The 115,343-nt window shown below is 62.6% G+C and carries 93 protein-coding genes and 4 pseudogenes; 49 read left to right on the top strand and 48 right to left on the bottom strand.

The window, feature by feature from the left end; translation table 11 throughout:
- Nucleotides 1-60: 60 nt before the first annotated feature.
- Nucleotides 61-348 (bottom strand): annotated as a pseudogene (gene tssD, locus P3T24_RS06920) (type VI secretion system tube protein TssD); the annotation flags it as partial.
- Between tssD and tssF the strand changes: the two are divergent.
- From tssF to tssJ, 3 genes and pseudogenes are all read left to right on the top strand, one after another.
- A pseudogene (gene tssF, locus P3T24_RS06915) lies at nucleotides 335-1,387 on the top strand (type VI secretion system baseplate subunit TssF); the annotation flags it as partial. The pseudogenes tssD and tssF sit on opposite strands and share 14 nt — an antisense overlap.
- A 35-nt stretch (nucleotides 1,388-1,422) precedes the next feature.
- A complete protein-coding gene (tssG, locus tag P3T24_RS06910) occupies nucleotides 1,423-2,493 on the top strand; it encodes a type VI secretion system baseplate subunit TssG (protein ID WP_429434270.1) in 1,071 nt (356 codons plus the stop codon).
- 44 nt (nucleotides 2,494-2,537) lie between these two features.
- Entirely contained in the window at nucleotides 2,538-3,161 is a 624-nt protein-coding gene (tssJ, locus tag P3T24_RS06905; RefSeq protein ID WP_429433373.1) for a type VI secretion system lipoprotein TssJ, read from the top strand.
- Between the two features lie 57 nt (nucleotides 3,162-3,218).
- On the opposite strand, the gene P3T24_RS06900 is transcribed toward tssJ, so the two are convergent.
- Complete coding sequence (locus tag P3T24_RS06900) at nucleotides 3,219-4,622, bottom strand: methyl-accepting chemotaxis protein (protein ID WP_429433371.1); 1,404 nt, start codon at nucleotides 4,620-4,622, stop codon at nucleotides 3,219-3,221.
- 390 nt (nucleotides 4,623-5,012) lie between these two features.
- Here P3T24_RS06900 and P3T24_RS06895 point away from each other — a divergent pair, with 390 nt between their 5' ends.
- Nucleotides 5,013-5,783 (top strand): class I SAM-dependent methyltransferase, encoded by a 771-nt coding sequence (locus P3T24_RS06895; protein WP_429433369.1) that lies wholly within the window; start codon nucleotides 5,013-5,015, stop codon nucleotides 5,781-5,783.
- Nucleotides 5,784-5,889: 106 nt separating this feature from the next.
- Here P3T24_RS06895 and P3T24_RS06890 read toward each other — a convergent pair whose 3' ends face one another.
- Nucleotides 5,890-6,867 carry an alpha/beta fold hydrolase gene (locus P3T24_RS06890; RefSeq protein WP_429433367.1) on the bottom strand — a complete coding sequence of 326 codons (978 nt, stop codon included), beginning with the start codon at nucleotides 6,865-6,867 and terminating at the stop codon, nucleotides 5,890-5,892.
- 259 nt (nucleotides 6,868-7,126) lie between these two features.
- Here P3T24_RS06890 and P3T24_RS06885 point away from each other — a divergent pair, with 259 nt between their 5' ends.
- Nucleotides 7,127-7,774 (top strand): TetR family transcriptional regulator, encoded by a 648-nt coding sequence (locus P3T24_RS06885; RefSeq protein ID WP_429433365.1) that lies wholly within the window; start codon nucleotides 7,127-7,129, stop codon nucleotides 7,772-7,774.
- A 179-nt stretch (nucleotides 7,775-7,953) separates the two neighbouring features.
- Here the strand turns inward: P3T24_RS06885 and P3T24_RS06880 are convergent, their stop codons facing one another.
- The 3 genes from P3T24_RS06880 to P3T24_RS06870 form a co-directional block, all read right to left on the bottom strand.
- The gene (locus tag P3T24_RS06880) at nucleotides 7,954-9,120 is read right to left on the bottom strand and encodes a tetratricopeptide repeat protein (protein WP_429433364.1); all 1,167 of its coding nucleotides are present in this window, start codon (nucleotides 9,118-9,120) and stop codon (nucleotides 7,954-7,956) included.
- Nucleotides 9,121-9,236: 116 nt separating this feature from the next.
- Complete coding sequence (locus P3T24_RS06875; RefSeq protein ID WP_074264386.1) at nucleotides 9,237-9,917, bottom strand: PspA/IM30 family protein; 681 nt, start codon at nucleotides 9,915-9,917, stop codon at nucleotides 9,237-9,239.
- A gap of 368 nt (nucleotides 9,918-10,285) precedes the next feature.
- Nucleotides 10,286-10,888 (bottom strand): plasmid mobilization protein, encoded by a 603-nt coding sequence (locus P3T24_RS06870; RefSeq protein ID WP_429433362.1) that lies wholly within the window; start codon nucleotides 10,886-10,888, stop codon nucleotides 10,286-10,288.
- Nucleotides 10,889-11,325: 437 nt separating this feature from the next.
- On the opposite strand from P3T24_RS06870, the gene P3T24_RS06865 reads away from it, so the two are divergent.
- Nucleotides 11,326-13,809, top strand: coding sequence for a penicillin-binding protein 1A (locus P3T24_RS06865; RefSeq protein WP_074264388.1), 2,484 nt, complete (start codon nucleotides 11,326-11,328; stop codon nucleotides 13,807-13,809).
- Between the two features lie 327 nt (nucleotides 13,810-14,136).
- On the top strand, nucleotides 14,137-15,015 hold the full coding sequence (locus P3T24_RS06860) for a lipid A biosynthesis lauroyl acyltransferase (protein WP_074264389.1): 879 nt from the start codon (nucleotides 14,137-14,139) through the stop codon (nucleotides 15,013-15,015).
- Nucleotides 15,016-15,018: 3 nt separating this feature from the next.
- On the opposite strand, the gene P3T24_RS06855 is transcribed toward P3T24_RS06860, so the two are convergent.
- Genes P3T24_RS06855 through P3T24_RS06845 form a run of 3 tightly spaced genes read right to left on the bottom strand, consistent with a single transcriptional unit; the run spans nucleotide 15,019 to nucleotide 20,911 of the window.
- Nucleotides 15,019-16,617: an efflux transporter outer membrane subunit gene (locus P3T24_RS06855; protein WP_429433360.1), complete on the bottom strand. Its 1,599-nt coding sequence runs from the start codon at nucleotides 16,615-16,617 to the stop codon at nucleotides 15,019-15,021.
- A 2-nt stretch (nucleotides 16,618-16,619) separates the two neighbouring features.
- Nucleotides 16,620-19,751, bottom strand: coding sequence for an efflux RND transporter permease subunit (locus P3T24_RS06850; RefSeq protein ID WP_429433358.1), 3,132 nt, complete (start codon nucleotides 19,749-19,751; stop codon nucleotides 16,620-16,622).
- Nucleotides 19,748-20,911 (bottom strand): efflux RND transporter periplasmic adaptor subunit, encoded by a 1,164-nt coding sequence (locus tag P3T24_RS06845; protein WP_429433356.1) that lies wholly within the window; start codon nucleotides 20,909-20,911, stop codon nucleotides 19,748-19,750. Before P3T24_RS06845 ends, P3T24_RS06850 begins: the two co-directional genes overlap by 4 nt.
- Nucleotides 20,912-21,125: 214 nt before the next feature.
- Between P3T24_RS06845 and P3T24_RS06840 the strand changes: the two genes are divergently transcribed.
- Nucleotides 21,126-21,749 carry a TetR/AcrR family transcriptional regulator gene (locus P3T24_RS06840; RefSeq protein WP_074264393.1) on the top strand — a complete coding sequence of 208 codons (624 nt, stop codon included), beginning with the start codon at nucleotides 21,126-21,128 and terminating at the stop codon, nucleotides 21,747-21,749.
- 5 nt (nucleotides 21,750-21,754) lie between these two features.
- Here P3T24_RS06840 and P3T24_RS06835 read toward each other — a convergent pair whose 3' ends face one another.
- Nucleotides 21,755-21,967, bottom strand: coding sequence for a hypothetical protein (locus tag P3T24_RS06835; RefSeq protein WP_074264394.1), 213 nt, complete (start codon nucleotides 21,965-21,967; stop codon nucleotides 21,755-21,757).
- Between the two features lie 414 nt (nucleotides 21,968-22,381).
- On the opposite strand from P3T24_RS06835, the pseudogene P3T24_RS06830 reads away from it, so the two are divergent.
- Nucleotides 22,382-23,329 (top strand): annotated as a pseudogene (locus tag P3T24_RS06830) (LysR family transcriptional regulator); the annotation flags it as partial.
- A 402-nt stretch (nucleotides 23,330-23,731) separates the two neighbouring features.
- A complete protein-coding gene (locus tag P3T24_RS06825; protein ID WP_074264396.1) occupies nucleotides 23,732-24,184 on the top strand; it encodes a GNAT family N-acetyltransferase in 453 nt (150 codons plus the stop codon).
- On the opposite strand, the gene P3T24_RS06820 is transcribed toward P3T24_RS06825, so the two are convergent.
- The 8 genes from P3T24_RS06820 to P3T24_RS06785 all read right to left on the bottom strand — a co-directional run bounded on the left by P3T24_RS06820 (nucleotide 24,173) and on the right by P3T24_RS06785 (nucleotide 31,760).
- The gene (locus tag P3T24_RS06820; protein WP_429433354.1) at nucleotides 24,173-24,577 is read right to left on the bottom strand and encodes a cupin domain-containing protein; all 405 of its coding nucleotides are present in this window, start codon (nucleotides 24,575-24,577) and stop codon (nucleotides 24,173-24,175) included. The two genes, P3T24_RS06825 and P3T24_RS06820, sit on opposite strands and share 12 nt — an antisense overlap.
- A 144-nt stretch (nucleotides 24,578-24,721) precedes the next feature.
- Nucleotides 24,722-25,582 carry an AraC family ligand binding domain-containing protein gene (locus P3T24_RS06815; protein ID WP_429433352.1) on the bottom strand — a complete coding sequence of 287 codons (861 nt, stop codon included), beginning with the start codon at nucleotides 25,580-25,582 and terminating at the stop codon, nucleotides 24,722-24,724.
- 10 nt (nucleotides 25,583-25,592) lie between these two features.
- Nucleotides 25,593-25,823: a DUF2795 domain-containing protein gene (locus P3T24_RS06810; RefSeq protein WP_074264399.1), complete on the bottom strand. Its 231-nt coding sequence runs from the start codon at nucleotides 25,821-25,823 to the stop codon at nucleotides 25,593-25,595.
- Nucleotides 25,824-25,844: 21 nt separating this feature from the next.
- A complete protein-coding gene (locus P3T24_RS06805) occupies nucleotides 25,845-26,087 on the bottom strand; it encodes a hypothetical protein (protein ID WP_429433351.1) in 243 nt (80 codons plus the stop codon).
- A gap of 255 nt (nucleotides 26,088-26,342) precedes the next feature.
- Entirely contained in the window at nucleotides 26,343-27,680 is a 1,338-nt protein-coding gene (locus P3T24_RS06800) for a C45 family autoproteolytic acyltransferase/hydolase (protein ID WP_074264401.1), read from the bottom strand.
- A gap of 220 nt (nucleotides 27,681-27,900) precedes the next feature.
- Nucleotides 27,901-29,634: a ClcB-like voltage-gated chloride channel protein gene (locus tag P3T24_RS06795; protein ID WP_429404820.1), complete on the bottom strand. Its 1,734-nt coding sequence runs from the start codon at nucleotides 29,632-29,634 to the stop codon at nucleotides 27,901-27,903.
- Nucleotides 29,635-29,788: 154 nt separating this feature from the next.
- Nucleotides 29,789-30,526, bottom strand: coding sequence for a glutathione S-transferase (locus tag P3T24_RS06790; RefSeq protein ID WP_074264403.1), 738 nt, complete (start codon nucleotides 30,524-30,526; stop codon nucleotides 29,789-29,791).
- 130 nt (nucleotides 30,527-30,656) lie between these two features.
- Nucleotides 30,657-31,760 carry a YeiH family protein gene (locus P3T24_RS06785; RefSeq protein WP_429433349.1) on the bottom strand — a complete coding sequence of 368 codons (1,104 nt, stop codon included), beginning with the start codon at nucleotides 31,758-31,760 and terminating at the stop codon, nucleotides 30,657-30,659.
- A gap of 114 nt (nucleotides 31,761-31,874) precedes the next feature.
- Between P3T24_RS06785 and P3T24_RS06780 the strand changes: the two genes are divergently transcribed.
- The 7 genes from P3T24_RS06780 (at nucleotide 31,875) to P3T24_RS06750 (ending at nucleotide 38,876) form a co-directional block, all read left to right on the top strand.
- Nucleotides 31,875-32,816: a LysR family transcriptional regulator gene (locus tag P3T24_RS06780; protein ID WP_429433347.1), complete on the top strand. Its 942-nt coding sequence runs from the start codon at nucleotides 31,875-31,877 to the stop codon at nucleotides 32,814-32,816.
- A gap of 143 nt (nucleotides 32,817-32,959) precedes the next feature.
- Nucleotides 32,960-33,946, top strand: coding sequence for a sugar kinase (locus tag P3T24_RS06775; protein ID WP_429433345.1), 987 nt, complete (start codon nucleotides 32,960-32,962; stop codon nucleotides 33,944-33,946).
- Between the two features lie 161 nt (nucleotides 33,947-34,107).
- The gene (locus tag P3T24_RS06770; RefSeq protein WP_429433343.1) at nucleotides 34,108-35,391 is read left to right on the top strand and encodes an MFS transporter; all 1,284 of its coding nucleotides are present in this window, start codon (nucleotides 34,108-34,110) and stop codon (nucleotides 35,389-35,391) included.
- Nucleotides 35,392-35,395: 4 nt separating this feature from the next.
- Nucleotides 35,396-36,361, top strand: a complete 966-nt coding sequence (locus P3T24_RS06765) for a 2-hydroxyacid dehydrogenase (protein WP_429433341.1) — start codon at nucleotides 35,396-35,398, stop codon at nucleotides 36,359-36,361.
- Nucleotides 36,362-36,368: 7 nt separating this feature from the next.
- On the top strand, nucleotides 36,369-37,466 hold the full coding sequence (locus tag P3T24_RS06760) for a LacI family DNA-binding transcriptional regulator (RefSeq protein WP_429433339.1): 1,098 nt from the start codon (nucleotides 36,369-36,371) through the stop codon (nucleotides 37,464-37,466).
- Between the two features lie 60 nt (nucleotides 37,467-37,526).
- Nucleotides 37,527-38,462 (top strand): YhfC family intramembrane metalloprotease, encoded by a 936-nt coding sequence (locus P3T24_RS06755; RefSeq protein ID WP_429433337.1) that lies wholly within the window; start codon nucleotides 37,527-37,529, stop codon nucleotides 38,460-38,462.
- A 48-nt stretch (nucleotides 38,463-38,510) separates the two neighbouring features.
- Nucleotides 38,511-38,876: a DUF3022 domain-containing protein gene (locus P3T24_RS06750; RefSeq protein ID WP_429433335.1), complete on the top strand. Its 366-nt coding sequence runs from the start codon at nucleotides 38,511-38,513 to the stop codon at nucleotides 38,874-38,876.
- Between the two features lie 30 nt (nucleotides 38,877-38,906).
- Here P3T24_RS06750 and P3T24_RS06745 read toward each other — a convergent pair whose 3' ends face one another.
- Entirely contained in the window at nucleotides 38,907-39,344 is a 438-nt protein-coding gene (locus P3T24_RS06745) for a PGDYG domain-containing protein (RefSeq protein WP_429404832.1), read from the bottom strand.
- Between the two features lie 211 nt (nucleotides 39,345-39,555).
- Nucleotides 39,556-39,999, bottom strand: a complete 444-nt coding sequence (locus tag P3T24_RS06740) for a Spy/CpxP family protein refolding chaperone (RefSeq protein ID WP_074264412.1) — start codon at nucleotides 39,997-39,999, stop codon at nucleotides 39,556-39,558.
- 198 nt (nucleotides 40,000-40,197) lie between these two features.
- Between P3T24_RS06740 and P3T24_RS06735 the strand changes: the two genes are divergently transcribed.
- The 3 genes from P3T24_RS06735 to P3T24_RS06725 all read left to right on the top strand — a co-directional run bounded on the left by P3T24_RS06735 (nucleotide 40,198) and on the right by P3T24_RS06725 (nucleotide 42,920).
- Nucleotides 40,198-41,082 carry a LysR family transcriptional regulator gene (locus tag P3T24_RS06735; RefSeq protein ID WP_429433333.1) on the top strand — a complete coding sequence of 295 codons (885 nt, stop codon included), beginning with the start codon at nucleotides 40,198-40,200 and terminating at the stop codon, nucleotides 41,080-41,082.
- A 53-nt stretch (nucleotides 41,083-41,135) separates the two neighbouring features.
- Nucleotides 41,136-41,600 carry an Lrp/AsnC family transcriptional regulator gene (locus P3T24_RS06730; protein WP_074264414.1) on the top strand — a complete coding sequence of 155 codons (465 nt, stop codon included), beginning with the start codon at nucleotides 41,136-41,138 and terminating at the stop codon, nucleotides 41,598-41,600.
- Nucleotides 41,601-41,822: 222 nt separating this feature from the next.
- A complete protein-coding gene (locus tag P3T24_RS06725; RefSeq protein WP_074264415.1) occupies nucleotides 41,823-42,920 on the top strand; it encodes a saccharopine dehydrogenase family protein in 1,098 nt (365 codons plus the stop codon).
- A 168-nt stretch (nucleotides 42,921-43,088) separates the two neighbouring features.
- Here the strand turns inward: P3T24_RS06725 and P3T24_RS06720 are convergent, their stop codons facing one another.
- Together P3T24_RS06720 and cydX are read right to left on the bottom strand one after the other, a co-directional pair.
- On the bottom strand, nucleotides 43,089-43,670 hold the full coding sequence (locus P3T24_RS06720) for an AAA family ATPase (protein ID WP_429433331.1): 582 nt from the start codon (nucleotides 43,668-43,670) through the stop codon (nucleotides 43,089-43,091).
- Nucleotides 43,670-43,828, bottom strand: coding sequence for a cytochrome bd-I oxidase subunit CydX (cydX, locus tag P3T24_RS06715; protein ID WP_429433329.1), 159 nt, complete (start codon nucleotides 43,826-43,828; stop codon nucleotides 43,670-43,672). Before cydX ends, P3T24_RS06720 begins: the two co-directional genes overlap by 1 nt.
- A 218-nt stretch (nucleotides 43,829-44,046) precedes the next feature.
- On the opposite strand from cydX, the gene P3T24_RS06710 reads away from it, so the two are divergent.
- The 13 genes and pseudogenes from P3T24_RS06710 (at nucleotide 44,047) to P3T24_RS06650 (ending at nucleotide 59,409) form a co-directional block, all read left to right on the top strand.
- Nucleotides 44,047-44,490 carry a hypothetical protein gene (locus P3T24_RS06710; protein ID WP_429433328.1) on the top strand — a complete coding sequence of 148 codons (444 nt, stop codon included), beginning with the start codon at nucleotides 44,047-44,049 and terminating at the stop codon, nucleotides 44,488-44,490.
- A 181-nt stretch (nucleotides 44,491-44,671) separates the two neighbouring features.
- On the top strand, nucleotides 44,672-45,649 hold the full coding sequence (gene corA / locus P3T24_RS06705) for a magnesium/cobalt transporter CorA (RefSeq protein ID WP_074264419.1): 978 nt from the start codon (nucleotides 44,672-44,674) through the stop codon (nucleotides 45,647-45,649).
- Between the two features lie 333 nt (nucleotides 45,650-45,982).
- The gene (locus P3T24_RS06700) at nucleotides 45,983-46,939 is read left to right on the top strand and encodes a sugar ABC transporter substrate-binding protein (protein ID WP_429433326.1); all 957 of its coding nucleotides are present in this window, start codon (nucleotides 45,983-45,985) and stop codon (nucleotides 46,937-46,939) included.
- 288 nt (nucleotides 46,940-47,227) lie between these two features.
- Nucleotides 47,228-47,500: pseudogene (locus P3T24_RS06695) on the top strand (ATP-binding cassette domain-containing protein); the annotation flags it as partial.
- Nucleotides 47,501-47,559: 59 nt separating this feature from the next.
- Entirely contained in the window at nucleotides 47,560-48,609 is a 1,050-nt protein-coding gene (locus P3T24_RS06690; protein ID WP_429433324.1) for an ABC transporter permease, read from the top strand.
- Nucleotides 48,610-48,708: 99 nt separating this feature from the next.
- Nucleotides 48,709-49,761 carry a LacI family DNA-binding transcriptional regulator gene (locus tag P3T24_RS06685; protein WP_074264422.1) on the top strand — a complete coding sequence of 351 codons (1,053 nt, stop codon included), beginning with the start codon at nucleotides 48,709-48,711 and terminating at the stop codon, nucleotides 49,759-49,761.
- A 216-nt stretch (nucleotides 49,762-49,977) separates the two neighbouring features.
- Nucleotides 49,978-51,795 (top strand): methyl-accepting chemotaxis protein, encoded by a 1,818-nt coding sequence (locus P3T24_RS06680; RefSeq protein ID WP_429433322.1) that lies wholly within the window; start codon nucleotides 49,978-49,980, stop codon nucleotides 51,793-51,795.
- Nucleotides 51,796-51,958: 163 nt separating this feature from the next.
- The gene (locus tag P3T24_RS06675) at nucleotides 51,959-52,720 is read left to right on the top strand and encodes a 2-keto-4-pentenoate hydratase (protein ID WP_074264423.1); all 762 of its coding nucleotides are present in this window, start codon (nucleotides 51,959-51,961) and stop codon (nucleotides 52,718-52,720) included.
- Nucleotides 52,721-53,522: 802 nt separating this feature from the next.
- Nucleotides 53,523-55,445 carry a PrkA family serine protein kinase gene (locus P3T24_RS06670; RefSeq protein ID WP_074264424.1) on the top strand — a complete coding sequence of 641 codons (1,923 nt, stop codon included), beginning with the start codon at nucleotides 53,523-53,525 and terminating at the stop codon, nucleotides 55,443-55,445.
- Nucleotides 55,446-55,583: 138 nt separating this feature from the next.
- The gene (locus P3T24_RS06665) at nucleotides 55,584-56,855 is read left to right on the top strand and encodes a YeaH/YhbH family protein (RefSeq protein WP_074264425.1); all 1,272 of its coding nucleotides are present in this window, start codon (nucleotides 55,584-55,586) and stop codon (nucleotides 56,853-56,855) included.
- Nucleotides 56,852-58,573, top strand: a complete 1,722-nt coding sequence (locus tag P3T24_RS06660) for a SpoVR family protein (protein ID WP_074264426.1) — start codon at nucleotides 56,852-56,854, stop codon at nucleotides 58,571-58,573. Before P3T24_RS06665 ends, P3T24_RS06660 begins: the two co-directional genes overlap by 4 nt.
- A gap of 138 nt (nucleotides 58,574-58,711) precedes the next feature.
- Entirely contained in the window at nucleotides 58,712-59,023 is a 312-nt protein-coding gene (locus tag P3T24_RS06655) for a hypothetical protein (RefSeq protein WP_143787502.1), read from the top strand.
- On the top strand, nucleotides 59,020-59,409 hold the full coding sequence (locus P3T24_RS06650; RefSeq protein ID WP_429433320.1) for a type II toxin-antitoxin system death-on-curing family toxin: 390 nt from the start codon (nucleotides 59,020-59,022) through the stop codon (nucleotides 59,407-59,409). The genes P3T24_RS06655 and P3T24_RS06650 overlap by 4 nt, the downstream gene beginning before the upstream one ends.
- 213 nt (nucleotides 59,410-59,622) lie before the next feature.
- Here the strand turns inward: P3T24_RS06650 and P3T24_RS06645 are convergent, their stop codons facing one another.
- The 4 genes from P3T24_RS06645 to P3T24_RS06630 all read right to left on the bottom strand — a co-directional run bounded on the left by P3T24_RS06645 (nucleotide 59,623) and on the right by P3T24_RS06630 (nucleotide 61,291).
- Nucleotides 59,623-59,955 carry a DUF4148 domain-containing protein gene (locus tag P3T24_RS06645; protein WP_429433318.1) on the bottom strand — a complete coding sequence of 111 codons (333 nt, stop codon included), beginning with the start codon at nucleotides 59,953-59,955 and terminating at the stop codon, nucleotides 59,623-59,625.
- Between the two features lie 67 nt (nucleotides 59,956-60,022).
- Nucleotides 60,023-60,295: a hypothetical protein gene (locus P3T24_RS06640; RefSeq protein WP_429287046.1), complete on the bottom strand. Its 273-nt coding sequence runs from the start codon at nucleotides 60,293-60,295 to the stop codon at nucleotides 60,023-60,025.
- A gap of 271 nt (nucleotides 60,296-60,566) precedes the next feature.
- Nucleotides 60,567-60,788, bottom strand: coding sequence for a hypothetical protein (locus P3T24_RS06635; protein ID WP_074264431.1), 222 nt, complete (start codon nucleotides 60,786-60,788; stop codon nucleotides 60,567-60,569).
- Between the two features lie 314 nt (nucleotides 60,789-61,102).
- Nucleotides 61,103-61,291 carry a hypothetical protein gene (locus tag P3T24_RS06630; protein ID WP_429405502.1) on the bottom strand — a complete coding sequence of 63 codons (189 nt, stop codon included), beginning with the start codon at nucleotides 61,289-61,291 and terminating at the stop codon, nucleotides 61,103-61,105.
- A gap of 181 nt (nucleotides 61,292-61,472) precedes the next feature.
- On the opposite strand from P3T24_RS06630, the gene P3T24_RS06625 reads away from it, so the two are divergent.
- The 4 genes from P3T24_RS06625 to P3T24_RS06610 all read left to right on the top strand — a co-directional run bounded on the left by P3T24_RS06625 (nucleotide 61,473) and on the right by P3T24_RS06610 (nucleotide 64,822).
- A complete protein-coding gene (locus P3T24_RS06625; RefSeq protein ID WP_429404844.1) occupies nucleotides 61,473-62,453 on the top strand; it encodes a DnaJ C-terminal domain-containing protein in 981 nt (326 codons plus the stop codon).
- Nucleotides 62,454-62,462: 9 nt separating this feature from the next.
- Nucleotides 62,463-62,780, top strand: a complete 318-nt coding sequence (locus tag P3T24_RS06620) for a chaperone modulator CbpM (protein ID WP_074264434.1) — start codon at nucleotides 62,463-62,465, stop codon at nucleotides 62,778-62,780.
- A 240-nt stretch (nucleotides 62,781-63,020) separates the two neighbouring features.
- Nucleotides 63,021-63,491, top strand: a complete 471-nt coding sequence (locus P3T24_RS06615; protein ID WP_074264435.1) for a DUF2844 domain-containing protein — start codon at nucleotides 63,021-63,023, stop codon at nucleotides 63,489-63,491.
- An 11-nt stretch (nucleotides 63,492-63,502) separates the two neighbouring features.
- Nucleotides 63,503-64,822: a DUF3443 family protein gene (locus P3T24_RS06610; protein ID WP_429433316.1), complete on the top strand. Its 1,320-nt coding sequence runs from the start codon at nucleotides 63,503-63,505 to the stop codon at nucleotides 64,820-64,822.
- A gap of 40 nt (nucleotides 64,823-64,862) precedes the next feature.
- On the opposite strand, the gene P3T24_RS06605 is transcribed toward P3T24_RS06610, so the two are convergent.
- Entirely contained in the window at nucleotides 64,863-65,696 is an 834-nt protein-coding gene (locus P3T24_RS06605) for an EAL domain-containing protein (protein ID WP_429433314.1), read from the bottom strand.
- Between the two features lie 902 nt (nucleotides 65,697-66,598).
- Here P3T24_RS06605 and P3T24_RS06600 point away from each other — a divergent pair.
- From P3T24_RS06600 to P3T24_RS06565, 8 genes are all read left to right on the top strand, one after another.
- Entirely contained in the window at nucleotides 66,599-71,677 is a 5,079-nt protein-coding gene (locus tag P3T24_RS06600; RefSeq protein ID WP_429433312.1) for a YadA-like family protein, read from the top strand.
- A 114-nt stretch (nucleotides 71,678-71,791) separates the two neighbouring features.
- Nucleotides 71,792-72,973: a DUF2827 domain-containing protein gene (locus tag P3T24_RS06595; RefSeq protein WP_429434268.1), complete on the top strand. Its 1,182-nt coding sequence runs from the start codon at nucleotides 71,792-71,794 to the stop codon at nucleotides 72,971-72,973.
- On the top strand, nucleotides 72,970-74,145 hold the full coding sequence (locus P3T24_RS06590) for a DUF2827 domain-containing protein (protein WP_429433310.1): 1,176 nt from the start codon (nucleotides 72,970-72,972) through the stop codon (nucleotides 74,143-74,145). The genes P3T24_RS06595 and P3T24_RS06590 overlap by 4 nt, the downstream gene beginning before the upstream one ends.
- Nucleotides 74,142-75,269, top strand: coding sequence for a DUF2827 domain-containing protein (locus P3T24_RS06585; protein WP_429433308.1), 1,128 nt, complete (start codon nucleotides 74,142-74,144; stop codon nucleotides 75,267-75,269). Before P3T24_RS06590 ends, P3T24_RS06585 begins: the two co-directional genes overlap by 4 nt.
- 144 nt (nucleotides 75,270-75,413) lie before the next feature.
- Nucleotides 75,414-76,436 carry a DedA family protein/thiosulfate sulfurtransferase GlpE gene (locus tag P3T24_RS06580; RefSeq protein WP_429287040.1) on the top strand — a complete coding sequence of 341 codons (1,023 nt, stop codon included), beginning with the start codon at nucleotides 75,414-75,416 and terminating at the stop codon, nucleotides 76,434-76,436.
- Nucleotides 76,437-76,486: 50 nt separating this feature from the next.
- Nucleotides 76,487-76,969, top strand: coding sequence for a DinB family protein (locus P3T24_RS06575; protein ID WP_074264442.1), 483 nt, complete (start codon nucleotides 76,487-76,489; stop codon nucleotides 76,967-76,969).
- 278 nt (nucleotides 76,970-77,247) lie between these two features.
- On the top strand, nucleotides 77,248-77,898 hold the full coding sequence (locus P3T24_RS06570; protein ID WP_429433306.1) for an ATP phosphoribosyltransferase regulatory subunit: 651 nt from the start codon (nucleotides 77,248-77,250) through the stop codon (nucleotides 77,896-77,898).
- 185 nt (nucleotides 77,899-78,083) lie between these two features.
- The gene (locus tag P3T24_RS06565; RefSeq protein WP_074264443.1) at nucleotides 78,084-78,902 is read left to right on the top strand and encodes a formate/nitrite transporter family protein; all 819 of its coding nucleotides are present in this window, start codon (nucleotides 78,084-78,086) and stop codon (nucleotides 78,900-78,902) included.
- A 21-nt stretch (nucleotides 78,903-78,923) separates the two neighbouring features.
- On the opposite strand, the gene P3T24_RS06560 is transcribed toward P3T24_RS06565, so the two are convergent.
- From P3T24_RS06560 to P3T24_RS06545, 4 genes are read right to left on the bottom strand one after another with little or no spacing between them, the layout of a single operon-like run.
- A complete protein-coding gene (locus P3T24_RS06560) occupies nucleotides 78,924-79,289 on the bottom strand; it encodes a DUF1634 domain-containing protein (protein WP_429433304.1) in 366 nt (121 codons plus the stop codon).
- The gene (locus tag P3T24_RS06555; RefSeq protein WP_429404857.1) at nucleotides 79,286-80,179 is read right to left on the bottom strand and encodes a sulfite exporter TauE/SafE family protein; all 894 of its coding nucleotides are present in this window, start codon (nucleotides 80,177-80,179) and stop codon (nucleotides 79,286-79,288) included. Before P3T24_RS06555 ends, P3T24_RS06560 begins: the two co-directional genes overlap by 4 nt.
- Before the next feature lie 16 nt (nucleotides 80,180-80,195).
- The gene (locus P3T24_RS06550; RefSeq protein ID WP_429433302.1) at nucleotides 80,196-80,948 is read right to left on the bottom strand and encodes a GntR family transcriptional regulator; all 753 of its coding nucleotides are present in this window, start codon (nucleotides 80,946-80,948) and stop codon (nucleotides 80,196-80,198) included.
- Nucleotides 80,949-80,986: 38 nt separating this feature from the next.
- Entirely contained in the window at nucleotides 80,987-81,310 is a 324-nt protein-coding gene (locus P3T24_RS06545; RefSeq protein ID WP_429433300.1) for a thioredoxin family protein, read from the bottom strand.
- A gap of 323 nt (nucleotides 81,311-81,633) precedes the next feature.
- Here P3T24_RS06545 and P3T24_RS06540 point away from each other — a divergent pair, with 323 nt between their 5' ends.
- Entirely contained in the window at nucleotides 81,634-86,598 is a 4,965-nt protein-coding gene (locus tag P3T24_RS06540; protein WP_429433298.1) for a response regulator, read from the top strand.
- 63 nt (nucleotides 86,599-86,661) lie between these two features.
- Complete coding sequence (locus tag P3T24_RS06535) at nucleotides 86,662-87,567, top strand: LysR substrate-binding domain-containing protein (protein WP_429404862.1); 906 nt, start codon at nucleotides 86,662-86,664, stop codon at nucleotides 87,565-87,567.
- Between the two features lie 114 nt (nucleotides 87,568-87,681).
- Here the strand turns inward: P3T24_RS06535 and P3T24_RS06530 are convergent, their stop codons facing one another.
- The 17 genes from P3T24_RS06530 to P3T24_RS06450 form a co-directional block, all read right to left on the bottom strand.
- Entirely contained in the window at nucleotides 87,682-88,974 is a 1,293-nt protein-coding gene (locus P3T24_RS06530; protein WP_429433296.1) for an MFS transporter, read from the bottom strand.
- Between the two features lie 78 nt (nucleotides 88,975-89,052).
- Nucleotides 89,053-89,616, bottom strand: a complete 564-nt coding sequence (locus P3T24_RS06525; RefSeq protein WP_074264448.1) for an isochorismatase family protein — start codon at nucleotides 89,614-89,616, stop codon at nucleotides 89,053-89,055.
- A 69-nt stretch (nucleotides 89,617-89,685) separates the two neighbouring features.
- Entirely contained in the window at nucleotides 89,686-90,138 is a 453-nt protein-coding gene (locus P3T24_RS06520; protein ID WP_429404867.1) for a MarR family winged helix-turn-helix transcriptional regulator, read from the bottom strand.
- 194 nt (nucleotides 90,139-90,332) lie between these two features.
- Nucleotides 90,333-92,159, bottom strand: a complete 1,827-nt coding sequence (locus tag P3T24_RS06515) for a diguanylate cyclase domain-containing protein (protein WP_429433294.1) — start codon at nucleotides 92,157-92,159, stop codon at nucleotides 90,333-90,335.
- Nucleotides 92,156-93,211 carry an extracellular solute-binding protein gene (locus P3T24_RS06510; protein WP_429433292.1) on the bottom strand — a complete coding sequence of 352 codons (1,056 nt, stop codon included), beginning with the start codon at nucleotides 93,209-93,211 and terminating at the stop codon, nucleotides 92,156-92,158. The genes P3T24_RS06515 and P3T24_RS06510 overlap by 4 nt, the downstream gene beginning before the upstream one ends.
- A 504-nt stretch (nucleotides 93,212-93,715) precedes the next feature.
- The gene (locus P3T24_RS06505; RefSeq protein WP_429287035.1) at nucleotides 93,716-95,161 is read right to left on the bottom strand and encodes an NAD-dependent succinate-semialdehyde dehydrogenase; all 1,446 of its coding nucleotides are present in this window, start codon (nucleotides 95,159-95,161) and stop codon (nucleotides 93,716-93,718) included.
- Between the two features lie 150 nt (nucleotides 95,162-95,311).
- The gene (locus P3T24_RS06500) at nucleotides 95,312-95,641 is read right to left on the bottom strand and encodes a hypothetical protein (RefSeq protein ID WP_429433290.1); all 330 of its coding nucleotides are present in this window, start codon (nucleotides 95,639-95,641) and stop codon (nucleotides 95,312-95,314) included.
- Nucleotides 95,642-95,816: 175 nt separating this feature from the next.
- Nucleotides 95,817-96,563 (bottom strand): glucose 1-dehydrogenase, encoded by a 747-nt coding sequence (locus P3T24_RS06495; protein ID WP_429433288.1) that lies wholly within the window; start codon nucleotides 96,561-96,563, stop codon nucleotides 95,817-95,819.
- Between the two features lie 248 nt (nucleotides 96,564-96,811).
- Nucleotides 96,812-98,302 (bottom strand): S41 family peptidase, encoded by a 1,491-nt coding sequence (locus P3T24_RS06490; protein ID WP_143787506.1) that lies wholly within the window; start codon nucleotides 98,300-98,302, stop codon nucleotides 96,812-96,814.
- 149 nt (nucleotides 98,303-98,451) lie between these two features.
- On the bottom strand, nucleotides 98,452-100,008 hold the full coding sequence (locus P3T24_RS06485) for an efflux transporter outer membrane subunit (protein WP_429433286.1): 1,557 nt from the start codon (nucleotides 100,006-100,008) through the stop codon (nucleotides 98,452-98,454).
- Complete coding sequence (locus tag P3T24_RS06480) at nucleotides 100,005-103,349, bottom strand: efflux RND transporter permease subunit (protein WP_074264454.1); 3,345 nt, start codon at nucleotides 103,347-103,349, stop codon at nucleotides 100,005-100,007. The genes P3T24_RS06485 and P3T24_RS06480 overlap by 4 nt, the downstream gene beginning before the upstream one ends.
- Nucleotides 103,346-106,501 carry an efflux RND transporter permease subunit gene (locus tag P3T24_RS06475; RefSeq protein ID WP_429433284.1) on the bottom strand — a complete coding sequence of 1,052 codons (3,156 nt, stop codon included), beginning with the start codon at nucleotides 106,499-106,501 and terminating at the stop codon, nucleotides 103,346-103,348. The genes P3T24_RS06480 and P3T24_RS06475 overlap by 4 nt, the downstream gene beginning before the upstream one ends.
- An 18-nt stretch (nucleotides 106,502-106,519) precedes the next feature.
- Complete coding sequence (locus tag P3T24_RS06470) at nucleotides 106,520-107,854, bottom strand: efflux RND transporter periplasmic adaptor subunit (protein ID WP_429433282.1); 1,335 nt, start codon at nucleotides 107,852-107,854, stop codon at nucleotides 106,520-106,522.
- A complete protein-coding gene (locus P3T24_RS06465; protein WP_429433280.1) occupies nucleotides 107,851-108,114 on the bottom strand; it encodes a hypothetical protein in 264 nt (87 codons plus the stop codon). Before P3T24_RS06465 ends, P3T24_RS06470 begins: the two co-directional genes overlap by 4 nt.
- Nucleotides 108,111-108,833 (bottom strand): response regulator, encoded by a 723-nt coding sequence (locus P3T24_RS06460; RefSeq protein ID WP_074264456.1) that lies wholly within the window; start codon nucleotides 108,831-108,833, stop codon nucleotides 108,111-108,113. Before P3T24_RS06460 ends, P3T24_RS06465 begins: the two co-directional genes overlap by 4 nt.
- 244 nt (nucleotides 108,834-109,077) lie before the next feature.
- Nucleotides 109,078-111,393: an outer membrane protein assembly factor BamA gene (bamA, locus tag P3T24_RS06455; protein WP_429433278.1), complete on the bottom strand. Its 2,316-nt coding sequence runs from the start codon at nucleotides 111,391-111,393 to the stop codon at nucleotides 109,078-109,080.
- 104 nt (nucleotides 111,394-111,497) lie between these two features.
- On the bottom strand, nucleotides 111,498-111,896 hold the full coding sequence (locus tag P3T24_RS06450; RefSeq protein WP_074264457.1) for a hypothetical protein: 399 nt from the start codon (nucleotides 111,894-111,896) through the stop codon (nucleotides 111,498-111,500).
- Nucleotides 111,897-112,339: 443 nt separating this feature from the next.
- Here P3T24_RS06450 and P3T24_RS06445 point away from each other — a divergent pair, with 443 nt between their 5' ends.
- The gene (locus P3T24_RS06445) at nucleotides 112,340-114,346 is read left to right on the top strand and encodes a phospholipase D-like domain-containing protein (RefSeq protein ID WP_429433276.1); all 2,007 of its coding nucleotides are present in this window, start codon (nucleotides 112,340-112,342) and stop codon (nucleotides 114,344-114,346) included.
- A gap of 3 nt (nucleotides 114,347-114,349) precedes the next feature.
- Nucleotides 114,350-115,343 (top strand): SEL1-like repeat protein (locus tag P3T24_RS06440; RefSeq protein ID WP_429433274.1); only part of this gene is annotated, 994 nt, incomplete at its 3' end.

The following is a 115,343-nucleotide window of genomic DNA, read 5'->3' as shown; positions in this document are numbered from 1 at the left end:
CAAGGCCGGTAATTCCGAAACTACCGGGGACGGTGTACCGGCCTCCAGACTACCTGTGAATCAGGAACGCTCGTTCCAGGTGTCCTTGTGGATAATGTTGCCGTCCTTGTACGACCAGGTAATCGTCTCGTAGCGCAGCTCGACTTCCTCCAGGTGGTTGTGCTTTTCGTAGTCCGGGTCCTTGATGTCGAGCATCTTCGGACGCACGGCGACGATCTTCACGTTATCGAGCTTCGTGTTGAAGTACTCTTTCTCCTTGCCGGCGTCGTCGATCTTGTACCACCTGATCTCGGCAGACTTTAAGGTCTGACCGCTCGTGACCGCCTTGTAGAGGTACCAGCTGCTGCTCGAATATTTTACTTTCCCCGAGAAGTTCATGTTTGTCGATCTGCTCGGGCTCGACATCCAGGCAATTCCCGCGTCGGCGACGTCACTCGATGTCGAGATCGTCCTCGATCGCCCGTATCCGGATGACATGCGCTTCAGTGCGGACAACGTGCGCCTGTACTGCACGCCTGTCATCAATCTGTTCCCGGTGAGCGCCGATCCGGTCACGGTCACGCAGCACGAAACCGAGTACCGGGTACGTGCGCGCGCCGAACATGGCTCACTCGTCGATATCTATTCGGTCGATGCCGTGCAGTATTTCGAGCGCGGCCGGCGCTACGAATATGTGCCTTTCGCGGCGTTTCGCCATCGCGGCGGCATGCTGCGTCACGACATGCCGGAACGGTACTACCACACCCGCATGCGGCGCGGGCCGTCCGGCCGGTTCGACACCTGGATCGTGCTCGGCGGCCACGCGTGGGATCAGGCGAAGACACCCGCCGCGTTGCCCACCGAGACGCTGTCCCTTTCGGTGACCGGGACCAACGGCATGCTGCCGCGCAGGGCCCTGCGCGAAGCGGGCATCACGCGCATGCGCGGCGGCTTTACCAGCATCGGCGCGGTGCGCAACCTCACGGCACCGACCCTGCCGGTCTATCCGCCCACCGGCGACCGGTTCCAGTGGCGCGTGCTGTCCCACCTCGCCCCGAACTATCTGTCGCTGCTCGACGCGGAGATCCTGCGCGGCTCGCTTGCGCTCTACGACTGGACCGATGGCGAACTCAACAGCCGGCGCATCAACGCCATTACCGATGTGCGGCACCGGCCGCTCAGCAAACTCGTCAAGGGCGGCCTGATGCGCGGGGTGGAAATCACGGTGACGCTCGATGCAGGTCGCTTTGCAGGCAACGGGGATCTCGAACTCTTCGGTAGCATGCTCAACCGGTTCCTCGGGCTGTACGCAACATTGAACCTTTACACCAGGCTCGTGATAGTGACCCAGCCCACCGGGCAGCGCATCGAATGGCCTGAAACGAAGGGCGAAGGGGCACCGTTTTGAACGCACGCACGATGCCTGCGGCCGCAGCGCGGCCGATGCTGCCGGCGATTCTCGACGACGCGCCGCGGATGAACTTCATCCGCTTCTGCGAGCTGCTTGAGCTGGCCGCGCCCGATGCGCCGCCGCTCGGGACAACGGACTCGCCGGCCGCCGATCCCATCCGGTTCCGTTCGCGCGCGCAACTGGGCTTTCCCGGGCGTGAAATCGATGCGGTCCGGTACGACACCGACAATCCGGGCGCGCCACCCTCGGTCGTGACGACGTTCCTCGGACTCTATGGCGTCGATGCGCGCATGCCCGCGTATTTCGTCGATGAGGTGGCGCAGAACCGTGATGGGGCAGAGCGGTTGTCGGCGTTTCTCGACCTGTTCCATCACCGCGTCATCACGCAGTACTACCGCGTCGCACGCAAATACCGGTATCCCATTGGCTTCAGGCGTGACGGTACGGATCCGGTGTCGCGCTATCTGCTCAGTTTCGCTGGCTTTGGATTCAGTACATCCGCGCGTATTGCCACTTTGGTTCCGCGGTTCCCTGCGGCCGGGGAACAGCTGGCGTCCTCCACCGCGAGTCAGCAGCTTCCGGAGGTGGCCGACAAACGCCGGCTGCTATCGATGCTAGGGCTTGCCATGCAGAAAACGCGCACTGCAGAAGGGCTGGCAGGCGTGCTGAGCCATGCCGTGCCAGACGCCTCGATTGCGGTTGAGGAGTTCCACCCGGTGTGGCGGCAAATCGACGACGTCGAGCCCGCCGCGCTTGGTGAGCAATGTCTGCTCGGCCGCGGCTTCTATGACCGGGCGAATACGGTGCGGGTCGTCATCACGCCGGCGTCGCGTGAGGCAGTGCTGGCGCTCGTGCCGGGGCAGCCCGCCCACCGTGAGGTCATGGCACTGCTGCGGTTCTATCTGGGCTACGAAAGCGAAGCGGATCTGCAGATGCATGTGCGGGCCGACCTCATGCCGAAACCCATGCTCGAGCCGCGTCAAGCGAACCTGGGTTTTACGGCGCAACTGGAAGCGCCGGCGTGGTCATCGGCAGGCGGTCCGGCACGTATCACGCGTGTGCAGCTCGGCCGCTGGAACGGCGCCGGGGAGAGAACCGCATGAAGGACAACAACCGGAACAAGGGCATCTTCTTAATGGACGCAAACATGAAACGCGCGGCACATCGCGCAAGTCTGGCAATCGCGTTATTGTCGGCTTTGGCGACGGCTGGCTGCGGTGTGGCCCAGGCAGTCGGCGATGGAACCGTCGACGCCGCCAAATGGGCTTTCACGACCCAGGTCAAGACGATGAACGTGGACCTCAAAGGTCGTACCTCGCTCAATGCCGACGTCCGTGGGCAGTCGCTCTCGACGGTGGTGAGGTTCTACCAGCTTAAGGATTCGAAGACCTTCGGAGAGCTGAATTATGTGCAACTTCAGTCTGACGATCTGAACCTGCTCAAGGCGGATCTGCTCGCGACGAAGGACGTCGTGTTACGTCCGGACGCGAGCGCCAGTATTGTCGAACCGATGAACGAGGCGGCGCAATTCGTGGGGGTGGTAGCGTTCTTCCGCGAGCCGGGGCAGGATGCGGCGTGGAAGCTTGCGATTCCGAAGCAGCAGTGGAAGAAAACCGATCCGGTGAAGATCGAGGTGCGCGGCAACGAGCTGGTGCTGGACGGTGCGGATTCCCAACCCGTCAAACATAAAGCTCCCCAACAGGCCGCGCCGGCAAGTCCCGCCTCAGCCGCCGCGTCGGACCCGCAATCCGGGGCCCATAAGCAGGGCTAGAAACGTTATTCGGGATTGCACCTTTTCTGCACCGGAGGGTGCGATCCGCAAAAACCATCAAACCCTATACCCCATCCGAACCCCACCCCAATGCCGCCCATTAACGTAGATGGGCGCCGATGCATCCTTCATCAGCACAAACTCCCCACCCCCCATATCGCGCCGATAAGTCTGCAACAAAAACGCTTTGGTATGAGTCGCAGCCGCAAGCCCAGTCCGGTCATCGAACACCCTGCGATTCCGGCAATTCGCCGCATTCCAGACCGGATCATCGCGCTGCGGCTGAGAAAACTTCTGGTTATGCGTCGGCAGATAACCACGCGCATCCACTGCCGCACAAAACGCCACCCGTGGATCCAACCCGAGCAAAGGTTCCTGCACACCAGGCAACACCCGATCGGTGAACGCAGTAAACCGTGTCGTGAACTGCGGCGGATTCGTCCCCGGAATCGGCACATACGTCCGGTCAAACAGGTCATCGAGCTTTAGCTCCCCACTCGCCACCGCGCGCTCGAATATCTTTCCGATCTTCGTCGCGGTCTGCTGCACCGCCTCGATAAACCGTGTATCCGTTGTCTCGACCCCCGTGGCCGCCGTCAATTCGATCAGCGTCTCCGAAACTCCCAGCAAGTTGCCCAGCCGGTTCTTCGCCTGCACGAAGTTTTCGCTCGAGTCCTCCACGCCGCTTGCCATCTCCACGACCTGTGCCTCCAGTCCCGTGCACCGGCTCTCGATTTCTCCCGTCAACGTCGCAATCTGCGTGGCCTCCGCGTTGAGCTGCGTAATCGCCCCGCCCGTCGAATGCACCACCTCGCCAATCTTGCGTGTGCCCTCCCGCACCCGATATGCGCGCGCTGTGTTCACCGACCCCTCCGTCGTCAACTGCTCGGTCTGTTGGGTCAGTTGCGCGAGCGTGCTTTCAATCTGTCCCGTCGCCGAGGCCGTCTTGGCCGACAGGTTTTTCACCTCCGCGGCGACCACCGCGAAACTCTTGCCCGACTCGCCGGCTCGTGCCGCTTCGATTGCGGCATTGAGCGCCAGCAGATGCGTCTGTCGCGCGATCAGCGAAATTTCCTCGGAGACCTTGCTCACATGCGCAATCGCAGCCCGCAGCGAACCAATGTGGCTCTCGATCACCGTCACGCCTTCGACGAGACCGTGGATGTCCGCCAGGGATGCCTCCAACGTCTGCTGCGACTCCTGCACACCGCTCGCGACCTCGGTCGTGACGTCGCGCATCTCGCGCGCGGCCGTCGCGATCCGGCGGTTGCCCGCCATCGTCTGCGCCGCAGCGTCTCGCAGCGACTGGCACACCTGCGCCTGATGCTGCACCCGCGCCGCGACTTCTTCGACGTGGCCCGAGACGTCGCAGATCTCAATGCCGAGTTTGCCCGCCTGCGCGGCAATGTCGCCCACAATCGACGGCACCCGGCTCGACCGGCGAAAACTAAAGCGCGTCATGAGTGTCTCCTTGATGGCGCGGGTCGGTGTGGCCATCCAGCACGGATGCCGCGTCTTCTCCCGATAATGACGGCCCGGTGGTCCGCAACTTGATACGGGGTATCCCGGGGTCGCTATGATGTGGGTCTCGTCGCAGACTGGGCGGCTCCGCTGACTGTGCCTTGAACCTTGCCACCAATCGATTGCCTGATCCAATATGCCTGATGCCTTCGCGTGTTTTGCCGGCTGGCAGCAGCTCTATCAGTTGTGGGAGCTGATCGTGCTGGCCTGCAAGTTTCTCTGGGATGTGCTTCGCTTCCTCGGCGGCGGAGGCTGAGCGCTCTTGCCCGCCGCGCGAGCGCGAACTGAGGTAATTTAGAACTCCTTTCCCACCGGCACAGGTTTTCTCCCATGACCGATTCCACGCAGCGCTTTACCGATCGTGTCGCTGACTACGTCAAGTACCGGCCCAGTTATCCGCGGGACGTGGTGAGCTTCCTGCATGAGACCTGCGGTGTCGCGCCGGACGCGCAGGTTGCCGATATCGGCGCGGGCACGGGAATCTCGGCGCGGCTCTTTCTCGACGCCGGTCATCCGGTGATTGCGGTCGAACCGAATCAGGCCATGCGCGAGGCCGCGAATGCATGGCTCGCACCTTACGAGAACTTTCGCAGCGTCGCCGGCACCGCGGAGGCGACCACGCTCGAGGACGCCAGTGTCGATCTGGTGATCGCCGCGCAGGCCTTTCACTGGTTCGATCCCGTCACGACACGGCGCGAGTTTGCACGGATTCTCAGGCCGCAGGGCCACGTGGCGCTGTTCTGGAACAGCCGGCTGCTCGATGGGTCGCCGTTCCTCGCGGGCTATGAGGCGCTGCTCAGGGCGTACGGCGTCGATTACACGGAAGTCGCCGAGCGTTACCCCGACGACGCGGCGATGGCCGCGTGGTTCGGCGATGCGTTTTCGCGCAAGGGGAGCTTCCCCAACCTGCAGCGGCTCGATTTCGACGGGCTCAAGGGCCGCCTGATGTCGTCGTCCTACGCGCCCAAAGCGGGCCATCCGAATCACGAGCCGCTACTGGTCGCATTGCGCGATCTGTTCGATCGCACTGCGCACAACGGCATGGTCGAGTTCGGCTATACGACGCGTGTTTATGCGGGATATGCCGCGGCGAATGCGTGACGGCATGTATCTAAGCGCGTGGTGGTGAAGCGTGCGCCGCGTTTCCACGCGCACGCCTTTACCTGCCGGCGGACGGCGCGCATGGACCAGTTCAAGTGAACCTCGGTCACGCCGTGACCGGCCTGGTACGCACGGTTTGCTTTGCGAGGAACGCTCGCAAATCGTCCAGCACGCGCGCCGGGTCTTCTTCCATCGGGATATGGCCGAGTCCCGCGTACATCACCGCCTGTGCGCCAGGAATGCGCTGCGCAAATTCGGCAGCATGAGCGGGCGGGATCCAGCGGTCTTTCGCACCCCACAAGACTAGCGACGGGACGTCGAGCGTTGTCAGCACGCTGGCGTCGAGGTCGGCGAAATCGAGCGTCGGTACCATCTTGCCGATCGCCGCGCGCGTGCCTTCTCCGTGAAAGAACTCGATATAGCGCCGCAGCACGGGCGCCGCCAGCTTGCGCGGATCGCCGTAGACATTGCGCACCGCGCTTTTGATAATCTGCTCGGGCAGCCACCACGGTGCGCTCATGCGGATTAGTGCGCTGTTGAAGAGGCCAATGTAGATCGGCAGCTTCATCGGAAAGCCTGCTGCATCGATCAGCACGAGCCGCTCGACCGCATCGCGATGCCGCACCGCGTAATCCCACGAGATCAGACCGCCGAGCGAGTTGCCGATCAGCGTCACGCGGCGGGTGTCGAGACCGAGCGCCTGCATGAACGTATCGATGAAGCGCCGGTAAGTCGGCAGGTTCATCGTCTCGATCTCGCCGGACGGGGAGCGCAGCGGCCCTGTCACGCCAAATGGCGGCAGGTCGAGACGGATCACCCGATAGCTACGCGACAGTTCGTCCGCGACACCATCCCAGGTGTGCAGCGAGGAGGCGAAGCCATGAATCATCACCAGCAACTCGCCGCTGCCTTCGTCGACATAATGAACGTCGGCGCCCATGATCCTGACGAACTTCGAGCCGCGCTGCGTGTAGCGCTGCCGCAGTTCGTCGCGCGGCACGCTGCTGATGCCGAGGCGTGCGGCAAGCGAGCGGGGTGCCAATGGCGTGCTCTGGGTGTGGGAAGCGGTGTCGAGGCTCGCCATGCGTATCTCCCTGATTATTTGAGTTCGAAAGCGCCGATGCAGCTCTTTGTCTGATTCTTCGTCTGATACCGACGGGAGGTGAAAATAGAAGCGCGTGTCTACACTTGTCTACATCACCTCAAGCCGCAGAGTAGACAACTGTGCACTTCACGTCAAGATCGTTTACAGTGCGGACATAGGCCTCCATACCGGCGCTTTGGCACGCTCCCCGCGTGTCTTGAGCGTTTGGCGAGTTAAGCGAGTTTTCCTTCAGTCGTCCATGGAACCCACCCCCAATCCCGATCTCGATCTCGCCCCCAGCAAGCGCCGGCTAATTGAAGCGGCCCTGCGCCTGACGGCCGGCGGCCGCAGCTTTGCGTCGCTCGGTTTGCGTGAAGTGGCGCGCGAGGCCGGTTTGAATCCGAACACGTTCTACCGGCATTTCGATACGCTCGACGATCTGGCGCGTGAAGCGGTGGAGTGGGTGAGCCGGCGTCTGCGGCCGATGCTGCGACGCGAGCGCTGGCTTGCTGCGCACGACGAGCCGCATAGCGTGCCGCGTCGAGCCTGCGCGGCGTTTTTTGCGTTCGCACTCGATAACCGCGAAGCGTTTTTGAGCGCGCTGGCGGAGTATCACGGCACCTTGCCGGCGTTACGCGATGCGGTGCGCGCGAACCTGCACGAGGTATCGGCCGAAATGGCCGACGATGTCGTGCAACTCAAGCTGATGCCAGCGCTCTCGCGGACCACGATCGACGAAATCTGCACGCAGATCGTGCTGCAACTGTTCCATCTGTCGCATGAGTACATTGCAACAGCGGCTCATCGCGAGGCGCTGATTGATTACTCGGAACGCTTCATTGTCCGGTTGTTCGCCGGTGCGACCGTGCTCGAGCAACATCAGCAACCGCTGTCCACTGGCGCGTGAAAGTCACAAGCCGCGTTCTGCGCATGTGATGCGATTGCATCGTCGCGAGCATCGCACCCAGGCGGCGCATAAAAAAAACAGGCTCCATGCATGGAGCCTGTGTTTCGTGGATGTTGCGCGTCATCGCAGCGGTGAACTGGGAACCTGCACCGCGCTTGCGCGCGTGTCTGGATCAGGTATCAGGTGTCGTTCCAGCCGCCGGAGTCGTCGTTGCCCATGTCCACGCCGCCACCGCCGCTGCCGTCGTCCCAGTTGTTCGACCCCTGGCCGAAATCGAGACCGCCGTCGTTGTTGCCGTTATTGCCGTCGTCGCGGCGGCGCCGGCTTTCGTCGTCCTCGACGATCACTTCGCGCTCACGACCCGAGTTGAGCGCCTCGCCGAGCAGCACGCCGGTCAGCAGACCGCCCATGCCGCCACCAAAGCCGCCACCTTGCTGCACGATAACCTGAGGCGGTTGCTGCTGCGGATAAGGATAGGGCGCTTGCGGCGGATTACCGAAACGATCGGCTTCACGGGCATACGCGGATTCGCCCGAACCTGCAGGCGCAGCCGCGTACGGATCGGGGCGACCTTCTGCACGCGCCTTCAGGCTGGCAACGCGCTGTTCCAGTTCGTCGAGCTGATACGGCGGCAACGGATTCTTGCCGTTGGAGAGTCCTTCGACAACACCGCGCAACTGATCTTCCGTGCCTTCCACTTCGCGCGCGAGCGCTTCATGTCCCGGCAACGTAGAGAGCTTCACATCGAGCTTCAGCGAGCGCACTGCGTTAAGCAGCTCCGTAGCGCGCTTGAGCTGAACGCGGCGATCGTCGTCGGCGCGCGAGTCGTCCTGCGTGCGAGCGCGGCGCAATGTCCAGCGCAACACCAGCGCAATCGCACCGATCACGACAATGATGCCGATCCATAGGCCCATGCCTGGACCATGCCGTTCAGGTACTTGCGGCGCCATGGCCGACTGCTGTACCGCCGTGTTCTGTTGTGCGAACGGATTGGTGGTGTGGCCCGTTGCAGCACCGGTACGTTCCGCGTCGCGGCGGATGCGCGCTTCGGTCTGCGCGAAGCGCGTAGGGTCGGTGAAGCGGATTTGCGGATCGAGCGTCTTGGCCTGCTGGATCTGCGCGAGAGCATCGCCCGTGCGGCCTTCGCGATCGAGCACCTGGGCGTACAGATAGTGCGCACGTGCGTTGTCCGGATGAGCCTGCAGCACTTCGGTCAGCCCTGCATCGGCCTGCTGCCAGTTGCCCTGTGACATCGCGGATTCGATCTGCTGCGCTGTCGGCACGGCGAAGGCCGCCGTGGAGATCAGCAACAGCGACGCGAATGCGGCTGCGAGAAATTTTTTCATGTGTCGGACCGGATGGCTTTACACCCGTCTCCATGTCGATCGATTCTCCGGTGTGACACGCAGCGCCGCACGATTGCCGGCGCTGCGTCACATCCGGTGTACTGCTTGACGACGTGTTACTGGGCCGGCGTGTTCAACTGCTTCTTCAACGCTTCGAGGCGGTCTTCGACCGACGGCCCGCGATTGAGCTCGGCGAGCTTGTCGTCGAGCGCCTTGCCGCTCTTCACGTCAGCGGAATTCAGGCGAGCGTCGGAACGTGCATTCGACAGCGCGACCTTGTCTTCGAGCTTCTGGAAGTCTTCCGACAGGTTGCGTCCGCCGATGCCGCCCAACGCGGTTGCAGCGACATCTTTGGCCTGAGCGATTTCCTGTTTGGCCTGCAGAATGCTCGAGCGTGAAGCGAGGTCGTTGCGACGGCCACGCATATCTTCGATCTGGCTCTTCAACTGATCGACCGACGGCTCGAGCGTCGAGAGTTCTCGCGCCAGCGCATCGCGTTCCGTTTCGGCGGTGGCCTGTGCGCCGAGCGCTTCGCGGGCGAGTGCTTCGTCACCCGATTGCAGCGCGCGCTTGGCGCCGTCTTCGTACTTCTTCGCCTTGTCGGCGGCAACGTCGCGCTTGCTTTGCTGGGTGGCCACCTGGGCCTGAATCTCGATCAGCGAGTTCTCAGCCTTGGCGATGCTCTCGTCGAGCTCACGCACGATCTGGCGCGAGTCGCGCGACGGATCCTGCACGGAATCGGCAGCGTCGTTCAGGAGACCTTTGAGCGTGCGCGAGATGCTGTCAAATAGCGACATGTATACCTCCGTAAAATGAAATCGGCGCTGGGTAGCTGGCGCGTTCGACCACTTGTGACCACTAGTTTACGCTGCCCGTCGCGGTATTGCGCGGGCAACCGCTGCGGAAGTCGGGGCACGCGTGCGAAATGCAATAGCCGCCCCGCAAATTGTTCAACCGCTGTGTTGCGCCAGTGGGGCAAAGGGCCTCGTGCAAGCCATGCAGCCTCAGCAGCTGGCAAAGATTACACCATAGGATGTCTTAAAACCGCCTTAAAAAGTCGGTTCCACACAGTTTCAGACGTCGATTCCGCGCAAAGGCCCGCGGAATATTTCAACGTTGTGTGAGGACGAAGCGAAATGCGTCCAACGGCATGGCGCCGTGCCGTTCACGCGAAGCGGCCGTCTTCCGGAGTGGGGTCGTTGCGCGGATCGTCGTTGTCGGGCGCGGTGTCGATCCGAACGCGCACGCGCGTGCGCGGCGCGCGGGGCGTAGCGACAGGCGGCAGGTCTGTCTGCCCGCTCTGCCCGCCGGGGTCGGCAGGGTGTGCAATTGCAGCGGCTTCTGCCGCGGTGACGCGCGCCACCGCCTGGGCGTCGGCCAACGCCTGTTCTTCTTCCGGCGTGCGCACCAGCGCCGCGAGCACGTCCGCCGGCAGCAGGGGCTCGCTTGCGGCTTCTGGTTCCGCGCCGGCAGGCACAGCAGCGTCTTTTTCGTCTTTCTTCAGCACGGCGGGCAGGGCAGCGCGAGCGTTGCGGGTGCCGCGCGCGACCCGTTCCAGCGCTGCATTCAGCGCGTCCGGTTCGCGCGGCGCACGCAGTCTGTCGACGATGCTTGCGGCCTTGACCTGTTCGCTGGTGGCGCCGAAGCTCAGCACGGCACGCCGCATCAGTTCGCTAACGCTGATGCCGAGTTTTTCTGCGCTGGCGGCAATGGCGCGTTTCTGGGCCGGTGTGACGAATACGACGATGCGTTCGCTGGGCTTGTTCATAGTCTGCTCGCGTACTTGTTGTGGCGTGGAACGCCTGATTTGGCGCGCGGCCGCGCTTTCCCCGCGCGACGAGTCCATCATAAGGCGAGTTGCCCCGATGCGTAACGTGCGCCGCATGAAAATCCCGTGACATCAAAGGGTTGAAACGTTTCAAGTGGCCTTGTCCACAGGGCTTTCAACAATTTCTGTTGATAACCGCGCTTTTCCGCGCAGCCATACGCCAGCGCGCTTCGGAGAAGAATCCCGAAGGGAATTCTTACAAAAAAATCACCTTGGACCGCGCTTGATTTCTTTAAAATGCGCTGTTACGTTGCGCGGGGCCCCCTCAGGGTCGGTCCTATCCGGGCGCGCCGTGCGGCCAGCCGGGGGCGTAAGGCCGTGCGGCGGCAATTGCCGCCCGCATAAAGGCGTGCAGTCAAGCGCCATCTATTCGAGTCATGCCAATCATCAAACGACCGCAATCCTCAAATTCTCCGGGTGGTGACGACCGGGATCCCTACCACCGCAACCCAGGACGCAATGACGCTTCGCGCGACGAGCCGCGGCGCCGTTCGCTCGTCGGGCGCATCCTGCTGACGTTCGTGGGCCTCGTTGCGACCCTGCTGGTCGTCGGTGCGTTGATCATCGGCTACGCGCTTGTCGTCATGGGGCCGCAGTTGCCGTCCCTGGAGGCACTCACCGACTACCGTCCGAAGGTGCCCCTGCGCGTCTACACCGCAGACCACGTGCTGATCGGCGAATTCGGCGAAGAGCGGCGCAACCTCGTGCGCTTCCAGGATATTCCGGATCAGATGAAAAAAGCGGTGCTCGCGATCGAAGACTATCGCTTCTACGAGCACGGCGGCGTCGACTTCGTCGGCATTCTGCGGGCCGGCTCCGCCGACCTGCTGCACGGCGGCGCGTCGCAGGGCGCAAGTACGATCACGATGCAGGTGGCACGCAACTTCTTCCTGTCGAGCGAGAAGACTTACACCCGTAAAGTGTATGAAATGCTGCTCGCATACAAGATCGAGCGTGCGCTGACGAAGGATCAGATTCTCGAGCTGTACATGAACCAGATTTATCTGGGCGAGCGCGCGTACGGTTTCTCTGCGGCGGCGCGTGTGTATTTCGGCAAGGATCTGAAGGACCTGTCGCTCGCGGAGTGCGCAATGCTGGCTGGCTTGCCGAAGGCGCCGTCGGCGTATAACCCGGTGGTCAATCCGAAACGCGCGAAGATCCGTCAGGAATACATTCTCAAGCGGATGCTGGATCTGAAGTACATCACGCAGGAACAGTACGACGCGGCCGTGAAGGAAGAGATTCGCACCAAGAATCCCGGCAATGAGTACAGCGTGCATGCCGAGTATGTCGCGGAAATGGTCCGTCAGATGATGTACGCGCAGTACAGGGACGAAACCTATACGCGCGGTCTGAACGTGATTACCACGATCGATTCTGCGGATCAGGACGCCGCTTACCACGCAGTGCGTAAGGGCGTAATGGACTATGAGCGCCGTCACGGGTATCGCGGTCCGGAAGGTAATGTCGACCTGCCACCGCCGGGCGACGACCGTGACCAGGCCATCGACGATGCGCTGACCGATCACCCGGATAACGGCGAGATCGTCGCGGCCGTGGTGACGGCGGCGAATCCGAAGGAAGTGCAGGCGCAGTTCCTCGACGGCACCGAGGCGACCATCAACGGCGACGGCCTGAAGTTCGTGGCGGCCGCGTTGGGTCCGCGCGCCACGGCGGCGCAACGCATCAAGCCCGGCTCGATCATCCGTGTCGTAGCGGACGATAAGGGCAACTGGCAGATCACGCAATTGCCGCAGGTGGAGGGCGCGCTGGTGTCGCTCACGCCGCAGGACGGGGCGATTCGCGCGCTGATCGGCGGCTTCGATTTCAACAAGAACAAGTTCAATCACATCACCCAGGCATGGCGCCAGCCGGGTTCGAGCTTCAAGCCGTTTATCTATTCGGCTTCGCTCGACAAGGGCCTCGGACCGGCGACGATCATCAACGACGCGCCGCTCTATTTCCCGCCTAGCAGCCCGGGCGGCGATCCGTGGGAGCCGAAGGACGACGACCAGCCGGACGGTCCGATGCCGATGCGCATCGCGCTGGAGAAATCGAAGAACCTGGTGTCGATCCGCATCCTCTCGTTCATCGGCACGAAGTACGCGCAGGATTTCGTGACACAGCGTTTCGGCTTCGATGCCGACAAGACGCCGCCGTATCTGCCGATGGCGCTCGGTGCGGGCCTCGTCACGCCGCTGCAATCGGCCGGTGCGTATTCGGTGTTCGCGAACGGTGGCTACCGGATCAATCCGTATCTGATCAACGAGGTGACGGACCCGCGTGGCGTAACGATTTCCAAGGCACAGCCGCTCACGGCGGGCCGCGACGCACCGCGCACGATCGACCCGCGCAACGCGTACATCATGAACAGTCTGCTGCACTCGGTGGCGACCGCCGGTACCGGCGCGGGCACCAACGTGCTGAAGCGTTCGGACCTGCAGGGCAAGACCGGTACGACGAACGACGCCAAGGACGGCTGGTTCGCCGGTTACCAGCAATCGCTCGTTGCGGTGGCCTGGATGGGCTACGACCAGCCGAAGAGCCTCGGCAGCCGCGAATTCGGCGCGCAACTCGCGTTGCCGATCTGGGTCGACTACATGGGGCACGCGCTGCGCGGTGTGCCGCAGGCCGAGCCGGCCATGCCCGACACCGTCACCAGCGTCGACGGCGAACTGTTCTATACGGACATGACGCCGGGCAACGGTTTTGTCGCCAGCATCGGCCTCGACTCGGCCAATCCGCTGGCGGGCGCAAGCGACGCCGTCGGGGGCGTCGGTCCGGCGGGGATGACGCCGCCAGATGTGTCGTCGAGCGAAAAGCAGCAGATCATGAACCTGTTCGAATCGAACAAACCCTGATGGGGCGGGCGAATCCGGGCGCGAGCCGCCCGGATTCGCGAGTCTCACGCACGCGCCAATTTCCCCTTCATCTTCCCCCACCGGGCCGCGCTAATACGTCGTAATGTAATTTCTACCGTGCGATGCCCTGGTCCGGTCAAATCCGGTTTAGTATTCGCGTACCCAATTTGTAAACTCTCGACTCGCGGAAACGCGTGATCTCCCGTTTTTTTACCAAAGCGCAGCGCGGTACCCGGTTTTGACGCGCGCGCATGCCACTTCGCCCCCTCCGCTCAGGCGTGCCAGGACGAAGTGTTTGCTTCACCGCTCTCAACCGGGATCCCTCTCGTGAAAAGCCGAATACTCATCTTTCTGATGACAGGACTGCTGCGCGTGTTCGCACTCCTGCCATATGGCGTGGTTGCCCGCGTGGGCAACGGACTTGGCGCGCTGCTCTATCGCATTCCGAGCACGCGCCGCCGCGTCGTGCATACCAATCTGAAACTCTGTTTTCCGGACATGAGCGACGAGGAGCGTGAGCGCCTTGCTCGCGCGCACTTTTGCCATGTGATTCGCAGTTACGTCGAGCGGGGGCCGCAGTGGTTCGGCAACGCGGCGGCGATTTCGCGGCTGGTCGAAGTGGAAAGCGCGATCGACCTGGCGGAAGCGCACTCGCGGCCGACGATTTTCCTCGGTTTTCACTTCGTGGGGATCGAGGCCGGCTGCATGATGTACTCGACACGTCATCCGGTTGCTTCGCTGTACACGCCGATGTCGAACGTGCTGTTCGATGCGATGGCCAAGCGCCAGCGCGGCCGTTTCGGCACCGAGATGATTCCGCGCAGCGACAGCGTGCGCCGCGCGCTGCGCGTGCTGCGCGAAGGCAAGCCGGTGATGCTGGCAGCCGACATGGATTTCGGTCTGCGCGACTCGGTGTTCGTGCCGTTCTTCGGGGTGCCGGCGTGTACGTTGACGTCGGTGTCGCGCCTCGCCAAGGCGGGCAATGCGCGGGTCGTGCCGTTCGTCACCGAGGTATTGCCGGATTACCGTGGCTACAAGCTGACAATCTTCGAAGAACTAAGCGATTTTCCGTCAGCCGATGCGACCGTCGATGCACGTCGTATCACCGAGTTCCTCGAAACCCAGGTGCGGCGGATTCCGGCCCAATATTACTGGGTACACAAGCGTTTCAAGCACCGGCCCGTGGGAGAGCCGGCGGTGTATTGACGCTTAGCCTGGCACGGGGCCGGTAGACGGCTGCGAGCCAGAGACTGGCGAGTGCATTGGCGCTGCCGGAGCCGCAGCAGCGCCTGTGGTTCCTCCAGTCGTGCCAGACGCCCCCGTTGTTGCCGTAGACCCCACCGCACCCACTTCATCTACTGGCGGCGTCCCCATTGCCTGAAACAGCGCCGCGGTATCGGTCAATCGCGCACCGGTATAGCGGATCTCATCGAGCCGCGCGTTGCGAAACTGCTGCTCACTCGAGCGTGCAGCCGACACCGGCACGGCGCCCAGACGGTAACGTGCCGCGGTCTCATCCGAAATGCCCTGCGCCGCCCGTGCTGCCACGTTTGAGGCGTCGAGTGCCTGCGCGTCGTGCTCGAGCGCAGCCAGCGTATCGGCGACGTTCTGGAACGCCGTCAGCACCGTCTGCTTGTACTGCTCCGTGGCTGCGTCGTAAGTCGCCATTGCCGCGCGGCGTTGCGCGAACAGTGCGCCGCCGTGGAAGATCGGCTGCGAGAGGGAACCCGCTACGGCCCAGATGGCGCCCGCGCCGGAAAGCGCCAGCGGCCAGCTAAAGCCGCCTTGTCCCATCGAGGCTGTGAGCGACAGGCTCGGATACATCTGTGCGGTAGCCACTCCCACATCCGCTGCGGCGGCCTTGACCGCAGCATCGGCGGCCTGGATGTCCGGGCGCGTGCGCAATAGCTCCGACGGCACGACCACCGGCACCTGCTCGGGCACATGCAGTTGCGCCAGATCGAGATCGGGCGGCGCGGCATCGGGCGTGCGTCCGATCAGCACTGCGAGCGCATGCCGCGTGCTCACCCACTGTTGCTGCAGCCCCGGCAAACTGGCTGCCAACGATGCCGCGCTCTGTTGCGCATTGAGCATATCTGCATGCGATACCGCGCCGAGCGCATAGCGTCGTGCTGTGTCGCGGGCGTCGTCATTCGCGAGCGCAATGAGCCGCTGGGTCGTGTCGATCTGCGCATGCAGTGCGGCCGAGGTGATGGCCGCCGTCACGATGTTGGCCGCCAGCGCGCGCCGCGCCGATTCCAGTTGAAAAACCTGCACGTTCACCCGTGAAGCGAGCGCGGCGTTGGCGAGCCGCGAAGCGCCAAACAGGTCGATCGTGTAGTGCGCCTGCAACTCGCCGACGAACGTGTTGTACAGGAACGTGTTCGGCCCGATTTCCGGAATCCCGAGCGCGCGCTGCCGGGCCGGCTGGGCTACGGCATCGACGGTGGGCAGCATCGAACTGCCGACCTGCGCGCGCAACTGCTCGCGCGCCGCTGTCAGGCTCTTGTCGGTTGCGGCGAGGGTGGGGCTGTTGCGCAGGCCTTCATCGACCAGCGCGTTCAAGTCATCCGATTGATACAGCCGCCACCACGTCGGCACCGGCTTGGCGCCTACTACAAACTGCTGGGTGATGCCCTGCGCGGGCACTGTTTGGGTGACCTGCGGCTCGGCGCCGTAGTGAGCCGGTTGCGGCACCGCTGGCGGGTTGCCGTTCGGGCCGAAAGAGCAGGCCGCGAGCACGAGCGCGCTACCGCCTACCCCTAGCGTGCGGGCCTGCCTGACACGTTTGAAGACAGAATGAGTCATGGTCAATTTCCCGAATGCGACGCTTGCGTCGAGGCGGCCGGCGGTTCGCGTTCATCGCCGCGCACTCTGAACGAGGTTGCGTAGAGCGCGGGCAGATAGAACAGCGTCAGCACCGTGGCGCTCGTGATGCCGCCCATCAGCGCGGTGGCCATCGGCCCGAAGAAGTTCGAACTCAGCAACGGAATCAGCGCCAGCACGGCCGCTGCCGCAGTTAGCGTAATGGGCCGGAAACGCCGCACGGTCGCACCGACGATCGCATCGAAGCGTTTGTGACCTGCGGCGATGTCCTGCTCGATCTGATCGACCAGAATCACCGAGTTGCGCATGATGATGCCGAACATCGCGATCACCCCGAGCATCGCCACGAAGCCGAACGGCTGACCGAACAGCAGCAGCGTGGCGACCACGCCGATCAGGCCGAGCGGGGCGGTCAGCACCACCATCAGCACGCGAGCGAAACTTTGCAACTGGATCATCAGAAGCGTCAGCACGGCGATGATCATGATCGGCATTTGTGCGTTGATGGAAGTCTGGCCTTTCTCGCTTTCCTCCACCGAGCCGCCCAGTTCGATACGGTAGCCGACCGGCAGCGTCGAGCGGATCTGGCTCAGCGCCTTGTCGACGCTATTGGTCACGTCGATGCCTTGCGCGTTGCCGATGACGTCCGATTGCACCGTGATGGTCGGCTGGCGGTCGCGTTCCCAGATTACCCCGTACTCGAGGTCGTAGCGCATATGGCCGAGCGTACCGAGCGGCACCGGACCATTGGGCGTGGGCATCGCCAGCGTGACGAGCTGCGCCGGATCCACGCGCTCCGTCTTCGGCGCACGCAGATCGACGCTGATCAGCTTGTCGCGTTCACGGTACTGCGTGACCGTATAGCCGGACAGCGTCATGGCGAGGAAGCTCGATACGTCGTCCGAAGTGACGCCCAACTCACGCGCCTTCTTCTGGTCGATCTCGAAGCGCACCGAGCGCTCGGCCGGCTCGTCCCAGTCGAACTGGACGTTGGTCGTGCGATGGTCGTCGCGCATCGTCGTGGCGACGCGTTCGGCGATCGAGCGCACCGTGGCGATGTCGTCGCCGCTCACGCGAAACTGTACCGGATAGCCGACCGGCGGCCCGTTTTCGAGGCGCGACAGGCGCGTACGGATGGCCGGGAACTGGTTGCGCAATTCCGGCTCGAGCCATTGCGCGAGCTTCTCACGGTCCTTGACCGACTTCGCGGTGATCACGAACTGTGCGAAATTCGGCTGCTGCAATTGCTGGTCGAGCGGCAGATAGAAGCGCGGCGCGCCGCTGCCGACGAAATCCACCGAATGGTCGATCTCGGGACGGCCCTCGATCGCTTTCTCGAGCCGCTGTGCCTGGCGCAGGGTGGCCTCGAAGGAAGCGCCTTCAGGCAGGCGGACGTCGACCAGCAACTCGGGGCGATCCGAACTCGGGAAGAACTGTTGCGGGACGAGGGTAAAACCAAACAGCGAGACCACGAACAGCGCGACGGTGATCGTCAGCACGACGAAGCGCCGCTCGATGCACCAGCCAATCCAGCCGCGCAGGCGCTTGTAGAAGCGGGTGTCGTAGATATCGTGTTCGTAGTCGTGCGCTTCGTGTGCCTGACGTTTGCGCTCCGGCAGCATGTGATAGCCGAGCATGGGGATCAGCACCACGGCGGCGAGCCACGACGCGATCAACGCAATCGCCGACACTTCGAAGATCGACCGCGTGTATTCGCCGGTGCTCGATTTGGCCAGCGCGATCGGCAGGAAGCCGGACACCGTGACGAGTGTGCCGGTCAGCATCGGAAACGCGGTACTGGTGTAGGCAAACGCGGCGGAACGGGCGCGGCTCCAGCCCTGTTCGAGCTTCACCGACATCATCTCCACGGAGATGATCGCGTCGTCGACCAGCAAGCCGAGCGCCAGCACAAGCGTGCCGAGCGAGACCTTGTGCAAGCCGATATCGAACAGATACATGCACAGCGCCGTGACCGCGAGCACGATCGGAATCGAGATCACGACCACCATGCCGGTGCGCACGCCCAGCGAGACGAGACTCACCACCAGCACGATCGCAATCGCCTCGGCAACCGCCTCCAGGAAGTCGTCCACCGATTTCGCCACCGCATTCGGCATGCTCGACACTTCGACGAGCTTGAGCCCGGCCGGCAGATAGGAGCGCAGGGTGGCGGACTGTTTGTCGAGCGCCTTGCCTAGCTGGATGACGTCGCCGCCCGGTTGCATCGTCACGCCGATGCCGAGCACGGCCTTGCCGCCGTACCGCATCTGCGTGGATACGGGATCGTCGTAGCCGCGTTTGATCGTCGCGATGTCGCCGAGGCGGAACGAGCGGTTGTTGATGCGGATCAGCGTATCGGCGAGGGCGTTGACGTCCTTGAACTGGCCGGTGGGGCGCACGAAGACGCGATCATCCAGCGTGGTCAGCGTGCCGCCCGGCGAGACGCTGTTCTGCGAGTTGATGGCCTGCGCGATCTGCTGGGGCGACACGTTCAGACGCGTCAACTGCGTGTTGGCGATCTCGATGTAGACGTGCTGGTTAGGATCGCCAAAATAATCGACCTTGGCGACGCCCGGTACGCGTAGCAGCACCGTGCGCAATTCGTCCGCATAGTCGTGCAGTTGTGCAGCGGAGAAACCGTCGCCTTCGAGCGTGTAGATGTTGGTGTAGACGTCGCCGAATTCGTCGTTAAAAAACGGCCCTTGAATGCCTTGCGGCAGCGTGGCGGCGATGTCACCGACTTTCTTGCGCACCTGGTACCACGTTTCCGGCACATCCTTGACAGGCGCCGAGTCCTTCATCGAGAAGAACATCAACGATTCGCCCGGGCGCGAATAGCTGCGCACGAAGTCGATATACGGCGTGTCCTGCAGCTTGCGGCCGATGCGGTCGGTAACCTCTTCCTGCACCTGGCGCGCGGTTGCGCCCGGCCAGAAGGTCTGGATCACCATCACGCGGAACGTGAACGGCGGGTCTTCCGATTGCGCGAGCTTCGTATAGGCGAGGATCCCGAACGCGGTCGCGAGCGCGATCAGGAATACGACGAGTGCCTGATGACGCAGCGCCCACGCGGACAGGTTGAAGCGTCCCTCTTCATGTTCATGTGGAGTACTCATGAAGCGAAGTCCTCGGGGTGCAGCGGGGCGATCGGATGAACCGTCTCGCCAGCTGTGACCGTGTGGACACCTTGCAGCACGACACGTTCGCCGTCTTTCAGGCCGCCGGAAATGGCGACGGTGCGCTCGTCATAGCGCGTTACCTGCACGCGGCGCAGTTCCAGCACGTTGGTGCCTTCATGCACGACCCACACGGCAGGCGCCGTGCCGTCGTGGAACAGCGCAGTGGCGGGCAGTGTGAACGAAGTTGCGGGCTGGGTCGCGGTATTGCCCGAAGTGAGTGCGACGTCGGCGGTCATACCAAGTCGCACATCCGGGCCCGGATCGAGCAGCGTGAGATTCGCACGATACGTGCGGCTTTGCGGATCGGCGGCAGGCGATAGCTCGCGCACGCGGGCGCTGAAGCTGCGCCCCGGCAGTGCGGACATGGTGACCTTGGCGGTCTGGCCAACCGCGAGCGCCGCGAGCGTGCTTTCCGGCACATCGACGACCACGTCGATATCGCCGCTCCACGCGAGGTTGTAGACGGCTTGTCCGGCCGACACATTCTGTCCGGTCTGCGCCTGTTCGGCGGTAATCACGCCGGCGTGATCGGCGAGCAGGTCGGTGTATTGCAACTGGTTCTTCTGCAGCGCGGTCTGCTGCGCCGCCTGGTCGCGTTGGGACAACGCCGAGGCATACGCGTTGGTGGTCTGCTCCAGTTGCGCGGCCGAGATCAGGTTCTCGCGCGCCTGCGCCTGGTCGCGGTCCAGTTGCTGCTTTGCGTAGACGAGGCTGTGTTGTGCCGCATCGAGTTGCGCCTGCGCGCTGGCTGCGCTCTTTTGCGCGTCGGCCGGGTCGAGCCGGGCCACAACTTCGCCGACCTTCACGGTATCGCCAAGGCGCACATGCCGCTCGATGATCTTGCCGGCAATCCGGAACGACAGTGGCGTCGAGTAACGAGCCTGTACTTCGCCGGGCAGCGAGGCTGACAGCGAACTGCCATCGGCATGAACGGCGAGCGCGACTACGGGACGCGGTGCGGGCGCGGCCGCCTGCTTCTGGCCGCAGGCGCCGAGCAGCAGAAGGCCGGCGAGTGCGAGCGCGGATGCCGCGCGGCGCGGCGTGGACAAAGGGGACAAGAGAGACAAACGGCGACGCGGATGACTGCGCTTGCGCATCGAATGTGATGCGCGACCACTGGGACGATTCACAATTACCCCAATCAGAAGACAGCGAACGAACAGAACAAGCCAGACGGCTGGTCAACGAAGGCACGTTTGAAACAGAGCGTGCAATAGACTGTTGCTTCAGATGATGAACTGCATTCTAATACATACCTGTATCCGAATGTGAAGCCGTATGTGAATTCTTTCCGGTGATAAACTATTCAGCATGAAACGCCAACGCCTCACACGCGAGCAGAGCAAAGACCAGACGCGCCAGCGGCTGCTCGATGCCGCGCAAGCTATTTTTATGAAGAAAGGGTTCGTCGCGACGAGTGTAGAAGACATCGCGGAGGCGGCCGGCTATACGCGCGGAGCGTTCTATTCGAACTTCAGCAGCAAGCCCGAACTGTTCCTCGAATTGCTCAGGCGCGACCATGAGGAGATGCAGGCGCAACTGGAGAGCATCTTCGAGGAAGGGGCGACGCGCGAGACCATGGAGGCGCAGGTGCTGGCGTACTACAGCAACCTGCCGCACGACAACAAATGCTTCCTGCTATGGATGGAGGCCAAGCTCGTGGCCGCGCGCGATAGCCGCTTCCGGGCGAAATTCAACGCATTCATGCATGAGAAGCGCGAGCATATGAGCGAATACATTCGCGCATTTTCGGCGCGTGCAGGCACGCCGTTGCTGTTGCCGGCGGAAACGTTGGCGATAGGCCTGATGGGGCTGTGCGAAGGCGTGCAGTTCCTGAGCACGATCGATCCGCAGAACATTTCTGCGGATGCAGCCGAGGCGGTACTGGCGGGATTCTTTGCGCGCGTCGTATTCGGGCGCGATGCGGCAGGCTGAGCGGGTCAGTCCACCGGGAAGTTCGCACAGGCGTCGGTCACGGGCGACGCGCAGACGAACGAATACTCGCCGCTCCATTGCAGCGCGGTTTTACCCGCATGCAGGACCTGGCGGACGTCGGGATCCGTTTCGTAGGCGATGAAGGCAGAGCAGGCGACTGCGGACAAAACGACCAACGAAAACGCGATCTTTTCAAAAATCTGGAAACGGTATGGCATGGCGATATCTTCCTTTTCGCCCGCAATGATACCTCAACCTAGGGTTTTCACCTAGTCCGGCGTACGCCAAAACGCCTTCCCCTGGCACGTATTTTCCCGTGCCACGTTATTTGCCCCCGCTGCCGCCTTTGCGCTTCGAACAGCGCGCAACTCCGTTTAATTTCCTGCGCATCATTTACCTGACCGTTTTGTCATGTTCACGACAGGGTTGGGCCATGAGTGGTCGATACAATCAAACCCGTAGGGCAAGCCTTGGTGCGAGCGACTGGCGGCGTGGGAAACCACGCACGAGGTCCGCCGTCGAGGTGCGATGTCACCCGCTGGTAGTCATTGGCTTGCGCAGTCGCCGACGCTCCGTTTTTACGCCGCGTCGGTGTTCGTTGGCTTGGCTTTAACCGCGGCAGGAGTGGCCCCATGAATCATTTGCAGTCGATGCGAGTTTTCGTCAAAGTGGCCGAACTCGGCAGCTTCGCCCGTACTGCCAGCACGATGGGCATTTCCACTGCCGTCGTGACCCGTCACGTAGCCGACCTCGAAGAACGTCTCGGCACGCGCCTCCTCAACCGCACGACGCGCAGCCAGTCGCTGACCGAGTCGGGCCGGGTCTATCTCGAGCGCGTTCGTCCGATCCTCGACGACCTCGAAGGCGTCGAGCAGATGGTGGTGGCGCGCAATCACGAACCGGTCGGCACCTTGCGCATCGTGGCGCCGGTGGTGTTCGGCCTGCATAACTTCGCGCCGGTATTGCAGTCGTACGCCGAGCGTTATCCGAACGTCATTCCCGATGTCACGCTGGTGGATCGCCATGTTGATCTGGTCGAAGAAGGTTTCGACGTGGGCGTGCTGATTGCCCGCCAGATGCGTAGCGCGAGTATTGTCACGCGGCGTCTCACCACGGGTCATATGACGGTGTGCGCGACTCCGGACTATCTGCGCAAACACGGCACGCCGACCCGTCCCGAGCAACTGCAGGATCATCCGAGCCTGTCGTTGCCATCCGAATACGGCGGCGACGAGCGCGTCTTCACGAGCATCGACGGCAAGGGCGAAGTGCGGATGCGTCCGACCAATGCGATCGTCGCGAACAACACGGAAATGCTGCGTCAGTTCGCATTGCTCGGCATGGGCATCGCCATCCTGCCGAGTTACCTGATTGGCCGCGATCTCGAACGCGGCCGTCTGGTGCGGCTGCTGGCCGGTTATCGTCTGCCGCAGGTGGAGGTGACGATTGCGTATCCGAGCCGTCACCATCTGCCGGCCAAGGTGCGGACCTTTATCGATCATCTGGTTGAACACTTCAGCCAGATGTCGACGGGTCTGCCGGGCGACCCCGCGGCCTTGCAGGAGCCAGCACTGCGTCCGGCTCAGATGATGCAGCGTACGGTGGCGGAGATGGAAGCGAACGCGCCGGAGTTCGATGACATCGATGAAGCTGCGTCCTTGCAGCGCGGTAAGGCGGCTGCGGCCCCCGCGCCGCGCAAGGCAGCGCGGTCGGCTCGCATGACCGACCAGGCGACTGCAGCGGGTTTGTGAACTGCGCAGAAAACACAGGCGCCCGACAGACGTAGTGACGCAGAGGGACGCGTTGCTCGCTGCGTCCGGATTGCGGACGCGGGGCGGTATCAGCGGAGGGACAAAGGCGCGACTCGGCGCCCTTGAGCGTGTGGCAATAATCAGGCGATACTGCGGGTTAGCAGGGCGCGGACAGCCGCCCGCGACCAATCCGCGGTGAGTCCGCGCACGCTATCCGGGGAGCATGACGAGTTGAACGTCGCCTTTGCCAACACAACCAGCGACGACGTCGAAACGCTGGTGCAAATCCGCATCGAAGCGATGCGCGAAAGTCTCGAGCGCATCGGGCGGTTTGATCCGGTTCGTGCCCGTGAACGGTTTCTGGCGTCGTTCGAACCCGCGCAGTGCCGGTTCATTCTCGTGGATGGCGTCGAGGCAGGCTTTGTGCTCGTCAGGCCGGAGCCCGGTCATCTACAACTTGCTCATTTGTATATCGTTCCTGCTCACCAGGGCAAGGGCGTCGGCGCTGTCGCGCTCGAAGCTGTGCTCGCCGATGCCGATACCCAGGGCGTGCCGGTCAGATTGGGAGCGCTGCGCGACAGCGACTCGAACCGCTTCTATCAGCGCCACGGTTTTGTCAAAACCGGTGAAGACGAGTGGGACATTTACTATGTCCGCGAGCCGCGCGCGGCCTCAAATCCATAAGTCATTCTTCGCGGTCGGCTCACTCTCTTCGCCGCCGGTATTCCTGACGCCGCGCGGTTCGATCACCAGCATCTGCACTTCCTTCTCGGCATACGGCTTGTGCTCCTTGCCGCGCGGCACGACAAACATCTCGCCGGCTGAAAGATGCACTGCACCGTCGCGGAAATCGATTCGCAAGTGTCCGTCGAGCACGATAAAGGTCTCGTCGGTCTCCGCGTGCTCGTGCCAGACGAAATCGCCTTCGATTTTCACCACCTTGAACTGGTAGTCGTTCATCTCCGCCACGACGCGCTGTTGCCATTGGTCGTGAATGAGAGCGAGTTTTTCGGCGAAATTGATCGCGCGGTAGGGGGCATGGAGGGCCGTGCTGGCCGGGGCCGGTGTGTTCGACATCGTTTGTTCCTGTGGGTCTAAAGAGGCACGGGTAAGCGTACGGCCTGCGGCTTGCAGCGTCTTGTACGAATGTGCGTGGCTTGGGTGCGTATGAGTGGCGTGTGAGTCGCGCGCGAGCGTATGCGAACAGGTGCCCGCGCGGCGCTAGCGTCGCAAGACCGTGCCAGACGCGTGGCCCGCGGTGTTTGCCTGACTCACCATCTTCAACCAGCGCGACGGCGGCACGCCCCACGTTTTGGTGAAGTGCCGTGTCATATGGCTTTGATCGGCGAAGCCGGCGGCAGCGGAGGCATCTGCCAGCGGCCGGCCCTCGCTAGCAAGCCGGCGTACCAGGTCGAGACGACGCATGGTCAGATAGCGGTGCAGGCTGGTGCCGAACAGGGCGCGGAAGTCGCGCGACAGGCTCCATTTGTCCTTGCCGCTCGCCGTAGCGAGTTCGTCCAGCGTGACGGCTTGCGCGAGCGATTCGTGCAGGTACTGGCGAGCCTGTTCCGCAGCCCGGTAGTCGGCAATGCGTATTGTCTGCGTAGCGCCGGAGGCCGCGTCGAGCGCCATGGCGAGGTCGTAAATGGCATCTTCCTGCTCGAGCGGATCAAGGGCGCGGTCGATGGCTTGCAGCAGCCCCTCGGTGGCCGCGAACAGGCACGGATCGTCCGACAGTCCGCCTTCGATGAACGGCAGCGGCTTCCCCCCAAGCACCTGTTGAAACAGCGCCGGCTCGACATAGACCATGCGGTAGCGAAAGCCTTCGTCGGTGCCGGCCTGGCCGTCGTGCGCTTCGTCGGGATGCAGCACCATCGTCATGCCCGGCACGCTGTTGCACATGCCGCGGCGGTAATGGAAGCTTTGCACGCCGGCTAGCGTGCGGCCGATCGCGTAGGTGTCGTGGCGGTGCAGGCCGTAGGCGGCGTCATGAAAGAACGCTTCGATGCGCTCGATGCCGCCGGACGAAGGCGCGCGTTCGATCCAGTCGGCGCCGTCCGTGCGGCGCGTCTTCGGTGTCATGCCCATACGCTCAAGAGCTGAGTCCGGGCCCGAAATTACCGCCCAGCAGCGGGGTGATGGAGGCGATGTCCGGGTAGTCCTGCTCCGGCAAGCCGTCGAGCATCGACAGCAATTCGTTGCTGGCGCCGGCTTCGCGTGCAAGGTCGACGAGTCCGTCCTTGTTGACCGGAAACTTCGCTTCACGCAGAACGTCTGCAATCTGCAGATCGATCGATTCGCCGGGGATACCCGAGCCGGACATGCGCATGCTCCTTGTCGCAGATTATGTTTGCAGATGCTGATCCTGGCCCGTGAGGCCGCGGTCCAGGCGCCGCGATTTCGGCAGCGCGATGTGTTCCCACTGCTGCGGACGGTTCGCGTCCGTGACGCCGACGTTCGGCGCAGCCGGTGCGACATTAGCGCGTGCGACGGCTGAACCGGCAGTGCTGTCCAGCGCCGTATGAACCGGCGCTGCAAAGCACGAAGCCGACAGCGTCACCATGACCATCAGTGTCGAGGTTTTCATCGCCCGACCTCCTTTCCACATGCAGCGCAGAGACTGCAGCAAGCGCTGTGCCATTCCCGCGGCGGCAGGAATGGCGCACGCCGCGTGCGGACCGCGCCTACGACGCGCCGCACTCCTTCCATCTTAGACGGCAAATCGTGCAACCGCCGCAAAAACCGCGTGAGACCGCGCAACACCGCGAAAAGGAGCCGTCTGGGTCAGATCATGGCAGAAAACGCAATCTTGCGCCGTGGAGCGGGCTGTGCAGCAGGACGGCTAACGCAGCACGTCAAAGCGCGTCCAGGGCCATGAGGGCCGGTCCTGCATGTAGCCATTGAGCCAGTTCCACTGCGGATGGCGTTTCATGAACGCCTGCGCATCGAACGGCTGACCGCAGGGATGGCCCCAGCGGGCCTCGAAGGCCATGTCGCGGGCCATCTCGCTGTCCGCCACTTTGCCGTCATTGGCGCCCCAAGGGTTGAACGGCCCCAGCTCGGAGCCGCCGAAGCGCGCGTCGTCCAGTTCCAGGTGCCCGCAGATGGTGCGCGAGCACGGGTTGTCAGGCCGGTTCAGATACACGTCGTGATGGTCGGCAATCATTTGCCGGGCCAGTTCGACATCGATCTTGCCGCGATGCAGTTCCTCCAGCTGCATGAAGCGCAACCGCCGCGCGCCGTTCTTGCGCACGTCCGTGTAATCCTCGCCTTCGCCGACGCACTCCTGATTGCGGATCTTCAGATCGGTCGCAGTGTTGTAGCCGCTATAGAAACCGTTCCGCGTGCTTTCGAAGCCGGAGTAGTGCAGCCCCAGTTCATAGCGGGCGATCTCGCCCGTTTTGACATCCCCGAGCAGCCAGCTATTCGCGTAGCCGCCGTTGTTGGCCACGGCGAACATCTCGCACCACTCGCCGATACTGTTCGCATACTGCGTAGCACGCCGTGAGCGGTAGAACTCCGGCGCGCCGGCCGGGTTATAGCCAACGAAGTCGGAGATGGTGGTTTCGGTCACCATCAGCCCGGCGGCGCTGATCCAGAAGTCGGTGAGACTCGAGATGCAACCGGGCAGTCCTTGCATCAGGATGCGATGACCGGATTCCGGCACGATGTCGAAGATCACGTTGAAGGCGTCGCCCGCGGCGTAGCGGTCCCATGAGTTGTGCGCCATGACGATGCGTCCATCGCGCGTGGCATTTCCGGTGGCGATGAAGGCGCTGCAATGGTGGCCGCGCCTGCCGCGCCACGGCTTGACGCCGAGTCGCGGCTGCTGGGCTGCCACGTGGCTCGGCCACCAGCTTTGCAGCAGGTCCATGTAGCCGTTCCATGCGAGAACCTCGGAGAACGGCAGCCTGGCGCCGTCGGCGATGCCCTGGATCTCGTCGGTGAATTCGCTGTCGAGTTTCGGGCTGAACTGGGCCACGGCCGCGTTGACGAAAGTATCGAACTCTTCGCCGGTATCCCATTTCGCGAGGTAGCGCGCGGTGCCGATTGCGTTGCGGATTTCGGTGGCGAGCAACTGGCCGTGCTGCTCGCCGCGGTCGTACGGCTCGCCTTCGATATGCAAGAAGATCCAGCCGGCCTGATCGCGGCGCACCGCATCGATGGAGGGATCGCTCATGCTGACTCCGGGTCGAAGCCGCGCGGAACCCGGGGGCGTCCGTCGCGGCGTTTCAACCGCGCCGCGCGAGGCGGCGTGCTACTGGTTTTTATTGTAGAGCGTATGCCGCGCTTTGCCATGCGGCGTCGAGGCAGGGCGGGGTATGACGTTCAACCGTTCGCTGGTGGGCAGGGCGGGATGCTCGGGCGGCAGCGGTCTAGAGAACCGGCATCGCAACCGCTCAGCGTGTGGGATTCATGCGGAAATAGGCATCGAGCAGCGAGGTCTTGTAAACCACCCCGGCCAGCTTGGGATGGGCAAGGCTCTCGATCACCGGCAGACGCTCGCCCTGAAAGGCCATGAAGTGCTGCAACGCGACGCCGAGCGGCATATCGGGCGTGAGCACGTCGAAGTGCGTCTGCAGATAGTCCGAAGCGCTTTTGGACGAGGTATCGCGCTTCTCCAGCAGGTCAGACGTAATGTCCTTCAATGCGACGACGCCGAGGAACGCGCCGGCGTCATCGGCGACATAAAGATACTTCACGGGATATTCCAGGAACACCCGCGTCATTTCCTGGACGGTCGCCGCGGGCGTTACCACCGTCTCCGCGGGGCGGATCAGCTCGCGCATCTGCGTGGCGCGCAAGCGCACCCGTTCCTGCTCTTCACGGTTGCGCACGAGCGTGATCTCATACATCGAGGTTTTGCCGATCGCGCGCGCCACGAAATAGGCGACCACGCACGACAGCATCAGCGGCAGCACGACCTGATAGCTGAGCGTCATTTCGAAGATCATCAGGATTGCCATCAACGGCGCCTGCGTGGCGCCCGCGAGGAACGCGCCCATGCCGACCATCGTGTAGGCGTAGGGCGCTGAGGTGCCGTTCGGCCACAGCGCATGCATGCCGAGGCCGAACAGCGAACCGACCACCGCGCCCACGAAGAGCGTCGGCGTGAACACGCCGCCCACCGCACCCGAGCCGGCGGTGGCGGCGGTGGCGATCAGCTTGAATACCAGCACGAAGACGAGCGCCGTCCAGGTCCACGGCGAATGAAGGATCGAGTTGACGACGCTATAGCCATTGCCCCAGACCTCGGGTGACCACACTGACAGAACACCGACGATCAGGCCACCCAGCGCCAGCCTCACCGGTAGCGGCAAGGGCAATTTGCGAAAGCCTGCCTTGGAGATGTCGAGCATGCGCAAAAACTGCGGCGCCGCGGCGCCGCACAGCACACCGAGCGCGACGAACAGCAGCACTTCGAGGCCCGCCACCGGCGGAAACGCCGGCATCTCGTAGGGGGGCCGGTAGCTGGTGAACTCGCGCATCGTGATGTTGGCGACCACGGCCGCGACCACGACGGGCCCGAAGCTTTCCATCGCCATCGAGCCGAGCACGATTTCGGTCACGAAGAAGGCCCCCGCAATCGGCGCGCTGTACGCGGAGGTGATGCCCGCCGCCGCGCCGCAGGCTACCAGCAGGCGCAGGCGCGGCGGGTCGAAATGCACCCAGCGGCCGATCAGCGATGCACTGAGCGCCGCCAGTTGCACCATCGGACCCTCGCGGCCGATCGAGCCGCCGCTGGAGATGGTGAACAGCGACGACACGCTGCGCCAGAAGCTCAGTCGCACCGGCACGATGCCGTCGCCGATCGCCACGGCTTCCATATAGTCAGTGTGGACGTTCTTGTCGGCGTGACGTCGTGCGATCAACAGCAGGAAGCCGGCGATGAGGCCGCCCGCGGCGGGCAGCAAGATGCGCACGGTCAGCGGCAGGCTGCGCGCCATCTGGACGAAGCTGCCCGAGTGGCCGACGAAGCCCAGTTGCAGCAGCGAAATCGCCTCGCGGAAGGCGATCGTCGCAAACGCGCCCGCGACACCTACCACCACCGACCAGACCAGCATCGTATGGGCGTCCGACAGCCGGAACATGTCTTGCGCGCGGGTGCGCAGCCTCAGCAGGAATGAAAGCACGACGGCAGCAGGATAGAGGGAGAAAGGGGGGAAACCGCGCGCAAGAATAGCACTGCGCGACGGTCGTGGGAGACGTTCGAGAGGACGGTTTTGGCTGGGCGCAAGGCGCGCTTGCGCCGCTGTACGAGATGCATCCTCCGCGCCGTCAGCATTTTCACCGGGCGGCCTTGTCGAGTTCCGGATAGTGTCGGAAGATGCCTGATTCGTTGTAGGCCAGACGCCGTTCCGAAGCGAGATAGGCGGCAATGTTTGGACGCGCGGCCACCGCATCGTGCAGCCCGGCGAGCAACGGATAGTGCACGCCGAAACGCTTCATGGCACGCGGGAACGCGTAGTGCAGCCCGTCGATCAACTGGAACATCGACAGATCGACGTAGGTCAGCTTGTTGCCCACCAGGTGCGCATCGCTCTGCGTGTTTTGCAGGATCACGCGCTCGAAGTAGTGCATGAACTTCGGAATCCGGTTGTCGATGAAATCATGGGCGCGGATTTTGGCGGCGTCTTTCTGGTCTTCGTAGTAGAGCTCGCTCGCGAGCGGATGATGAGTGTCGTGAACTTCAGTCACCACGTCGGCGATCGTCAGTTGCAAGCCGTTTGCGACGTAGCGCAGGCCTTCGTCGGCAGGCGCCAGACCGAGCTTCGGGCCGAGGTAGAACAGAATATTGGCGGTCTGCGAGATCAGCAGAGTGCCGTCTTTCAGGAATGGCGGCGCAAACGGCGGATGCCCCTCGCGCTTGCTGCTCATCACCTCCAGCATCCTGGCCGTGCCGAGCCCTTCGGCTTCCTCGCCGCGAGCCACTTCGATGTAATCCGCGCCTGCCTCCTCCAGCGCGAGCCGCACGAATTCCCCGCGACCCTGCAAGCCATCCCAATAGTAGAGTTCATAGCTCATCGATCGATCCTCATTCGGCTGTTCAGGCAGTCAGTATGCCGTGTGAGCGCGCCGCGTTGTGCGCAGAAATGCGCAAAGCCCCGCACGCGGCGGGGCTGGCTGCAAGGTGCGAGTGGCGTTGCCAGCCGCATCAACCGAACAGACGCTGGACGGCCCAGGTAATGCCGAGGCCTCCGACGATCAGCCATACATACAGGATCAGTCCCGTCGTCAGCGCTCGCGGACCGGCCTCGCGGATCTGCGAGATGCGGGTTTCGATGCCGAGTGCCGTCATCGCCATGGTCAGCGCGAACGTATCGAGCGTGTTGAGCGTCTGGGTGGCGGCTTCGGGCAACACATGCAGCGAGTTCAGCACCACGAAGCCGAGGAAACCAAGCGCGAACCAGGGAATTGCCAGCTTGCGCGGGGCGTGCTGGGCGCCGGACTGCGCACCGCCAGCGGCACTAGCAGCACTGGCACCGGCACGGCCCGGACGGTTGATCCACATGCCGATCGCGAGCAGCACCGGCACCAGCAGCATCACGCGCGTCATCTTGACGATGGTCGCAATATGCGCGGCCTCGGGGCTGACGTTACTGGCCGCGCCCACCACCTGTGCCACCTCATGAATCGTGCCGCCGAAGAACAGCCCCGCACCGACGGTGTCCAGATGCAGCCAGCCGGCCTTGAACAGGATCGGGTAGAGGAACATCGACAGGGTGCCGAACAACACCACACTGCCCACTGCCATGGCGCTCTTGTGCGGCTTCGACTGCAGCGTCGATTCGAAGGCAAGCACGGCGGCCGCACCGCAGATGGCACTGCCGGCGGCGGTGAGCAAGGCCGTGTCGCGGTCGAGCTTCATCAGCTTCATGCCGGCCCATGTGCCGATGACCAGCGTGCTCACCACGATCAGCACCGATTCCGCCAGTCCCGGCAAACCGACCTGGGCAATTTCTTGCAGGCTCACGCGCAGGCCGAAAAAGGCGACAGCGATGCGCAACAGTTTGCGCGCCGAGAAGTTGACGCCGGCCGCCCAGCTCGCCGGCATGCCGTCGCGCATGGTGTTGCCGTACAGCGCACCGGCGACGATACCGACGATCAACGGACTCAGACCAAGTCCGGCGATGGCGGGCAGCGCGGCAAGCCGGGTCACGGCAGCGGCGAAGAGGGCGACGAACAGGACGCCGTTGAGCTGTCCGCGGGTGGTGGAGATCGCCTGGCCGGGAGCGGCCTGAATATGAGCGGTAGACATGATTTTCGCCTTCGGGGCGTTTGGCTTGGACGAGCTAATCCTAGTTTGAATATATCGATATGAAAAATCGTCATTTATGACGTAAACTATCTGTTGAACTGATATTTCAGCGCCATGACCCCCGATCAGCTTATAACTTTCGCCGCCGTCGCCGAGCATCGCAACATCAGTCGAGCCGCGGTGGCTTTGCATCTGTCGCAGCCCGCGGTGTCGGGGCAACTGCGTCAATTGCAGGATGAGTTCGGCGAACCGCTGTATCAGCGCGACGGCCGCGGCGTGCGTCTGACGCCGGCCGGCGAGCAGCTCGCCAGTTATGCGACACGCCTGCGCGACACCTGGCGGCAGGCGCATGCCTATCGCGACGCATTGCGCGGCATGGAGAGCGGCACATTGCGGGTCGGCGCGAGCACGACGCCGGCCAGCTATCTGCTGCCGTATCTGATCGCGGCGTTTCACCGGCGCTATCCGGACGTGACGCTGCATACCACGGACGGCAATACCGCTGAGATCGTCGGTGCGCTGGCCTCGCTCGATATCGCAATGGTCGAAGGGCCGGTGGGTGCCGATTTGCCGCCGGACACCGCCGTGCAGGCGTGGCGGCAGGATGAGATTGTGGCGATCATGCCGCGGACCCATCCGCTCGCGCTGGCTGCGGGCGTGGGAACCGCAATGGCAGCCGCGGGCGTAGCTGAAGGCGCGGGCGCCGCGGCCGGTCAGATAGAGTTAGCGGCACTGGGAGCGCATTCTCTTGTGCTGCGCGAGGCCGGCTCCGGCGTGCGCCAGATTGTCGAGCGGGCGTTTGCCCGCGCGGGGGTGCCGATGCGCGTCGCGCTGGAGATCGCCGGTGTCGAGGGCGTGAAGGAGGCGGTGCGCGCGGGCATGGGGATCGGCTTCGTCTCGGCGATGTCGATGCGTCACGAGGGTGGCGCGCTGTGCCTGTTCTCGCTCAGCCCGGAACCGCTGACGCGGCATTTTTCCATTCTGATTCCCCATGCGAGCGCGCCGTCGCGCGTGGTCGAGCGCTTTCTGGCACTCACCTCGGACGATGCGGATTGAATACGTGCCAACGGATGCTTTTTCGGTATAATTGGATGGAACCGGTTCCATTTCCGGGAAATCGGGACAAAGCAGGGCAACTCCGATGATTTTGCGATAGTTGCAATAGTCATCGCGGCGTCCCGGCTTTCTTAGGAAACCGCATGAATCCGACGCTTGATGTCATCACCTACGGCGAAGCCATGGCGCTCTTCGTCGCTGCTGAAACGGGTCCGCTCGCCGGAGTCGGCCAGTTCACCAAACGGATCGCCGGGGCTGATCTGAACGTGGCGATCGATCTCGCTCGACTCGGCTTCAAGGTGGGCTGGATGAGCCGGGTCGGCAACGATTCGTTCGGTCAGTACGTGCGCGACACCTTGCACCGCGAAGGCATCGACCAGCAACGCGTCGTCACGGACGATCGCTATCCCACCGGCTTTCAGCTCAAGTCGAAAAGCGACGACGGCAGCGACCCGGCTATCGAATACTTTCGCAAGGGCTCGGCGGCCAGTCATCTGTCTCCGGACGACTATGCTCCGTTCTACGTGCTGCCGGCGCGTCATCTGCATCTGACGGGCGTCGCACCGGCGATTTCCGAATCGTCGCGCGAACTGGCGTTGTTGCTGGCGCGAGAAATGCGTGCCGCAGGCAAGACGATCTCCTTCGATCCGAACCTGCGGCCGACGCTCTGGGCGTCGCGCGCGGCGATGGTCGAGGGCTTGAACGCGTTGGCTGAACTTGCGGACTGGGTGCTGCCCGGTATCGGCGAAGGTGAGATCCTTACCGGCTATTCGAAGCCGGAAGACATCGCGCGCTTCTATCTGGAGCGGGGTGCGCGCGGCGTCATCATCAAGCTCGGGGCGCGTGGCGCGTATTTCCGCACGGCGGACGAGTCTGGCGTGGTCGAGGCGCAACCGGTCGCCAAGGTGATCGACACGGTCGGCGCGGGCGATGGTTTTGCGGTCGGCGTGATCAGCGCCTTGCTTGAAGGGCGGCCGTTGCCGGAAGCCGTGGTACGCGGCAACCGGATCGGGGCGCTGGCGATTCAGGTGATTGGCGATTCCGAAGGCTTGCCGACCCGCGCCGAGCTCGACCTGCTCGAGCAGGCCGATGCCACGACACCCGGCGCCGCCTTGCTGGACAACGTCTAATAGCGCCGTCTGCTTGACTGGCTTTGATCTGGAACCTGTACAAGCTTTAAGACATGTAGCGCACAACAACAAAGATGCCCGGAGACGCTGTTTCACGCGCACGGCACATCCATCCAAACGGGTTAAGGTTGCAACCATGTTGCATGGGACGGGAGACATCCATGACCTCATCGCTTGCGCTTCGCCGCTGGTGGACGATCATGCCGATCGTGTTCATCACCTACAGCCTTGCCTATCTCGACCGCGCGAATTTCGGCTTCGCGTCCGCCGCCGGGATCAACCAGGATCTCGGCATCAGCAAGGGCCTAGCATCGCTGATCGGCGCGCTATTCTTCCTCGGCTACTTCTTCTTCCAGGTTCCCGGCGCGATCTACGCGGAGCGCCGCAGCGTCAAAAAGCTGGTGTTCTGGAGCCTGATCCTTTGGGGCACTTGCGCAGCCTTGACCGGGATCGTCAGTAATATCCCCTCGCTGATGGCGATCCGCTTCCTGCTGGGCGTAGTCGAAGCGGCGGTGATGCCGGCCATGCTGATTTTTATCAGCAACTGGTTCACCAAGCGCGAGCGCTCACGGGCAAACACCTTCCTGATTCTCGGCAATCCGGTGACGGTGTTGTGGATGTCGGTCGTGTCCGGCTATCTGGTGCATTCGTTCGGCTGGCGCCCGATGTTCATCGCGGAAGGCGCGCCGGCCATCGTCTGGGCCGTGTGCTGGTGGTTTATCGTCGAGGACAAGCCGGCTCAGGTATCGTGGCTCACGCAGCAGCAAAAGGACGAGCTCGCCGAGACCCTGCGCGCCGAACAGGCCGCGATCAAACCGGTGCGCAATTACGGCGAAGCGTTCCGCTCGTCCGCGGTGATCAAGTTATCCACACAGTATTTCTGCTGGAGCATCGGCGTGTACGGCTTCGTGCTTTGGCTGCCGTCCATTCTGAAAAACGGTTCGACGCTCGGCATGGTGGAAACCGGCTGGCTGACGGCGCTTCCCTATCTCGCGGCGACCATCGCCATGCTCGCTGCATCGTGGGCATCGGATAAACTGGGCCGTCGCAAGCAGTTCGTCTGGCCGTTTCTGTTAATCGGCGCGGTGGCGTTCGCGACCTCGTACGCGATCGGCTCGACGCATTTCTGGATCTCGTATGCTTTGCTGGTCGTCGCCGGCGCAGCCATGTATGCGCCGTATGGACCGTTCTTCGCGATCGTGCCGGAACTGCTGCCGAAGAATGTCGCCGGCGGCGCGATGGCGTTGATCAACGGCATGGGGGCGCTAGGGTCGTTCGTCGGCTCGTACGTGGTCGGTTATCTGAACGGTATGACCGGTACGCCCGCGGCATCGTATGCATTCATGAGTGCGGCGCTCGTCGCCGCAACCATTTTGACATTGACGGTGAAGCCACAACCGTCTGCCTCTCCCAAACTCGTCGCTAATCCATTGCAAGGAAAATAAGCTGATGAAGAAGATCATTGCCTACAAGCCGTTGCCCGACGACGTACTCGCGTATCTGCGCAAACATGTCGAGGTCGTGCAGGTCGATGGCGCGCAGCATGATGCGTTCGTCGCAGCGCTCAAGGACGCGGACGGCGCGATTGGTGCCAGCGTGAAGATCACGCCGGCCATGATCGAAGGCGCGACGAAGCTCAAGGCGCTCTCGACCATCTCGGTTGGATTCGATGCTTTCGATGTCGCCGATCTCACGCAACGCGGTATCGTGCTCGCACACACGCCGGATGTATTGACCGAATCGACTGCAGACACGGTGTTCTCGTTGATTCTGGCGACCGCTCGCCGGGTCGTCGAGCTTGCCGACTGGGTGAAGGCCGGCCAATGGAAGACGGGTGTCGGACCCGCGCAATACGGCGTCGAGGTTCAAGGCAAGACGCTCGGCATCGTCGGCCTCGGACGGATAGGCGGCGCTGTGGCGCGCCGCGCGGCGCTCGGCTTCAACATGCCGGTGCTGTACACCAACCGCAACCCGAACCCGCAAGCCGAAGAGGCTTACGGTGCACGCCGTGTCGAACTGTCCGAGCTGCTGGCGACTTCCGATTTCGTGTGCCTCCAGGTGCCGCTCACTCCGGAGACGCAACATCTGATCGGCGCGGCCGAACTGCGTGCGATGAAGAAGAGCGCGATCCTCATCAACGCTTCACGCGGCGCGACCGTCGACGAAGCCGCGCTGATCGAGGCGCTGCAGGCCGGCACTATCCACGGCGCGGGACTCGACGTGTTCGAAACCGAGCCGCTTCCCGCCGATTCGCCGCTGCTGTCGATGCCCAACGTGGTGGCGTTGCCGCACATCGGTTCGGCGACCCACGAGACGCGTCACGCGATGGCGTTGAACGCCGCCGAGAACCTCGTCGCCGCGCTCGACGGCACGTTGACGCGCAACGTCGTGAACCGCGACGTTCTGCGCAAGTGAGCGCATCTTGAGCAGCCCGCACACCATTGCGTCGCGCCGCGCCACCATCAGCGACGTGGCCCGCGAGGCCGGCACCGGCAAGACCAGCATCTCGCGCTATCTGAACGGCGAACTGAGCGTGCTGTCGCCGGAATTGCGCGCGCGGATCGAAGCCGCGATCGAGCGGCTCGACTATCAGCCCAACCAGATGGCGCGCGGTTTGAAGCGCGGCCGCAACCGGCTGATCGGCATGCTGATCGCGGACCTCACCAATCCGTATTCGGTGGAGGTGTTGCAGGGCGTCGAGGCCGCGTGCCATGCGCTCGGCTACATGCCGTTGATCTGCCATGCTGCCAACGAAGTAGAAATGGAGCGGCGCTATCTGCAACTGCTCACCACGTATCGTGTGGAGGGCGTGATCGTCAATGCGCTTGGGGTGCGTGACGAAACTCTTCGGCCGGTCGGCGACGGCGGGATTCCCGCGGTGCTGGTCGACCGCATGGTAGACGGTCTCGTTGCCGATCTGGTCGGGCTCGACAACACGGCGGCGGTGCAACTGGGCACGCGTCATCTGCTCGAGCGCGGTTTCGACGATATCTGGTTTGTCGTGCAACCGTTCGAGCGCATCAGTTCGCGGCGCTTGCGCGAGGAGGCGTTTCGCGCGGCGATAGACACTCAGTCGCGAGCCCGAGGCCAGACCGTTGTGCTGGAGCTCGGCGATGCGGCAGCGGTGGAGGGCGCGCTGGCCGAACTGGACAAAGAACTGGACCGTGCGCTGGCTGATGCGCCAGATCGCGCCACCCGGGCGACTCACGTCACTCAAGCCGCCGCAGCACCGGCGCCTCGCATTGCCCTGTTCGCTGCCAACGGGCCGGTCGCGCTCTGTCTCGCCCGTCATCTGAATGCACGCTACGGCATGCGCTGGCAGGAGCGCATTGCGCTGCTATCCATCGACGACCCCGAATGGGCCGAATTCGCTGGCATTACGGCGATCCGTCAGCCGACCTATCAGATCGGCTATCGTGCGGTGGAGTTTCTCCATGAACGCATCGACGGCGTGCAGACGGCCGTGCGCGACTGCCTGCTGCCAGGCGAATTGATCGTGCGCGAGTCAACTTCGCGCTGATCTGCGATCATTCGGGCTGCGGCGCGCAGCGGGTGCGCGCCGGTCATCGTAAGGAAACCCATGGTTGTTGCACCGCTCACGCTTACCTGTCTCGTACTTTCGACGCTGTTCGCCGCCGCTTTACCGATTGTCCTGTACCGCCGCCTGCGCGTCCCGCTTGGGCTGAACGCCCGCGACGCGATCGCCGGCATTGCCGTGTTCGCGCTGTTCGCCAGCGTGATCGAGCGTGCGCTGAATGGCTATGTGCTGCATCAGAATGCAGCCGTCGCCGCCTGGCTATCCCATCCGCTCACGTTCGTGATCTATGGCGCGCTGGCCGCAGGCGTCTGCGAGGAAGTGGGGCGGTTCATCGCCATGAAGATGATGTGGCAGCGGGCCGTGGCTGCCAAGGCTGCCGCTGCGCCGAATTCACGCGCGAATTCGGCGAGCGAAGCGTCCGTTGCCAATGCGGCGGTTGGCAGTTCGACCACCTCCCGGCCTTCCGTGTCGGCCCGCGTGTCGATGCGCAAGAAGACCGTCGTGCCGCCCTCGACCGGCGATAGCACAGCGCTCGGTTACGGCATCGGACATGGCGGCGCCGAAGCGTGGATAGTCGGCGTGCTGGTGCAGATACAGTGGATCGTTTTCGCGGTGGTGGCGAACCGCGGCGAGCTCGACAGCTATCTGGGCAGTCTGCCGGACGAATCGCTGATGCGCATCCAGATGGTTCTCGCCAGTCTGTCGCCGCTGACCGCGGGGATTTTTCTGCTCGAACGGGTGGCAGCGCTGGTGCTTCAGATCGGCCTGTCGGTGTTGATGTGGCGCGGTGTGCGAGCGGGCTGGTACGCGATCCTGCCGCTGGCCATCGTCGCACACGCGTTGGTCGGCTTGCCTGCTGCGTTGTTCCAGGTGGGAGTCATTCCGCTTTACGCCGTGGATGGCCTGTATGCGCTGCTGGCGATCATCGTGGCGGTTGTGCTTGTCAAAATGTTCCAGCGTACGGCACGTACTGCCTGAACTCTTACGGCAACTTTCTGGCGAATTCCTAACCTTCGGTCTGCAAACATGGAAGCCTACCAATACGTCTGCACGAGCCCCGACATGGAAGAACTGGCGCGCGTCATCAGCGACCTGTTTCCCGAGCAGACGCAGTTCATCGAACGTCCGGCCGAGGATGGCACGCCGACCCTGGCGGTCCACTGGGTCGCGATGCGCTTCGGCGCAGCGGCGCGCCGCATTACGGTGAGCGTGGTGATGTCGCCCGCAGTGCTGACGCGCTATCGGGCCATGTCGGTGCGCCAGCGCGGACGCAGTTTTGCGGTGTTGCGCGCATATGTCGAAGCGACCATCGGCTCGCTTGAAGAACAGTATGCGAACGGCGAGGCCGTGCCGCGCGAGGTAACGATCGAACTGGATGAACAGTTCGCGTGATGGGGTGAGCGGGCGGCCAGCTCGCGCGGCCTACTCGGCCAACCGATACACCTTGGCAAAGCGTGCCGCCTGCACGACACCGTAGTCGCCCGGCGCGTATTGCATAACCCAGTCGCCGGCCGTGCCGCGCAGCACATCGCCGCCAGCCGCGGAACGCGCCAGCGTAAACGGCCCGGTCATCTGCCGGGCCAGCACGACGGCGGGGCGATTGCGGTACGCACCCGGTTCGCCGTGAGCGAGCGAAGCCTCGGCGGGCAGATATTTCGCATCGAAACGATCGCGTGATACCACCCAGCGGTCGCCGGTCGAACCGGTGATCAGCGCATCGCCGCGCACATAGCGGTTCGGGCCTTCGAGGCTCATCAGTTCGCCGTCGCCCGCGGCAAATTCGACGGAGACGGTTTCGTCCTTGACGACACGTTGAGCGGCCGCATCGGAGCGCAGGTCGAGGTTCTTGAGTTCGATCATGAAGCAGGTTGCCAAAAAGGTAAGACGCTGGATGACAGCGGGTAACGCCGTGTGCGGACCGCTGGGCCTGGCTTGCCGCAGGTCGCACACCGCGCACACGTACGGCTCGAAAGCCCGCTTGTGTCGAGCGCAAAGCCGAATGATGCCAGAAGCATAAAACAGAAAGCCTGCCGTTCAGGGCAGGCTTTCTCTGGACCGCTATAGCGAAGCTTTACTTATGCTTCTTGCCGCCGCCCGGCGATTGATGGAAAGTCTGATCCGCCAGTTTCTTCTGATCCGGCGAGAGGCTGTTGTACAGCGGTTCGAACGCGTCGACCAGCTTCTTCATGCCGTCGGCGTGTGCCTGAGCGATTGCCGCGTATTGCTTCATGTCGTCGATAGCCGACTGGGCGCCCGCCTGCTGACGCTGCTTGAACAGATCACCCATGGTTTGCGCGTTGCTGCGCATTACATCGGCAAACGCGCTCCACTGCGGGTCCTGCGCTGGCGTGATCTTGAGCTGCGAGTGCAGGTACGCGATGCGATCTTCGACGTTGCGCTCGTGCTTGCCCGCTGATGCGGCCGCCGCGGCAGGTGCCGAGGCTGGTGCTGCGGTCTGTGCGAAGGCGCCGCTCATGGCGAGCGCGGAAGCCAGGATTACCAGTGCTTTTTTCATCGAAACTCCTGATGTTCGTTCGTATTCGGTTACAGCGCGGACAGTGCGCGGACGAGGCGCGGGTCAAGCATAGGGCGTCTTGATGATGAGCCGGTCGGAATGCCCGCTTTGCCAAGCTCGCTATTAGTATCACGATATCCCTACAATGCGACTACGTTGCGACAAACGCTTACAACCGAAACCAACAGGAAATAGCGGGTGGACAAATTTGTCAGCATGGAGATCTTCGTGGCCGTGGTCGAGGCGGGCAGCCTGACGGCGGCAGCCGAGCGTTATGAGATTTCGTCGGCGATGGTCGGCAAGCATATCCGCTCGCTCGAGACACGGCTGGCCGCCCGGCTTCTCACGCGGACCACACGTCGTCAAAGTCTGACGGAGATTGGTCGTCAATATTACGAGCAGTGTCGGCGCATTCTCGCGGATGTGAAGGATGCCGAGTCGCTCGCCGAGGCCATGACGGCGACGCCGCGCGGCGTCCTGAAGGTCACGGTGCCGCTCACTTACGGCGTGGAAGTGTTCGCGCCGGCGATGACCGACTATCTCACGTCATGGCCCGACGTCAGTCTCGAACTCGACCTGTCGAACCGGCTGACTGACCTCGTTGAAGAGAGTTTCGATGCCGCGGTGCGGATTGGGCCTCTAGCAGATTCGAGCTTTGTGGCGAGGCCATTGAAGCCTTACCGGATGCGGGCGTGCGCCTCGCCGGAGTATCTCGCGCGGGCGGGCACGCCGCGCACGCCGGCCGATCTCGCCCAGCACGAATGTCTTGGTTTTCTGGACTGGGGACGCGACGGCGCATGGCGCTGGAATGGGGAGGCGGAGGGCGAGAATCCGTTGCGAGCGGGAAGGTTTCGCGCCAACAACGGCCAGGCGCTCAAGGTGGCGGCGTTGCGCGGCTTCGGTCTGGTATTGCAGCCGGAAGTGCTGCTGGCGAAGGAGATTGCCAGCGGCGAACTGGTTTCGGTGCTCGAAGATTATTTGCCGCCGGCCATGCCTGTGCATCTGCTTTATCCGCGTGACCGGCGCGCGACACCGAAGCTGACGAGCTTTATTGACTTTGTGATGGAACGGTTGGGCTTGTAAGCGGCGATAATCCGCTGCATGCCATTCAACGCTTTTAAACAAGACTGCCATCGATGAGACCTCCGCGCCTCGACCAACTCGACGACCTCGACCGTAACCTCGTTGCGCTGCTGCAGGCCAACGCACGCGAAAGCGTCGCGGACCTCGCGCGCCAGCTCGGCGTGGCGCGCACCACCGTGATCGCGCGGATTGCGCGGCTCGAACGCACCAACGTGATTGCGGGCTATAGCGTGCGGCTTGGCCAGGATGTACTCGACGCGAGCATTTACGCGTATGTGGGCATCATCATCGCGCCCAGGCATGGGCCGGATGTGCAGAAGCGGCTCGGCAAGATGCCGGAGGTGCAGCTGCTGTGCGCGGTGAGCGGCGAGTTCGATTATGTGGCGTGGCTGCGCGCGGATTCGCCGGACAGGCTCAACGATCTGCTCGATCAGATCGGCGCGCTCGAAGGTGTTGAGCGCACGACGACGTCGATCATTCTGGCGCGCAAGATCGATCGCGGGATGATTGGCGGGTGAGTCAGAGCGGCGCGTTTACACCGTTTTTACGTATTCTGGTCAATTTGACGTATTCAATCGTCAATTCGTCGAAATAGCTGGTCATAGCGCAGCACTTTAGGTCTATAAACTGTTTTTGCTTCTCCCTAAACTGTGTCGCAAGGGTTCAGCCCGCCGGGCGCAACGCCAGGCGCGGCGCACTTTCAAAGCTGGTAACAGCATACACAGAACAAGGAGAAGCGCATGAAAGTTGCCATCGTTGGCGCGGGTTTGATCGGCCACACCATTGCCCATATGCTGCGTGAAACCGGCGACTACGAAGTCGTCGCGTTCGACCGCGATCAGCAGGCGCTCGACAAGCTCGCCGAGCAGGGTATCCCGACCCGTCGTGTCGATTCGGCCGACGCCGCCGCACTGCGCGCCGCCGTGCAAGGCTTCGACGCGCTGATCAACGCACTGCCGTACTACCTCGCCGTAAACGTTGCCACGGCCGCCAAGGGTGCCGGCGTCCATTACTTCGATCTGACCGAAGACGTGCGCGCCACCACCGCGATCCGCGCGATCGCCGACGAGTCCGACCACGCTTTCATGCCGCAATGCGGCCTCGCCCCTGGTTTTATCGGCATCGCCGCGCATGAACTGGCGAACCGCTTCACGGAAATTCGCGACGTCAAGATGCGCGTCGGTGCGCTGCCGGAATTCCCGACCAATGCGTTGAAGTACAACCTGACGTGGAGCGTGGACGGTCTGATCAACGAGTACTGCCAGCCGTGCGAAGCGATCCGCGACAGCCGCACGCAATGGGTGCAGCCGCTCGAAGGCCTCGAGCACTTCTCGCTCGACGGCACCGAATACGAAGCCTTCAATACGTCCGGCGGTCTCGGTACGTTGTGCGAAACGCTGGCCGGCCGCGTGGAAATGCTCGACTACAAGTCGGTCCGCTATCCGGGTCACCGCGAACTGATGAAGTTCCTGCTCGAAGACCTGCGCCTCGCAAGCGACCGCGACACGCTGAAGTCGATCATGCGCCGTTCGGTGCCGTCTACGGCACAAGACGTCGTGCTGGTCTTCATCACGGTGACAGGCATGCGCAATGGTCAACTGGTCGAAGAAGTGTTCACGCGTAAGATCTTCGCGAAGACGGTCTGCGGCGTGCCGATGAGCGCGATCCAGATCACCACGGCGGGCGCGATGTGCGCAGTGCTTGATCTGTTCCGCGAAAAGAAGCTGCCGCAAAGCGGGTTTGTGCGTCAGGAGCAGGTGTCGCTGCGCGACTTCCTGTCTAACCGCTTCGGTCAACTGTACGAAGGGCAGTCGCTCGACGCAACGGCGACGGTTTGAGGCGAAAGGTCATAGGCCATCCGAGGGCCGTGAGCAGTAGAGGCAGTAGATAGCAAGCTCAGGATGCAAAGGCCGCACAGAAGGCCGGTGAGGGCGCCCCCAGTTCACCTGGGGGCGCTTTCCTTTTTCATTAGTTCCATCTGCGCCTGAATGAGGTGACGTGCGGTGCTATCCGCGCAGAATCCGTTCGATCAGCGCGTCGTAATCCGCTACGCCCGGCGCAGTAGCATCAAACATGAGCAGGCCTACGCAACTCTCGCCACTCGGGATGAAACGGCGTTGCCGGTATTCGTCCCAATGCGCGAGTTTGTAGGCATCGTTCGGATCGCCGCGCTCGAGGATTCGCTGACGCGCGGTCTCTTCCTCCGTGTGCACCCAGACCACGCGAATCTCGACATCCTCCCCAACTCGGAGCCAGGCCCGATCGAACAGTTTGCGCTCGCGAATTTCGCGTGACAGCGGAGCGATCACGAGTGCGCTGATGCCGAGTTCGAGATTGTCCCGCGCGGTGTCGATCAATCCGCGGTATTCCGGGTCGCGCAAATGTTGCAGGAAGAGGGGGCTGTCGCGGTCGTTGGGGTCCTGGGTGAGCAGGCTCATTGCGGCAGAACTATAGACGCCGTATAGCGTGTCTTTGTCCAGCAGGCAGAAGGCGCTGCCAGCCGCGCGCATCAACGGTGCGATCAGGCGTCTGGCAAGTGTCGTCTTGCCGGTGCCCGCATGTCCGCAGATGAAAACCAGATACGCCACTAACGCTTGTCCGTGGTCGAGGTGTCAGTAGGCGCGGCAAGCGGGTCGCCTGGCACTGCGTCGCGGCTGAACGTGCCGTTGGCTTCGAGCCACATTACGTTGATGATCCCAAAGCCCAGCGCCACGCCGATACCGAGAATCCAGCTGAAATACCACATTGCAGTCTCCTTGTTCGAGATCCCGGACGCATGGGGTTCGTGTGGCGTGTGGCGATAAATCACCCGTATGGCACGATCATGAACAAGAAGCGGATGGCGCGCAAGAGGGCGCGAGATCGGCCGTTCGGCCAGGCTGGCGGAATGGCGGCACGTTGTTATGATGAGGAAACAACGGCATCCACCACACGCCACAGCGACAAAAAAAGGGGAGACGCATCATGTCAAAGCACCCGCTGGTCACCTGGCGAGCCACAGGTCTTGCCTTGATGCTTGTGACCTTGCTCGCCGCATGCGCCTCCGAACCTGCCGAGCCCGTGGCCTTCAAACCGGTCCCCGCATCCCGCATCGTCAAATCTGGCTACACCGAGGCCACCCAGGGTCTTGTCGCAGTCGACGTACGGCGCGAGCGCTCGCGCGACCTCGTCGTGCGCTTTCGCGATGCTCTCGTCTACGTGGACGGCGAGCAGGTCACCGACCTGCTGAACGGCGAGCATGTCGTCTTCTATCTGAGCCCCGGCGTCCACAAGATTGCCGTGTCGACCCAGTTCGATCCGGTCGTCGAACTGCGCTTCATCGTGACCGCGGATACCCGCTACACCAACCGCGCCTCGGTCACTTTCGACGCCGACCACCGCATCGAGCTGCGCCGGGTCGCACAATGACCCTACCAATGACCCTACGATAGCTCCACGCCGCGGTGACAACTCGCTTACATGCGTGAGCGCCAAAACGGCTAACATGGCGGCTGCCAATCACCCATTCAGTCGCGCAGGTTTGCCACTTTCCTTGTGAAGCGCCGCGTCGGCGCCGCAGCCTGCCGCTGTTCCCAAGGTAATCGACATCATGCTGATCAATTGCGCGGCCTACCAGGATGGCCGCAAGCTCGCCGATATTCCGATTGAAGACATCAGCGACTATGTCGCGCGGCCCGAATGCTTCGTCTGGGTTGCCCTCAAAGACGCCTCCCCCGACGAACTTGCCGTGATGAAAGAGGAGTTCGGCCTGCACGATCTCGCAATCGAGGATGCCTTGCTGGGTCATCAGCGGCCGAAAATCGAGGAGTACGGCGAGTCGCTCTTCGCCGTCATGCATACGGTGGAGATGGATGACGACCACGAACTGTTGATCGGCGAGGTCGATGTATTCGTGGGATCGAATTACGTGCTGTCGGTGCGCAACCGGACCCGCTTCGGTTTTAGCGACGTCCGCGCGCGTTGCGAGCGCGAACCGGAACTGCTCCGGGAAGGCTCCGGTTTCGTGCTGTACGCGCTGGCCGACGATATTGTCGACCGCTATTTCCCGATTCTCGAGGAACTCGGCGCTGAAATCGAAGAGGTCGAAGACCGGATCTTCGAAAAGAACGACGTCGCCGCGTCGCGCGCGATCATCGCGGATCTGTATTCGCTCAAGCGCCGTCTCGTGAGTCTGCAGCATCATGTGGCGCCGTTGCAGGAAGCGATCAGCAAACTGGCCGGCGGCCGCGTTCCGCAGATATGCTCGGGAATGGAGGCGTACTTTCGCGACATCTACGATCATCTCGAGCGGACCGTGCGGATCGTCGACGGGCGCCGCGAGATGGTCGTGACCGCGATCCAGGTGAATCTCGGCATGATCTCGCTCGCAGAGAGCGAGATCACCAAGCGTCTCGGCTCCTTTGCCGCCCTGTTCGCGGTGCCCACGATGATTGCCGGCATTTACGGCATGAACTTCCAGAGCATCCCGGAGTTGCATTACAAGTACGGTTATCCAATCTGCATCGCCGTGATGTTCACCGTCGACATGTTCCTGTGGTGGCGCTTCCGCAAGGCTGGCTGGCTTTAACGTCGAACGGTGTGCCGGAGCGTGCCGCTAACGCTTGCATCGCATGCAATATCAGTCCAGCATAGACGACCCACCGCCCGCAGAATGTGGACGGTGGGTCAGCAGCACGCGTGGACTGAGCGGGAAACTCATGCGAAACCAGACTCTGAAGACTCCCCCGGATGCGATGCGCGGCGGATGTTTTGTCATTGCGACAGCGACACCGCAACTTTGCGGCGCAATATCACAATTCGTTGACACCATACGGCAACTCCGCTGAAAATGAGCCTCGCAAACGTTTGCGTGTAGCTAAAAACGCGGCTCGTCGCGAGCCCATAAATCCTGGAGATTTGCATGAATCAACGCATTCGCCGCCGCGTCCTGGCGGCCGCTGTCGTTCTGACCGCTTCTGTTGCGTTGCCTTTTTCGTCTGCTCATGCGCAGGCCGCCAGGAAGCCCAAAGTGGCGCTCGTCATGAAATCGCTCGCCAATGAGTTCTTCCTCACCATGGAAAACGGCGCGAAGGACTATCAGAAGCACAATCCTAACGAATTCGATCTGATCACCAACGGGATCAAGAACGAAACGGATACGGCAGCACAGATCCAGATCGTCGAGCAGATGATCGTGTCGAAGGTCGATGCGATCGTGCTGGCGCCGGCCGATTCGAAGGCGCTGGTGCCGGTGGTCAAGAAGGCGGTAGACGCGGGCATCATCGTGGTGAATATCGACAACCGGCTCGACCCGGACGTGCTCAAGTCGAAGGATCTGAATGTGCCGTTCGTCGGTCCCGACAACGCCAAGGGCGCGCAGAAGGTCGGCGACTATCTGGCGCAGAAGCTGAAGTCTGGAGATGAAGTCGGCATCGTCGAAGGCGTTTCGACCACTACCAACGCGCAGCAGCGCACCGCGGGCTTCAAGGCGGCGATGCAGAAGGTGGGCGCGAAGATCGACTCGGTGCAGTCCGGCGAGTGGGAAATCGACAAGGGCAACGCAGTGGCGTCGGCCATGCTCAATGAGTATCCGAACATCAAGGCGCTGCTGTGCGGTAACGACAACATGGCGATCGGCGCGGTCTCGGCCGTGCGCGCGGCCGGCAAGCAGGGCAAGGTGTACGTGGTCGGCTACGACGATATCGATGCCATCAGGCCAATGTTGAAGGACGGCCGTGTGCTTGCCACCGCCGATCAGTACGCGGCCAAGCAGGCCGTGTTCGGCATCGACACCGCGCTCAAGGCCTTGAGCGAGCACAAGAAGCAATCCGAATTGTCCGGGGTGGTTGAGACGCCGGTCGATCTGGTGACGAAGTAAGCCGTCAGCAGGAGCGGCTCAGCAGGCAGTGCGCCGTGGTTCGGCGCGAGTCCGCCGGACAGTTCGGACGCTGGTTTACATCAATTCAATAAACGCTCAAGAAAGCCGCGCCGCCGCCGTTATTCCAGAGATAAGCGTCATGTCGGCGGTCGCGGCGGGTCGGGGAGCGTTGGCGAGTCCAGCGCAGTACCTGCCTTGAGCCGGCATGACACGTGGTTGCCCAACGCGGGCTCCAGCCGGCTGTTGTCGTCTGAAGTCCCGTCAGGCAACCCCGGAACCAGGATCGCGATGGAATTGACTGCCCACGATGCACTGCCCGCCGTACTGTCTGTGACCGGAACCGGCAGGACCTACGCCGAGCCCGTACTCGCCGATGTTGCACTCACACTGCACGCCGGCGAGGCATTGGCGCTTACGGGCGAAAACGGCGCAGACAAGAGCACGTCGTCGACGATCATCGGCGGCCTCGTGCTGCCGGCCACGGGCTCGATGCGCCTCGCCGGCACGCCGTATGCGTCCGCGAAGCGCACTGAAGCCGAAGCTCTAGGCGTGCGCAAGATCGGCGCGCTGTTGCTCAAAGTGGACGGGCTCAGGCGCGGCAAGGCAGCAGGGAGTGTGTCATGACGAATCGACCGGCGCCTCCGGGCGGCAACCAGGGCGGCGCGTCAGGCACGTCGGCAAAGCCTCCCGTGGCCGACGGGTCCGCCCCGCTCGCGAGCGGCAAGCCGGCGGGCACGCGTCTCGGCTTTTCGAATTACCTGGGGCTGGCGGGCGCCTTGCTGGCGATGATCGTGCTGTTTTCGGTGCTCAGTTCGCACTTTCTGACGTACGACACGTTCAGCACGATCGCCAACCAGATTCCGGACCTTGTGGTGATGGCGGTCGGCATGACGTTCGTGCTGATCATCGCCGGCATCGACCTGTCGGTCGGCTCGGTGCTGGCGCTGGGCGCCTCGGTAGTGAGCGTGGTGGCGCTGAAATGGCACTGGCCACCGTTGCCGGCAGCCTTGCTCGGCGTGGCGGCCGCGGCGCTGACCGGTACGTTGACGGGTGCAATAACCGTGGGCTGGCGGATTCCGTCGTTCATCGTTTCGCTGGGTGTGCTCGAAGCGGCACGCGGTGTCGCTTACCAGATGACGAACTCGCGCACCGCCTATATCGGCGACGCCTTCGACGTGCTGTCCAACCCGATCGCGTTCGGCATTTCGCCGGCCTTCCTGATTGCGGTGGCGGTGATGGTGATCGCGCATCTGGTGCTTACGCGCACGGTGTTCGGCCGCTATCTGGTGGGCATCGGTACGAATGAGGAAGCAGTCAGGCTGGCGGGCGTCAATCCGCGCCCTTACAAGGTCATCGTGTTTGCGCTGATGGGCGCGTTGTCGGGACTCACGGCGCTGTTCCAGATTTCCCGGCTCGAAGCCGCCGATCCGAACGCGGGCGACGGCATCGAGCTGCAGGTGATCGCGGCGGTTGTGATTGGCGGTACGAGCCTGATGGGTGGCCGGGGTTCGGTGATCAGCACATTCTTCGGTGTGTTGATCATCTCGGTGCTGGCGGCGGGGCTTGCGCAGATCGGCGCGAACGAGCCGACCAAACGCATCATCACCGGCGCGGTGATCGTCGTGGCGGTTGTGCTGGATACGTATCGGAGCCGGCGCAAGCGTGCCTAGGGTGGTGAGCGCAGCAGGTTGATCGGTTATTGAGGCAAACGCCCGGCGCGGTGCAGGTCGCACGGCCGGCGGGAAAAACAGGCAGGAGAGCAACAGGTTATGGCGACCATCAAGGATGTAGCGGCCGTGGCAGGCGTGTCGTTCACGACGGTTTCACACGTCGTGAACAACTCGCGTCCCGTGTCGGCCGATGTGCGCGCAAAAGTCGAACATGCGATCCGGCAACTCCACTATGTGCCCTCGGCAGTCGCCCGGTCACTGAAGGCGCGCGCCACTGCGACGATCGGTCTGGTGGTGCCCAACAGCACGAATCCCTACTTCGCGGAACTGGCGCGCGGCATCGAAGACGGTTGTTCGCGCAACGGCTACTGCGTGTTCTTCTGCAACTCGGACGACGATCCCGCCAAGCAGCGTAACTATTTGCGGGTGCTGCAGGAAAAACGTATCGATGGACTGATCGTGGCCTCGGCCGGCGACGACGCCGTGCTCGCGCAGGCGCTCGCCGATGCGCGCGAGCCGCTGGTGGTGGTGGACCGCAATATCGAGGGCCTTACCGCGGACCTGGTGCAGATCGACCACGAAAAGGGCGCCTATCTGGCGACGCGCCATCTGCTCGAACTCGGTCATGTGAAGATCGGTTGCATCACCGGCCCGGTTGCCACGGCTGTCAGCGCAATGCGCGTGCACGGTTTCATCCGCGCGATGGCCGAGCGCGGCATCGATATCGCGCCGGGCGCGATTGTCGAAAGCGATTTTTCGGGCACCGGCGGCTATCGCGCGTCGAGCCAGTTGTTCGACACGGTGCAGCCAACCGCGATTTTCGCCGGCAACGACATGATGGGCATCGGCGCCTTGCGCGCCGCCGCGGAGCGCGGCATCAACGTGCCGCACGATTGCTCGATCATCGGTTTCGACGATATCGAGCTGGGCCGCTTCACCTATCCCGCGCTCTCGACGGTGGGACAGTCCGTGCGCGCGCTCGGCGAAATGGCGGCGCAAACGCTGATCGAGCGGATTACTGGCACTGCGGCCGGTGCCGAGGATTCTCCGGCGCGTCGGAGGGTGTTGGCGCCGCGGTTGATCTTGCGCGAATCGACCGCGGCCTGGGAAGGCGCTGGCGCCGGTGCGGGACGTGACGGTGTGACGGCCTGATGGTTCAGGCCGCGCCGTCGGCCGTCTCTGACATTTTGTAATTCATACAAATCCATCCCGCCAAATTCTTCAGACCATATAAATATTTTAAGTCTGCGGCCCAGGTGCCGTAAACGGAGAGTAGAGCGCCGTTTCCAGAAGGCGCCGGACAGGCGAAGGCGGAATACATGGAGCCGCCGACGCCCCCTCATCTTCGTTACGTCACAGGGAACAGGCATGTTGAACAAGGGCATCACCATCAAGGCGCGTATCGGCCTGACGATGGCATTTCTGGCCGCATTGCTGGTGATCATCGGCGTCCTTGGTCTGACAGGCATGAGCCGCGCCAACGACGCCGATCACGAAACTTTCGCTAACCAGATGCCGAGCGCAGTCGATATCGGCAACGCCGAACTTTATGCGGCGCGCGAACGGCTGGCGCTCGACCGTGCCGCCTTCCTGTTCGGAACGCCAGAAGTGGCGGCCACGATAGCGCGGGCGCGGGAGATGCGCACCACGTCCGACGCCTGGTGGAAAAAATATTCCGATCTGCCGCGCGGTGCGGAAGAAGACCGTGAGGCGCAGGAAGTCTCGGCGAAGCGCGAAACGCTGCATCAGTCAATGGACTCGTTTGCCGCGATCGTGGCGGGGACCGACCAGTCGAAGGTCGTGGCTGGCGCGAAGGACCTGCAAGTCAAATACAACCAGCTTGCCGTCGCCGACGATGCTTTGCGCAAGCTGCAGTTCACCCAGGCCCAGCAAGGCTTCGACGCCGCCCAGAGCACCTTTGTCATGTTTCGCATCGTCAGCATCGGCGCGGTGATCGCCGGTCTGCTGGCGGCGCTATTTTCGTATCTGACGTTGAGCCGGGCGATCGGCCGGCCGCTTGCCGAGGCACTCGGTCATTTTGACGCGATCGCTGCAGGCGACCTGCGCCGTCCGGTGGTCGTGGCGTCGCGCGATGAAATGGGCCAACTGCTCGAAGGCGTCGCGCGGATGCAGCGCAGCCTTACCGAGACGGTCCGCTCGGTGCGCGGCGGCAGCGAGTCGATCGCGACGGCCACGCGCCAGATCGCCGCGGGCAACCTCGATCTGTCCTCGCGCACGGAGGAACAGGCCTCGGCGCTGCAGGAAACCGCATCGAGCATGGATCAGCTCACCAGCACGGTGAAGCAGAACGCCGATAACGCCCGCCAGGCGAGTTCGCTGGCGGCGAACGCCTCGGAGATCGCCAACAAGGGCAGTGCGGTGGTCGGGCAGGTGGTCGGGACGATGGGCGACATCAACCAGAGCTCGAACAAGATCGCCGACATTATTTCCATCATCGAGGGTATTGCCTTCCAGACCAACATTCTGGCGCTCAACGCCGCGGTCGAAGCCGCCCGTGCCGGCGAGCAGGGGCGTGGCTTTGCGGTGGTGGCGGGCGAGGTGCGCAATCTGGCGCAGCGCTCGTCGGCGGCCGCGAAGGAAATCAAGGAACTGATCGACAACTCCGTGGAGCGCGTGCGTTCGGGCTCGGCGCTGGTCGATCAGGCCGGCCGCACGATGACCGAGATCATTGGCGCAGTGCAGCGCGTCACGGACATTATGGGCGAAATTGCGGCTGCTTCCGAAGAACAGAGCAGCGGTATCGAGCAGGTTGCGCGCGCCGTCACGCAAATGGACGAAGTGACGCAGCAGAACGCGGCGCTGGTGGAGGAGGCGGCTGCGGCGGCTCAATCGCTCGAAGATCAGGCCGGCAAGCTGCGTACGGCCGTCGCTGTGTTCCAGGTTGAAGAGAGCGGTTTCAAGGCGCCAGCAGTCCAGCCGGCGCCGCGCCGGGCCGTGCCGAAGCCGGTGGTAGTCCGGAAGGCGGTTGCAGGCGGCCGGGCACATGCGTCCGTGGCTGCGCCGGCCCCGGCGATGGCCTCGAGCTCCCCAAAGGCGGCCGTGGCTCTGGCGGCACCCGCGCCTGCGGTTACCTCAACCCCGGCGGCAGCGCGAGCACCGGCTGCAGCCAGAGCGCCTGCGCTGGCTGCAGCAGCCGGTAGCGACAAGGACTGGGAAACGTTCTAAGGGGCAAAGGCCCAGCAAATGGACAGTAAGAGCACGGTTGTGTGCGCAACCGTGCTCTTTTTTCATTGTCAGCGTACTAAGCGACCCGGTTCGACTTGTGTTCCGGTACATTGACGGGCGCGACTGCCTATTCCATTCAATGCGCCAGCCAGAAAGGACCGACATGACGCCACACGACCTCGCGCAACGCCTCGTTCAGGCGCGCAGGCAGCACCGCCTGATCGATGCCCCGCCGCCGGACAGCCTGCCGCCTGACGCGGCCACAGCCTATGCGATCCAGCAGGCTGTGATCGCCGGCCTGGGGCAATCCACCGGCGCCTGGAAAATCGGGGCGAAGGCACCGGGCGGAGCGGCGTCGGGTGCTCCGATTCCCGCCTCGCTCGTGCTCGAGTCGCCCGCCCGCATCGCCCACAGTGGTTTTTTCCGCGTGTTACTGGAACTGGAGATCGCTTTTCGCTTCAGCGAGTCCATCGCGCCGCGCCGCGAGGCCTACGCGCGCGACGAGGTGCTTGCGCGGGTCGGCGCAGTGCTGCCGGCCATCGAAATCGTCGATAGCCGCTTTAGCGAGTGGCCGGATATTGCCCCGCTCGCGCAACTGGCCGATGGGCAAAACAATGGCGCGCTCGTGACAGGACATCCCGTGGCGTATCCGGGCTTCGCGCGCACCTTCGATTTCGTCTCGCCCGAGCTGGAACTGACCTTCGACGGCAAGTCGCTGGTGCCGGAAGCGTCCGGCAATCCGGTCGGCGATCCGCGCGAATTGCTGGTGTGGTTCGTCAACCATTGCGCCGCTACGGGCGTCACGATCGAACCGGAATGGACCATTACGACCGGCTCCTATGTCGGCGCCCATCGCGTCGAGCGTGCCGGCCTCGTGCATGGCCACCTGGACGGGCTCGGCGAGGTCGAGATCGAACTGACCTGACGCGTATCGCATCGTTCATTGGCCACCTCGTGGCCGATCCTGTCACATTCCGTGCCGTGCCGGCGCCACCCCAGGGCGCATCCAGGCACTCCCCATCCCCGTATACACCTATGCAAGTGGCAACACGCGCCGCCGACATCCAGTTATGTCAGCGGCCGACCATGTAGCCGATGTGGATATTGCATGTGGTCGTCGAGGGCTGCACACACAGGTGCAATTCGTTGTGAACGAAAACCGTACCGCGGTGACGAATGGTTGACGTGCTGCATGTAACAGCAATCCGTGCGGCACATTGGCGAGGCAAACTATGTAACACAGCGTGAATCATGTGCACGGAAACGCTGCACGGCGCGTTGTGGGGAAAAGTGACCAGATAGCGGGTAGCGCAACGGCAGCAGGAACGCAGACAGATGCAAAGTTTCACACATGCATCACGATGAAATTTGTACGCGTAGACTGCAGCAGGTTCGATGCTTTAGTGTTGCGCTGGTGTGTTGGCGGTGTAACGCAGATGTAGTGACGAAGTGCAGGACGCAATGCGCAACATGGCAGTGGAGATGTCTGCAATCCTGGTGGGTGTGGCGGAAGCAGTGGTCGATGCCGTGACCGAAGCGTGGTCGAAGATTGTAGGTGACCGAATCTGCGTTTCCAAGTGAGGATTGTAGGGAGGGCAACACGGCACGATTTTCATCACGTAGTCCGTGAAAAAAAATTTAAAAGGGTTTAGGATGAATTCGAGCGATGTCGTTTCCGATTAGCGCGCCGCGCACGACATCGGTCTAGACTTTGGCGAGGAGGTAGCATGGATATCTACAGCAGTTTCGCGACCCGCTTCGAGAAAACGCGAGAAGATGAGCTCTCGCTCGAGGAGTATCTCGCGCTCTGCAAAGACAATCCCGCCGCGTACGCTACAGCTGGCGAACGCATGTTGACGGCAATCGGAGAACCCGAACAGATCGACACTCGCAACGATCCGCGCACGTCGCGTATCTTCGCGAACAAGGTCATCAAGGTATACCCCGCATTCCGTGAGTTCTACGGAATGGAAGACGTGATCGAGCAGGTGGTTGCGTACTTCCGGCACTCGGCCCAGGGGCTCGAAGAAAAGAAGCAGATTCTTTATTTGCTTGGCCCGGTTGGCGGCGGCAAGTCGTCGATCGCGGAACGTCTGAAACAACTCATGGAGCGCGTGCCGTTCTATGCAATCAAGGGCTCGCCTGTCAACGAGTCGCCGCTAGGTCTGTTCGACTACGATGAAGACGGTCCGATCCTTGAAGAGCAATACGGTATTCCACGCCGCTATCTGAAGAGCATTCTCAGCCCATGGGCTGTCAAACGGCTGCATGAATATAACGGCGACATCCGCAAGTTCCGCGTCGTGCGCCGTTACCCCTCGATCCTGCGGCAGATCGGTATCGCCAAGACCGAGCCGGGTGACGAAAACAATCAGGATATTTCGTCGCTGGTGGGTAAGGTCGACATCCGCAAGCTCGAGCAATACGCCCAGGACGACGCCGATGCGTACAGCTACTCCGGTGGCCTGTGCCTCGCGAATCAGGGCCTGCTCGAATTCGTGGAAATGTTCAAGGCGCCAATCAAGGTCTTGCACCCGTTGCTGACTGCCACCCAGGAAGGCAACTTCAAGGGCACGGAAGGTTTCGGCGCCATCCCGTTCGACGGTGTGATCCTTGCTCACTCGAACGAGTCGGAATGGAAGGCGTTCCGCAATAACCGCAACAATGAGGCCTTGCTCGACCGGATTTTCGTCGTAAAGGTACCGTATTGCTTGCGCTATGGCGAAGAGATCAAGATCTACGAGAAGCTGATCCGCAACTCGTCGCTCTCGAGCGCGGTGTGCGCGCCCGGCACCCTGAAGATGATGGCGCAGATGTCGGTATTGACGCGCCTGCACGAGCCGGAGAATTCCAGCCTCTTCTCGAAGATGCAGGTCTACGACGGCGAGAATCTCAAGGACACCGATCCGAAGGCCAAGTCGTATCAGGAGTATCGCGACTTCGCCGGCGTGGACGAAGGCATGACGGGTGTGTCGACGCGCTTCGCGTTCAAGATTCTTTCGCGCGTGTTCAACTTCGACACCACTGAAGTCGCAGCGAATCCGGTGCATCTGATGTATGTGCTCGAACAGCAGATCGAGCGCGAGCAGTTCCCACCGGAAACCGAGCAGAAGTACCTGTCCTTCATCAAGGACGTATTGGCCTCGCGCTACGCAGAGTTCATCGGCAAGGAGATTCAGACCGCTTATCTGGAATCGTATTCGGAGTACGGGCAGAACATTTTCGATCGCTATGTGACGTATGCGGACTTCTGGATCCAGGACCAGGAGTTCCGCGATCACGACACCGGCGAGAGTTTCGACCGTGCCTCGCTGAATGCGGAACTGGAGAAGATCGAGAAGCCTGCAGGGATTAGCAATCCGAAGGACTTCCGCAACGAGATCGTCAACTTCGTGCTGCGCGCGCGTGCTGCGAACGCAGGCAAGAATCCGGCGTGGATCAGCTATGAGAAGCTGCGCGTCGTGATCGAGAAGAAGATGTTCTCGAATACGGAGGAACTGTTGCCGGTGATTTCGTTCAATGCAAAAGGATCGGCAGAGGAACAGCGCAAGCACGAAGACTTCGTCAACCGGATGGTCGCAAAGGGCTATACGCCCAAGCAGGTGCGGCTGTTGTGTGACTGGTATCTGCGCGTGCGCAAGTCATCGTGATCTGCTCATGAAACTTGGCACGTGCCGCCCGCGCAGGGAGACTGCGCGGGCACCTTGCGAGGCGCAGGTTGCATGGACATAACGTTGCTACGCAACGTGCGTCTCGCGCACCCGAAATGAAATAGCGGGAGACCGGATGTGCTTCATCAAATCATCGACCGCAGGTTAGCTGGCAAGAACAAGAGTATTGCAAACCGCGAGCGCTTCTTGCGCCGCGTCAAAGGCTATATCCGTCGTGCCGTCTCGGAAGCGGTGCGCGACCGCAGTATCAAGGATATCCAGAACACCCAGAGCATCACGATTCCACGCAAGGACATTGCCGAACCGTCGTTCCGGCATGGCCCCGGCGGCAAGCGTGAAATGGTGCATCCAGGTAACGCCGACTATATCCGTGGCGACAAGATTCCACGTCCCCAGGGTGGTGGCGGCGGTGGCGGCGGCAATCAGGCCAGCAACGAAGGCGATGGTCAGGACGACTTCGTGTTCGAACTGAGCCGCGAAGAATTCATGCAGTACTTCTTCGACGATCTCGAACTGCCGCGTCTCGTCAAGACCCATCTGCTGGCGGTCCCTACCTGGAAGAGCATTCGCGCAGGCTGGGCGGCGGAAGGCACGCCTAACAACATCGACGTGGTCCGTTCGCTGCGCAGCGCGCTCGGCCGGCGCATCGCGCTGGGCGCACCGCTCGTCAACGAATTGCACGAGATGGAGCGGCAACTCGAAGAGATGAAGGCCGACCCCGAAGATCGCCGCGACGACATCAAGGCGCTCGAAGAGGAAATCCATCATCTGCGTGGACGCATCTGGCGCATCCCCTTTATCGACCCGTTCGATCTGCGTTACGTGAACCGCGTGAAGCAGCCGCAACCGTCGAGTCAGGCGGTGATGTTCTGCCTGATGGATGTGTCCGGTTCAATGGACGAGCAGCGCAAGGATCTTGCGAAGCGCTTCTTCATCCTGCTGTACCTGTTTCTCAAGCGCAATTACGAACGCATCGAAGTGGTGTTCATTCGCCACCACACGCGTGCCGAAGAGGTCGATGAAGATACGTTCTTCCACTCGACGGAAAGCGGTGGCACGGTGGTATCGAGCGCGCTCGAGCTGATGAAGAAGGTCCAGGAGGAGCGTTATTCGCCTACTGAATGGAACATTTACGGCGCGCAGGCGTCCGACGGCGACAACTGGACCGACGATTCGCCCAAGTGTCGTAAGATCCTTTCAGATGACATTCTCGAGAAGGTGCGCTATTTTGCGTATATTCAGGTAACGCCCGAAGAGCAGAACCTGTGGCTCGAATATGCGCAACTCGCGCTGTCGCAGCCGCATATGGCGATGAAGAAGGTCGAAACGGCCGCCGACATCTACCCTGTTTTCCGGGAGTTGTTTGAAAAGCAGGTGGCGTCTTCATGAGCACCAAACATCTGCGGAATGAGGCGCCCGGCGATCCGCCGGCGCGCAAAAAAGGCGTGCCGAAGCAGAAGTCCGGGCATGCCGATGCCACAGTGGCCGAAACGCAGGCTGCTGATGCGGGAGCGGGTCTGGACAACGCTGTAACTGCACGGGGACACACCGGAACGCCCTCAGAGGGGCAAAGGGAAGTCCGTATGAACGTAGCCGATAGACGGCCTCTGCCGTGCCCGTCCGACTGGACCTTCGAACTGATCGAGGAATACGACACCCATATTGCCCGTGTTGCAGAGCAATATGAGCTGGACGTGTACCCGATCCAGCTCGAACTCATCAGCGCTGAACAGATGATGGATGCGTACGCATCCGTCGGCATGCCGGTGAACTACCGGCACTGGTCGTTCGGCAAACACTTCTTGTCCACCGAAAAAAGCTACCGTCGCGGACAGATGGGGCTGGCTTACGAAATCGTCATCAATTCAAACCCCTGCATCGCGTATCTGATGGAAGAGAACACGATGACGATGCAGGCTCTCGTCATCGCGCACGCGGCCTACGGACATAACTCGTTCTTCAAGGGCAACTATCTGTTCAAGCTGTGGACAGATGCGCACGCGATCATCGATTACCTCGTTTACGCGAAGAATTACATTGCGGAATGCGAGGAGCGGTTCGGCATGGACCGGGTGGAGGAACTGCTCGACTCCTGCCATGCGCTGCAAAATTACGGCGTGGACCGGTATAAGCGGCCGCAAAAGCTGTCGTTGCAGAAGGAATCGGCGGCGCGGCGCGAACGCGAAGCGTATCTGCAGTCGCAGGTAAACGAGCTGTGGCGCACGCTGCCGAACAGGCAGACGCCGGAGCCGGAGGAAACCGACGACCGCTATCCGCCCGAGCCGCAGGAAAATCTGCTGTATTTCGCGGAGAAAAATGCACCGTTACTCGAGCCGTGGGAGCGCGAGGTCATTCGCATCGTGCGCAAGATCGGCCAGTATTTCTACCCGCAGCGCCAGACTCAGGTAATGAACGAAGGCTGGGCGACGTTCTGGCATTACACGCTGCTCAACACGCTGTACAACCAGGGCAAGCTGGAAGACGGCTTCATGATGGAGTTCCTCCATTCGCACAGCAACGTCGTCTATCAGCCGCCGGTCACGAAGCCGTATTACAGCGGCATTAATCCGTATGCGCTGGGCTTTTCGATGATGAGCGATATTCGCCGCATCTGCGAAAACCCGACCGAAGAGGATCGGCGCTGGTTCCCGGAACTGGCCGGAAGCCCCTGGCTGCCGGCGCTGCACTACGCGATGCGTAACTTCAAGGACGAGAGCTTTGTGGCGCAGTATCTGTCACCGCATCTGATCCGCGAAATGCGGCTCTTCTCTGTGCTGGACGACGATATGCGCGATGCGCTGGAAGTTTCGGCGATCCACGATGACAGCGGCTATCAGTATGTGCGCCAGGCGCTGTCGCGACAGTACGATATGCATCACCGCGAGCCGAATATTCAGGTCTGGTCGGTCAATACACGCGGCGACCGCAGTCTCACGTTGCGGCATTTCATGAGCGACAACCGGCATCTGTCTGGCGACAGTGATGAGGTGCTCAAGCATATGGCGCGGCTGTGGCAGTTCGACGTGTATCTGGAAAGCGTCGACGAAAACGGTACGGTGAGGAAACGCTATGAGTGCCGGTATGTGCCGCCGGCAGTCAGGCTCTGATTGTCGCGGACGCTTCGCCGATGCGAGCGTTGTTCAAAAGCCAGCCTTCGGGCTGGCTTTTTATTGGCGCATGCTGCCGGCAGCACCTAACGCGTTAGCGCACCCTCTGGGGAAGAGATTCGCCTGGCATGAGGTGTATTGGCCGACTTCGGCGGTCTCGAAACAAGGGGGCTTGTAGATCTGCGGAAATCCCCAAACTTGCGTGTAAAATTAGCGCTAAACCTGAACGAAGATTTTTTACAAAACCAAATCGAATGGAGAACCCACATGACCCCGAAAGGCAAGACTGGGAATATCCATGGTGTCGAAGTGAAAGCACGAGCACGGACGCAAGAACCGACAGTGACGGTAACGACGGATACTGTGGAAGGCCGCAAAGCGGTATTGCTCGCCGTTGAAAAGGTATACGAGCAGCACCGTGAGGTGATTCAGGCGCTCGCCAATCGATGACGCTCGACCCGGAGTTGGTTGGGCTGATTCACGACTACATCCTGGGCAACGAACCAGGTATCCACGGATCTAATCGTGGCGCGTTGGAAGGCGCGCTCGGCCGGATAGAATCTCGGCGACATTACGAGGGCCTTCACGACATTTTCGAGATTGCGGGTCTGTACGCCGAAGCGATCGCGAGGGGGCATACATTCTCCGATGCCAATAAGCGGACAGCGCTCGTGTCTGCGCTGGTTTACCTGTTTCTAGAAGGGTTCTCAGTTGAACGGACGCCCGCTCTCGAAGAGATCATGGTTGACGTCGCCGAGGGCCGGCTGAATTACCTGGATCTGGCCAACATCTTTTCAACTCTGGCAGTTCGCGTCCCGCAACCGGGGTTCGAATAGTGCGAGCTCTGCGTCATCCGTGCTCATTCTTGCGGGATCGCGCTGGAACATGAAAAAAGCCCAGCGCAAGCACTGGGCCAAGCTACCAGACATTTGGCAGCGGAGGAGTCCGGGGAAATGATTTTGCAAACAGGCCCACATGGACGCCAGACGCTGGCCTGTTTCATATTCGTGAGCCGGTGCAACCCGGCTCTATCTCATGCAACTGCCCGATTAATGCGCAACGTAGACCGGCGGCGAGTACGGGCTAATCGTTAGTTCAGCACGTTGACCCGACTGCGACGTGCCGCTTGCGCTCGGACCATAACTCGTCGTTTCAGCCTGCGCCGTACCATTTTGAGCGGCGACCTTTGCTTCAGCAGCCTGAATGTCTTCCGGATAGTACGGATCGCGGCCACGGGCCGGCGAATAGCCGGCCTGCTCGATCTGCACCAGTTCCGCACGCACTTGTGCTCGCGTCACGGGCTGGCTGTTCGATTGGGCGAACGATGCCACCGGGGTAGCGAGAACAGCAGCAATAGCAACAGCTTGAATAAGGGACTTCATGATGTGTTACCTCCGAAATTTATTTATGGACTGCCTGTAGCACGTTCTTTAAACCGGTACGGTCGTCTTAGTGATGGCTGAAGAACACCGAACGTGCGCCGGTCGACGGTTCACGCGAACCCGATTGCGAAGTTTGTTCAGCGACGCCGCCGTACGAGCTGTTGTCATTCGCGTTGGCACGTTCAGCTGCAACGGTTTGCGCGCTTTGGCCTTGTTGCGAAGCAGGTGCGCCAACAGTCGGACGGTAGAACGGTGCCGGGCCGTAGCCGCTCGCAAATGCGGGGGCAGCGAGGGTAGCGGAAGCAGCAACCAGCAGAGCAGCAATGATCTTGGTCTTCATGATGGGACTCCATTAACGTTTAATTTCAGTTCAGGATGGCGTCGCGACCGGGGCGGTGAGCTGTGTCTGCAACGTCGATGGAGGCAGTGTATACCCCGACTATCGAATCTTTGTATCGATAGCTCGAAATGACTGTTTTGAATCGGCCGATAATGCCGTGCGGCCCGCCAGACAAGGCGGAGCGAGGGACGGCGAGGCAGGATGAAGGTGAGGCGAGGGGCGAGGGGCGAGGGGCGCGGCGCTGAGCGCTCAGCGCTCAGCGCCCTGTTCGTTACGCTACGACGATGTTCGTTCCCAATTGATGAAGCAGATCGCGCAACGCTTCGGCCTGCGCCATGCGCGCATCGCCCCGCAGATGAATCTGAACGGCACGACCAGCGATCCCGTCAACCGGATGCGCCAGCCACAATTCGACTGCCAGACCAAGTCCATCGGGCTGATTGATAGCCACGGGCTCGATGACCCGCGGCTTGAACGAGGCACGCTCGGACATGGCAACACTCCTCTGATCTGACTGTGGAGCCTCGATGCTAGTCAGCGTCGCGGGCGTCGACAAACGACAAATACGCGTTTGCAAATCACGGCGCAGCTTCGAAGAAAAACCGCTTATGTCGCTTATGTCACGAGCATCAGTGAGGCGGGTTGAATCAGCAGTACGAAGCACTGCGAGAGTCCAGACTGCGGAACCCGCGCAGCGCAGGCCACCGCGCCCGCGCTCACGCGTTCCCTTTCCTTAACGTGCGCTTTGCCGGTCCTTGCAGACAGAACACCAACGTCAACGTGAAACGACAAAGCCCAACCGACCGTTCAACTCACCGAAGGCTCGCCTTCGCCTGGCTTCTTGCCAGGGTGGTCGGCCGGTGACTGTTTCCGCGACTCATCATCGCGCTCTGGCAATTTGCTCTTCTCGTTGTCGCTGTGACTGGCGGGTTGCGGATGCTTGAGATCCGGCTCTTTAGTCTCTTTCGGCTGCTTGCGCTCTTTGGTTTCGCTCATCATCGGCTCCTCGAGTGTAGATACTCAAGGAGTAGCAAAGCCCGGTCCTGCCTCCAGGATTCGCTGCGGATCGAACCGAAACAGGGGTGGTACAGACACGTTTCCCCTGAGTCGTATAGAGTAATAAATCAGCCGCAGTTGAACGCAGAGCCGTCCTCACTTTCAAGGGGCTGTTATCCAGATGAAATACAAGGACTATTACGCCACCCTGGAGGTGGAGCGCAGCGCGACCCAGGACGAGATCAAGCGTGCCTACCGCAAGCTCGCCCGCAAATATCATCCGGACGTCAGCAAACAGGCAGACGGCGAGGAGCGCTTCAAGGAAGTCGGCGAGGCGTATGAGGTGCTCAAGGATCCAGAGAAACGGGCGGCCTATGACCGGATGGGCAGCGAGTGGCAGAACGGCCAGGAATTCCAGCCGCCGCCGAACTGGGACGAGGGATTCGAGTTCCGCGGGGCGGGCAGTCAGGCGGGCGGTTATGCGGGCGACGAAGCCGGATATCAGGCGGGCGGCGAAGCCAATCTCGACGACTTCTTCGAAGCCATGTTTGGCCGCGCGCGCGGTGCGCATCAGCGGCAGGGGGCGGCGGCCGCGATGGGCGGCCAGGATCACCATGCGAAGATACTGATCGATCTCGAAGAGGCTTACCACGGGGCGCAGCGCGGCATCACGCTGCAGATGCCGGGGGTCGATCCGCAGGGGCATGTCACGCTGGAGTCGCGCACGCTGAATGTCACCATTCCCAAGGGCATTCGTGCCGGACAGCATTTGCGGCTTGCCGGGCAGGGCAGTCCCGGGATAGGCGGCGGTCCGCCGGGCGACCTGTACCTTGAGATCGCGTTTCGTGAACATCCGCGGTTTCGCGTCGATGGCCGCGACGTCTCGCTCGATTTGCCGGTCGCGCCCTGGGAAGCGGCGCTTGGCGCGCAGATCACCGTGCCGACGCCCGACGGCTCCGTCGAAATGACGGTGCCCAAGGGCTCGCAAGGAGGACGGCGCTTGCGGCTCAAGGGCAAAGGCATTCCTGGGAGCCAGCCCGGCGATCTGTACGTGGTCCTGAACATCGTCTTGCCGCCGGCCGATACCGAACGTGCCGCAGCCGCCTATGACGTGATGCGGCAGGCTTTCAATTTCGACCCTCGCGCGCATTTTTATGGATGATCGCTCATCATGAAAGAGTCCGTGACGACCTATCTGGAAGGTCAGATTGTGAATGAAGAGATGGAGTTCACGCTCGTCGAGTTGTGCCGCGTGAGCGGTGCCTCGCAAGACGAGGTGACGCTGTGGGTCGCAGAAGGTGCGTTCGAGCCGCAAGGCGCGCGCCCCGAAGAGTGGCGCTTTAGCGGCACGGCATTGCGCCGCGTGCGCACCGCCCACCGCCTCGCGCACGATCTCGAGATCAATCCGCCGGGCATCGCGCTCGTGCTCGATCTGCTCGACGAAATCGATTCGTTGCGGGCGCATCCAAGGCGCACCCGTAGCGGCTGAAGCAGGCATTCGCCCATCGACGCCATACTGTTGCGCGCCACCGGCGCGGATTTGACAATTGCCCCGCTGAGCCGCCACGGACAAGGCATCGCGGCTCACCGGACAAACTCGCAAAAGGGCCCTATCTCCGGCTCTTTTCCGCGAATCAAAATCCCGCTCTCCCCACAATAATTGCCCCTGTGTGATGTCGTGAATGTCAATTCACGCTCCTTCGCGCGACGAATAAATACGGGGGAACCAATGAAAACCAGCGTGCTTTGCGCGGCAGCCGCCATGACGGCGCTCGCCGCCGGCATACCCGCACACGCCGAACTCGGCAGCGCGCCCACCTGGCCGGCCAGCAGTTCGGGCCAGGCGACTCGCCTGGTCCAGCACGTCAGCTCGGCAGCGGTGCCGTACACCGTCAACGAAACCACGCTGACCAGCGGGACGGTCGTGCGCGAATACATCGGACAAACCGGCACCGTATTCGCTGTCGTCTGGCATGGACCGCAGATGGCACCGCTCAACAGCCTGCTCGGCAGCTACTTTCCAACGTATCTGCAGGGCGCGAGCGCCGCACGCGCGGCTCAAGGCGGAGGCCATGGACCCGCTACCGTGCAGGCGCCCGGCCTGATGGTGCAATCCGGCGGACATATGGGCAATTTCACGGGCCGGGCCTATCTGCCTGCAGCACTCCCACAAGGCACCAGTCCAGACGACCTGCAATGAACACGACAAACATGAAACAAATCATGGCCCGCGCGTTCGTCGCGGCGCTTCTGGCTGGCCTTGCCGCCTGCGGCGGCGGTGGCGGCGGCTCGTCGTCGACTTCGGCGACCGGCAATACGACCAGCAATTCAACGACGACCACCCCCGCGACGAGTACGACGGCCACGACGAACACCGTCAGCTCGGCAACGCCGACCGCGACGCCGACTGCGAGCACGGCTGCCAATACGGTTCCCGTGGTGGTTTCGTTCACGCAGTTCAATCGGGCGAATTCTCCGCTCGCCAGCGTCACGATCTGCACGGCGGGCACCGGCGCGACCGCTAACTGCTCGACGATCGATAACGTGCTGGTGGACACCGAATCGTTCGGCTTGCGTCTGTTTGCGTCGGCGATTCCGTCGAGCACGCTCAACACGCTGAACGCGCAGACCCAAACGTCGACGGGTGCCACCATCGCCGAGTGCGCGTTGTTCGGCAGCGGCTATACATGGGGCACCGTGCGCAACGTCGACCTCAAGATGTCCGGCGAAGTGGCCCAGAACGTGCCCATTCAGGTGGTGTCCGATTCGACGCTGGCGGCTAGCGCGCCGAGCGCTTGCCAGCAGCAGCCGGTTCTCGCCCAACCCACGGATCTGGGGGCGAACGGCATTCTCGGCGTAGGTGTGGCCCCGCAGGACTGTGGTGGCCAATGCGTGAGCAATAGCCCTGCGGGCACCTACTACGCCTGCAGCGGCACGAGCTGCGGCGTGGCCAACGAGCCGCTCGCGCAACAGGTGGGCAATCCGGTGCAGTTCTTCGCGGCCGATAACAACGGCGTGGTGCTGGAGATGCCTGCAGTCGGTTCGACGGGGGCGGTGTCGTCCACTGGCACGCTGGTCTTCGGGATCGACACGCAGGCCAACAACACGCTGGCGGGAGCCGGCGCGACCGTGCTGGGCACCGATCTGTCCGGAGACTTTACCGCGACGTACAACGGCGTCACCTATACCAGCAACGCCTTCTTCGACTCGGGATCGAGCGTCCTGTTTTTCCAGGACACCAGCATTGGCACCAGCGCGCTCAAGTACTACATCCCGAGCACGACACTGTCGCGTTCCGTCTCTATAGCCGGGACCAATCTCGTGACCGCGACCGTCGATTTCAACGTGGCGAATGCGAACACGCTATTTGCTACGGGGAACTATGCATTCAACGACATGGCCGCTTCCATGACCAGCGTGTTCGACATGGGCATGCCGTTCTTCTACGGACGTCACGTCTACTATGGGATCACGGGCACGGCGTCGGCCGGTGGCGGCACGGGTCCGTACGTCGCCTTCACATCGAGCTGACCGAACTGGCTGGCGTGCGGCGTTGCTTCGCGCGCGCCGCTCAATTCATCGCGAGCGCATCCGCAAGCCTGGCTTGTGGGCGCGCCACGTGATAGCCCTGCACGTAGACCTTCGGACGTTGTCTGAGCCAGCGTAGCTGAGCCTCGCTTTCCACGCCTTCTACGACTACCCGCATCTCGAGCTTGTCGAGCATGTCGAGCAAACCGGTCATCACCACACAGTCACGCGGCGATGCCGGCACGCGGGTCAGAAATCCGCGTGCCAGTTTGACCGTGTCGATCTGCACCGTGCCCAGCATGGCGAGCGGCGAATAACCCGAACCAAAGTCGTTGAGCGCGAGGCGTACGCCGAGTTGCCGCAACGAGCGTGTGAATTCCTGCGTGGACAAGAGTGTCGACGCGTCTTCGGTAGCAACCAGTTCGAACTCGAGGAGCGTGGGATCGATGCCGTGACGCTGGGTTGTCGCGCGCACTGTGCTGCCCAGCGTCGCATCGAGCAATTGCGACGGCTGGATATTGATGGCGGCCGCCGGCAACGCCTGGCCGGTCCGTCGCATCTCGGCCAGTTGCAGGCACACCGATTCCAGCATGAATTCGCTGACCTCGCGCGCGGTGTCCCTGTCTTCGAAGGCCGACACGAAGCATTCGGGCAGGAGCAGGCCATACTCGGGATGCTGCCAGCGCAGCAGGCATTCGACATTGAGCAGCTTGAGGCTCTGCGCGTGCACAACCGGCTGGAACGCAACGCTGAACTCGCCCGCCCGCAGGCCTCGGCGAATCCGTTGCGCAAGTTTTTCGTCGGAGCCGGAGGGCGCCGCTTCGTTCGCGGCGCCGTGGCCCGACAGGGATATCGCGGCACTTCCGATGCGGTCCACAGGGCATTCCTTTCTAAAGTGTGAGCGGCAAGCTCGAATCGGCCCTCAAGGGTTGTATGGGCTACTTCCTGCAGAGCTTAGGCGAATGCCTCGCCCGTGTGTCGGTTAATTGACCGGCAAGGAGCGGTTCGACACAGAGTGCAATAACCAGATTCGCGCGCTGCGAACTGCATGTCCGGCACATCGCCTAGGCGCGGCGGCGCTTTGATGGACTCAAGCATAAAGCGGGTTGTTTCGGAAAACTGTCAAGAATCGACAGCTGGAGACGCTTAAGTTTTAAATGATGTTAAATCATGGGGATTAAATGGCGAAAACATGGAGAAATGCAGAAAAGACATAACGGTGTCTGGTCTGATTTGCGAGATAGGAAATTGGTTTTTGAGTTGGTGCTGTCTCATTTTTAATCTGATCGTGGTGATGATTTTTGATGAAATCTGAGGCGTATTGATATGATGATTATCGAATCTGGCCGAATGAATTGACTGAAAATATCGTTCCTTCTGCCTGAACTTTAGTGCCTTTCGGTGCGCATCTTTAATAGTCTGGCTAATTTATATTTCTAGGATTTGGCTGGCTGAGATACCCATGTGGTGGGGCTTTGGGACGATCTGTTCCATTGTGTTCGCATGTCTCAAACTAGCGCGATGCTTGCTGACTTTTACCGGCCCTTTGAATTTAAAAGATAGGAAGATTAGCTTCCTCGCATCGAGTTGACGATTTTTAACAAATGTCGCCGCTTGAATTTGCATTGCTTGTCAATCATCCAATACCGAAGCTCATAGAATCCGCTCATCCCAATTTTATGCGCGTCGGGATTTGGTCTTTGAGTCCGGATAATTTTGTCTGCTGAATACCAGAACATCCGGTTGGTGTCGCGCGTTACCTGAGAGAGATTTTCGAAAATGAACAGGTCATACAGAAGTATCTGGAATGAGGCACTCGGTGCGTGGGTGGCGGCATCGGAAATCTCATCCGCGCGCGGCAAGCCGAATAAATCGGGTATTGCGAAAGCTGTCACTGCCGTCTTGCTGACTACCGGCCTGGGAGTCAGCGCCGTGCAGGCGCAGTACCAGGCTGGCGGGGGCAACGCCTCGGGCGCGGGTCAGGTGGCGATAGGGCCGGGTGCGTCGGCTGCCTCGACCAGTTCGGGAACTTACGGAAGTATTGCGTTGGGCAAGGGCGCCACGGCGACCGGTAACGGCGCATCGACGATTGCGATTGGCTCAAATGCCTACGCCTCGAACCCCACCGCCAACCTCGGAGATGCGTTGGCGCTCGGTACCCAGGCAACGGCTTCTGGCCAGGACTCGACCGCGGTCGGCGGCCAGACCACCGCCAGCGGGATCAATACGCTCGCGATTGGCAATAACGGCACGTCCGCCACCGCGGCGAACGCAACGGCATTCGGGGTAGGCGCCACATCATCGGCTAGCTACGCCACCGCGGCGGGCAGCTTTACTACGGCTTCGGGCGTGGGATCGGTCGCGATCGGCGCCAACGCTACAGCGCCGGCCGTGTCACAGGGGCAGAACTCCATTGCTATCGGCGGCCAGTCGGTCACGGGGACGACTGCGGCGGGCGGTGTGGCGATCGGCTATGCCGCGACGAGCTCGGCTGCAAGCGGGGTTGCCCTGGGACAGTCGGCGACCGCGGCGGGTGCATCTTCGGTGGCGTTGGGGCAGAGCGCGGTGGGCTCGGCAACCCAGGCGACCGCGGTTGGCTACAGTGCCCGTGCAGCGCAGCAGGCGGTGGCGATCGGTAATGGCGCGAGCGCGACGGCGACGTTCTCTGCCGCCATCGGCGGCAATGGTACGGTTGCCAATGCTTCGCAGGCCTCAGCATTCGGCGATGCGGCGACGGCATCGGGCGTGGCGGCCACGGCGCTCGGCACATTCGCTACGGCGAGCGCCGCGAGTGCGACCGCAATCGGCACGACATCGACTGCAACCGGTACGGGCGCTACGGCGATCGGGACGTATGCCACTGCAGGCAGCAACAATTCAACTGCGATCGGCGACGGCGCGACCTCAAGCGGGACGTCGTCGTCGGCGATCGGCTACAACTCGATCGCCGCTGGCAACGGGTCGCTTGCGCTCGGCACGGGCAGCAGCGCCAGCTACGCGAACAGCGTGGCGATCGGCGCAGGCAGCGTGACCGGGACGGCCGCGCCGACTGGCACGGGTTATCTGACGGGTACTGCAGCGCCTCTTTCCGAGGTATCGGTGGGCAGCGCCAGCGCATTGCGCCGGATCACGAATGTAGCCGACGGCTCCGCGCCGCAAGATGCGGTCACGGTGTCGCAGTTGAGCACTGGCATGAGTACCACGGCGAGCAGTATCACCCGTTTGTCGACCTCGACATCGACCGGTTTGAGCACGGCGGCGAGCAGTCTCGCTTCGTTATCCACTTCGACGTCGACGGGGATCAGCACGGCGCAAAGTGGGGTGAATTCGCTGTCGACCGGGTTAAGCACTACGAACAGCAATGTAACTACCTTGTCGACCTCGGCTTCCACGGGGATCAGCACGGCGCAAAGCGGTGTGGCCTCTTTGTCGACCGGGTTGAGCACTACCAACAGCAATGTGACGGCGCTGTCGACTTCGACCTCAACGGGGCTGAGCACGGCGGTGAGCCGCGACGCCAGTCTGTCGACGGGATTGAGCACGACGAACAGCAATGTGACCACCTTGTCGACCTCGGCTTCCACAGGGATCAGCACGGCGCAAAGCGGTGTGGCCTCTTTGTCGACCGGGTTGAGCACGACCAACAGCAGTGTGACGGCACTGTCGACTTCGACGTCGACGGGCATCAGCACCGCGCAAAGCGGCGTAGGTTCGCTGTCGACAGGTTTGAGCACGACCAACAGCAACGTGGCTTCGTTGTCGACGGGACTGAGTTCGACGACCAGCAGCGTGGGCTCGCTCTCGACCGGTTTGATCACGACGAACAGCAACGTGACGGCATTGTCGACTTCGACCTCGACCGGGCTCGCGACCGCGAACAGCGGCATCGCCAGCTTGTCGACTGGGGTGAGCACCGTCCAGACCAACGTCAACGCCCTGGGTACCAGCACGGCGTCGGCGTTGGGCGGCGGAGCCACCTATAACCCGTCGACCGGTGCGGTCAGCCCGCCCGCGTACACGACGTACAACGCGAACGGTACGACCAGCACGGTCAACAACGTCGGTGCAGCGCTGAGCAATCTCGACAGCCAGGGCATCAAGTATTTCCACGCCAATTCGACGCTGGCGGACTCGCAGGCACTTGGGACGAATAGCGTTGCAATAGGACCGGCTGCCGTGGCTCATAATCCCGGCGATGTCGCACTGGGATACGGTTCGGTGACGTCCACCGCGAACCCTACCAGCAGCGCGACGGTCGGATCGACGACCTTCGGCGGTTTTGCTGGCGCGACGCCCACCAGCGTCGTGAGCGTCGGCGCATCCGGTGCGGAGCGGCAGATCACGAACGTCGCGGCGGGGCGGATTACGGCAACCAGTACCGACGCGGTGAACGGGAGCGAACTTTACTCGGTAGCGAGCCAGGTGAATTCGGTGGGGAGCACGGTGAGTTCGTTGTCCACGGGTTTGAGCACGACGAACAGCAATGTGGCTTCGCTGTCGACCTCGACTTCGACGGGCATCAGCACCGCGCAAAGTGGTGTGACTTCTCTGTCCACGGGTTTGAGCACGACGAACAGCAATGTGGCTTCGCTGTCGACCTCGACTTCGACCGGCATCAGCACAGCGCAAAGTGGCGTGGGTTCGCTGTCGACGGGTTTGAGCACGACCAACAGCAACGTGGCTTCGTTGTCGACCGGGCTGAGTTCGACGACCAGTAGCGTGGGTTCCCTGTCGACAGGTTTGAGCACGACCAACAGTAACGTGGCGTCGCTGTCGACTTCGACCTCGACGGGCATCAGCACGGCGCAAAGTGGTGTGACCTCGCTGTCCACCGGCCTGAGCACGACCAACAGCAGCGTGGCGTCGCTGTCGACTTCGACCTCGACAGGCATCAGCACGGCGCAAAGTGGTGTGACCTCGCTGTCCACCGGCCTGAGCACGACCAACAGCAGCGTGGCTTCGCTGTCGACTTCGACTTCGACGGGCATCAGCACGGCACAAAGTGGTGTGACCTCGCTGTCGACGGGCCTGTCCACCACTAACAGCAATGTTGCATCGTTGTCGACGGGTGTCGGTTCGCTGTCCACGGGGCTGAGCACCACCAACAGCACGGTCGCGGTTCTTTCCACTTCGACTTCGACCGGTCTGAGCTCGTTGTCCACCGGCATCAGCACGACGAACAGCAACGTGGCCAGCCTGTCGAGCTCGACTTCAACCGGCATCACCTCGCTGTCCACCGGCCTCAGTACAACTAACAGTGCCGTAGCGAGCCTCTCGACCTCAACCTCGACCGGCATCAACTCCCTGTCGACGGGTCTGTCCACCACCAACAGCAACGTAGCCTCGCTGTCGACAGGCGTAGCAAACTCGGTCCAGTACGACGATGCAAGCCACACCAAGGTCACGTTGGGCGGTGTCGGTTCGACCACGCCGGTGACGCTGACCAACGTTGCCGCCGGCGTGAACCCGACCGACGCGGTGAACTACGGTCAGTTGAGTTCGCTCTCCACCTCGACCGCGACGAGCATCACTTCGCTGTCGACGGGCGTGAGCACGGCACAGAGCGGCGTTGTGTCTTTGTCCACTGGCCTGACCACGACGAACAGCAATGTCGCGTCGTTGTCTACCGGACTCACTACCACAAACAGCAACGTTGCCTCGCTGTCGACGGGGTTGAACACGACGAATAGCAACGTAGCGTCGCTGTCTACAGGCCTCAACACGACCAACAGCAATGTTGCTTCACTGTCGACGGGCCTGAACACCACCAACAGTAACGTCGCTTCGTTGTCTACCGGCCTCACCACCGCCACCAGCAGCGTCACCGCGCTGTCGACCGGCATCCAGAACGGCACCGTGGGCCTCGTGCAGCAGGTAGGCGGCGCGCCGGGCAACGGCGCCATCACGGTGGGCGCCAACACGGGCGGTACCAGCGTCGACTTCACGGGCACCGCGGGCGCACGCCAGCTTTCCGGCGTCGCGGCCGGCACCGCGCCGACCGATGCGGTGAACGTAAGCCAGTTGCAGGCAGTGGCCTCAGTAGCAAGCGATGCCGTGCTGTACGACAACGCTGCGCATACGAGCGTGACGCTCGGCGGTGTCGGTGCCATCTCTGCGGTTGCGTTGACCAATATCGCAGCAGGCGCGATTACCGCGACCAGCACCGACGCGGTCAACGGCAGCCAGTTGTTCGCACTCGAAACGCAAATCGGCACGCTGGGCGGCCAGGTTACGCAGATCTCGCAAGGCACGACAACAGGAGGGTCGTCGTCGAATTCCAAGTACGTCGCCGTGAATTCGACAGGCAGCGCAGCAAGCGCCACAGGTACGGAGTCGGTTGCCATCGGCGGCAATTCGACGGCGAGCTCGAACAACAGCGTTGCGGTGGGTTCGGGGTCCCAGGCAACTGGCTCCGGTTCTTCCGCAGTGGGCGCCAACGCAGTAGCGTCAGCGCCGAATTCGGTGGCGATCGGCGCGGGCTCGGTGGCGAGCGAGGCGAACTCGGTATCGGTGGGCTCGCCAGGCAATGAGCGGACCATCACCAACGTGGCGCCGGGCGTCAATCCGACCGATGCGGTAAACGTTGCACAACTGCAAGGCGTTCAGCAGAATATCAACGACACGGCGCGTGCAGCGTATTCGGGCGTCGCCATGGCGGGCGCGCTGGCCGGTTTGCCTCAGGTGGAACAGGGCAAGACCTTCCAGGTCGCCGCAGGGGTGGGCAACTATGCGGGATACAGTGCCATCGCCATCGGCGCCAGTGCGCGGCTTACGCAAAACACCATCGTCAAGGTGGGAGCCAGCGCAACGGATGGCGCTCACGTGCTGGTCAACGCCGGTGTCGGATATTCCTGGTAATGCGTGCGCCGGCGTTGACGCGCCGGCCTCTCCAGGGCGCCGCCGGCACGGTGAGCGAATCAACGGATCCTCGCCCACGGTGAGGGTCCGTTTCAACATGTGTTAAATGTGACTATGCGCATCGGCATCTCCGTCATTACCCATACCGGTCAGAACATCTGGCAGAACGGCCTGGGGCAGAACGTCATCTTTCTGGCGGAGCTGTTTCAGCGCTTGCCGTTTGTGCAATCGGTAGTGCTGATCGATGTCGGCGACCAGGGGGTGATGCCATCGCAGGTGGATCTGGCAGCACGCAATCTGCGCCTGATGAGGGCGCACGAGGCCAGCGACGAGGTGGATGTGATCGTCGAAATGGGCGGGGCGCTCGATATCGAATGGCTCGACCTGATGCGTGCGCGCGGCAAGAAGGTGGTCTTCTACTGCTGCGGGCAGCCTTACGTCGGCCTTGCCGAGCCCGCCATCTTTACGAAACCCACTCATGCACCGCGTCCCGATCGTTGCGACGAGGTCTGGCACCTGCCGAAAGACAGCGCATTTGCTCCGATGATGCGTCTCCTGCATCGTTGCGATGTGCACGAGGCGCCGTTCATCTGGCATCCTCAGTTTGTTCGGCAGCGAATGCGTGAAGTCGAGGCGCTCGGCATGCACTATGGCTTTGCAGCCCGCGAGACGATGCCCAATGAACCGGCAACCGTCGAAGCGGATGGCGCCAAACGCCGCGGCCTGCGCGTGGCAATTTTCGAACCGAACATTTCGGTGGTGAAGACGTCGAGCATTCCAATGCTGGTTTGCGACGAGGCTTATCGCGCGGATGCCAAAACGGTTGAGGCGATGCATGTGCTCAACACCTTGCACCTGAAAGATCATCCCACCATGCTGTATTTCGCCAACTCGCTGGATCTCGTGCGCCAGCATAAGGCCACCTTTCACGGCCGGCACGATATTGTCGGCTTCATGGTGCAGCATGCCGATGCCATCGTGTCGCATCAATGGCAGAACGAACAGAATTACAGCTACCTCGACGCGCTCTACGGCGATTATCCGCTGGTGCACAACTCGCCGTGGCTCAAGGACGCGGGGTATTACTATCGCGGCTTCGATGCGCGCGAGGGCGCAGCGCAGTTGCAGCGCGCCGCGGTTGACCACGCGGAGAGTCTCGACGATTACCGGGCCCGCTCGCGGCGTGTATTCGCAAGCGTCGATCCGTTCAGCCAGCACAACCTCGACGCGTACGCCGCCCGACTGCTGCATCTGTGCCGCGACACGGCGTTTGCCCCTCACGCGAGCCGCTCATGAATCTCGATCCCGTTCAAATTGGGTTGCCGCGCAAGCTGCGGGTCGGCGTGTCGATCTTCGTACGCAAGGGCGAGCAGTCGGTCTGGGAAAACGGCATTTACCAGAACTGCATTTTTCTCGTGATGCTGCTGATGCGCTCGCCGCTGGTGGAGGCGACCTACCTCGTGGCGGGTGGCGGCGACGGCCGGCCCGAGGATGCGAAGAATTTTCTCGCCGATTCGCCCGTGCCGCTCATCGACATGAACGAGGCCGCCACGACGCTCGACGTGATGATCGAGATGAGTGCGCAACTGGCGCGCGAATGGGTGGTGGCGTTCCGCGAACGCGGCGGCAAGATCGTCTCGATGCGGGTGGGCAACGACTATGTGATCGACATCGAGCGCATGATCTTCGATCAGCCACATGGTCTCCTGATTTCAGCTGCGCCGTATCACGAGGTCTGGACGCTGCCCGAGTACGAGAACACCTGTGTGCCTTATTACGCTAGTACGTTTCGCTGTCCGGTGCGTGTGATGCCTCATCTGTGGAGCCCACTAGTGCTCGAGCGCGAAGCGGCGCGCCTGCCTGAGGGTCTCAGCTTCGGTTATCGGCCAGGACGGCGGCGCTGGCGCGCGGGCATCTTCGAGCCCAACATCTGCATGGTGAAAACAAGCTTCGTGCCGCTGCTGTCCTGCGAGGCGGCGCATCGCTCCAATCCTGACATGCTCGAACATGTGTGGGCTTACAACACGTTCCATCTGAAAGAGCACGTGAGCTTCAATGGCTTCGCGCGCAGCCTCGACATCGTGAAGCACGGTTTGACTTCGTTCGAGGGGCGCTTTCCGTTTTGCCGGGTAGTCGCGGGCGATGTCGACGTAGTGGTCAGTCATCACTGGGAAAATGCACAGAACTATGTCTACTACGAGGCACTGTATGGCGGCTATCCACTGATTCACAATGCGCATCTGATCGGCGAGTGTGGATACCGCTATCACGACTTCGACTGCTTGGAAGGCGGGCACGCCTTGCAGCGGGCGTTCGCCGAGCACGATACCCATCTCAGTGCTTACCGCCAGACAGCAAACGCGTTCCTGCGCGGGTTGGATCCCGAGAACGACGACAATGTGCGCACGTACAGCAATGCGCTTGCCGCGCTCTATGCGCCCGCTCAGGATCTGGGTATCCCATCATGAGCACTCTGCGCATTGGCATCACGATTGGCTTGCACCACGAGGCGGAGACGCTGTGGAATAACGGCATCAAGCAGAATGCAGCGTTTCTTGCCGAGGCGCTACGGCATTGTCCGCAGGTCGCGCGGGTGGTGCTCGTGAATACTACGGCGGTTGCCATTACCGCTGCGCTGCCATGGGATCAGGTCCGCTATCCCACGCTATCGTTCGAGACGGCGAAAGACGATCTCGATGTACTCATCGAACTCGGCGGCCAGATCGACGCCGCGCAAACCGAGTACCTGAAACAACGCAACGTGCGGCTCGTATCGTACTGCTGCGGCTTTGAATATGTTCACGCGATGGAGTCGGTGTTGTTCCGCAAGCCGGCGTGGGGCGACACGCTGTTCGTCAATCAGCGCTACGACGACATCTGGATCATTCCGCAGGTCGCGAATATCAGCCGGTCATATTTCGAGGTATTGCGCCGGCAGTCCGGCCGGGTCGTGCCGTTTGTCTGGAGTCCGATGTTTCTGGATGAGCGCGTCGAAGGTCTGCTGCACGCAGGTCAGTACCAGCCCCACGACGGTGCGCGGCGCCTGAGTGTGATGGAGCCGAACATCAACGTAGTGAAGTTCTGCCTGTACCCGGCGTTGATTGCCGAGCTCGCCTATCGCAGGTGTCCTGAGCGGATCGCCTTGCTGCAGGTGACGAATGCCGAGCAGATCGCGCGGGAAAGCCTCGATTTCATCGCCCTCATGAATCAGCTCGATATCGTCCGCGATCACAAGGCGGTATTCCTCGGCCGGCACGACACCCCGGTGTTTCTGGCCGAAAACACCGATATCGTCATTTCCCATCAGCTCGAAAATCCGCTGAACTACTTTTACCTTGAAGTGTGCTGGCAGGGTTACCCGCTGATCCACAACGCCTCGCTATGCCGCGACCTTGGGTACTACTACGAAGGCAACGATGCCGACGAAGGCGCGCGCCGGGTGGTGGAGGCGATCAAGACACACGACGCGCACGCATCCTGGTACCGCGAACAGCAGCGCGCCCTGATTGCGCGCTATCTGCCGGACGACCGGCAACTGGTGGCGACGTACGGCGCGTTGCTTGACGATCTGCTGGCGCGGCCGGTCCGCTAAGCCTTTGAGGCGCCACTAGCGCCTTAAAGGCTTGTGCACTTGCACGATGCGGTTAGCCGATTTTGATTAGAATCGGATATCAAACGCCTGTGCCAGGTACTCCCGGCACTCTTCAGGGCGTTCGCTTTCCGCAGGAGCCGTACCGTGTGGCATCTTCCGACCGCTATTCCCCCTGCGCTGTGCGCGTGGGTGGTTTTCATGAGTGTGCTGATCACGCAACTCGGCGCGCCGGTGCCGGCCGCGCCTATGCTGATTCTCGCGGGCACCATGGCTGCCGTCGGCGAAGTGTCCTACTCCAGCGTGTTTTTCGCCGCCGTGTGCGCCACCGTGCTGGCGGACGTCCTGTGGTTCACCACTGGCCGCTTGCGCGGCAGACGGATGCTGAATTCGCTGGTGCGCTTTTCACTGTCGTTCGACGCCGCAGTGCGACTTGCGCGCAACATCCTGGAGCGCCACGGCGCGCCGATTCTCGCGTTGGCTAAATTCATCCCCGGTATCGGCCTGATCGCCGCACCGTTGCTCGGCACCACCAGCATCGATGCACGTGTTTTCCTGTTCTGGGACATCGTGGGCGCCGCGCTATGGGCGGGTGTCTGGCTGGTCGGCGGCGCGGCGCTGCACGACTGGATCGCGCAAGGCGTGCAACTCGTGCGCCAGAACGGCGCCACGGTGTTCGACGTTTTCGCCGTGGTGGCCGTGCTGTTTGTCGGCTATCGCTGGGTGCGACGGTTTCAGTTTCGTCGTTGGCTGGCGGAGATTCGCATCAGCCCCGAGCAGCTTGACGAGCTGATGAAGTCAAGCGCGCCGCCGCTTATCTTCGATGCGCGGCCTCCGGAAGTGCGGGCGAAGGAAGCGTATCGGATACCGGGCGCGCGTGCCCTCGATCTCGATTCGCCAGAGCAACTCGATGAGAAACTGCGCGGGCGTCCGATCGTGGTGTATTGTGTCTGCCCGAATGAAGCCACGGCGAAGCGGATCGTCGCGCAGCTGCGTCGAAAGAACATTCACCATGTCCAGGCGCTCAAGGGCGGTCTCGATGCCTGGGAGCGCCGCGGTTATCCGGTCGAGCCGCTGTCGGCGGATTTTCATGCGCCGCGCGACGAGAATGGCGAGTTCGATCCGGTGCTCGACAGCGAATACACAGTAAGGGCACGCATGACGAAGTGATGCGCCTGTGCCGGCGCGCTACACACAACATAACGATTTCCGGGGCCCTCATGTCCAGTACGCAACACCTCCATCTGCTCAATCAGCTTGCCGAGATGCCGGTATTTCTGGAAAAGGCGTTTGCCGGCATGTCGCGTGAGCTGCTGGTACGCATGCCTGCCGAGGATAATTCGCCGCTGATCGAGCATCTGTGGCATCTGAAAGATTGCGAAAGCGATCTGTATGGACCGCGTATCGAGCGCGTGCTGAACGAAGACCGGCCGACTCTCCTGCCCATGGACGTCAGCGGCTGGCCGGTCGAGCGCGGCTACCATTCGCGCGACGGCGACCAGGCGATCCAGGAGTTCAGTGCGTTGCGTCACAAACTCATCGAGCAGTTGCGAGCCACCGAGCTCGCGTCGTTCGAGCGGGTCGGAGTTCGCACTGACGGTCATGAGGTTGGCGTCTACCGTCTGGCCGAGCAACTCGCCGATCACGACCGGGACCATCGCTGGCGCATGAGCGCAATCCTGCGCGAGTATCTGGAACGCTAAGCCAGACCGTCCGACGTGCCGGACGACAGCGTCGGCGCAACTCGGGCTTTCCCAAACCGCGACACGTGTGTCACTATCTCGTACATGAGCCCACGTAACGTCCCATTCCGGTCGCACCATCATCACGGCAGCAGTCCGTTGCGCCGTGGTTCGTTACGTCTCATAGCAGCGAAGCCTGGAACCCACTGAGTTCCTCGCTCATGCGAAAACGACCAAGGCGCCTATGGCGCCTTTTTTTTATTTCATCATCCTCAGGAGTTCAGTCATGACCATGATCCGTGGAACGCGTTTTATCGTCGGTGAAGAAGCGGCGCAAGCCCGTGCGCTGGAGAATCGCTTCCGGAGCTACCTTCATTGACGCAGGCGCGGAAGAGGCCATCGTTCCTGCGTTGTGGTCGCAGGATACGTTCGTGCAGAAAGCGGGCGGCAGCGAAATCATTGGCCAGATGTGGGCCTTCCCGGACAAGAAAGGCCGGCCCTGTTGCCTGATTCCCGAGGTGACCGCGCTCTTTCAGGAGCGATGTCAGGAACTGCTCGATCGCCGCAAGGAACGCATGCTGTTCTACGTGGCTCGCTGTTACCGCTATGAGCGGCCCCAGGCCGGACGGTACCGCGAATTCGTGCAACTGGGCTTCGAGTACCTGTGTTCGAACCCGCAGCGCGCGCTCGTGCGCAGCCGTGAAATAGGCGCGGGCTTTCTCGATTCGCTGGGACTCGATTACGCATTCGACATCGCTGCGAAGCGGGGCCTGAGCTACTACCTGAATGGCGAGGGCTTCGAGATCCGCTGCCCCGAACTCGGCGCGCAGCAGCAGGTGGCCGGTGGCGGCGCGTATCGGGAGGGTGCGGGCTTCGGGATCGGCGCAGAGCGCTTGCTGCTGGCGATGGGCACACAAGGTTTGTCGGCCACCGCTATTGCCCCGTCCTAGTGCAGCCGCGCTAAAAAGGGATACAGAACCCGGGTCGCCGCGGGAGCACAGTAGGCCCACCCGCCAGACCTGCCCGTTCTGGTTACATCCGTAACGGAGCTCGAATTCGCTCGTCCTATCATGTGCGCCAGTTTGACGCACCCTCTGCGGTTGAGGAGGGTATCCCCCATTCGCGGAGACATGTGATGTACGCAGAGAGTATCGATAAATTCGCAAAGGTCGGCGCGCACAAGGCGTCGTCGATCGCGCGCTCGCCGCTCGCTTTTCTGATCGGTGCGGCCATGGCCGGGGCCTATATCGGCTTCGGCGACATCCTGATGTTTTCAGTCGGCTCGCATGTCGATCCGGCTTATGTGCATCTGATCATGGGCGCGGTGTTCGCCTGCGCGTTGACGATCGTCGTGTTCGCCGGCTCGGATCTGTTCACCGGCACGGCCATGTACATGCCGTTTGCGGTGTTGCGCGGCGAGACGGGTGTCGGCGGGATGGTGCTGGTATGGGTGGTGTGCTGGATCGGCAATCTGATCGGTGCGGTGGTGCTCGCGGCGATTCTGCATGCGGCGGGCGGCGGCGTGCTGCTGACCGATGGCTCGGAAGTCTTCTTCAAGGCGGTGTCCGCGAAGATGAGCGCGCCGGGTCTCGCGCTGTTCGCCAAGGGCCTGCTGTGCAACTGGCTCGTGTGCCTCGCTATCTGGATGGCAGCGCGCACCAATAACGATGGCGCAAAACTTGGTCTGATTTTCTGGCCCGTGTTCGCGTTCGTGGCAAGCGGCTTCGAGCACAGCGTCGCCAATATGTTTGTGTTCGCACTCGCCCTGATCGGTGAGCATCCGGACAACATCACGCTGGCCGGTGCTGTGCACAACGAAATTTTTGTCACGCTCGGCAACCTGGCGGGCGGCGCGATTTTCATGGGGCTCGGCTACTGGCTGCAGGAAGGCGGTATTGGCCATCCGTCGAAGACCCGCTTGCCGGTTTCGGCAGGCAGCGCGCAGACCCACTGACGAACTGATCCGAAGCGGCGGCTACGCCCAATGCGCGCCGACCGCGCAGCCCGCCGCCACGATCAGCAGAACCAGCACGGTAATTGCGCTGTAGCGATAGTCGCGTTGCTGCAGAAACACGCCGAGCATCAGGATCAGGCGCAGCACTGGCAGGAGAATAAACAGCGCAATGCCGGCAGTGACGAGCGGCATGCCTGGCGGCAGCGCCGACCGATGCAATGCGGTGTGGACATCCGGCAACAGCAGAAGCAAACCCGCGGCGATCGTGAGAGACGCTATCCACGTGCCGCCTTTTAGCAACGCGGCGAGCCAGCGCTCGAGCGGTGTCATCACCGAGGCGAAGGTCGTAGGGGAGGCCGTGGCCGAAGCCGGAAAACGGTCGCTCATACCGGCCCGCTCACGGCTTTGACGTGGAATGCTTCGAACAGCATCTGTACCGCAAGCACAAGCAGGATCGCGACGAACATCAGCCGCAGCTTGTCGTTCGACAGACGCATCAGCACCCGTGCGCCGAGTACCGCACCCGCTACTGAGCCGAGTGCAACCGGTCCGGCAATCGCGCTGACGATATCGCCGCGCAGAAACCAGGCGCCGGCGCTGGCAGCCGCCGTCACGCCGATCATGAAGTTGGAAGTGGCCGACGAGACCTTGATCGGCAGGCGCAACGCCGTATCCATGGCGGGGATTTTCAGCACGCCGCTACCGATCCCGAGCAGCGCCGAAATCAAACCCGCACCGTACATCAGCAGCATGCCCAGTGGCACACGTTGCACCCGATAGGCGACCTCGCGGCCGAGTGCACGATCCGGATAGCTCGAATCGAGCGCAAGGGAAGCCGTCCAGCCTGCTGTCGCCGCAGTGCCGGTTGCAGCGTCAATTGAAGAGGTAACCGAAGCGCCGGCGACCGGATCGCTGCGCCGTACCAGCATCTGGCGTGCCGATACGAGCAGAACCAGCGCAAACAATATAAACAGCGCGAACACCGGAACGATCCCGACCAGCAGCACGCCGCACAGTGCACCCAAGGTCGTGGCGGTCTCCAGCACTACCGCGAGCCGTACGTTGGTCAGACGCTCGCGCAAGAACGGCGCTGCGCCGCCACACGAGCAGGCGATCACCGAGACGATGCTCGCGCCGATCGCCACGTGAATGTCGAGATGGCCGAACATGGTCAGAACCGGCACGATAAAAATGCCGCTCGCCATGCCGAGCATCCCACCGAGCGCACTCGCACCGAGCGATACCGCAAAGAGCCACAGCGTGAAGCTCATATCCATCGGAGTCTCCCGCGCGTCAGCCGCGTTTGCCGCAGCGGGCAAGCCGCGTCACGAACTGGATCTGATCGCCGCGGTAATGCAGCTGTTCGTAATCGACCGGTTGATGTCCGGCACCGTACGAAGTGCGTTCGATCAGAAAGATCGGACTGCCAGGTTCGACACCTAGTGCCTGCGCCACGGTCTCGTTTGCACAGGTAGCCTCGAGCCGGTACTCGGCTTCCACGAGTGGCGTGTCGTATTTCTGCTCGAGCAGGGCGAAGATCGGTTCGGTCTCCAGATCGTTGCCGATCACTTTCTCGCCAAGGTCTTTAGGCAGCCAGGTTTCGTCGAACGAGAGGGGCACGCCGTCCGCGAGCCGCACGCGCTGGATGCGCATCACCAGCGTGCCGGCCGCAAGGGCGAGGTGACGCGCGACCGTGTCGCTGGCGGGCAGCACCTGCTTGTCGAGCACACGAGCGCTCGGGTGACGGCCAAGCGCCTGCATATCTTCGACGAAGCCGCTCAGCTCCGTCAGTTCCTGGGTGATTTTGGGCTGGGTGACAAAGGTGCCTTTGCCGCGGCGGATTTCGATCAGGCCGCGTTTGATCAGGTTCTGAACCGTCTTATGGATGGTGGTGCGGCTCACGCCGAAGCGCTCGATCAGGCCGTCCTCGTTTGGCAGGCGGCTGCCGGCCGGATAGGTGCCGTCTGCGATGCTGGCCGCCAGCACCGCTTCGACCTGGGCGTACAGCGGCGTGGGGCTATCGGGATCGATTTTCATGTTGGACATAGTGACATCATGACGTCACTATGTCAATCGCCCCAGCGTCAGACGAGGCTATTCAATCCTTCCTCAATCGCCTCGACCCCGGTGGGCCGCACCACACGTGCGACTTCGGCGCCATCGCGAAGAAAAATCAGGGTGGGCCACAGCTTCACCCTGAACGATCGCCCAAGTGGGCGGCCGGGTCCGTCCTCGATCTTCAGATGACGTACCGCGGGATGTTCCGCGAGGGCTGCGCCGATCACCGGTTGTGCGCCCTGACAGTAGCCGCACCAGTCGGTGCCGAATTCGAGAACCGTTGCCCCCGTTAACGTATCGACCTCGGCACGTGTCGGTGAGGTGACGGAATAGGCGGTTTGAGTGGTCATTTTTGCTCCGGAACAGATGAGGCAGGCAGCACGATTTACCTCGCGGAGTGAATCGTTCTGCGTTGCGGGACGGCTTCAATGTATCGGAAAACTTCACGCGCGGCATTGTGCGAACATGCCGTCCGCGAGCGCATCGTTTATGCGTGGTTCAAAACGTATTCTGATGCTCAAATACGCGCTCTGCATGCGAGAATCCTGCGAAAGCATTTCTGCGTGCGGAGGGGTCGCAGCCATTGCAATTTCGCACCGCCGTGAATCGCTGGGGACCACCGATTACAGCTACAACAATCCAACCGGGCAACCGTCTCGAGGAGATTGCGTTAATGAAGCCGGACAGTTCAATGACCGACGCATTGCGCGCTGGTTTGACCACGACCTTTCTGGTCGGCGGCGGGGAGATGGGGGCACTGATCCGCGCCTACGACTGGGCCTCGACTTCGATCGGCGCGCCTGAAAACTGGCCGCAAGGCCTGAAGACCGCGATCCGCATCATGCTCACCTCGCGCCAGCCGATCTGGATCGGTTGGGGCCCCGATCTGCTGTACTTCTACAACGACCCGTACAAGTCGATTATCGGCGGCAAGCATCCAGTGGCGCTCGGCCAGCCGACCGCGGTCGTGTGGCACGAGATCTGGAGCGACATCGCGCCACTGCTCGAGACCGCGTTGACGGGCGCCGAAGGTACCTTCGTCGAACAGAAGCTGCTGATCATGGAGCGCAACGGCTTCCCGGAGGAGACCTACTACACCTTCTCGTATAGCCCGATTCCGAACGACGACGGCACGGCCGGCGGCATCATCTGCGCGAACAGCGACGATACCTCGCGCGTCATCGGCGAACGCCAGTTGATGCTGCTGCGCGAACTGGCCGCATCGACTGCGGATGCACGGCAGTGGCGCGACGCGTGCGAATTGAGCGCCCGCGCGCTGCGGAGCAATCCGCGCGATCTCCCGTTCGCCTTGCTGTACATCGCGGAACCTGGCTCAGCGGACGTGACACTGGCGGGCGCAAGCGGTATCGCGCCCGGTCATCGCGCTGCGCCGGAATCGATGAGCGGGGCCGAAGACGCGCCGTGGCCCGTTGCTGAAGCGCTGCGAACGCAAGGTGCGGTGGTGGTGCGCGACCTGGCGCGGCGCTTCGGGCCTGGATTACCCAGCGGCCCATGGAGTCTCGAGCCTACCCAGGCGGTCGCGTTGCCCATCATGCCCGGTGGCGAAACGGGACGTGCGGCAGTCCTGATTGTTGCGGTGAACCCCTGCCGCCTGCTGGACGAGGGCTATCACGCGTTTCTGAACCTGCTCGCGGGGCAAATCGGCGCTGCCATCGGGTACGCTCACGCGTACGAGGAAGAACGCCGGCGTGCCGAAGCGTTGTCCGAAATCGACCGGGCTAAAACAACGTTTTTCTCCAACATCAGCCACGAATTCCGCACGCCGCTCACCTTGATGCTGGGACCGCTCGAAGAGCTGCTCGCCAAACAGGATGCAACCAGCGAGGCCGATCGCAATCTCCTCGAGATCACGCATCGCAATGGTCTGCGGCTTCTGAAGCTCGTCAACGCACTGCTCGATTTTTCCCGTATCGAAGCGGGGCGTTTTCAGATCAACCCCCAGCCGACCGATATCGCCGCGTTCACGACTGAACTCGCCTCGCTGTTTCGCTCCGCGATCGAAACGGTCGGGCTGCAACTCGAAGTGGACCGTGGCGTGGATGTGGGTGGCGAGCCGATCATTGCGCAGATCGATCGCGACATGTGGGAAAAGGTCGTGATGAACCTGCTGTCGAACGCGTTCAAATTCACATTTTCCGGTTCGATCAAGGTCTCGCTACGGCAGGGGCGGGACGGCAGCGTCGAGATGTGCGTCGCGGATACCGGCATCGGCATTCCACCAGAAGAGATCCCACGCCTGTTCGAGCGGTTTCACCGGGTGGCGGGGTCGCCGGGCCGCTCGGTCGAAGGCAGCGGCATCGGTCTTGCGATGGTGCAGGAGCTGGTCAAACTGCACGGCGGCACGATCAGGGTCGACAGCACGCCGGGTGTGGGCAGCTGCTTTACGGTGGTCTTGCCGCCCGTCGGTGGCCCGCTTGCCGTGTCTGCGGCTGAAGCCACACCAACCTCGCCGGCCGCGCTAAGCCGGCACGCGTTCGCTTATGTCGATGCCGCGCGGCGCTGGATCCCTGAGTCGAACCAGTTGGACGAGATCGGCACCGACGAGCCGCAATCATTGCTGGAGACCGCCGAAACGTCAGCGCCCTTGCAGGACGGACAGGTTGTCGCGCGGGTGCTGGTGGTCGACGACAACGCCGATTTGCGAGACTACATGCGCCGCATTCTCGGCCAGGCAGGGCATGAGGTTCAGGTCGCCGTCGACGGCGAGGAAGCGCTGGAAGTGGCACGCGCGGCGCTGCCGGATCTGATCGTCTCGGACGTGATGATGCCGCGGCTCGACGGCTTCGGCCTGCTGCGCGAACTTCGCAGCGACCCGGTCTTGCGCGAAACGCCGGTACTGCTGCTCTCGGCCCGTGCAGGGGAGGAAGCGCGCTTAGGCGGCCTCGAGTCCGGCGCCGACGACTATCTGACCAAGCCTTTCTCGGCGCGTGAACTCGTCGCGCGCGTGGCAGGCAATCTGCAGCTGGCCCGGCTGCGGCGCGAGACCGAGCGCAATCTGCGCGAAGAGTCGCGCACGCTGGAAATCCTCAACCGCGTCGGCACAGCCGTGGCGGCGGAACTCGACCTGGGCCGCGCCGTTCAGGTCGTCACCGATGCGGCAACGGAGCTCACGGGCGCCGCGTTTGGCTCGTTTTTCTATAACGTGCAGTCGCCACCCGAAGCGCAGGTTGATCAGTTCAGCCAGGCTAATCGGGACGATGACGGTGACCGCTACATGCTGTACGCGCTCTCCGGCGCGCCGAAAGAAGCATTCGCCAGTTTGCCGATGCCGCGCATTACCGCCCTGTTCGAGACCACCTTCAAGGGCGAGGGCATCGTGCGTGTCGACGATGTGACGCAGGACCCGCGCTATGGCAGGAATGTGCCGTTTCGCGGCATGCCCGCCGGCCACCTGCCAGTGCGCAGCTACCTCGCCGCGCCGGTGATTTCGCGCACGGGTGAAGTGATCGGCGGTTTGCTGTTCGGCCATCCGGAACCCGGTGTGTTCACGACGCGCTCCGAACGCATCGTCGTGGGTATTGCGGCGCAGGCGGCCATTGCGATCGACAATGCGCGGCTCTATCAGGCGGCGCAATCGGAAATCGCCGAGCGCACCAAAGCCGAGGGTGCCTTACGTGAGTTAAACGAAACGTTGGAGCGCCGCGTGAGCGAAGCGGTCGCCGATCGCGACCGTCTGTGGGAACTGAGCGAAGATCTGCTGGTGGTGGCGAGTTTCGACGGCACGCTGCAACGCATCAGTCCGTCGTGGCAGAGTACGCTCGGCTATCCGCTGCACTGGTTAATGTCGCACTCGTACCTGAATCTGCTTCACCCCGACGAAGTCGAAATGGTGACGGGGCAACTGGAGCGTTTGCGCCGCGCAGGCGTGCCGGTGCGTTACGAATCTCGCCTGAAACGTGCCGACGGCGCGTGGCGCTGGGTGGCGTGGACCTTGTCCCTCGATCCGGCTTCGGAACGTATCCACGGCGTGGGGCGCGATGTCACCGCCGACAGGGACAACGCCGAAGCGCTGCAGCACGCCGAAGAGGCGCTGCGCATGGCGCAGAAGATGGAGTCGATCGGCAAGCTGACCGGCGGCGTAGCGCACGATTTCAACAACCTGCTGCAGGTGATCGGCGGCAATCTGCAACTGCTGGCAAAGGACGTGGCCGGTGTCGACAAGGCCGAGCAGCGGGTGCGCAATGCGCTGGCGGGTGTGGCGCGCGGCGCCAATCTGGCCTCGCAGCTGCTAGCCTTCGGGCGGCGCCAGCCGCTCGCGCCGAAGGTCGTCAATCTCGGCCGTTTTATTCGCGGTCTCGACGATATGTTCCGCCGCGCGCTCGGCGACGGCATCGAAATCGAAACGGTGGTGTCGGGCGGTCTGTGGAATACGCTGGTCGATCCGTTCCAGGTCGAAAACGCGCTGCTCAATCTGGCGATCAACGCGCGCGATGCGATGCGCGGACACGGCAAGCTCACCATGGAAGCCGGCAACGCCTCGCTCGACGACGCCTACGCGCAGCGCAATGCCGAGGTGACGCCGGGACAGTATGTGATGGTCGCGCTCACCGATACCGGTTCGGGCATGCCGCCGGAAGTGCGCGAGCGTGCCTTCGAGCCGTTCTTCACGACCAAGCCTGAAGGGCAGGGTACGGGTCTCGGGCTCAGCATGGTGTACGGCTTCGTCAAGCAGTCGGGCGGCCACGTCAAGATCTACAGTGAGCCGGGTCACGGTACGACGGTGCGCATCTATCTGCCGCGTGTGCGTCAGGAAGAAGACCTCGAAACGCAGATCGATGCAGGGCCGGCGAAGGGCGGCGCGGAAACGGTGCTGGTAGTCGAGGACGACGAAGACGTGCGGAGCACGGTAGTGGAGATGCTGAGCGACCTCGGCTATACGGTGCTCAAGGCCAAGGATGCACAGAGCGCGTTGGCGATCGTCGAGAGCGGCGTGCCGATCAATCTGCTGTTTACGGACGTGGTGATGCCGGGGCCGCTGCGCAGTACCGAACTGGCTCGCAAGGCGCGCGAGCGCTTGCCCGATATCGTGGTGCTGTTTACCTCGGGCTACACGGACAACGCAATCGTACACGCCGGCAGACTGGACGAAGGCATCGAGTTGCTGAGCAAGCCGTACACTTACGAGGCGCTCGCTCGCAAAGTGCGTCACGTGCTGCGGAACCAGTTCTGGCAGCCGCACGACGAAGCCATTGCCGCCGTGCAGGAGGCGGGAGCGGCTGCTGGCGGCGACGCCGCCGACGACGTCACCGAGGCCGTCAGTAGTTTGAACATTCTGTACGTCGAAGACGACGAACTGGTGCGCCTGAGTACCACCGAATTGCTCAGGACATTCGGACTGCAGATCGTCGAGGCCGCAAGCGATGTGGAAGCCATGCGTGTGCTGCGCGAGCGGCCGTTCGACGTGCTGCTGACCGATGTCGGCCTGGCTGGCAAGTCGGGAGTCGATCTGGCGATCGATGCATGCCGCGATCATCCGCACTTGCAGGTGATCTTTCTGACCGGCTACGATCTGGTGCTGACGCCCGAACAACGGGAGCGGTTGCCCAACGCCATTCCCTTGCGCAAGCCGTATGATCCGATCGCGCTGGTCGATCTGTTGCGCCGTTGCGCGGACTGACGCAACGTCTGTGCTATATCTGAAGAACTGCTGTTTAACTGTGATTGACGAGGATGCCCCCGTATGGACCGCCTGCAGGCAATGGAAGTCTTCACCCGCGTGGTCGAGACCAACAGCTTTTCAAAGGCAGCTGAGCTGCTCGATCTGCCGCGCGGATCGGTCAGCAACCTGATCCAGGCGCTCGAGGAACACGTCGGTGTGCGGCTGTTGAACCGCACAACCCGGCAGGTCAGTGTCACCGAAGATGGTGCGTTGTACTACGAACGTTGCGTCGGCATTCTCTCGGAGATATCGGATGCGGAGTCGTCGCTGTCGAACAAGCGGCAAAGCCCGGCGGGCACCATTCGCGTCGACACCTCCGGGACGCTGGCGAAGGCGTTGCTGTTGCCGGCGCTCGGCGATTTCTACCGGCAGTATCCCGAGATCGACGTTCGACTGGGCCTCGCGGACCGCAATATCGATCTGATTCAGGACGGCGTCGATTGCGTGATCCGTATGGGTGCGCTGGAAGAGTCGAGCCTCGTCGCACGGCGCATCGGCAACTCGCGTATCACCACCTGCGCGTCGCCTGCCTATCTCGCCGAGCATGGCATACCGACCACGCTGGAAGAACTCCAGGGGCATCGCGCCGTCAACTACGTCTCTGCGCGCAGCGGCAAGGTCTTTCCGTTCGAATACGAAGTGAATGGCGAGGTGGTCAAGGTAACGCTCGAAGGCGGACTGGCGGTGAACGACGGCACCGTCTACATTACCGCCGGCGTGCTCGGCTACGGCATTATCCAGCCGTCGCGTTTCATGGTGGCGGAGATGATCGAGCGCGGCGAGCTGCAGGAAATACTGACCGAGTACAAGATTCCTTCGACGCCGCTTTCGCTGGTCTATCCGCATCGGCGCATGAGCTCGCGAGTGCGTGCGTTTACCGAGTGGTTCACCGAGCTCACTAACCGGCATCCGGATCTGGGCCGTTAATCCGTTGATCCGTTGATCCACGGGTGCGATGCGAGGCAGAGCAGGGGAGGCGCGTCGTGAATCCGGCTACGCACCGTCCTTGCCTGCAGAGGTCAACGAGGCGTCAACGAGAGGTCAATGAGCGGACGGCGCGGCAGCGCCCCCGCCCGCGGCTTCGATCCCATCCACGCTCGCATGGATGCGACCACCGGCGAAGCGCACGCGCAGGTTGCGGTACTTCCTGAGGTAATGCAGTCCCACCAGCGCAGCGCCGAAACCGGAAGCCGCGCCCACCCCGAGCGCCCAGCGCGGGCCGAAGTGATCTGCCACCCAGCCGACGATCGGCGCGCCAAGCGGCGTGCCGCCCAGTGCGATAGCCAGCAGGATCGCCACCACCCGGCCACGCATGGCGGGTTCGGTCGACAGTTGCACGAGGCTATTCGTCGAGGTGGTGAAGGTTTGCGTACACATGCCGATCACGACCAGCGTGGCGCCGAACAGCCCGTAGGTGGGCATGCATGCCGCGAGCGTACAGCCAAAGCCGAACAGGCCAGCGCTGACCAGTAACAGCGCGAGGCGCGGGCGCGCGCGGCGTGCCGCCAGCAGCGCACCGGCCACCGAGCCGATTGCCATGGTGGATGTCAGGAGTCCGTACTGGCTGGCATTGGCATGAAACGCCGTGACCGACATGGTCGAAATAAAGATGGGAAAGTTAAGCCCGAAGGTGCCGATCATAAACAGCATCGTCAGCAGCGCTCTGAGGTCGGGGCGGCTCCAGACATAACGGAAGCCATCGACGAAAGCCCCACGCGCGCGGCGTGCCTTCAGCTTATGGTGCAGTTCGTGAACGCGCAGGATCTTCAGCGAGCACAGCACCGCCGCAAACGACGCCGCGTTGATGAGGAACACCCAGCCCGTCCCCACCGAGGCGATCAGCACGCCGGCGACCGCCGGCCCGATCATCCGGCCGGCGTTGAAGGAGGTGGAATTGAGCGCCACCGCGTTCGACAGATCCTCTTCTCCCACCAGCTCCGCGACGAAGGTCTGACGCGCGGGAGAGTCGAACGCAGTGACGCAGCCAAGCAGGAACGCGAACACGTACACCTGCCACAACTGCACGAGGCCGGTCAGCGTCAGCACGCCGAGCCCGAGCGCCAGCGCGGCCATCGTTGCCTGGGTGACCAGCAGCAACTTGCGGCGATCCAGATGGTCTGCGGCATAACCGGTCAGCGGCAGCAGAAGCAGCATGGGGCCGAACTGCAACGCCATCACGATGCCCACCGCAGTCGCATTCCTGTGCGTGAGCTCGGTGAGAACGAGCCAGTCTTGTGCGGTGCGCTGCATCCAGCTACCCACGTTGGAGATCAGTCCTCCGCTGGCCCAGACCCGGTAATTGAAGCCGCTCAGCGAGCGGAAAGTACCTTTCACCGGACTATCCCCGAAGCGCGCGTGCGCCTGGCCCGCGTGAGCGTGCACCCGCGTGCGTTACCTGCGTGGCAAGCGCGTTCATGCGCGGGTCTTGTCGAGCAGCGCGACGATTTCCGCCGTCGTGCCGGTCTCGCCGAGGCGCGGGAAAATCCGCGTGATCGCATTGTGGTGGGTCTCGGCGCTGAGGTCGGTCATGGCGTCGACGGCGAGCGTGACGTTAAAGCCCAGCTCGTAGGCCTGACGCGCGGTCGATTCAACGCCGATTGAGGTCGCCACGCCGGCCATCACGACCTGGGTGACGCCCTTGTCCTTGAGATACTGCTCGAGGTCGGTGCCCACGAACGCGCCCCATGTGCGCTTGGTGACGAGATGATCTTCCGGTTGCGGGTTCAGCTCGGCGACGAGATCCGTCCAGCCGGCGGGAAACTCGCCCGTGTGGCGAGCCTGCTCGGTGCGTCCTGGTGCGCCGCCGGCCACGTTGACGAGCACGATCGGCAGCCGGTGCGCGCGGAACGCGTCGAGCAATACCCGGCTTTGCTTCACGACTTCGCCGGCCGGATGAGCGGTGGGAAGTCCGACGATGCCGTTTTGCAGATCGATGACGATGAGTGCGGTTTTCGGGTCGAGCGTAGTGATAGCCATGATGGAGTCCTGTTTGAGGGGAGGGACGATGCCGCGCCGTGAGAGCGTGCGGCGAGCGACGGGATCAGATCAGGTGTCGACGAGGCGTTTGAGCAGTTCGACTGCGCTTGCCAGTTGCGCCTGCTCGGCCGGCGCGAGCCGGGCGCGAATCTCGCGAAACAGCCAGTCTTCGCGCGCGGCCCGGCCGGTCCGGATTGCTTCCTGGCAGGCCGGGGTGAGCGACAGAACGGTTTGCCGTCCGTCGTCGGGATCGGGGGCGCCGGTGACGAAGCCTGCCGCCTTCAGCGCGGCAACCGCTTCGCCCATCGATTGCGGGCGGATGCCCTCGGCCCGCGCCAGAGCGGTAACGGTGGCAGGGCCTTCCTTCTCCAGACGGGACAGCACGCGCACCTGGGTCCAGCTCAGGTCGCCGAAATGCGACTGTTCGCGCAGCCGGCGCTTCAACCGGCCGACGACCACGCGTAACTCGCTGGCCAGCGCGAGCGCGCGGGCGGCTTCGGGGTCAGGGGAGGATTCGCTCATGTGCGGGATGGTGTGCCGATGCGTGGATGCGTTTTATCCGGGTCGGCCGCGAACTCAGCCGGGCGGATAACTGCGAAGGGTACCTGCTAAGGCTACCTTCATATGTGGTCGCAAGTCAAGTTGAAAGCGTCGGCCAGCGCGGCTGGCGGTCTCGTTGCCGCCGGCCCAGCCAGACTTACATGATGGAGTGCGCGTTACCTGACTCCCGGCGCGAGCCGGTCATCGTTGGCGTTGTCCGCGCCGTCCGTGCGTGCGCCGTCGTCGGCCTCGGCGACGGTCCCGCGTCTGCGCGCCTCCAGCAGGTCCTGATAGTGCAGCCACGACGCGGTCTCGCCCGATTTGGCGGCGTACATCGCCGCGTCGGCGTTGAGCAGAAGGGCGGCGGCGGAGGTGCCGTCGGCCGGATAGTGGCTGATGCCGATACTTGCTCCGACCAGCATCGACTGTCCATCGATCAGCAGCCGGTCGTTCAGGGCGCGGATGATGTCGCCGGCGATGGTGGGCGCGGCGTCCGTGGAGGGCGTACCCCTAAGCAGCACGATGAACTCATCGCCGCCCAGACGCGCCACCATATCGCCATCGGACAACACCAGCTTGATGCGCCGCGCGACGCTGGCGAGCACGCGGTCGCCGACGGCATGGCCGTACTGGTCGTTGATCTGCTTGAACCGATCGAGGTCGACGAACAGCACCGCGAGTTGCTCGCCGCTAGCGGCGGCTTCGCTGATCGCGGTCTCCAGCTTCTGGGTGAACAGCAGGCGGTTGGGCAGGCCGGTCAAGGCATCGTGACTGGCGAGATGAACCAGCTCATGCTGCTTGTTATGGAGCACATCGAGTTGCGAACGGATTTCCCGGCGCATCCGGTCGAAGCAGCGCGCGAGCACGCCGATTTCGTCGGTGCGTCTAAGCGGCAAGGCGCCCATCGTATGGTCTGCGAAGAAATGTGTAGCGGCATGCGCAAGCATCTGCAGTGGTTGGGTGAGCGCCCGCGCGAACAGGATGGCCAGCAAAAAGGCGAGCACGCTCGACACCAGCACCATGCGCACGATGCTGTTGCCAAGCAGCGTGGCGCCTGCCAGCACGTCGGTGAGCGGCTTGGCGATGCCCAGCACGATAAAGCGGTTGCCGTCCGCCACGCCGAATGGTCTGCGGATAAAGGCATACACGTAGCCCGCTGCCTCATGCGGTTGCAGCAGACCGTTCATGGACACTCTGTTTTTCGACTGCTCGAACAGCGGTTTCGTGGCCGGGAAGTTGTCCTGCATGAGGATGCGCCGCCCGCGATCGAAACCGAAGGTCTGCGAAGCATCCGGGTGCATCAGAAAATCGCCCCACTCATTGGCGAGATACACCTCGTAGCCGCGCGGCAAGTCGACCTGCAACAGCTTGAGCAGGCTCGCGAGATCCACGTCGATCACGAGGACGCCGGTCGCCTTGCCGTCCGCGGCGACAACCGGCGTGGCGAGGCGCAACGTCGCCTTGCCTTCGGCGGAATGCGCGCCGTGCTCGTGGTTGACCGTGATCGGCGAAACATAGATGCCGCGCGCCGGCAGCGCGAGCGTGTCGAACACATAGGCAAACTGGCCTTTCTCCTGCAAGCCCTTTGCCGCGACCCGCACGGCGCTTTGCGCGTCGCGGTCGAAGCGGATCAGTTCGAGGCCATAGCGCTGACGCGCGATCAGCCGGACCTGCAGGTACTCGGGGTGATTCGCCATGATGCTGGCGAATACCGTGGCAAGGCGTTCGCGAGCATCGTTGGTGCCCGAGCCGTCGTCGGATTGCGCGACCGACGCTGCCGACGGCAAGGTCGCGAGCACGAGCGCATCCTGCGACACGTCGCCCAGCGCCACGGAAAAGCGCTGGCTCAGCAACTCGGTCGAAGTCAGGAGATTCTGCTCGGCTTCGTTTACCAGCATCGTGCGGTTGGCTCGGTACGCATAGTAGCCGGTCGCGCCGGACGCCACCACGCCGATACAGGCGAGCAGGATCGACAGCTTGAAGGTCAGGCCGGGGCGCATCATCTGAAGCCCTCCGGCAGGTCGCCCGAAACGATCTTGCTCCACAACGCTTCGCGCTGCTGAATATCGTCCACCGGGCGCAGCCAGATCAGGTGCGCATCGGCGTTGCTCTCCGGCGAAGGTGTGAGCGTATTGGCGAGGCCCTGGCGCTGCGTCAGCATCCCGCTGACATCCGGTTCGAGCATGTAGTTGATCCATGCAAGGGCGAGCGGACGATCGGCTGCGGTGCTCGTCATGGCCCAGCAGTCGAGCCAGGCGAGGGCGCCTTCGTCGGGAATCACATAGCCCACATCGGCGCCGGCCCGGCGCAACTGCGCGAGCTGCTGGGTGCCGTAGTTGCCGAACATCAGCGCAACCTTGTGCTGGATGAAGAATGCGGTCGCCTCTTCGGGCAGGTTGTAATACGTCAGAAGATTGCGCCGCAGACCGATCAGTTTCAGGGCGATGTCGTGGGTTTGTGCGGGCGTGAGCCGGAACGGATCGGGATAGCCGAGCGCCAGCGCCGTGAACGAGAAATTATGCTGGGCGCTATTGAAATCGAGCACCTTGCCGCGGTATTGCGGATTCCACAGTTCCGCCATGGAATGCGGTGCGACCGGGATCTGCTTGCGATCGTAAATCAGCCCCATCGACGAGTACGTGAACGGAATGGCGTAGACCTTGCCGGCCACGCTCAGGCCTTCGATACCGCCGCGCGGCTGGAAGCGCGGCAGTTGCCGCTGCGTGTTGGGAAGCTGCGCGAGGTCGAGCGGCGCGAGCATGTGCTCGTGGGTGTAGCGCTGGATTTCCGCGGTATTGGCGGCGAGCACGTCGTAGTGCGGCATGCCGCCCGCATGCATCTTGTCCCACAGGGCTTCGTCGGAATCGACCAGCGTCACTTCAACCGTCGTATGGAAGCGGGCCTCGAAGGCTTTCACGACATCGCTATCCGCGTAGCCGGGCCATGCCAGCACGCGCAACACGCTTGCAGCGGCCGTAGCAGGGGCGGCCGCCAGCAGGCAGCCGGTCAGGAACAGCACAAGCACGGTGAAGACGCGACATGCGCGCCAGATCATGCACTGTGAATTCGACGGTGTCCTAACGGCTTGTGGCGGCTGCCGCAAGCGGGATAGGGGGGCCCAGCGCATGTCATCGGTCCTTTTCAAACGCGTACACGGAATCGATACCGCCTGGCATCACGCGCTCGAATTCGAGCAACGCATGCCTGCGACGCCGGCCGCTGCGTCGTCATGTCCGACGGCGACAGGCAGGCCGCCGGGCTGACGAAGCTTGATCTGATGTTCGTGTTTTGCGAAGGTTATGCGCACCTTCAGTGTTTTCGCCGCTGGCCTTCGGCCCGATTACCTCTCGCCAAAAACACCCGAACGCGCCTCTCTGCTGCATAACGACCTGGCAGAGGATATCTTTAGTTGTGTCTTCTCCAGCTAATCTTTCCAAAAATATCAGGCATAGATGTCGTACAAAAAAAAGCGGCCCCGAAGGGGCCGCCTGGTACTTTCATTTTATGCTTCGTGCTTCGGTTTGCTCTTCCGAGCTGAAGCTGAAGCCGCGTGAGTCGCTTAGGACGACATCACAGTGACCGACTTCGTCACCAGATACGCTTCGAGGGCTTCCGGACCGCCTTCGGAGCCGTAGCCCGAATCCTTCACGCCGCCGAACGGCATTTCCGGCGTCGGCGTGGCGGGCTGGTTGATCCACAACATGCCGACTTCAAGCTGTTGCGACAGCAGATGCACGTTGGCGAACGACTTGGTGAACGCGTAGCCAGCCAGACCGTACGGCAGGCGGTTGGCTTCGGCAATGGCGTCTTCGAGCGAATCGAAGCCGCGAATCGCCGCGACCGGGCCGAACGGCTCGTTATTGAACACATCGGCTTCTAGCGAAACATTGGTCAGCACCGTCGGCGCAAAGAAGTTGCCTTCCGAGCCGACGCGCTCGCCGCCAGTAGCGACCGTTGCGCCGGTAGCGCGGGCGTTGTCGAGCACCTTGGCCATGGCCGTGAGGCGGCGCGAGTTGGCAAGCGGGCCGAGCGTCGTGCCTTCGACCAGACCGTCACCGAGCTTCAGGCTTTCGGCGTGCTTGATGAGCGCCTGTTCGAACTGTTCGCGGATGCTGTTGTGCACGAGGAAACGCGTCGGCGAGATGCAGACCTGACCCGCGTTGCGGAACTTCGCCGCGCCGGCTGCCTTGACCGCCAGTTCGACGTCCGCGTCTGCCGCGATGATGACCGGTGCATGACCGCCCAGTTCCATGGTGGCGCGCTTCATGTGCTGCCCGGCGAGGGCGGCCAGTTGCTTGCCGACAGGCGTCGAACCGGTGAACGTGACCTTGCGGATCACCGGATGTGGGATCAGGTAGCTGGAAATCTCGGCCGGGTCGCCGAACACGAGGCCCACGGTGCCGGGCGGCACGCCGGCTTCGACGAACGCCTGCAGCAGCGCGGCCGGCGATGCCGGGGTTTCTTCCGGCGCCTTGACGAGGAACGAGCAACCGCTCGTCAGAGCGGCGCTCAGCTTGCGCACGACCTGATTGACCGGGAAATTCCACGGCGTGAAAGCCGCTACCGGACCGATCGGCTCCTTCAGGACCAGTTGCTGGGCCGCCAGATTGCGCGGCGGCACGACGCGGCCGTAGATGCGGCGGCCTTCATCGGCGAACCATTCGATGATGTCGGCTGCGGACAGCATTTCGATGCGGGCTTCGGCGAACGGCTTGCCTTGCTCCTGCGTCATCAGGCGTGCGATGTCCGAAGCGCGTTCGCGCACCAGTGCCGCGGCCTTGCGCATGGTGTTGGCGCGCTCGTTGGCGGGAATCTTGCGCCAGGCCGCGAAGCCTTTTTGCGCGGCCTCCAGCGCCCGGTCCAGATCGGCGATGCCAGCGTGCGCAACCTTGCCGATCGGCTTGCCGGTGGCGGGATTGATGACTTCGATAGTCTTGCCGCTCGCGGCGTCGCACCACTCGTTGTTGATCAGGAGTCGGGTGTCGGTATAGCTCGATGTAGCCATGCTGGGTTCCTCTGATGGGTGGGGCAAGCGGCCGCGACAACAGGCTGGCGGCCGAGGATGGACTGCAGATAAGCTTATCTTAGCCGATTGTGGGTAGCCTCACAGGCGGCGCGGGTAAGCGCCGGCCGGTATCGGACAGGGGTATGGCGCTTATTCTCTGGCGGAGGGGGCTTTCTGATGGTTGGCGCATTCGGCCGTAAAAACCATGCTGGCCTGGTCGGGCGTCATGGACTGGCCCTCCGGGCCGTAGATGCGCTCGATGATGGCGTTGAGCGCCTGCTGGTCGGCCTTGCCCTGGTAATACTTGGCCGCCTGGTCGAGCGCCTGCGTTTTCGTTTTCTTGTGCATGCGCCACGAGGCGACTTGCCCGGCGATATCGCCGATCGCAAAACATTGGTCGTTCACTGTTTGCGCAACCGCCTGCGCGGCTGGTTGCGCGAGGCACATTGCCAGCGCCGCCGATAACACTGCTCGCTTCATCACTACGTTTTGTTGTCCGATACGTGGCGGCCCGCAGCGCGGCCGAGGGTATCGGCGAGCGGGGAACCGCAAAACAAAAGGACGTAGTTTACCGAGAAGTGAGTGGCGGCGGCATTCAGACCGGCAAATGGGCTTGCCACGCCACTACCGGCGCCTCGGATGGAGCCGTACGGCCTTAGCGCAGTCCGCCGCTGGCTACCAGCGTCTCGCCCGTGATCCATCCAGCGTCATCCGACGCCAGGAACACGGCCACCCGCGCGATATCCTCCGGCTGACCGAGCCGGCCAAGCGGCGTTTGCGCCACGACCGCGGTTGCCATTTCGGATGCGATGATGCCGCCGTCTTTCGTGCCCTCGGTTTCCACCATGCCCGGATTCACCGAATTGACGCGAATCTTGCGCGGCCCCAGTTCGCGAGCCAGCACGCCCGTGATCGCATCGACGGCGCCCTTGGTGGCCGTGTACGCGACGCTGCCCGGCGGCGTGATGCGGCTGACGACCGAGCCGACGTTGACGATGCTGGCGCCTTCACCGAGATGCTTCGAGGCCGCCTGCGTGATCAGCAGCAGCCCGCGCACGTTGACATTGAAGTGCTTGTCGAAGTGCTCTTCGGTGATTTGTTCGACCGGCGCGAAATCATAAACGCCCGAGTTGTTGACGAGGACGTCGAGGCGGCCATACGTTTCGATGGCTGCATCGACGATGCCTTGAGCATCCGCTGCCTTCGAAACGTCGCCACGCACGGCGACTGCCTTGCCGCCGGCTTGCGTGATCGCGGCGACGACCTTGTCGGCACCCGCCTGGCTCGATGCATAGTTGACGACGACCGAGGCGCCTTCTGCTGCGAGCGCCTGGGCGATGGCGGCGCCGATACCTTTCGATGCACCGGTTACGACGGCTACTTTGCCTGTGAGTTTGGCCACGATTGCTTCCTTTGAGAGGTCCATGTAACCGCGCCCGGGCGGGACGATTCCCGCGGGTGCGAACAGGATGGGACTGGAGGCAATGTAGTGGATCGCCGGCCCGGGATCATCGGGCTCGCGGCGAATTCATTTGACGGATGGGGCGAACAATGGGGCGGTGTGGCGGGAGTTTCCCCGGCAACTTGCCGGGGAACCTGCAAGGAAATCCGCCCGGCAGGCCCGTGCGGGGGCCCGCCGCGCGCGAAGCATCAATGCTCGGCCGGTTGTGCCGCCGAAGCCGGCGTATCGGTTTGCGCGAGGCGGCGCTCGAGCAGCGCCTTCGATTCCTGCACCGGTTTGCCCTGCAGTTTATTGAGCGCCTGCTGCAGCATGAAGTCGCCGCTCGAGCCGAACTCCACCGGCGCGCGATCGCGGTCGTGCTGGCGTTGCTCCGGCGTTTCCTTGTCACTCTTTTCTTCGAGCATCTGCACTTCTTCCTGACGGTCCTGTGCGCGCGCTTCGAGTTCCTTCTTCTCGTTCGGGTCCTGAATATTGGCCAGATGATTCGGATAATCGGCTTCGCGTGTCACGAGTGCATCGTCGGGATCGCCATCCGCGAACTGGTCGACGGCCACGTCAGGACGGATGCCGATGTCCTGGATCGAGCGGCCGCTCGGCGTGTAGTAATAAGCGGTTGTGAGACGCAAGGCCGTGTCCTGGGTCAGGGGCACGGAGGTTTGCACAGAGCCCTTGCCGAAAGTGGTCTTGCCGATAATCAGCGCGCGATGCGCATCCTGCAACGCGCCCGCCACGATCTCCGATGCCGACGCCGTGTACGCGTTGGTCAGCACGATCATCGGCACGGTCTTGAAGATCGCCGGCTCGTTTTGCAGCGGGTCGCTCACGAAGGACGGCAGGCGGTAATACGTGTAGCTGTCGCGATAAGCCTGCTTCGAATACTCGACCTGGCCGTTGGTCGTCACCACCACGGAATCGCGTGGCAGAAAGGCACCCGCTACACCGACCGCGCTTTGCACGAGCCCACCACCGTTGTTGCGCAGGTCGAGTACGAGGCCTTTCAGATTCGGTTGTTGCCGGGCGATCTCGGCGAGCTTCACCGCGAGGTCGGGGGTAGTGCGCTCCTGGAAGCTCGTAATGCGCACGTAAGCGTAGCCGGGCGCCGGCGTTCCCGATTTCACGCTTTGCAGATTGATGATCGCGCGCGTAATCGTGAGCGGGAATGTACGGTCTTCGCTCTTGCGGTAGAGCGTGAGCGTGACCTTGGTGCCTGGCGTGCCGCGCATCAGCGCCGCGGCCTGATCGGGCGTCATGCCGCTGACCGGCTTGTCGTCTATGTTGGTGATCAGGTCTCCCGGGCGAATGCCGGCCCGAAACGCGGGCGTGTCCTCGATCGGCGAGATGACCTTGATGAGCCCGTCTTCCGCACCGCTTTCAATGCCGATGCCGGCAAAGCGTCCCGTGATCTGTTCCTGCAGGTCGCGGAAGTCGGTCTTGTCGAGATACGCCGAGTGCGGATCGAGGCTCGACACCATGCCTTTGATCGCAGCGGTGAGGAGCTTGTCGTCGTCGACGGGTTCGACGTATTCCTGCTTGATCTGCCCGAATACTTCGGCAAAGAGTCTGAGCTGATCGAGCGGTAGCGGCGCCGATGGCGGCTGCGCTGCGAACGTGGACAACGGCAGCATCGCCAGCGTGCCGAATGTCAGATTCAGGGCTAAGACACAGGACAATTTCTGCATGATGGCGGCTCGATGTGCGTGATGGCTCATCACACATTAGCGCAGTCATTTCGCTTCCGCAATCACGATGCCAGGCGTGGCAGCCGCGGCATATTTTTGAATATGACCGCGGCGCCATCTTTCATTGAAAACGCTTCATTGCAGGGCCTTCATTGCACCGCAGGTTGAGCCCCCTGGCCGATGGCACTACTGGTCTGCGCGGCCGACGCCGACGCCGCCGATGCGGCAGCCGGCTGAGCCGGCGGCTTGTCCGGATTGCGCGGATCGTGCAGCTGGCTATCCGACCAACCGCCACCGAGATCGCCAATCAGCGAAGCCGCATCGAGCAGACGCGACTGTTGCACGCTCAGTGCGGTTTGCTGGTCAGCCAACTGGGTCGCCTGTGCGGTGGCCACCGTCGTGTAATCCACCGTGCCCGCCTGGTATTCGTTGAAGGCGATTTCCGTACCGTGGGTCGCGTCGCGCACGGCAGTATCCAGCGCGTCGGCCTGTTCCGCGAGGATCCGCAAGCCGGACAGATCGTTCTCCACGTCTTCGAATGCAGTCAGCACCGTGCCGCGGTAGTTGGCCACGGCCGCCTGGTAGTTAGCCTTCGCCGCCGCCACTTCACCGCTACGCTCGCCGCCGTCGAAAATCGTTTCGGTGGCGCTGCCGCCGAGCGACCAGACGTAATTGGCGACGTGCAACAAGCCGCCGAGCGGCGACTGCGTAAAGCCGTCCAGCGCCGACAGCGACACCGTCGGGTAGTACGCGGCGACCGCTATCCCGATCGTGGCATTTTCGGCGGCCATCTGGCGTTCGGCGGTCGCAATATCGGGCCGGCGCTGCAGGATCGTCGAAGGGACGCCGACCGGAACCGTCGGCAAGGTGGGCATCGCGGCGCTATGCGGAATGTTCAGCTCTTCCGGATTTTTGCCGACCAGCACGGCAATCGCATGGGCATACTGGGCCCGCGCGACGCCGAGCGCGATCAGGCTCGCCCGGGCGTTTTCGAGCTGCGTGCGCGCGGTCACGACATCGGAAGGGGCGACCGTGCCGTATTTGTCCTGATTGGAGACCACTTCCAGAAAGTGCTCATAGGCTTTGACGGTGGCTTGCAGCAGATCGATATTGGCATCGCTGGTGCGCAGGTCGATCACCGCGGTGGCGAGCGCAATCTGCTCGGACAACGTGGCGTTGGCGAGCGTCGCCTCGCTCGCCTGGGCGGTCGCGGAGTTCTCTTCGATCGTGCGGCGCACCGAGCCCCACAGGTCAAGGTCCCAGCTCACGTTGCCTTCGAGCGAACCCGAATTCACGATCTGCGCGCCGCTGCCCACACTGCGGGTGAAGCTCGAACTCGTCGAACCGGCGGAGGCACGCTGCCGGGTGCCCGACCCGGTCACGCCGATGGTCGGGAAAAGCGCCGAGCGCGCCACCTTCACTTCGGCCAGCGCCTCCTGATAATTCGCATAGTCCTGGGCCACGGTCTGGTTGGAGACCGCGACCTGCGGTTCGAGCTCGTTGAGCAGCGGGTCGTTAAAGCCCGTCCACCACGCGCCCTTCGGGGCGTCGGCGTCGGCCGGCTGGGCTTCCGTCCAGCCCGGCAGCTCGCTGTAGGTGGCGGGCACGTTGACCTGCGGCCGGTGATAGTCCGGGCCTACCATGCAGCCGCCAAGCAGCAGGGCCGCCGCAGCGGCGATCGGTTTACAGGAAATCTTCATCTTCATGCCTTCGTATCCGTTTGCCCCGATTGCCGCGGCGGTCCCATCTGTTCAGCCTGGCGGTTCCACGGCAGTCCGGAAGACCACCTGACCAGTCTGGAGCGCAAGCGGTCCAGGTACAGGTAAATCACCGGCGTCGTGTAAAGCGTAAATACCTGGCTCAGGATCAGGCCGCCCATCACCGTGATACCGAGCGGTTGGCGCAGCGACGCGCCCTGGCCGATGCCGATCGCGAGCGGCACCGCGCCGAGCACCGCGGCGAAGGTGGTCATCATGATCGGCCGCAGCCGCACGACCGCGGCATCGTGAATCGCGTCCTTGGCCGTCATGCCTTCCTTGCGCTGCAACTGGATCGCCACGTCCACCATCATGATGCCGTTTTTCTTGACGATACCGATCAGCAGGATGATGCCGATCAGCGCGATCACCGAGAACGGCGTGCCGAAGATCAGCAACGCGAGCGTGGCGCCGATGCCGGCCGAGGGCAATGTCGAGAGAATCGTGAGCGGGTGAATCGAACTCTCGTAGAGCACACCGAGCACGATGTAGACCACGCCGAGCGCCGCCACGATCAGCAACGGGATGGTGCCCGTCGATTGCGCGTACGCCTGCGCGGCGCCCGCGAATGCACCGTGGATGCTGGCCGGCATGCCGATCTCGCGCGACGCCTCGTCGATCGCCTTTTGCGCCGTGCTCAACGACCCGTCGGGCGGCAGGTTGAACGAGATCGTCGCGGCTACCAGCCCGCTCTGATGGTTCACCTGGGTCGACGTATGGTTGTTGACGGAGGTCACCATGGTGGGCAGCGGCACCATCGTTTCGGCCGCGGTGCTGTCCGCGCTGCCGCTCGAACTGCCGCCCTTGCTGTTCGAGATGCTGTTGGTGGTCGCGTTGGCCTCAGCGTTCGAGTTCAGCGAGTTGGTGCTCGACGTGCTCGACGCGGAGCTGATCGCGCTCGCTTGCGTCACCCCCGTGACGGTGCCGCCCGGCATTTGCGTTTGCGCGGTGCCGGTCGCGTTACCCGCGGCCGTGCTCAGGTAAATCTGGTTGAGCGTCTGCGGATATTGCCAGTACTCCGGCGCCACCTCCATCACCACGAAGTACTGATTGAGCGCGTTGTAGATGGTCGAGACGGTTCGTTGGCCAAACGCGTCATACAGCACATTGTCGATCTGGTTCGGCGCAAAACCGTAACGCGACGCCGTGGGGCGGTTGAAATTGATGTAGGTCTGCAGGCCGTTTTGCTGCAGGTCCGAGTTCACGTCGAGCACTTCGCCGCGCATCTTGCTGAGTGCGGTCACGAGCTTGGGGGTCCAGGCGAACAGCGCGGTGGAGTCTTCGCTCGTCAGCGTGTACTGGTATTCCGCGGCCGACTGCCGTCCGCCGATTCGCAGATCCTGCTGGGCCTGCATGAACAGACGCGCGCCCGAGACCGCGTTCAGCTTGGGCCGCAGGCGGTTGACCACCTCGGTGGCGGTCGCATGGCGCTGCGCTAACGGCTTGAGCTCGACGAACACGTTAGCGGTGTTCAGCGCACGGCCGCCGGTAAAGCCCGCCACCGATTGCACCGCCGGGTCCTTCTGTACGATCTCCTGCAACTGGGCGAGCTTTTTCTCCATTGCCGAGAACGAGATGCTCTGGTCGGCGATGATCTGCCCGATCAGAATGCCGGTGTCCTGTTCGGGGAAGAAGGTGCCCGGCAGCAGCTTGAGCAGGAACACGTTAGCCACGAGCAGGCCGATCAGCAGCAGGATGACCAGCAGTGCGTGGTCCAGTGCAGCCGTGAGCGAACGCGAGTAGGCATTTTTGAAGCGGTCGAATTGCCGCTCGATCCAGACGGCCCAGCGCGCGCGCGAGTGACCGGCGTTGTTGCGGCTCAGCACGTACGCGCACATGGCCGGCGTGACCGTCAGCGAGATCACGAGCGAGATCAGAATCGCGATGGACAGCGTCACCGCGAACTCGTGGAACAACAGGCCGACGATGCCCGGCATCAGCAGGATCGGCAGGAACACCGCGATCAGCGAGAGGCTCATCGAGATCACGGTGAAGCCTACTTCGCCGCTGCCTTTCAGCGCGGCTTCTTTCGGACTCAGGCCCATTTCGAGGTGGCGCGTGATGTTTTCCAGCACCACCACCGCATCGTCGACCACGAAGCCGGTGCCGATGGTGAGCGCCATCAGCGACAGGTTATCGATGCTGTAACCGAGCAGGTACATGGGCCCGAAGGTGCCGACGATCGACAGCGGCAGCGCCACCGCCGGCACCAGCGTGGCGCGCGGCGACTGCAGGAAGATGAACACCACGCCGACCACCAGCAGCACGGCGATAAACAGCGTGCGCTCCGTATCGGCCACCGAGGACCGGACGGACTCCGAACGGTCGACGGCGACCTGTACATGGACGCTGTGCGGCAGCGTCGCCTCGATCGAGGGCAGGACGTTGCGGATCTGCGCGACGGTACTGACGATGTTGCTGCCCGGCATCGGATAAACGATCACCAGCACCGCCGACTTGCCGTTGTAGAGCCCGGCGTTGCGGATATTTTCGTTGGAGTCCCTCACCTGGGCGACGTCGCGCAGCAGCACTGGCGAGCCGTTGCGGTAGGCGACGACAAGGTCCCGGTAGGGCGCCGCCTTCGTAATCTGGTCGTTGGACAACACGACGTAACGCTGGTCGCCCTCGTCGAGGTGGCCCTTGGCGCTATCGGCGTTCGCCGCGGAAATCGCCGCGCGCACGTCTTCGAGGCCGATGCCGTAGCTATTCAGCTTGCCCGGCTGCAACTCGACCCGCACCGATGGCAACGCACCGCCGCCGAGCGTGATCTGACCCACGCCGCTGACCTGCGAGAGTTGCTGCTGGATCACCGAATCCGCAGAGTCGTAAAGCTGCGCCTTGGTGAGCGTGTTCGAGGTCAGCGCGAGCACCATGATCGGCGAATCCGCCGGGTTGTACTGGCGATAGGTCGGATTGCTGCGCAGCGTAGTAGGCAGGTCGGCACGCGCCGCCTGGATGGCCGCTTCGACGTCGCGCGCCGCACCGTTGATGTCGCGGTTGAGTCCGAACTCGACCACGATCATCGACGAGCCGACATAGCTGATCGAGGTCAGCTCTTCGACGTCGGCAATCGTGCCCAGCCGCCGCTCGAGCGGTTCGGCCACCGTCGAGGCCATGTTTTCCGGGCTCGCGCCTGCCATCTGCGCCTGCACCACGATCACCGGGAAGGCGATGTTCGGCAGCGGCGCGACCGGTAGTCGGAAATAGGCGAGCGCCCCCGCGATCAGGATCGCGATGGCCAGAAGCGTGGTCGCGACCGGCCGCTGGATGAATAACGCCGAGATGTTCAAGGCGTGTCCTCCGCCGTACCTGCGGGCGTACCGTCAGACGAATCGCCGGCCGGACCTTGCGGCTTGTTGCGGTTGCGCCAGCGCCGCGTGCGTTCGGCCATGCGGTCGAAGAACAGATAGATGACCGGCGTGGTGAAGAGCGTGAGAATCTGGCTCAAGGCGAGGCCGCCGATAATTGCCAGACCCAGCGGCCGGCGCAGCTCCGAACCCGTGCCGGTGCCGAGCAGCATCGGCAGCGCACCGAGCATGGCGGCGAGCGTTGTCATCAGGATCGGCCGGAAGCGCAGCAGCGACGCCTGGAAGATCGCCTCGCGCGGCGGCTTGCCGTGGTTGCGCTCGGCATCGAGTGCGAAGTCCACCATCATGATGGCGTTCTTCTTGACGATACCGATCAGCAGCACGATCCCGATGATGCCGATCACGTCGAGATCGCTGCCGGCGATCATCAGGGCGAGCAGCGCACCGATCCCGGCCGAGGGCAGCGTGGAGAGAATCGTCACCGGATGGATGAAGCTCTCGTACAGCACGCCCAGCACGATATACACGGCCACCAGCGCGGCGATCAGCAGGTACACCTCGCTCGATAGCGAATCCTGGAACGCCTGCGCCGCGCCCTGCAGCGACGAGGTGATCGACGGCGGCAGATTGACCGCCTGTTCGGCCTCGTGGATCTGTTTCACCGCCGTGCTCAACGACGCGTCCTTCGCGAGGTTGAACGAGATGGTGACGGACGGGAACTGCGCCAGATGGCTGATCACGAGCGGCGACTTGACGATCTGGATCTTCGCGATGGCCGACAACGGCACCTGGCCGCTGCTGCTCGTCTGGCTCGGCAGGTACAGGTTACCCAGCGACCCCACGTTAGGCAGCGATTCCGGTTTGGCGACGAGGATCACGCGGTACTGGTCCGACTGCTGGAAGATGGTCGAGACGATCCGTTGACCCAGCGCGTCGTAGAGCGCGTTGTCGATGGTCGCCGGCGTGATGCCGAAACGCGCGGCCAGTTGCCGGTTGACTTCGACGTTCACGCTCATGCCGTCGGTGTTCATATCGCTTTGCACATCGGCGAGCGACGGAATCTTCTGCAGGCGCGCAATCAGTTCAGGCACGTACTTCTGGAATGCCTGCTGGCTCGGTCCACGCAGCACGAAGCTGTACTGGTTCGGCGAGACCGTCGTGTCGAGCGTCAGATCCTGTTCCGGCTGCATAAATAGCTTGATGCCGGGCACATTGGCGACTTCCGTCTGCAGGCGCCGCGCGATCTCCTGCGCGGTGTCCGAGCGCTTGTCGTGGTCGCGCAGATTGATCAGGAAGCGACCGTTGTTGAGTGTGGAGTTGGTGCCGTCGATTCCCACATACGAGGTGAGAGAGACCACGTCGGGATCCTTCAGGAGCTGATCGGCGAGCGCGCGCTGGCGCGTCACCATCGCCTTGTAGGACACCGAGTTGTCGGCCACGCTGATGCCCTCGATGACGCCAACGTCCTGCACCGGGAACAGGCCCTTCGGAATCACGATGTACAGCACGGCGGTCAGCACGAGGGTGAGGACGAACACCACCAGCGTGAGCAACTGGTGATCGAGCACCCAGCGCAGGCCCTTGTCGTAGGCAGAGAGCGTCTTGTCGAAGAGGCCTTCGCTGATCCGCTCGAAGCGGCTCGGATGGCGTTCGGCCTGGGCGCGCAAGAGCCGCGCGCACAGCATCGGCACGACTGTCAGCGAGACCACGGCCGACAGCACGATGGTGACCGCGAGCGTGACCGCGAATTCGCTGAAGAGGCGCCCGATCACGCCGCCCATGAAGAGCAGCGGAATCAGCACGGCGATCAGCGAGATGGTCAGCGAGAGAATCGTGAAACCGATCTGCCCGGCGCCTTCGAGCGCGGCCTCGAGCGGGGTTTTGCCCTCCTCGAGATAGCGCACGATGTTCTCGATCATCACGATCGAATCGTCGACCACGAAGCCGGTGGCAATAATCAGCGCCATCAGCGAGAGGTTGTCGATCGAGTAGTTCAGCTGGTACATCACGGCCAGCGTGCCGATTAGCGAAACCGGCACCGACACGCTCGGGATGAGCGTGGCCGGCACGTTGCGCAGGAACACGAAAATCACCGCCACCACCAGCACGATGGCGAGTATCAGTTCGATTGCGGCGTCGGAGACCGACGAGCGGATCACGCCCGTGCTGTCCGAAACGACTGTGACCTTCATGCCCGCCGGCAGCGTCGATTCGAGCTGCGGCAACTCCTTCATGATCTGGTTGACGGTGGCGATCACGTTGGCGCCCGGCTGGCGCTGCACGTTCAGCACGATCGCGGGCGTGCCGTTGTACCAGGCGCCGCGCTCGACGTCCTGGGCAGCCGACGTTACACGGGCGACATCGCGCATGAACACCGGCGCGCCGTTCTGGTACGCGATTACCGTGTTCAGGTAGTCCTTCGGATCGGAGATCTGGTCGTTGCCGTTGATCGTGTAGTCGAGGTCCGGACCGTCGAAATTACCCTTCGGCTGGCTGACGTTGACGTAGCTGAGGAGGGTACGCAGATCGTCGATATTCAGGCCGTAAGCGGCCAGCTTCTGCGGGTCGGCTTCGACCCGGATGGCCGGCACGTTGCCGCCGCTGGTCGTCACGACACCCACGCCCGAGACTTCCGAAATTTTGGTGCCGAGGCGGTTGTTGGCGGCGTCCTCGAGTTGCGTCAGCGACATCGAACTGGAGGTGACCGCGAGCGTCAGGATCGGCTGGTCGGCCGGATTGACCTTGGCGTAGGTCGGCGGCGCGGGCAGGCCGCTTGGCAGGAAGCTGTTGGCCGCGTTGATGGCCTGCTGGACGTTCTGCTCGGCGACGTCCAGGTTCAGCGACAGGTCGAACTGCAGCGTGATGACCGAGGCGCCGTCCGAACTGTACGAGGTCATCTGCTGCAGGCCGGGAATCTCGCCCAGTTGCACCTCGAGTGGCGCGGTCACCGTGGTGGCCATCACGTCCGGACTCGCGCCCGGATAGAAGGTCTGCACCTGGATGGTCGGATAGTCGACGTTAGGCAGCGAAGAGACCGGCAGCACGCGTACCGCGACGAGGCCGACCAGCACCATGGCGATCATCAGCAGCAGCGTGGCTACGGGTCTAAGAATAAACAGACGGGAGATATTCATCGGCGAGTGGATCCGCGTCTACGAAGCTGCGTCGGCGGAGGCGGCGCTCGCCCCCGAGGCACCGCCCTGGCCGTGCTTGTGATGGCCGTGCGCGCCGCTCGCGGCAGCCGCTGGCGCGGCCGAGTCTGCGTCCGTGTCTGATGCCGTTGCCGAATCCGAAGCCGCGGCGCCCGATGCTGCGGCACCCGAAGCCGCGCTACCCGAGGCGGCCCTCGCAGGCGCAGCCTTGATCGGCGCGCCGTCGCTCAGCCGGTCGGTACCGTCCGTCACGACGATGTTGCCGGCCGACAGCCCCGCCGTGATGACCGTGTTCTTGCCGTCGCTCGGTCCGAGCGTGACCTTATGCACGGAGACGGTGTTGTTGGCATTCACGAGATACACGTAGTCGCCAGGCGCGCCGGTCTGCACGGCCGGCGTCGGCACCAGCACGGCGTTCTGCATCGTATCCACCAGCAGCTTGACGTTCACGAACTCGTTCGGGAACAGCGCTTCGTCGTCGTTGGCGAAGGTAGCCCGCAACGTGACCGTTCCGGTAGCCGTCGCCATCTGGTTGCTCGCCGCGTACAGCGTGCCCACGGCGATCTGCTTCGAGTTGTCGCTGCTGAAGGCGGTGACCGGCAGGCTGGCGCCCGACCCCATGCGTTGCAGCACCGCGGCGAGCGAGTCCTGCGGCACGGTGAACTGCACTGTGGTGGGCTTCATCGTCGTGATGACCACGATGCCCGGCGAGGACGAAGCCGTAACGTAGTTGCCCGGATCGACGAGGCGCAGGCCGACGCGTCCGGAAACCGGCGCGGTGATACGGCAGTACGCGAGGTCGAGCTGGAATTGCGCGATGTTCGCCAGATCCGATTTGACCGTGGCCTCATCCTGCTGGACGAGGAACTGCTGGTCGACGAAGGTCTGCTCGGCGATCGACTTGTGCTCGTTCAACTGTTCAAAGCGCGCGAGGTCGGAGCGGGCCTGGGCGAGCGAAGCCTTGTCCTTCGCGAGCGCCGCCTGAGCCTGCTGCAGGTCGATCTCATACTGACGCGGATCGATCTGGGCGAGGAACTGGCCTTTCTTGACGTCCTGGCCTTCCTGATAGCCCACCTCCGTCAGATAGCCGCTCAGTTGCGGCAGCACGGTCACGGTTGCAGTAGGCGTTACGGTGCCCAGTTCGCTCAAGGTCACGGGCATCGAGCCGAGGGTGGCGGTTGCAACGGTCACCACTTGCGGGGCGGCGCCTCGGGCGGGTTTCTTCTGCCTGAGGATGTGCACAACCACGAGCGCGACCAGCGCCAGCACTACGACCACGAACAGGATTAACCTGACGCGCGAGCGCTTGGGCTGCGTGGACACGGCTTCGCTCATATCAATCTCCGGAAACGGGTGTTGCGTTTGATGATGGGGCTGGCCCGGCCAACGCGGGCGAGGCCGGAAAGAACTACTCGTGCCCGTTTGCGCAACCGGTCCAATTGTCCGGTTAGCGGCCGCAGGCCAAGGTGAAAAAGAGAGATTTCCCACAACTGCGGAAAAGTGCCACGTTTACTGCGCGTTGTCACCATCCAACGATCCCTTTCTTTCTGTTTGATGAAGGCGGCAGCAAAAGCCGGCGAAAAGTCCCAGCTCATGAAGACCCTGGCTGCGGCGTGCCTTCGGGCACGAACAGATAACCGCGGCCGCGCACCGTCTGAATGAAGCGCGGCGCGGAAGGATCGGCTTCGAGGATGCGGCGCAGGCGCCACACCTGCACGTCGATGCCGCGATCGGTGCCGTCGTATTCCGGGCCGTGCAGCAACTCGATCAGGCGTTCGCGGGTCAGCGCGTGCATCGGATTGTCGACGAACACGCGCAATAACGCGAACACACTATCCGCCAGCATCAGCGGGCGGCCACGTTGCATCAGCGTGCGCGACTGAAAGTCGAGCGTAAAGGTGCCGAAGGCAAACGGCTCGCGCAGTTCGGGCGCCGCTGCCGAGGGCTGCGTGCGGCGCCGCAGCACAGCCTGCACGCGGGCCAGCAACTCGCGCGGATTGAACGGCTTGGCGAGAAAATCGTCCGCGCCCAGTTCGAGGCCTTTGATTCTATCCGCAGGGTCGGCCTTCGCCGTCAGGATGATGACCGGAATGTCGTCTCCGGTGGCGCGCAGCTTGCGCAGCGCGGTCAGGCCATCAATGTCCGACATCATCAGGTCGAGGACGATCAGATCGGGACGTTCGCGTTCGAGCCGACGCTCGAGCGAACTCGCGTCGTGCAGCACAGAGACCTCGAAGCCTACTTCGCCCAGATAGATGCGCAACAGGTCGCGCAGATCGGCGTCATCGTCGACAACCAGAATTTGAATAGCCATGCGCAGGAGTTTAATGTGCCGAGGCCCGCTTGCCGCGCCCTGCGGCCTACAAAGACATTGCGAGGAGTTACGAAGAAGGCGCTGTGTAAAAGGCCGTAATAGTAAAGGCTGTTCGTAAGGGCAGCAGTCCTCACATTGCACAAATGTAATGTGATGAAGGCAATTTGTCGGGAATATGGGGATGGCAGGATTGCCATGGATCGCGCATCGAAGACACGCGATCCATCGTGCAACAGCGTGGACGTCAGAACGACGTGCCGATCTGGAACTGGAACTTCTGGTACTGGTCGCCGGCGTGCTTGATGAGCGGCAAGCCGAAGTCGAGCTTGAGCGGGCCGATTGGGGAAATCCATTCGAGGCCGGTACCGTAGCTGTAGCGCAGACCGTTTGCGCCGGTGCTGTTGCCTTCGGTGCCCCAGACGTTGCCGCCGTCGAAGAACGTGAAGATGCGCAGCGTGCGGTCGTAACCGGTGCCCGGCAGCGGGAAGGTCAGTTCGATGTTGCCGACCAGCAGCTTCGAGCCGCCGATCGGATCGCCCGTGGTCGCATCGCGCGGACCCAGCGAACTCGGCTCATAGCCGCGCACCGAACCGATACCGCCGGCGTAGTAGTTCTTGAAGATCGGGTACGGCTCGCCGCCGAGGCCGTTACCGTAACCGCCCTGGAAGTTCAGGCCCAGCACGAAGCCTTTCGCAAACGAGTAGTAATACTGTGCCTGGAAATCGGTCTTGTAGTACGTGGTGCGGGCGATCGGCGTGCCGTACTCGGCGTTGAACTGCGTGAAGTAGCCGCGGCTCGGCACCAGTGCGCTGTCGCGATTGTCGCGCGACCAGCCAAGCGTCAGCGGCACGTTGTTCGACACGCGGCCGAAGTCGTTCACGTAGTCGATATAGCTTTGCGGCGTGGTGGAATCGACGTCCAGACGGTTCTGCTCGATACCGGTGCCGAAGTAGACCATGTCCGACTCGGAGAACGGCACGCCGAACTTCAGGTCGGCGCCGAGCGTAATGATCCGGAAACTCGTATCGGTGACGTTCGAGTAGTAGAGCGGTTCGCTAGTGCGGTAGTAGACGTCGGTAATGCGCTTGATGCCGTCCACCGTGAAGTATGGGTCGACCTGTGTGACCGTCAGCGTACGGAACGTCGTCGCGGTATTCACGTTCACCGCGAGGCTCGTACCCGAACCGAACACGTTGTCCTGCGACACGCCTGCCGAAATGATCGGGCCTTCGCCGGAACCGTAGCCAAGACCGAGAGTAACGGAGCCGGTCGGCTTTTCCGTCACCTTCACGGCGATGTCGACTTCGTCGGCGGTGCCTTCGACTGGCACGGTGGTGACGTCGACATCCGTGAAGTAGCCGAGACGGTTGATCCGGTCTTTCGACAGTGCAAGGCGGCTCGAATCGAACCACGAGCTTTCGAGTTGACGCATTTCGCGGCGGATCACTTCGTCGCGCGTGCGGGTGTTGCCCACGATGTTGATGTTCCGCACGTACACGCGGCGGCTCGGGTCCACCTGCAGCGTCAGGTCGACTGTATGGTGTTGCTGGTCGATCTGCGGCTCCGCGTTCACGGTTGCGAACGCGTAACCGTATTCACCGAGCTTGTCGACCACGGCCTTGGTGGCAGCCTTCAGCTTGGCAGCGGAAAATCGGTCGCCCGGTTTGATCTTGACGAGTTTCGTCAGCTCTGCCTGGCGATCGAGCAGGTTGCCGGACAGACGGATGCCCGAAATCGTGTACGGCTCGCCCTCATGCAGCGTGAGCGTGAGGTACATGTCCTTCTTGTCCGGCGACAGCGAGACCTGGGTCGAATCGATATTGAACTCGAGGTAGCCGCGGTCGAGGTAATACGAGCGCAGGTTTTCGAGGTCGGTGGTCAGCTTGTCTTTTGCGTACACATCGTTCTTGGAGTACCACGAGAACCAGTTTGGCGTGGACTCCTGCATTTCGTCGTGCAGCGTGCCGTCGCTGAACACCTTGTTGCCGATGAAGTTGACCTGGCGGATCTTCGCGCTCGGACCTTCGATCACCGAGAACAGCAGGCCGACGCGATCGCGGTCGATCGGCGTGACCGTGGTCGTGACTTCGGCGGCATAGAAGCCGCGGGTCAGGTACTGGCGCTTGAGCTCCTGCTCGGCGCGGTCGACCAGCGACTTGTCGTAATAGCGGCCGAGCGACAAGCCGACCGAGCTTAGTGCCTTGTTCAGGTTGTCCTTGTCGAATTCGTGGAGGCCCGAGAAATCGATCGTGCCGATGGCGGGGCGTTCCTCGACCTGCACGACGACGACATCGTCCTCGGCAGAAATCCTGACGTCATTGAAGAAGCCCGTTGCGTACAGCGCGCGGATCGCGGCGGACGCCTTGTCGTCGGTGAACGTGTCGCCCTGCTTGATGCTCAGGTAGGAGAAAACGGTGTTCGGTTCGACCCGCTTGAGGCCTTCGAGCCGGATATCGCGCACCACGAAAGGCGTGACGGCGAAGGCCGAGACGGAGGTGACGCTCAGGCCGATCAGTGTCAGCGCCCTTACATGGCGGGCCGATAGTGTTTCAAGGTTCATACGTGCTGACAGGAGAGACAGACAATAGGAGGATCGCAGGTACATCATTAGCCGATGCCGAAGTGCGAGCGCGAACTTGCTACAAAAGGAGGAATATGGCCGCGCTACTGGAGCCGGGCACTGCGGACGCCGTCCACTTTGGCGAGACCCGTTACGAGCGAAAGCACTTCGGTCATGTGCCGCGCGTCGGCGCGATGCATGCGAAACGAGAGCTCGGCGCCGCCGGGGAGACGAAACGAGAGAAGCAGATGAGAGGACTCGCCTTTATCTTTGCCGACGGCCCAGGCTTCGCAGGGCATGGCGAACTTGACGTCGTCTTTCTTTTCGCGCACGCGCGCTGACCAGCCAATAGCATTGGAAATAGCGGCCAGCAGTTCATGCATGACGGAGTAGTGCAGGGCGATGCTGTCGGGCTGATTGCCTTTGAGCATGAGGTATTGACCATCGCCGGTCAGTTCGAAGGAATGCAGGGAATGAATTGCTAGGGCTACCGGCGGTGACATGGATGCACTCCCAAACAATATTGGAGGCCGAGTCTATGTGAGAAGCCGCGCGGCGAGGTTACTTGCGGTTTACCGATTCTTCCTTTCAGGAGGAGGGCAAACCAACGAGGGTGTAGGGGGCGTGTTAGCGGGGACGGGGGAAGAAGAAAGCAGGTGCCCCCGCAGCGATGCTCTCAACTTAAGCCCCATTGCATCAGGAGAGTTTGTACGCGAGATGGAAATGGGCACGGCTTTTCCGGGTGTCGCTGGATAAGAGCGAAGCCTGCCGAATGGCGCCTCGACTTTCAACGACCGATTTGCAGATTTTTCCGCACGAATCGGGATGGCATGCGGGGTAAAAACCTTCAGGAGCTAAACAAGCTCCGCATCGCGGCCTCCTGATCTTTGCAGTCCTGCTGGATCAGGCGCAACCCGCTGCTCAACCCTGATACGGACGCCTGACCATGAAACAGCAGAGCGCTACCACGCCGCTCGCGCTTTCCTGCACGCGAAGCGCAACGCTCACGTCCCCATGGTTCGTGCAGCGCACCGAATACAACCCCGCGCAGGCCACCTACCTGCCGCTCGTGAATGGCGAGACGGCCTTCGCGGCGGTGTTCGACGCCATACGAAACGCGGAGCACAGCATCGATATCCTGTGCTGGGGTTTCCAGCCGTCCATGTATTTCAGACGGGGCAGCGACGCGGCGGGTTCGCCGTCGATCGGTGAACTGCTCGAATACAAGGGCCTCGAAAAACCTCACATGAGGATCCGGCTGCTGGTCTGGAGCGACTCACTGCACGTGGCGTCCTTCTCGGAAGACATGATGCCAGGCAACCACGGGCCAGTCGGGCTGGCGGGGGCTGCACAGGACGGGCGCACGCGCGCCCAGCGCGAATTCGACCAGCTCTGGTACTGGCGGGCCAACCGGAACAATGTCACGCGGATGTCGGCCGGGACGAGGGCCAATCCGTTTCCCGCAGCGAAATCGGTGGTGACCACGGCATTGAACGCATTGCCGGGCGCGCCAAAACCGCTGGCAAACATTGAATTCGCCACGCGCGATTTCGATCTGAGGGAGCGTGCCGAAATCGCCTGGCGCACGTGGATGAGCGGCCCGGCGGGCGACCCCACGCTGAGAGAGCGGAACACCGCGGCGATGACGGCGGAGCCCTCGCACCACCAGAAGATGGTGCTTGTCGACTACGAGCTTCCCGAGCGGGCCATCGGGTTCGTGATGGGGCACAACACGCTGGATGAATACTGGGACCGGGACGATCACACCTGGCTGCGGCAGGCGCCGCGAATGGGACGCAACGGCCTGCATCCGCGGCAGGACATGTCCGCGAAGGTGACGGGTCCGGTCCTCGAGTACCTGAACGAGAATTTCTGCCAGGCGTGGGACGACGCGACCGGGCAGAACCTGACCCAGGCGCGGGCGGCGCTGGCTTGCCGGCTGAAGCTGCGCGCTGATCACGGTACGCCGGTGATGGCGCAGATCCTTCGCACGCAGTCGCAGCACGGCAAGGACGGCACGAAGGACATCGCGTCGCTGTACCTGCAGGCGGTGAACAACACGACGAGATTCGTGTACATCGAAAACCAGTATTTCCGGTATATGCCGGTGGCCGACAGGCTGCGGGAGAACGTCAACGCGCAGATCAAGGGGGGGCGCAACCCGGCGAAGCATGGTGAGGTCTATCTGTTCGTGGTCACGAACTCGAACGACGACGGCATCGGCCGCGGGACAGTGAGCAGCTACCAGATGCTCGCGGCGCTCGGATATGGCGACCGGATGCCGGGGGTCGAGACACTGGAGAAGAACGACCAGCTTACGCAGCAGGAGCAGACGCTGGAGAAGCAGCTGGCTGACGAACAGGCGGCCAGCCAGCGCGCGATGATGCAGGGCGCGGGTTTCTCGCAGATGCAGGGGCTGGCGAACTACCTTCAGGGCGCACAGACCCGGCAGGCAGAAATCGGGCAGCAGCTGGAGCAGACGAGGCAGGAGAAACGGCGGGTGGCGAGCGTGAGCCCGGACGGCATGACGAAGGAGGGAGAGCTGGTGCCGCCGCAGGATATGCCGGGGATGAAAGTGCTGGTCTGCACCCTGGTCGCACCGGACACGCCTGCAGGCAAGGCGTGGGACTACGTCTATGTCCACCAGAAGCTGATGATCGTTGACGACGTGTTTACGACGCACGGCTCGGCCAATGTCAACCGGCGCAGCATGGAGGTGGATAGCGAACTGAATATCTGCCATGAGCATGGAGGCCTGACGTCCGCGCTGCGCAAACAGATGTGGGCGCTGCATACGAACAATAGGGGTGCTCAGGATGATGTGTCGGAGGCGTACAAGGCGTGGAGTTACATCATTTCCCGGAACACTCAAAACCAGGGCAATAAACTGGCTCCGATGGCGTCCCTTGTGGGCTTCCTGCGGACCTCGCCCACACGCACTTACGAGGATTGAACCATGAGACGAGGCATGCTCATCGCCCTGGTGGCGAGTCTTGCCTGCGCCTGTACAAAGGAGAACCCATTGGCTTCACTACCTGACCTGAGCGCCGTGCGCGCGAATCTCGCCTTTATCTGCGTACACGAGGACGACCATCTGCCGCCGCTCGATCCCGATGCGGACCAGTTGTTCAGATACGGCCGCTGGCTGCAGAAGCAGGATGGTCCAAAGGACTTCGGCGATATCGCGCGGTATTACCGGATCGCGGCGGCCCACGATCATTACAAGGCCAACACCAACCTTCAGGCGCTGGTGTCGACGGGGCTGGCCGATTCTCCGGATGCACCGAAAGAGACGATCGACCTGGCAGCGCAACTGGTCAAACAGGGCGTGCCGGCCGGCTACTACGACATCGCGCACTACCTCGAACTCGGCTATGGCCTGAAGCAGGATAGCGTGACGGCCTTGCGCTATTTCCGCAAGGCGGCGGATCTGGGTAGTGCGGATGCGCAGTATTACGTTGCTCAACAGCTGTTTCCGGTCGACAAGGCGCCGGATATTGCAGAGCAGATGTGGCGTTGTGCCGCCGACCAGGGACACGGCAAAGCAGCGCTTGAACTGGGCATTGACCGTGCGATACATAAGTCCTACGTCGAAGCACTCGAAGCGAACCAACGGGGCGTCATGGCGGGAAACAGCCTGGCTGCGTGGGCTCTTGAAAATGGCTTTGCGGTAACTCCAGAAAACCGGGTGCTGTATTACCTCGCTGTTCCGAACGATCCCGAACGCTCGCGCCGCTACAAAGCGATCGGCAAATTCCTCGACGGCAACGAAGGTCTGAACCCGAAGGTCCCCGACGTCGACCAGATCGTGCCACTGCCGCCGGCGAAACTACCGCCGTGGGACGGCACGTTCCAGTGGGAGAAGGAACAGGCCGCAGCCGTGGCGCCGCAGAAACCCTCCGATGCGCTGGTTGAAAGGCTGGCCCGCGAGAAGAACCTCGACCCGGCGA

Source organism: Paraburkholderia sp. GAS33 (genome assembly GCF_050436645.1).
In the GTDB taxonomy this organism is placed as follows: Bacteria; Pseudomonadota; Gammaproteobacteria; order Burkholderiales; family Burkholderiaceae; genus Paraburkholderia; species Paraburkholderia phenazinium_B.
The sequence above is the reverse complement of the archived record's forward strand: the minus strand, read 5'-3'. Positions and strand labels throughout refer to the sequence as shown.

Excerpts from the sequence above, each read along its gene's own strand:
- tssG (WP_429434270.1), top strand. The coding sequence starts at position 1,423 with ATGCTGCCGGCGATTCTCGACGACGCGCCGCGGATGAACTTCATCCGC.
- tssJ (WP_429433373.1), top strand. The coding sequence starts at position 2,538 with ATGAAACGCGCGGCACATCGCGCAAGTCTGGCAATCGCGTTATTGTCG.
- P3T24_RS06900 (WP_429433371.1), bottom strand. The coding sequence starts at position 4,622 with ATGACGCGCTTTAGTTTTCGCCGGTCGAGCCGGGTGCCGTCGATTGTG.
- P3T24_RS06895 (WP_429433369.1), top strand. The coding sequence starts at position 5,013 with ATGACCGATTCCACGCAGCGCTTTACCGATCGTGTCGCTGACTACGTC.
- P3T24_RS06890 (WP_429433367.1), bottom strand. The coding sequence starts at position 6,867 with ATGGCGAGCCTCGACACCGCTTCCCACACCCAGAGCACGCCATTGGCA.
- P3T24_RS06885 (WP_429433365.1), top strand. The coding sequence starts at position 7,127 with ATGGAACCCACCCCCAATCCCGATCTCGATCTCGCCCCCAGCAAGCGC.
- P3T24_RS06880 (WP_429433364.1), bottom strand. The coding sequence starts at position 9,120 with ATGAAAAAATTTCTCGCAGCCGCATTCGCGTCGCTGTTGCTGATCTCC.
- P3T24_RS06875 (WP_074264386.1), bottom strand. The coding sequence starts at position 9,917 with ATGTCGCTATTTGACAGCATCTCGCGCACGCTCAAAGGTCTCCTGAAC.
- P3T24_RS06870 (WP_429433362.1), bottom strand. The coding sequence starts at position 10,888 with ATGAACAAGCCCAGCGAACGCATCGTCGTATTCGTCACACCGGCCCAG.
- P3T24_RS06865 (WP_074264388.1), top strand. The coding sequence starts at position 11,326 with ATGCCAATCATCAAACGACCGCAATCCTCAAATTCTCCGGGTGGTGAC.
- P3T24_RS06855 (WP_429433360.1), bottom strand. The coding sequence starts at position 16,617 with ATGACTCATTCTGTCTTCAAACGTGTCAGGCAGGCCCGCACGCTAGGG.
- P3T24_RS06850 (WP_429433358.1), bottom strand. The coding sequence starts at position 19,751 with ATGAGTACTCCACATGAACATGAAGAGGGACGCTTCAACCTGTCCGCG.
- P3T24_RS06845 (WP_429433356.1), bottom strand. The coding sequence starts at position 20,911 with ATGCGCAAGCGCAGTCATCCGCGTCGCCGTTTGTCTCTCTTGTCCCCT.
- P3T24_RS06840 (WP_074264393.1), top strand. The coding sequence starts at position 21,126 with ATGAAACGCCAACGCCTCACACGCGAGCAGAGCAAAGACCAGACGCGC.
- P3T24_RS06835 (WP_074264394.1), bottom strand. The coding sequence starts at position 21,967 with ATGCCATACCGTTTCCAGATTTTTGAAAAGATCGCGTTTTCGTTGGTC.
- P3T24_RS06820 (WP_429433354.1), bottom strand. The coding sequence starts at position 24,577 with ATGTCGAACACACCGGCCCCGGCCAGCACGGCCCTCCATGCCCCCTAC.
- P3T24_RS06815 (WP_429433352.1), bottom strand. The coding sequence starts at position 25,582 with ATGACACCGAAGACGCGCCGCACGGACGGCGCCGACTGGATCGAACGC.
- P3T24_RS06810 (WP_074264399.1), bottom strand. The coding sequence starts at position 25,823 with ATGTCCGGCTCGGGTATCCCCGGCGAATCGATCGATCTGCAGATTGCA.
- P3T24_RS06805 (WP_429433351.1), bottom strand. The coding sequence starts at position 26,087 with ATGAAAACCTCGACACTGATGGTCATGGTGACGCTGTCGGCTTCGTGC.
- P3T24_RS06800 (WP_074264401.1), bottom strand. The coding sequence starts at position 27,680 with ATGAGCGATCCCTCCATCGATGCGGTGCGCCGCGATCAGGCCGGCTGG.
- P3T24_RS06790 (WP_074264403.1), bottom strand. The coding sequence starts at position 30,526 with ATGAGCTATGAACTCTACTATTGGGATGGCTTGCAGGGTCGCGGGGAA.
- P3T24_RS06785 (WP_429433349.1), bottom strand. The coding sequence starts at position 31,760 with ATGTCTACCGCTCATATTCAGGCCGCTCCCGGCCAGGCGATCTCCACC.
- P3T24_RS06780 (WP_429433347.1), top strand. The coding sequence starts at position 31,875 with ATGACCCCCGATCAGCTTATAACTTTCGCCGCCGTCGCCGAGCATCGC.
- P3T24_RS06775 (WP_429433345.1), top strand. The coding sequence starts at position 32,960 with ATGAATCCGACGCTTGATGTCATCACCTACGGCGAAGCCATGGCGCTC.
- P3T24_RS06770 (WP_429433343.1), top strand. The coding sequence starts at position 34,108 with ATGACCTCATCGCTTGCGCTTCGCCGCTGGTGGACGATCATGCCGATC.
- P3T24_RS06765 (WP_429433341.1), top strand. The coding sequence starts at position 35,396 with ATGAAGAAGATCATTGCCTACAAGCCGTTGCCCGACGACGTACTCGCG.
- P3T24_RS06755 (WP_429433337.1), top strand. The coding sequence starts at position 37,527 with ATGGTTGTTGCACCGCTCACGCTTACCTGTCTCGTACTTTCGACGCTG.
- P3T24_RS06750 (WP_429433335.1), top strand. The coding sequence starts at position 38,511 with ATGGAAGCCTACCAATACGTCTGCACGAGCCCCGACATGGAAGAACTG.
- P3T24_RS06745 (WP_429404832.1), bottom strand. The coding sequence starts at position 39,344 with ATGATCGAACTCAAGAACCTCGACCTGCGCTCCGATGCGGCCGCTCAA.
- P3T24_RS06740 (WP_074264412.1), bottom strand. The coding sequence starts at position 39,999 with ATGAAAAAAGCACTGGTAATCCTGGCTTCCGCGCTCGCCATGAGCGGC.
- P3T24_RS06730 (WP_074264414.1), top strand. The coding sequence starts at position 41,136 with ATGAGACCTCCGCGCCTCGACCAACTCGACGACCTCGACCGTAACCTC.
- P3T24_RS06725 (WP_074264415.1), top strand. The coding sequence starts at position 41,823 with ATGAAAGTTGCCATCGTTGGCGCGGGTTTGATCGGCCACACCATTGCC.
- cydX (WP_429433329.1), bottom strand. The coding sequence starts at position 43,828 with ATGTGGTATTTCAGCTGGATTCTCGGTATCGGCGTGGCGCTGGGCTTT.
- P3T24_RS06710 (WP_429433328.1), top strand. The coding sequence starts at position 44,047 with ATGTCAAAGCACCCGCTGGTCACCTGGCGAGCCACAGGTCTTGCCTTG.
- corA (WP_074264419.1), top strand. The coding sequence starts at position 44,672 with ATGCTGATCAATTGCGCGGCCTACCAGGATGGCCGCAAGCTCGCCGAT.
- P3T24_RS06700 (WP_429433326.1), top strand. The coding sequence starts at position 45,983 with ATGAATCAACGCATTCGCCGCCGCGTCCTGGCGGCCGCTGTCGTTCTG.
- P3T24_RS06690 (WP_429433324.1), top strand. The coding sequence starts at position 47,560 with ATGACGAATCGACCGGCGCCTCCGGGCGGCAACCAGGGCGGCGCGTCA.
- P3T24_RS06685 (WP_074264422.1), top strand. The coding sequence starts at position 48,709 with ATGGCGACCATCAAGGATGTAGCGGCCGTGGCAGGCGTGTCGTTCACG.
- P3T24_RS06680 (WP_429433322.1), top strand. The coding sequence starts at position 49,978 with ATGTTGAACAAGGGCATCACCATCAAGGCGCGTATCGGCCTGACGATG.
- P3T24_RS06675 (WP_074264423.1), top strand. The coding sequence starts at position 51,959 with ATGACGCCACACGACCTCGCGCAACGCCTCGTTCAGGCGCGCAGGCAG.
- P3T24_RS06670 (WP_074264424.1), top strand. The coding sequence starts at position 53,523 with ATGGATATCTACAGCAGTTTCGCGACCCGCTTCGAGAAAACGCGAGAA.
- P3T24_RS06660 (WP_074264426.1), top strand. The coding sequence starts at position 56,852 with ATGAGCACCAAACATCTGCGGAATGAGGCGCCCGGCGATCCGCCGGCG.
- P3T24_RS06650 (WP_429433320.1), top strand. The coding sequence starts at position 59,020 with ATGACGCTCGACCCGGAGTTGGTTGGGCTGATTCACGACTACATCCTG.
- P3T24_RS06645 (WP_429433318.1), bottom strand. The coding sequence starts at position 59,955 with ATGAAGTCCCTTATTCAAGCTGTTGCTATTGCTGCTGTTCTCGCTACC.
- P3T24_RS06640 (WP_429287046.1), bottom strand. The coding sequence starts at position 60,295 with ATGAAGACCAAGATCATTGCTGCTCTGCTGGTTGCTGCTTCCGCTACC.
- P3T24_RS06635 (WP_074264431.1), bottom strand. The coding sequence starts at position 60,788 with ATGTCCGAGCGTGCCTCGTTCAAGCCGCGGGTCATCGAGCCCGTGGCT.
- P3T24_RS06630 (WP_429405502.1), bottom strand. The coding sequence starts at position 61,291 with ATGAGCGAAACCAAAGAGCGCAAGCAGCCGAAAGAGACTAAAGAGCCG.
- P3T24_RS06625 (WP_429404844.1), top strand. The coding sequence starts at position 61,473 with ATGAAATACAAGGACTATTACGCCACCCTGGAGGTGGAGCGCAGCGCG.
- P3T24_RS06620 (WP_074264434.1), top strand. The coding sequence starts at position 62,463 with ATGAAAGAGTCCGTGACGACCTATCTGGAAGGTCAGATTGTGAATGAA.
- P3T24_RS06615 (WP_074264435.1), top strand. The coding sequence starts at position 63,021 with ATGAAAACCAGCGTGCTTTGCGCGGCAGCCGCCATGACGGCGCTCGCC.
- P3T24_RS06610 (WP_429433316.1), top strand. The coding sequence starts at position 63,503 with ATGAAACAAATCATGGCCCGCGCGTTCGTCGCGGCGCTTCTGGCTGGC.
- P3T24_RS06600 (WP_429433312.1), top strand. The coding sequence starts at position 66,599 with ATGAACAGGTCATACAGAAGTATCTGGAATGAGGCACTCGGTGCGTGG.
- P3T24_RS06595 (WP_429434268.1), top strand. The coding sequence starts at position 71,792 with ATGCGCATCGGCATCTCCGTCATTACCCATACCGGTCAGAACATCTGG.
- P3T24_RS06590 (WP_429433310.1), top strand. The coding sequence starts at position 72,970 with ATGAATCTCGATCCCGTTCAAATTGGGTTGCCGCGCAAGCTGCGGGTC.
- P3T24_RS06585 (WP_429433308.1), top strand. The coding sequence starts at position 74,142 with ATGAGCACTCTGCGCATTGGCATCACGATTGGCTTGCACCACGAGGCG.
- P3T24_RS06575 (WP_074264442.1), top strand. The coding sequence starts at position 76,487 with ATGTCCAGTACGCAACACCTCCATCTGCTCAATCAGCTTGCCGAGATG.
- P3T24_RS06565 (WP_074264443.1), top strand. The coding sequence starts at position 78,084 with ATGTACGCAGAGAGTATCGATAAATTCGCAAAGGTCGGCGCGCACAAG.
- P3T24_RS06560 (WP_429433304.1), bottom strand. The coding sequence starts at position 79,289 with ATGAGCGACCGTTTTCCGGCTTCGGCCACGGCCTCCCCTACGACCTTC.
- P3T24_RS06555 (WP_429404857.1), bottom strand. The coding sequence starts at position 80,179 with ATGGATATGAGCTTCACGCTGTGGCTCTTTGCGGTATCGCTCGGTGCG.
- P3T24_RS06550 (WP_429433302.1), bottom strand. The coding sequence starts at position 80,948 with ATGTCCAACATGAAAATCGATCCCGATAGCCCCACGCCGCTGTACGCC.
- P3T24_RS06545 (WP_429433300.1), bottom strand. The coding sequence starts at position 81,310 with ATGACCACTCAAACCGCCTATTCCGTCACCTCACCGACACGTGCCGAG.
- P3T24_RS06540 (WP_429433298.1), top strand. The coding sequence starts at position 81,634 with ATGAAGCCGGACAGTTCAATGACCGACGCATTGCGCGCTGGTTTGACC.
- P3T24_RS06535 (WP_429404862.1), top strand. The coding sequence starts at position 86,662 with ATGGACCGCCTGCAGGCAATGGAAGTCTTCACCCGCGTGGTCGAGACC.
- P3T24_RS06525 (WP_074264448.1), bottom strand. The coding sequence starts at position 89,616 with ATGGCTATCACTACGCTCGACCCGAAAACCGCACTCATCGTCATCGAT.
- P3T24_RS06520 (WP_429404867.1), bottom strand. The coding sequence starts at position 90,138 with ATGAGCGAATCCTCCCCTGACCCCGAAGCCGCCCGCGCGCTCGCGCTG.
- P3T24_RS06515 (WP_429433294.1), bottom strand. The coding sequence starts at position 92,159 with ATGATGCGCCCCGGCCTGACCTTCAAGCTGTCGATCCTGCTCGCCTGT.
- P3T24_RS06510 (WP_429433292.1), bottom strand. The coding sequence starts at position 93,211 with ATGATCTGGCGCGCATGTCGCGTCTTCACCGTGCTTGTGCTGTTCCTG.
- P3T24_RS06505 (WP_429287035.1), bottom strand. The coding sequence starts at position 95,161 with ATGGCTACATCGAGCTATACCGACACCCGACTCCTGATCAACAACGAG.
- P3T24_RS06500 (WP_429433290.1), bottom strand. The coding sequence starts at position 95,641 with ATGAAGCGAGCAGTGTTATCGGCGGCGCTGGCAATGTGCCTCGCGCAA.
- P3T24_RS06490 (WP_143787506.1), bottom strand. The coding sequence starts at position 98,302 with ATGCAGAAATTGTCCTGTGTCTTAGCCCTGAATCTGACATTCGGCACG.
- P3T24_RS06485 (WP_429433286.1), bottom strand. The coding sequence starts at position 100,008 with ATGAAGATGAAGATTTCCTGTAAACCGATCGCCGCTGCGGCGGCCCTG.
- P3T24_RS06475 (WP_429433284.1), bottom strand. The coding sequence starts at position 106,501 with ATGAATATCTCCCGTCTGTTTATTCTTAGACCCGTAGCCACGCTGCTG.
- P3T24_RS06470 (WP_429433282.1), bottom strand. The coding sequence starts at position 107,854 with ATGAGCGAAGCCGTGTCCACGCAGCCCAAGCGCTCGCGCGTCAGGTTA.
- P3T24_RS06465 (WP_429433280.1), bottom strand. The coding sequence starts at position 108,114 with ATGAGCTGGGACTTTTCGCCGGCTTTTGCTGCCGCCTTCATCAAACAG.
- P3T24_RS06460 (WP_074264456.1), bottom strand. The coding sequence starts at position 108,833 with ATGGCTATTCAAATTCTGGTTGTCGACGATGACGCCGATCTGCGCGAC.
- bamA (WP_429433278.1), bottom strand. The coding sequence starts at position 111,393 with ATGAACCTTGAAACACTATCGGCCCGCCATGTAAGGGCGCTGACACTG.
- P3T24_RS06450 (WP_074264457.1), bottom strand. The coding sequence starts at position 111,896 with ATGTCACCGCCGGTAGCCCTAGCAATTCATTCCCTGCATTCCTTCGAA.
- P3T24_RS06445 (WP_429433276.1), top strand. The coding sequence starts at position 112,340 with ATGAAACAGCAGAGCGCTACCACGCCGCTCGCGCTTTCCTGCACGCGA.